Genomic DNA, 115,343 nt, shown 5'->3' with positions numbered 1-115,343 from the left:
CGAAGATCACCGCGAGCAGCAGGACCAGCGGGGTCCAGATCTTCACGCGGCGCGCGAGGGTCCGTACCGGGGTCTGCGGAGGCGGCGGGGTGTTCGTCAGCTCGGCCAGCAGGTCCAGCGGCGGCTTCGGCGGAAGCGGCTGCTGGGTGGTGCGCTCGGGACCGACCTGGGGCAGCGCGGCGGTGGCGTCGGAGGGGGTCGCTCTCGGCTTCGCCGGCGCCCGTTCGTCCAGGGACCTGAGGGCGACGAATCTGCTGGTGCGCTCGGGATCGGCGGCGGCCTCGGACTTCGCCTCCGCCCCGGTCTTCTCCGCGGCGGTCTTCTCCGCGGCGGTCTTCTCCGCGGCGGCGGCCTTCGCCTTCGGGTCCGGCTTCGGCTCGGTCCCGGCCTTCGCGTCGGGCTTCGCGTCCGCCTTCGCGGCGGCGCCGGACTTCGGCTCGGGCTTCGCGTCGGACTTCGTTCCGGGCTTGTCCGTGACCGGCTTCGCGTCCGCCTTCGCGCCCGGCCTCACGTCGCCCAGCTTGAGCATGGTGGTGGGCTGGTCCACCGCCGGACGCCGCGGCGTCTTGAAGACGGCGGTGGGCTGGTCGACGAGCGGCTTCGGAGAGTCCTTCGGGCTCGGCTCCGCGTCGGTCTCCGCGGCGGGCTTCGCGTCCTCGACGACGTCGTCACCGGACCCGGAAGCCTCGTCCGAGTCCGAGTCCGAGTCCGAGTCCGAATCGGCGTCGGCGTCGGCGTCGTCAGCGGCGCCGGCGGACTTCGCCCCGGCCGCGGCCTTCGCCCCGTCGGCGGTCACCGGCACGGCGTCCGAGGGATCGGCCTCCTCGGCCGACTCGGAGTCGGAGTCCGCGTCGGAGTCCGCGTTCACATCCGTGTCCGCCTCGGCGCCGTCCGCCACCCCGCGATCGGCATCGGCAGCGGCTTCGCTCTCGGCCGCAGCGTCGACCTCACCGGCCTCCGTGTCGGCCGAGGTGCCAGCGTCGTCGGAGCCGTCGGGAGCATCGGAGCCGACCTCGGCATCGTTGTCGGCCGCGGATCCCTCGGCCGACGCTCCGTCAGCCGCGTCCGCGGCATCCCCGGCACCGGTGGCGTCCCCGCCGGCCCGGTCCCCGGTTCCGGTCACCCCGTCCGCGTCCTCGCCGGCCGTCCCCGAGTCCTCCGCGGCCGTCTCCGCGCCCTTCGCGGCCGAGACGGCCCCCTCCGTCTCCCCGGCGCCCACGTCCCCGCTCCCGCCCTTCTGCGGAACCTCGGACTCCTCCTCCGCGCCCGACACCCACGCGGCCACCACGGCCCGCAACCGGGCGTCCCCGCCGGAACCCTTCTCGCCGGACCCGCCGGCGGCCTTCTCCCCGGACCCGCCGGCGGCCTTCTCCCCGGACCCGCCCGCGGTCCGCTCTCCGGAACCGCCGGAGACCTTCTCGCCGGCCCCCGCGGAAACCTTCTCCCCGGATCCGGCGGAACCTTCCGCCAGGGCCCGCGTCGAGAACACCGCCGTCGCCTGGTCCACCCGTACCGTGGCGGCCCGCTCACGGGCCACCGCCAGGCGGGGGTCCGCCGCGGCGGACCGGATCGGCCCCGGAACCGCGGCGGGGGTTCCCGACGTCGCTTCTGCCGACGACGCCGACGACTCGTGCTGCTTCGACCTGTCGGGGGACTCGCCCGCCACCGATGCCTCCTCCGTGCGCCACCCACCGGGCGCCCAACGAACCGTGAATCCCTTGACCCGCTGCCCGGACATCGCTGTCCGAACCATGTACCAGTGTCCTGTGTGCGGGCTTAACCCCAGCGGTAGACGAGAACGACATACCTGCTGGTTCCACTACGAACCGGTCACGCACTCTCGACAGACCATTGTGAGAGGGGTCACCCTGTCATTCATCCACGCGGGGAGGCATGGATGGGCAGGAGCCGCAGAACACTTCCGGAGGAGCTTCTGCTGCTGGCGTTGGACCCGACCACGGGTACCACCGCACAGCCGCAGTCGCTCGACCTCGGTCTGGCCGGAGCACAGCTAGTAGAGCTGGCGCTGGCCGGACGGATAGCCCCAGACGGGGATCGTATCGCCGTGGTGGCACCACGGCCGACTGGAGATCCGACACTCGACTGTGCGTTGGAACTGCTTCGCCGACGCGGAGCACCCGTACGCGCGGTCAACTGGATCGGCGGGCCCCGACTGGGACTTCGCCAGACCTACCTCTCGCATCTGGAGAGGTGCGGCATGGTCCATGCCGTGGCCGGCCAGATGTGCGGGGTGCTTCCGACGACTCGCTACCAAGCGACGGACACGGAGATCAGCCGGGAGATCAGGTCCCGGCTGGACAGCGCGATCCGCACCGGCGTACCGCCGGACCCGCGGACCGCGGCGCTCGCCGCGCTGGCCCATGCGGTCGGTCTCGGCAAGCACCTGTACCCGGGTAACGAGGGACGCTCGTCCCGCTCCCGGCTGCGGGACCTGATCAGACACGACCCCATGGGCGGCCTCGTCGCCCACGCGGTCATGGACGTTCAGAACGGTGCGGCCGCACAGCCGCGCCGCAGCCCGGCACCGGCAGGCCGTCCGGCCACCGCCGGAGTCAGGTCCGTACCGGAACCCGCCAGCGGTGTTCCGATGCAACCGCGCCACGGTTCCATGGCGCGCGCCGTGGTCCACTGAGCCGCAGTCCCACGGCACGCACCGGCGGACACCGTCGCACGCACCACCCGCAGTACCCAGCACCGCCGAGCACCACCCGCATCACCCAGCGCCGCACCGCAGTCCCCAGGATCCGGTTCGGGAGCCGCCGGCTCGCGCGGGGCGGCGGGCCGTACGTCCGGACGACGACACGGCTCCGCCGCCCCGCGCGGCCGCATTCGAACCCGGGACGCATATGCGCCCGGTAAGCGCCGCTGGAACGCGCGGGCGCGCGAGGGGCGCACCGGGACCCTCCGAATCCGCGAACTGGCCCGTACCCAGCGCATATCCGGTGTTTCCCAGCGGTAGAAAGCACCTTGGTGGCAATCTGCTCAACAGCAGATACGCAAAGTAGAGGCCCGCAGCCGGAGGTGCACGTCCCGTGGCGTCAAGTGTCAATCCCACCGTCCGGCGGCGCCGGCTGGGCCAGGAGCTGCGCCGGCTCCGCGAACTCAAGGGCATGACGGCCGAAGAGGTCGCCGAGCGTCTGCTGGTCTCGCAGTCGAAGATCAGCCGGCTGGAGAACGGGCGGCGCAGCATCAGCCAGCGCGACGTCCGCGACCTGTGCGGGGTCTACGAGGTCGAGGACCACCGGATCGTCGACTCGCTGATGCAGATGGCCAAGGACTCGCGCCAGCAGGGCTGGTGGCACTCCTTCGGTGACATCCCGTACAGCGTCTACATCGGTCTGGAGACCGACGCGGCGAGCCTGCGGGTGTACGACCCCCAGGTCGTCCCCGGCCTGCTCCAGACCCGCCCGTACGCGGAGGCGCTGATCGCGGGCGCGTTGCCCGAGACGGCACCCGCCGACATCGACAAGCGTGTCCAGGTACGTCTGCGACGGCAGGAACGCATCTCCGCCCCGGACAACCCGCTGCGGCTGTGGACCGTCCTCGACGAGTCCGCGCTGCGCCGGGTGGTCGGGAACCGCTCCCTCATGCGCGACCAGTTGGAGCATCTGGTGGAGCAGTCCCAGTTCCCGCACGTCACGGTGCAGGTGATCCCGTTCGACATGGGCGCGCACCCGGGCCTCAACGGCCAGTACGCGATCCTGGAGTTCCCCGACGCGGCGGACTCCAGCGTCGTCTACATCGAGGGTGTCACCAGCGACCTGTACCTGGAGAAGGCGAACGACGTCCAGAAGTACAGCGTGATGTACGAGCACCTGAGGGCGCAGGCGCTGAACGTCGAGCAGTCACGACAGCTCATCGCCGACATCGCCAAGGAGTACGCGCGTTGAGGCGTGTTCCCGCGCCGCGCACGCACCCCTGAAAGAGAAGTGGAGCAATGTACACCCTCGCTCCGCAAAGGCGGAAGACCTCACTGGAACATGCCACCCGGTCGAGTGAATAGTCGCTTCGCTCGCCGATGTTGGCGAGTAGCGTCGATCACGCCATCAAGCAACAACGTTGGCGTAAACCGCACCGCGAGTTCCCAGCGGATCCGCGGTGCGGTGACAGCAACTCGACGACTGGCTATCGGAGCAATCATGGCAATCCAGCAAGGCGCCACGGACACGTGGACCAAATCCTCGTACTCGACCGGCAACGGCGCATGTGTCGAGGTCAAGTCCCCGGTTCTCGCGGCGATGGCCGTTCGGGACTCCAAGGTCCCCGAGGGCCCCACGCTGGCGTTCCCCGCGAACTCGTGGAACGCCTTCGTGGCAGAGGTGAGCCGGGGGGCTTTCGACCTCGCCTGATGCATCGACATCTTCGCCGACATCCACAACTGCACCGACCAACCGCATACGCACCACAGACAGAGCCCTCTCGACTGGCCCGCCGTCCCGGCCGAGGGGGCTCGGCCCTTTCCCGGGGACTCCCCCGGTTCAGCGCAGCAGGTCCACGTACCGGTCCGTCCCCGGCACCGTGGGGATGAAGGGCGCCATCAACTCGACCCTGCCCAGGCCCTCTTCGGCCGCCTCTGTCCCGCGTCCGGCGAAGTGCGCGTCCCAGCACTCGCGCGGGTCGGTCTCCAGGAACCACAGCAGGGTCAGCCGGGTGCCGACGCCCTCGACCTGTTTCACGTACGTCATGCGGTCCCGGGGCAGCGGGGTGGGGCGGAAGACCGTGACCATCGCGGCCGGGGAGTGCGCGAGCCGGCGGGGCAGGTGCCGGGAGCGCAGCCACTCCAGCAACTCGGGCCGCCGCTCAGGGCTTTCGGCGTCGATCACCTCCAGGACCAGTCCGGCATAGGGGTGGTCGAGGGCATGGTGGTCGCGGGGACCGGCGGCACCGTCCCGGTACACCGTCGCCTCGTGGTCCTGGAAGGCCGTGAAGACGTGCGTCCGGTCCTGGTAGACCCGGCCGTCGCGGTTCAGCCGCCTGTTGATCCCGACGGTCCACTTCATGTGGTCGTCGTAGCGGCCCTCGGTGACCCAGTACGTCGAGAGGTAGCACCCGGCGGTGACGGGCTGGGCGATCGCCGACTTCTCGGGCAGGCGCAGGAGTTGGAGGTCGCGGGTGGCGACCCAGCGGCGGCCGGCGTACATCCACGGCATGGCCATCGCCCCGGCGTAGTAGTGGTCGTCCTCGTACCAGCGGTTGTACGCGTACTCGTGGCCCGGGTGCGGCTCGACCAAGGTGATCAGCGCGTGGCCCGGGCGGACTCCGTACGGGCCGAGGGCGGCCAGTTCCGCGTACACCTCGCTGCGGGTTTCCTCACTCACGTCGTTCCCCTTCCTTCCTCCGCCGGTCGCCCATACTCTGACGCTCCGTCAGACAAAGCGCCATAGCCGCGCACCCCGGGGCGAGCGGGCCGCCGGGCACTCCGGCCCGGGGACGGACCGGACCGTACGAGGGAGGGGGAGACCGCGATGACATTGCTCGCGGGCAGGACCGTGGTCGTTTCGGGCGTCGGCGCCGGACTCGGCCACCAGGTCGCGGCGGCCGTCGTGCGCGACGGGGGGAACGCGGTCCTCGGGGCGCGCACCGAGGCCAATCTCGCCAAGTCGGCCGCCGACCTCGACCCGGACGGCGCGCACACCGCGTACCGGGCCACGGACATCACGGACGAGGCGCAGTGCGAGGCGCTGGCCGCACTGGCCACGGAGCGGTTCGGGCGGATCGACGCGGTCGTCCATGTCGCGGCCTGGGACAGCTACTTCGGCGGCCTGGAGGACGCGGATTTCGCCACCTGGCGGTCGGTCATCGACGTGAACCTGCTGGGGACCCTGCGGATGACCCGGGCCTGCCTGCCCGCGCTGAAGGTGTGCGGCGGCTCGGTCGTCGTCATCGGGACGCAGTCGTCGGTGGCCGCCCCGTCACAGGTGCGACAGGCGGCGTACGCGGCCTCGAAGGGCGCGCTGACGAGCGCGATGTACTCCATGGCGCGGGAGCTCGGCCCGCACCGGATCAGGGTCAACACCGTGCTGCCCGGCTGGATGTGGGGGCCGCCGGTGGAGGCGTACGTCCAGTTCACCGCGTACACCGAGGGCGTGCCGGAGGCCGACGTCCTGGAGCGGCTCACCGGGCGGATGGCGCTGCCCGAGCTGGCCACCGACGGCGACGTCGCGGACGCCGCGGTGTTCCTGGCCTCGGACCGGGCCCGGGCGATCACGGGGCAGTCCCTGCTCGTGAACGCCGGCGAGATCATGCGGTAGCCGTGACCGTCCCGTCCTCCCTTCCAGGCCGCACGGGACCCGCATCCCGTACGCCCGTCGTCACCTAGGTCGTCCTGTCGATGTGCTGGCGAAGTGCCCGCTCATGGTGTGGTCCCCGTCACGGACACGACAACCGCCCGGGAGGTAAAGTAGAGGCAAAATCGTTCTGCTTTCTGATCTGCGTTCATATCCATGACCGCGAAGGGTCTTGACCGCTCCCTCCGAACGGCGGTTCAATCCCCCAAGTCCCCGCTCCCGCACGGGGGCTCCGCCCTCCCCGGACACTCGGCCCCGGCCGAGCGGGGGGACCCAGGCGTACTGGCGAAGTGCCGTCCGGTAACTGCAGGTTCACAAGGCGGACCCCTGGAGGGGGCACATGAACGGTCTCGACTGGGCCGTCCTGGTCGCGTACTTCGGCGTCATGACCGCGATCGGAGTCTGGTCCCACAAACGTGTGGACGACGTCAGCGACTTCTTCACCGCGGGCGGCAAGATGCCCTGGTGGCTGTCCGGCATCTCGCACCACATGTCGGGCTACAGCGCGGTGATGTTCACCGGGTACGCCGGTATCGCGTACACCTACGGCATCACGTCGTACGTCACCTGGGCCCTGCCCATCGCCATCGGCGTGCTGCTCGGCGCCCGGCTCTTCGCGCCCCGGCTGAACCGCCTGCGGTCCCGGCTGCACGTGGCCTCGCCGCTCGAATATCTCAAGGACCGCTACAACGTCTCGACCCAGCAGGCGCTCGCCTGGTCCGGCATCCTGCTGAAGATCGTGGACGTGGGCGCGAAGTGGGCGGCCATCGCCACCCTGCTGAGCGTCTTCACCGGGGTCACGCTGACCCAGGGCATCCTGATCACCGGCGGCATCACCGCCGTGTACTGCACGATCGGCGGGCTGTGGGCCGACGCGCTCACCGAACTCGGCCAGTTCGTCATCCAGTTGCTGGCCGGTCTGTCGATGCTGATCATCGCGTTGAACAAGATCTCCGATCAGGGCGGCCTGTCCAAGGCGCTGGACTCGCCGAAGCTGCACGGTCACGCGAACGGCTTCGCGGGCCCCTACCTGACCGTCTTCTTCATCGCGTACCTCTTCATCAAGCTCTTCGAGTACAACGGCGGCATGTGGAACCAGGCCCAGCGCTACATGGCGACGGGCAGCGCGAAGCAGGCCACGAAGTCGGCGTTCCTCTCGGCCGGCCTGTGGTTCGTCTGGCCGGTGATCCTCTTCATCCCGATGTGGCTGTCGCCGCTGCTCGTCACCGCGAAGAAGCCGGACGGCTCCGACGCGTACGGCCTGATGACCGAACAGCTGCTCCCGCACGGGCTGTTGGGCCTGGTCGTGGTGGGCTTCTTCTCCCACACGATGGCCATGTGCTCCTCGGACGCCAACGCCATCGCCGCCGTGTTCACCCGGGACGTCGCACCGGTCCTCTCGAAGGCCGCGCGGGCCTGGGACACCCGGGCCGGGCTGATCGCCGGACGCGTCACCACGGTGGCGTTCCTCGGTCTGTCGATGGCCGTCGCCACACAGGTCAACTCACCGACCTTCAAGGACATCATCACGGTGGTCATCAAGTGGGTGGCCGGCCTGATGGGTCCGATCGCGATCCCGTTCATCCTCGGACTGCTGCGGCCGTTCCGTAAGTCCGGACCGACGGCGGCCCTCACCAGCTGGGCCTGCGGTCTGCTCGCGTTCTTCTTCGGCAACTACCACCTGGACTTCTCCCAGCGCACGGACGTGAAACTGGAGTACCAGGTCTCCCTCCCGATGGTCATCTCCCTCGTCCTGTACATCCTCATCGGCCTGGTCAAGCCCGAGGACACACCGGAGCGGGACGCGATCATCGAGAAGATCAACACGGACGACGACGGCGACGGGGCGGCCGCCGCGGCGGTCCCGGCCCAGGCGGACGGAGCGTCGGCCAGCCCGTCGGGCGTCTGAGGACGACGGGCCGGGCCGCGGGACGCCGGGGACAGCCCTCAGGCCCGCGGATAGCGGGCGAGCCAGCCGGGGGACGACGCTCCGGGACCGTGCAGCGCGGTTCCCTGCGTCATCTCCATCGCGAAGTCGTCCGCGAGGACCAGCATCGTGGGACGGCCCTCCAGTTCGGCCAGCCAGGCCGGCGGGAGGGCCGTCTCGCCGTGCAGGGCGCCCAGCAGACCTCCCGTCAGGGCCCCCGCCACCGCGGAGCGCCCGCCGTGGTTCACCGCCAGGCACAGCCCGTGCCGGATGTCCTCCCCGACCAGCGCGCAGTACACGGCGACCGCGAGCAGCCGCTCCGCCGTACCCGCCCCCGCCAGCTCCTCCACCCGGGCCGGCGACGGCATCCCCTGCCGTACGGCCCCCAGCGCCTGCTGCAGGGCCGTGCTGACGGGCTCCTGCCCCGGCCTGGCGGCCAGGATCCCGAGCGCCCGTTGCACGGCGCCGTCGAGGCTCTCCCCGCGGGCCAGCGCGTGCACGATGACGGCGTAGGCCCCCGCCGCGAGATACGCCGTGGGGTGCCCGTGCGTCTGCGCCGCGCACTCGACCGCCAGCTGCACCACCAACTGCGGCTCCCAGCCGACCAGCAGGCCGAACGGCGCGGAGCGCGCGGCGGCCTCGGGGCCCAGCTCGCCCGGGTTCTTGGGCGCGTCCAGCGTGCCCATGGTCTCGTCGCCGAAGCCCGTCAGACAGGCCCTGGCGGGGTCGCGCCGGGCGTACAGCCACTCCTCGCGGGCCAGCCAGCCGTCGTCCTTGCGGCGCTCGTCCGGGCCCCAGTCGCTCTGCGTCGCGGCCCACCGGCGGTACGCGCGGTGCAGGTCGGTCGGCGGATGCCAGGCGCCCGTGTCACGGCGCACCTGGGCGCGGATGAGGCCGTCGAGGGTGAAGAGCGTGAGCTGGCTGAGATGGGTGACGGTGCCCCGGCGGCCGTGCCCCTCGGTGAGGTCGTTCAGCCCCTCCGCGCCGTACTCCTGGCGGATCTCCTCCAGGGTGAGTCCGTCGACCGGAGTCCCGAGGGCGTCGCCCACGGCGGTGCCCAGCAGCGTTCCACGCACCCGGCTGCGGAAGTCCTGCTGTTCGGCACGGCCCCAGACGGCACCGGCTGTCGCACCCACCGAGACCTCCCCAGGCACCGTCCGCACGTCCGACAGCTCAGCACTGTAATCGACCGGGAACGGTCCGTTCAGGGGCGTGAACGGTATGTGAAGTGTGAGCCGAGTAAACCAAGTGATCGCTTATGGACGCCGTTCGGTCGGCTCCTCCTGGATCGTTCGCGGTACGGGACGCGGGACGCGGTACGGAACGCGGTACGGGACGGGACTCGGTACGGGACGGGACTCGGGGCCCCGCCACGCGGTGCTCGATGGCCCCGGGTCACCCGCGTCACCCGGGGCGCGGGACGGACGGCGCCGCGTCCGGTTCCGCCCGCGCCTCGGTGACGCGTTCGGCGAGCGGCGCGAGGCGGTCCAGGTCGGCCCCGGGCGCGCGCAGCAGGGCGTCGAGCACCCGGGACAGGTCGTCCAGGGCCCGTCCGTCCGGCCGCTCCCCGGAGCGGGGCGCGAGGGCGCGCTCCAGGTCGGCCCGGGCCTCGTCGAGGCGTCCCAGGGCGACCAGGGCGCGGGCCCGGCACAGCAGCACCGGTGCCTCGTCGGGCCGCAGCGCCTTCGCCCGGTCGGCGTCGGACAGCGCCCCGGCGGGATCGCCCAGCCCGAGGCGGAGCTCCGCGCGGTGGCGCAGTGCCCAGGGGTACTCGGGAAGCAGGGCGACGGCGCGGTCCAGGTCGGCGAGCGCCTCGGCGGGCCGGCCGAGGTCGCCGTGGCAGACGCCCCGGCTCGCGTACGCCGAGGCGTAGGCGCCGTCGATGCCGATGGCCCGGTCGTAGTCGGCGAGCGCCTCCTCGGGCCGGCCCGCCGAGCGGAGCGCGTCGCCGCGCTCGCACAGTCCCCAGCCCCAGTCGGGCAGCAGGCGCAGGCCGAGGTCGAGGTCGGCCAGCTGCCGGGCCGGCTCCCCCAGGCCCCGCCAGACCCGGGCCCGGCGGCCCAGCGCCCACGGGTAGTCGGGTTTGAGCTCCAGCGCGCGGTTCAGATCCGTGAGGGCCCCGGCGAGCTGTCCGAGCCGCTGCCGGGCCGCTCCCCTGGACGCCCAGGCGAAGTGGTCGGCGGGGTCGAGCGCGATCGCCCGGTCCAGATCGCCGATCGCCTCGGCGTCCTGCCCGAGGACGCGGTGGTACTCACCGCGCAGGGAGAGCGTCCCGGCGTCGTCCGGGTCGAGGGCGGCGGCCCGGTCCAGGTCGGCGACGGCGTTCTCGTAGTCGCGCAGCCCGCTGTGGGCGAGGGCCCTGCCGCGGTGGGCGCGCGCCGGGCCCGGACCGGGCGCGAGGGCCCGGTCGTACTCCGCCAGCGCCTCTTCGTACGCGCCGTCGTGCCGCAGCGCGCCGCCGCGGACCACCCGGGCGAGGGCCTGCCCGGGGCCGTCCAGTCCCCCGCGGTCCAGCAGCACCCCGAGCGCGGCGGCCACCCCGCCGTCCGCGAACGCCTCCGACAGGGCCCGTCCCCAGCTCCGTACGGGTTCCGCGTCCGCGTCCTCACCGGCCTCCGCCAGGACGCGGACCCAGCGTCCGGCGGCGACGTCCCCGCCGTCGCAGGCGTCCACGAACTCCCGCAGCGCGGCGGGCAGCGCGGTCCGCGCGTTCGCGCACAGCAGGTGGTAGGTCTCCGCGAGCCGCAACTCGCGCCGTCCCTCGTCCGCCCAGAGGTCCTCGGTGCCGCCGCCCTCGGCCTCCGCCTCGGCCCGCCACCGCCCGAACGTCTCCGCCAGCCGGGCGTGCCCCCGGGCCCATCCGCGGGGCGAACGCAGCCGCTGCAGGCGCAGCATCGGGGCCCGTACGACGTCGTGGTACTGGACCCGGTCCCCGCGGTCGCTGACGAAGGGGAGCCCGCGCAGCCAGCCGAAGAGCGCGTCGGCCTCGTCCTCGGGGCAGTGCGCGGCGGCCCGGAAGACATCGGCGTCGAGTCTTCTGGGCAGGGCGCAGGCGAGTGCCGCGGCCCGGCGGACGGGGTCCTGCTCCCACCTCAGGAAGCGCTCCACGGCGGTCGCACTGGGATCGCCCACGTCGCCGGGTCCGGTGGGCCGTCCCGCGGCCAGCGTGGACACCAGCACCGGCAGTCCGCCGGTGAGGCGCAGCACCTCCTCGACGACCGGTTCGGCCACCACCCCCCGGTCGGCGAGCAGGGCCCGCGCCTCGGCCTCGGTGAAGGGCGCCAGCGGCACGTCGGCCACGAAGTCGGCGAAGCCGCCCCAGCGGGCGGTGTCGAAGGGCCGCTGTCCGGCGGTGACGACGACGACGTTCGCGGGCAGGGCGCCGTGCCGGTCGGTCGTCATCACCTCGTGCAGCCAGCCGTCGAGGAACAATCCGGTGCGCTCGTAGGTGTCGAAGAGCAGGACGAGCCAGGGGACGCCGTCGGCGGCGGACGTCAGCTCGTCGAGCAGGACCGGGGTGAGGACCCGTTCCGGTGACCGGAGCAGCCGCACGTCCTCCTGGCTGCGCAGCCGGGCACCGATCCCGGCCCGCAACCAGTCCGCCCCGAGTGCGAGTTGGCTGGGGTCGAGGGCTCCCGCGAAGGCGCCGACGCCGGGCAGCAGGCCGAGCCCGACCAGGCTCGCGCGGGCGGCGGCCAGACTGGCCGGCGACGGCGGGGCGACCGGGGGTTCGGGTGTCTCCAGGGCCGCCGCCTCGGCTTCGTGCCGGCGCTCCCGGTGCGTGACCAGGAGCCGGTCGAGGTCCTTGAACCGGTGTCCCTGCCGGGCGAAACACTCACTGATCGCCGTCATCGCCTCGGGCACACTGCCGACACCCTCGTCGACGTACGCGGTCAGCGCCCCCCGTTCCCGGGCGAGCTGCTCCAACTCCCTCACCAGGAAGGTCTTTCCGACTCCCGCGTTGCCGTGCACATGGAACAGGAACCGGTGCCGCTCGTCCTCCGGCGGCAGGTCCAGGTTCTCCCGGAAGGCGGCCCGCTCGGCGCCGCGTCCCACGAACCCCTGCCGTCTGCGCTGCCGGATCAGCTCCTGCATCGACGGCCGCCCCCGCACCATCCGCCCGTCCCCTCCGTCACCGACGTCACCGCTCGCCCGGTCCGGGCTCCAGTCTGGCGCAGACCGCCGGGTACGGCGCGGGTCATGCCTGGACGGGCGACGCCGTCTTCGTCGGACGGGCGACGCCGTCTTCGTCGGACCGGCGACGCCGTCCTCGTCACTCGACGACCGAGACGGCCGTCCCCTTGCTGCCGAACTTCCAGACGGCGTCCCCGTCGGCGCTGTGCATCCGGATCGCCCCGGTCTTCGCTCCGGGCGAGGGCTGGGGCGAGGAGCCGTCCTGGGCGTTGGAGAAGGCGATGAAGACGCCCGACCGCACGGTGAAGTAGACGATGTTCTCGACCTTCTTCCCGTCCGTCCCGGTGGTGGAGGCGTCGGTGGACGACACCGCGTAGCGGCCCGGCACCGGGCTCACCGTGCCCGGCCACACCGTGAAGGTACGGCTCGCGGCGCCGGTCGCGTCGACGAGCCAGACACGGCGCTGGGCGAGGGAGTAGACGATGCGGCGGCCCGTTCCGGACCCACCGGGGACCGCGGCCGGCGCGCTCTTCCGGGGCGTGGCGGAGGGGTGCGGGCCGGCTGTGGCGGAGGACTTCGGCCGCTTGGCCGAGGCGACCGGGTGGGCGCCCTGGTCGGCCTGCGCGGCCAGGGCGGTGACGCCGACGAGCGCCGCCGCGGTCAGACCGGTGACCCAGACCCAGGAGGGAAGCCGTCGGGCAGGCACGGACACGCAACTCCTCAGCTCATGAAGCTTCCGGCTGACGAAGCTTCCGACCCTCGACCGAGGGTCGGATCATCGTACTGTGAGCCGCCGAGTCCGAACGCCGACCCCGGCCTCCCGGGCCGGGTACGCGGCCCGGGCTCTCGCCCGGACCCGCCCCGGATGCCCGCCGGTCCCTCACTCCAGCACGGGAAGCAGTTCCGGCAGGTGGCCGTCCGACGCCGCCGCCGCGCGCTGCCGCTCCTCGGGCACCTCGCCGTAGAGGGTGGTCCGGGGCCTCGCCGGGCGCCCCGCCGCCGCCGCGACCGCGACGAGGTCCTTGACGGACTTGTAGGAGCCGTACGAGGAGCCCGCCATCCGGGAGATGGTCTCCTCCATCAGCGTCCCGCCGAGGTCGTTGGCGCCGGAGCGGAGCATCTCCGCCGCGCCCTCGGTGCCCAGCTTCACCCAGCTGGTCTGGATGTTGGGGATGTGGGGGTGGAGCAGCAGGCGGGCCATGGCGGTCACCGCGCGGTTGTCGCGGACCGTCGGACCCGGCCGGGCGATGCCCGCCAGGTAGACGGGCGCGTTGGTGTGGATGAAGGGGAGCGTCACGAACTCCGTGAAGCCGCCGGTCCGCTGCTGGATGCGCGACAGGGTGCGGAGATGGCCGAGCCAGTGCCGGGGCTGGTCCACATGGCCGTACATCATCGTCGAGGAGGAGCGGATGCCCAGTTCGTGCGCCGTCGTGACGACCTCGATCCAGGTCGCCGCGGGCAGCTTGCCCTTGGTCAGGATCCAGCGGACCTCGTCGTCCAGGATCTCCGCGGCGGTGCCGGGGATGGTGTCGAGCCCCGCCTCCTTCGCCGCGGTCAGCCACTCACGGACGGACATCCCCGTACGCGTGGCGCCGTTGACGACCTCCATCGGGGAGAAGGCGTGCACGTGCATGCCGGGAACGCGCTCCTTCACCGCCTTCGCGATGTCGAAGTACGCGGTGCCGGGCAGGTCGGGGTGGATGCCGCCCTGCATGCAGACCTCGACCGCCCCGACGTCCCAGGCCTGCGCGGCCCGGTCGGCCACCTGCTCCAGGGACAGCGTGTAGGCGTCGGCGTCGGTACGGCGCTGGGCGAAGGCGCAGAAACGGCAGCCGGTGTAGCAGACGTTGGTGAAGTTGATGTTCCTGGTGACGATGTACGTGACGTCGTCGCCGACGGCGGACCTGCGGACGTCGTCCGCGACGCGGCACAGCGCGTCCAGCGCCGGTCCGTCCGCGTGCAGCAGCGCGAGCGCCTCGTCGTCCGTCAGCCTCGTCGGGTCGTCCGCGGCCGTCCTCAGCGCGGCCCGGACGTCCGTGTCGATGCGGGACGGCACCATGCCGGGGGCCGCCGCCTCCCGCAGCGCCTCCCAGTCGCCGTAGACGAGGTCGAAGTCCTCGCGGCGGTCGCCGGTGCGGCCCTCGGTGTCGATCGACGCGTGCAGATCGGTGCGCCCCGACGCCGTGAACGCCTCCTCCGGCTCCTGCCAGGGGTGTCCCTCGACGACGGCGCCGGGCAGGGCCAGGCCCGTCTCCGGGTCCGCCAGCGCCCGGACGTGCGGCAGCAGCCGCGGGTCCAGCCAGGGCTCGCCGCGCCGGACGAACTCCGGGTACACGCAGAGCCGTTCGCGCAGTTCGAAGCCGGCGGCACGGGACCGCTCGGCCAGTTCCTCGATCCGCGGCCACGGCCGCTCGGGGTTGACGTGGTCGATGGTCAGCGGGGACACCCCGCCCCAGTCGTCGATCCCCGCGCCGATCAGCCGCCCGTACTCGGAGTCCACCAGGTTGGGCGGCGCCTGGAGGCAGGCGGCCGGGCCCATGACGTGCCGGGCGACGGCCACCGCGGCGACCAGTTCGTCCAGTTCCGCGTCCGGCATCCCGCGCATCGCGGTGTCCGGCTTGGCCCGGAAGTTCTGGATGATCAGTTCCTGAATGCCGTGGTAGGCGCGGGAGACGCGGCGGAGCGCGAAGAGGGAGTCGGCGCGCTCCTCGTACGTCTCGCCGATGCCGATGAGCAGCCCGCTGGTGAAGGGGACCGACGAGCGGCCCGCGTCCTCCAGGACCCGCAGCCGTACGGCGGGTTCCTTGTCCGGGGAGCCGTGGTGCGGTCCGCCGGGCTCGCTCCACAGCCGGGTGGCCGTCGTCTCCAGCATCATCCCCATGCTGGGCGCGACCGGCTTGAGCCGCTGGAAGTCGGTCCAGGACAGGACGCCCGGGTTGAGGTGCGGGAGCAGGCCCGTCTCCTCCAGGATGCGGACGGAGATGGCCCGCACATAGGCGATCGTGTCGTCGTACCCGTGCGCGTCCAGCCACTCCCGGGCCTCGGGCCAGCGGTCCTCGGGCTTGTCGCCGAGGGTGATGAGGGCTTCCTTGCAGCCGAGTTCGGCCCCGCGCCGGGCGATGTCGAGGACCTCGTCCGGCGACATGAACATCCCGTGCCCGGCCCGGCGCAGCTTGCCCGGGACGGTCACGAAGGTGCAGTAGTGGCATTTGTCCCGGCACAGCCGGGTGAGCGGGACGAACACGCTCTTGGAGTACGTGATGACGCCGGGTCGGCCCGCGGCGTCCAGGCCCGCGTCCCGCACCCGCGCGGCGGACGCGGCGAGGTCGTCGAGATCCTCGCCGCGCGCCTGGAGCAGGACGGCCGCCTCGGTGACGTCGAGCGCGACGCCGTCCCGCGCGCGCCGGAGCGCCCGCCGCATGGAGTTCGCCGTCGGCCCGGTCCCGGGAGTCGCGGAAGTCGTCATCCTTCGAGCATACGATCGCCGTGATCAGGCGTCGGAGGGCGCGGGCGGATTCCCGTCGCGCGGCGGCGCGGCGCGGGCGCGGGGCCGGTGCGGCGGATACGGGGGCGCGGTCGGCACCGGCCGGCGCGCGCCGCTGGTGACCGGCGGGCGCGGCGCCTACGTTGGAAGGCGTGACCTTCGCGAGCGGCGCCGGAGCGGACGGCCGTACCGGGACCCGGACGGTGTCGGGCACGCTGCCCGTCGGCGCGCCGGACTACGTGTACCTCCCGGTCGAAGTCCCGGACGGGGTGCGGGAGATCCGTGTCGCGTACGACTACGACAGACCGCCGGTCCCGGCGGGCACCGCGGGCAACGCGCTCGACATCGGCCTCTTCGACGAACGCGGCACGGAGCTGGGCGGCGAGGGCTTCCGCGGCTGGTCGGGCGGGGCACGCCCGGAGTTCTTCGTCCGGGCCGACGACGCGACCCCCGGATACCTCCCCGGCCGGATCCGTCCCGGCACCTGGCACATCGCGCTCGGCCCGTACACGGTGGCACCCCAGGGCCTGTCGTACGAGGTCACCGTCACGCTCTCCCACGGGGAGCAGGCCGCGGCTCCGGCCCCGGTGTACCCGCCGCCCCGCGCGAGGGGCCGCGGGCGTGCCTGGTACCGGGGCGACTGCCATCTGCACTCCTGGTACTCGGACGGCCGCCGCACCCCGGCGGAGATCGCGGCCCTGGCCCGGGCGGCGGGGCTGGACTTCATCAACAGCTCGGACCACAACACCCACTCCTCGCACCCGCACTGGGCGGACCACGCGGGCGACGACCTGCTGATCATGCTCGGCGAGGAGGTCACCACGCGCAACGGCCATGTGCTGGCGCTCGGCACCGACCCGGGGACGTTCGTCGACTGGCGCTACCGCGCCCGCGACGGCCGATTCGGCCGTTTCGCCCGCCGGATCCGGGACGCGGGCGGCCTGGTCGTCCCGGCGCATCCGCACGCCGGCTGCGTCGGCTGCGGCTGGAAGTTCGGGTTCGGGGAGGCGGACGCGGTCGAGGTGTGGAACGGTCCGTACACGCCGGACGACGAGGTGGCCCTCGCCGAGTGGGACAACACGCTGGTCGCGTCCGTCCGTTCGGCGTCGCGGACCTGGCCCCCGGCGATGGGCAACAGCGACGCCCACCGGGCCCCGGACGCGGTCGGCACGCCCCAGACGGTCGTCCTCGCCGACGACCTGACCCGGGAGGCGGTCCAGGCGGGCATCCGCGCGGGCCGCTCCTACGTGGCGGAGTCCGGGAGGGTGGCGCTGGCGTTCACCGCGTCCGGTCCGGCCGGTGAACACGCCGAGACCGGCGGCCGGTTGGAGGTGGCGCCGGACGCCCCGGTGACGGTCCGCCTGGAGGTCTCGGGCGCCCCGCGCTGCCGGGTCCGGCTCGTCACCGACCAGGGGGTCGTGTTCACCGGTGGCGTCCTGCCGGTCTCCGGTTCGGGCACCGTGGAGTGGCGGACGACCGCGGGGTCCGCTGCCTACGTACGGGCCGAGCTGCGGCACGAGACGGCGGCGGGTCCCGTCCCGGGCGCCCTGGCCGCGTTCACCAACCCGGTCTTCCTGGGCGCCTGAACGGCGGGTTTCCCGCCTCGCCGGGGGCCGGCGGGACGACCAGGAGGACCATGAGCGCGGCCCGCCCCGGCCGCCCTCCGCCGCCCGGGGCGGGGAGAGAGATCCCGGCGAGCGCCGCCGGCGTGACGAGCGGCACCCCGGCCCGGGCGACCGGGACGAGCGTGTCCCCGGAGTCCGTCGCCCGCACCCCGTCCCGGCAGGTCTCGCGGGCGACGGCGAGTAGTGGGCCGAGAACGCTCAGGGCCGCCCACCGAAGGGGGTGCACCGGGGTCGGGTGGTGTCGGTGTCCGTCATGCCGACGACGCCACGGAGGGCGGGGAACGGCCGGCGTCCGTCGTCGTGCTCGGGCCGCGGCGGCCCGGGGCCCGAGCAGTGCCGCTACGGCCGGTCCGGCGTCGCGTTGGCGAGCCGGTCGAGCCACTCGCCGAGCAGCGCGGACTCGGCGCCGGTGAGGGCCGGCCCCGCGGTCCCCCGCAGGAGCGCGCCCAGGCGGGCCGCCACGGCGGGCACCGTCGCCTCACCCCTGCCGGCCGTCGGCGCGCCGGAGGCGGAAGCGGTACCGGGCGCCGGGGCGGCGCTCCCGCTTCCGGACCGGCCGCCTCCCGGGGCCCCGGCCTCCCCGGTGCCGGTGCCGGTGTCCGTGGCCGTGTCGGCCATCACCCCGGGTACGAAGACCGCGGTGTGCACGGCGTCCCGTACCCGGCGTGACAGGGTCCGGTCGTCGAAGGTGGCCGGGCGGGAGACCAGCATCAGGCAGACGCCCACGTTGGCGGACATGATCATCTGGGCGGCCAGTTCGGGAGCCAGCCGCAGCTTGCCCTGTTCGGCCGCCCGCCGGAGGTCCCCGGTGAGGATGCGGTGGGACTCCAGGGCCGCGGCGGGCGGGGTGCGCATGGCCGGGGAGTTCATCAGCCGGTAGAGGTTGGGGTTGCGCAAGGCGAAGTCCGTATGGGTGTCCCAGCCCTCGCGCAGGTCCCCTACGGGGTCCGTACCGGGGGTCCGGTCGCGCTTGGTCGCCAGGTACCGGTCGAAGCCCTGGTCGACGACCGCCGACAGCAGACCCTCCTTGTCCCCGAAGTGGCGGTAGAGCGCCGGGGCGCCGACCCCGGCGGCCTCGCACACCGCCCGGGTCGAGACGTCACCGTCGGGTGACCGGGCGACCAGGTCGGCCGCCACCTGGAGGATGCGTTCCCTGGTGCCCACGGGTGCGGCGCCGGCCGGGTTCACGCGGCCCCCTCCCGTGCGGCCGGACGCGGGGTCAGCAGGTCCGCCAGGCCGATCCGGGTCAGGAACTCGGTGCGGATACGGTCCGCGACCCGGCTGACCTCCTCCGAGCCGTCGTCCGAGGGGTCCACGTGCACCCGGAACGGCCGCTCGCCGTCCGGGGCGTCGACGATCCCGACGACGGCGTCGGCGACGAGGGACGCGTCGGCGTCGGCGGGCGCGAGAGCGGCGAGGCGGCGGCCGACCTGGTCGGTCAGGCCCGCGTAGCGCTCCTCGTACGCGTGTGCCACCGCGCCGTCGGAGGGGTGGCCGCCGTTCGCGAAGTGCTCCGTGCCGGAGGTGAAGGCACCCGGCACCACGATGCTGGTCTCGATGCCGAAGCGGGCCAGCTCGGCGGCGTACGACACCGCGAGCGCGTCCATCGCCGCCTTGGCGGCGAAGTACGGCGCCAGATAGGGCGGGGTGCCGCCGCGCGAGGAGGTCGAGCCGACCCAGAGCAGCAGGCCGTGACCCTGGGCGCGCAGGTGCGGCAGCGCGGCCCGGTTGACCCGCTGGGTGCCGAGCACGTTCGTGTCGTAGACCGCGGCCAGTTCCTCTGGGGTGAAGGCCTCCGCCGGGCCGGTCACCATGTGCCCGGCGTTGTGGACCAGCACGTCCAGGGTGCCGGACCGGGCCAGCACCTCGGCGACCGCCGCGTCGGCCGACTCCTGGGAGAGGACGTCCAGTTCGACGGTACGGAGGTCCACTCCGTGTGCGGTGGCGTACTCCTCGGCGCGGGCGACCCGCTCCGCGTTGCGGCCGGCGGTGTCGCGCATCGCCGCGTACACCGTGTGTCCGGCGCGGGCGAGGGCACGGGCCGACAGGGCGCCGAAGCCCGAACCGGCGCCGGTGATGAGGATCGTCCTGCGCGGAACGGACACGGCATCGGGAACAGGACGCGGATCGGTGTCCATGGCTGAACTCCTGGTTCTGTTTCTGGGTTTCTGCTTCTGAGGAGGGGCGGAGACGGAGAACGGCGGGAGGAGGAGGAAGCGGTGGGGTCCCGTCCGCTAGATGACGCCGCCGTTGACGCGGAGGACCTGCCCGTTGACCCAGCGGCCGTCGGGGCCCGCGAGGAAGGACACCACGCCGGCGATGTCCTCGGGCACGCCCAGACGCTCCAGCGGGGGCTGGGCGGCCGCCCGGGCGATGGTCTCCTCGTCCTTGCCGTCCAGGTACAGGGAGGTGGCGGTGGGCCCGGGGGCCACCACGTTGACGGTGACGTCCCGGCCGCGCAGCTCGCGGGCGACGATCAGGGTCATGGCCTCGACGGCGCCCTTCGAGGCGGCGTATCCGCTGTAGCCGGGGATGGCCAGCCCCAGTACGGAGCTGGAGAAGTTGACGAGGGCGCCGCCCGCGCGCAGCCGGCGGACGGCCTGCTGTCCGACGACGAACGTGCCGCGCACGTTGGTCCGGTGCATCCGGTCCAGGGCGTCGAGGTCGAGGTCGGCGAGCGGCGCGAGGGTCATCACCCCGGCGGCGTGCACGACGACGTCGACTCCGCCGAAACGGGCCTCCACCGTGTCGAAGAGGTCCGCCATCGCCGTCTCGTCGGCGACGTCCGCGCGCAGGGCGAGGGCCTCGCCGCCCGCGTCGGTGATCGCGGCCACGGCCTTGTCGGCCTCCGCCTGGTTGCCCGCGTAGTTGACCACGACGGCGTACCCGTCGGCGGCCAGCCGTTCGGCGGTCTGGCGGCCGATCCCGCGGGATCCGCCGGTGACGACCGCGACGCGCGGGGAGGTGCCGGTCCGTTCGCTCATGACGTTGCTCCTCGACCTTCGGGGGTAGCGGTGTTCGCAACCCGACGAGAGCAACGCTAACACTGATTCCGTAGCGGCGCTACCGTTTGTGGGTAGCGCCGCTACGGCGAGGGTCCGGCCGGGTCACCCCGGCCACACGAGGGCCTGCAGCTCGCTGTAGGCGTGCAGCGCGTAGGAGCCCACGTCCCGTCCGACACCGCTCCGCTTGAAGCCGCCGAAGGGCGCCTCCATGTTGCGGCCGACGGTGTTGATCCCGACCCCGCCCGACCTGAGCCGCCGGGCCACCCGGAAGGCACGGGCCACGTCGCCCGACCACACGTAGTCGATCAGCCCGTAGTCGCTGTCGTTGGCGAGCGCGATCCCCTCCTCCTCGTCGTCGAAGGGCACGACCACGACGACGGGCCCGAAGATCTCCTCGCGGACCACCCGCATGTCCGCCGTGCAGTCCGCGAGCAGCGTGGGGGCGACGTAGAACCCCCGGTCGCAGGGCGGCCGTTCACCGCCCGCCACCACCCGCGCGCCCTCCTTCCGGCCGAGGTCGACGTACGCCTCGATCCGGTCCCGGTGGGCCGCCGAGACGACCGGCCCGACCACCGTCCCCGGCTCCCGTGGATCGCCGACCGGCAGCCGCCCGGCGTACGCGGCGAGTCCGTCGACCAGCCGGTCGTACACACCCCGTTGCGCGATCACCCGGGTCGGCGCCGTGCAGATCTGACCGCTGTAGAAGGAGTACGTGGTGCCGATCCCCGACACCGCCGCCGCGAGGTCGGCGTCGTCGAAGACGAGGGCAGCTCCCTTCCCGCCCAGCTCCATCAGCTGGCGCTTCATCCCGCGGCCGCACACCTCGGCGATACGCCGGCCGACGGCGGTCGAGCCGGTGAAACTGACCATGTCCACGTCCTCGCAGTCCACGGCCGCCTCCCCGGCCGCCGGACGCGAACCGCTCACCACGTTGACCACGCCGGGGGGCACACCCGCCGCCTCCAGCGCCTCCGCCATCCGGTAGACGGACAGCGGATCCTGCGGGGCCGGCTTCACGACCACCGTGTTGCCCATGGCGAGCGCGGGGGCGACCTTCCCCGCCGGATTGGCCCAGGGGTTGTTGTACGAGGTGATGCAGGTGACCACGCCGACGGGCTGGCGCACCGCGAGGGCGCTCATCACGGCCGCCCCGCCGAACGGTCCCGCCTCGTTGATCTGCGGCGGCAGCGGCTGCTCGGCCGGCTCGACCCGGGCGTACCGCCGGAAGCGGGCGGCCGCCACCCCCACCTGCATCCCGCGCGCGGTCGCCGTCGTGGCACCGCTCTCGGCCGCGGCGAGTTCGGCGTACGGGACGAGGGAGCGCCTGATGGCGTCGGCCGCCCGGCCGAGCACGGCGGCACGCTCCTCCGGAGCCGTCCGGGACCAGGGCCCGAAGGCCTCACGGGCGGCGGCCGCCGCCGCCCGCACCTGGTCCCGGGAGGCCTCCGGCGCCCACCCGACGAGCCCCTCGGTCGCCGGGTCGGTCACCGCGTAGTGCCCGTCGTCGGGCGCGACCCACGAGCCGCCGATGAACAGCCGCTGTGCCCCGGCCCCCGGGCCGCTGCCGGTGGCACCGCTCACCGGGTGCTCACCGTCCTCGTGTCCCGCCCGGAGCGGAGCACCTTCCCGGGGACGGCGCCGGTGACCGTGTCGTCGCGGATCGCCTCGACCCCGTTGACCCACACCGCGCGCACGCCGATCGCCCTGGAGTCCAGCCGCGGGCTGTCCCCGGGCAGGTCGTGCACCAGGGTGGCCTTGCCCGCGTCGATCCGCTCCGGGTCGAAGAGCACGAGGTCCGCGTGGAAGCCCTCGGCGACCCGCCCGCGCTCGCGGAGTCCGAAGAGGCGCGCCGGGTCGTCGGTGAGCATCCGCACCGCCCGCTCCAGCGGCACCAGTCGCCGGCCGCGCAGACAGTCCCCGAGGAAGCGGGTCGTGTAGGGGGCCCCGCACATGCGGTCCAGATGGGCGCCCGCGTCCGAGCCGCCGAGCAGCACGTCCGGATGCTGCCAGGTCTCGGCGCGCAGGGCCCAGGAGGCGGGGTCGTTGTCGGAGGGCATGGGCCACAGCACGGTCCGCAGCCCGTCGGCGGCGCAGATCTCGACCAGGCACTCGAAGGGCTCCTGGCCGCGTTCGGCCGCGATGTCCCCGACCACCCGCCCGGTGAGCCCCTCGTTCGCGGCGCTGTAGGTGTCGCCGATCACGTACCGCCCGAAGTGCGCGAGCCGCCGGAAGACACCGGCCTCCTTGGAGCCGGCCCGGCGCAGCATCTCGGCCCGGACGTCCGCGTCGCGGAGCCTGGCGATGCGCTCGGGGACGGGCAGGGCGAGGACCTCGCCCCATCCGGGGATCAGGTTCAGCGCGCAGAAGGTGCCCAGCGACATGTTCATGGGGGTGAGGATCGGCATGGTGAGGGCCACCACCCGGCCGCCGGCCTTCCGTGCCCGTTCGCTCGCCAGCAGCTGCCTCGGCACCCGTTCGGGCACGGCGGCGTCGACCGTCAGCACGTTCCAGTTCAGCGGCCGGCCCGCCGCCGCGCTCATCTCGGCGAAGAGGTCGATCTCGGCGTCGCTGAACTGGTCGAGGCAGCCGGCCGTGATCGCCTCGATCTGGGTGCCCTCGTGCTCCCCCACCGCCCGGCTGAGGGCGAGCAGTTCGGCGGGGCGGGCGTGCCGTGAGGCGACCGGCCTGCCGTCCCCGTCGGAGTGGGTGGAGGACTGGGTGGTGGACAGGCCCCAGGCGCCGGCGTCCATCGCCTCGTGGAGCAGCGTGAGCATCCGCGCCAGTTGCTCCCCGGTGGGCTGCCCGCCCACCGCGTCCGCGCCCATCACGTACCGGCGCAGTGCGCAGTGGCCCACCATGAAGCCCGCGTTGACGGCGATCCGCCCCTCCAGCGCGTCCAGGTAGTCGCCGAAGGTGTGCCAGTTCCAGGGCGCGCCCTCCTCCAGGGCGACCAGGGACATGCCCTCGACCTTGGACATCATCCGCCGTGTGTAGTCGGCGTCCTCGGGCCGCTCGGGGTGGAGCGGGGCGAGGGTGAAGCCGCAGTTGCCGCCCGCGACCGTGGTGACCCCGTGGTTCAGGGACGGGGTCGCGTAGGGGTCCCAGAAGAGCTGGGCGTCGTAGTGGGTGTGCGGGTCGACGAAGCCGGGGGCGAGGACGAGACCCGTGGCGTCCTCGCTCGTCCGGGACGGCTGCGTGACCGTGCCGATCACGGCGATCCGGCCGTCCCGGACGCCGACGTCCGCGCGGCGGCCGGGCGCGCCCGTGCCGTCGACGACGGTGGCGTCCCTGATGACGTGGTCGAGCATGGCCGCCCCCTCAGGAAGCCTGGCGGAACCGGGTGGTCCGGTGCACCGGGTCCGTGTCGATCTTCGGAATCACGTGCCGGCCGATCAGCTCGATGGTCTGGAGCGTGGATGCGCGCGAGACCCCGACCGGCAGGCCGAAGGAGAGCTGGTCGGCGCCCGCCTGCTCCCACCGCTTGCACTGGGTGAGCACCTCGTCCGGGTCGCCGCAGATCAGCAGCTCCTCGGCGATCAGCAGCTCGATGAACTCCTCGTTGTACTCGGGGAGGGTCTCGGGCCAGACGGGGAAGCCCTCGGGGCGCGGGAAGGTGTCGTGGTAGCGGAAGACGAGGGAGGGCAGGTAGTGCAGGCCCCCGCTGACGGCGATCCGGACGGCCTCGTCGTGCGTCGGCGCGCAGATCGCGGTGGTCGTCACCATCACGTTGTCGTTGACGAAGTCCCCGACGGGCTCCGCCTCGACGACGGCCGTCTTGTACTGCTCGAGGACCCACTCCATGTCGGAGACCTTCTGGACGCTGAAGCCGAGCACGCCGAGCCCCTTGCGGGCGGCCATCGCGTACGAGGGCGGCGACCCGGCGGCGTACCACATGGCGGGGTGGGACTTCCCGTACGGCTTGGGCAGGATCTTGCGCGGCGGGAGCTGCCAGTGCTTGCCCTGGAACCCGGGGTACTCCTCCTGGAGCCACATCTTCGGGAACTCGGCGATGGTCTCCTCCCAGATCTCCTTGGTGTGGTTCATGTCGGTGATACCGGGGAGGAAGCCGAGGATCTCGTGCGAGCCGGCGCCGCGGCCGGACCCGAACTCGAAGCGGTTGCCTGTGAGGTGGTCGAGCATGGCGACCTTCTCGGCCACCTTCACCGGGTGGTTGACCTGGGCGAGCGGGTTGAAGATGCCCGATCCGAGGTGGATCCGCTCGGTCGCGTGCGCCAGGTAGCCGAGGTAGACGTCGTTGGCGGAGAGGTGCGAGTACTCCTCCAGGAAGTGGTGCTCGGACGCCCAGGCGTACTTGAAGCCGGACCTGTCCGCCTGGATGACGTACTCGGTCTCCTCCATCAGCGCCTTGTGTTCCGCGAGCGGGTCGGTCTCGGCGCGCTTTCCCACGTATCCCTGTACAAAGAGCCCGAATTCCACGGAGGTTCACCGTCCCCACATTCGTATCTGACATGCCGTCAGATCTGCTGTCCGCCGACTGTCGCACCGGGCCCCCGGGGCGTCAATAGCTGACGGCTCGTCAGATCACTGTGACCCCCGCCAGCCAGCCGCCGTCGATCACGAAGGGCTGGCCCGTGATGTACGAGGAGTCCTCGCCGGTGAGGAAGAGGACGAGGCGGGCCACCTCCTCCGGCCGCCCGATCCGGCCGAGCGGCACGAGCTTGCGGTACAGCTGGTCCAGGGCCCGGGAGGTCGCCGCGCTGTCGGCGGGGTCTGCGTCCGGGTCGAGCTGGGAGGGGTTGCTCATCGCCGTGTCGACGGCGCCCGGGCAGACCGCGTTGACCCGGATCCCCTGGGCGGCCAGTTCCAGGGCGGCCACCCGGGTCAGGCCCACGATGGCGTGCTTGGTCGCGGCGTAGGCGCCCACCCCGGCCATTCCGGTGAGCCCCGCGTACGAGGCCGTGTTGACGATCGTGCCGCCGCCCGCGCCCGCGATCTCCGGCGCGACGGTCCTGATCCCGAGGAACACCCCCACCTGGTTGACCTGCACGATCTGCTGGAACTCGTCCAACGGGGTGTCGACCAGCTCGTGGAAGCGCAGGATGCCGGCGTTGTTGACCAGCCCGTCGATCCGCCCGTACGCCTCCTTGGCGGCGGCGACCGCCGCGTGCCAGTCGGCCTCCTCGCGCACGTCGAGGTGGGCATAGCGCGCGCCGATCTCCTTGGCCAGCGCCTCCCCCTGGTCGTCGAGCACATCCGCGAGGACCACCCGGGCGCCCTCCCGAACGAAGAGCCGCGCCTCCTGCTCGCCCTGTCCGCGTGCCGCGCCGGTGATGAGGACGACGCGTCCGTCCAGCTTGCCCATGTCCGTCTCCCTGGTCGTGTCCGACAATCCACGCCGCCCCTCCCCACCGCCCGTCCACCCGGCGGCCGGTGCGGCTGCCCCGGCGGGGCGGCCCCGCGGTTCAGCCGAGCAGCGGTGCCACCTCCGCGCCGAACGCGTCCATCTGGTCGACAAGTTCACCGCTCCCGCGCGACCGGAACCGCACCTGGATCTGGTCCACCCCCATCGCGCGGTACTCCCGCAGCGACGCGGCGAGGACCTCGGGCGGCCCGCTGAGCGTGCGCCGCCCGGTCGCCCAGCCCGGCTCGCCCACGTACAGGGGCTCGGTGATGGCCCCCACCGTGAGCGGGGCGCGGACCCCCGCTTCCTCGCGCAGCCGCCGCAGCGTGGCGATCTGCTCCGGCAGCCGCTCGCGCGGGTCGCCCTGCGGCAGCCAGCCGTCCGCCTTCAGCGCGGCCCTGCGCACGGCGGCGGGCGAGGAGCCGCCGACCCACAGGGGCACGTGCGGCTGGGCCGGCCGGGGGCGCTGGCCGAGCCCGGCGAAGTCGTAGAGCTTCCCGTGGTGCTCGGGGAACTCGTCCGGCCCCAGCGCCGCCCGCAGCGCGTCGATGGACTCGTCGAGCACCGCGCCCCGGTGCCGGAAGTCCGCCCCCACCGCGTCGAACTCCTCGCGGACGTGCCCGGCGCCGACCCCGAGGATCAGCCGGCCGCCGCTGAGGTGGTCGAGGGTGGCGTACTGCTTGGCCGTGACGAGCGGGTGCCGCAGACCGACGACCGCGACATGGCTGAGCAGCCGAACCCGTCCGGTCACGCCCGCCAGGAAGCCGAGGGTGGCCACCGGGTCGTACCAGACCGTGCTCATGGCCTCCGCGAGCCGCCGAGGGACGGCTACGTGGTCGCAGACCGCCACGTACGCGAAGCCGCCGCGGTCCGCGGCACGGGCGACCGCGACCAGCTCGGCCGGACCCGCGCCCGCCTCCCACCGCTCGGCGTACAGGGTGCTCTGCGACTGGACGGGGAGCTGGATGCCGTAGCTCAGCGGCCCGTCCGCGGCCGCGGGCGTCCGGAGCCCGTCCCCGGTCACCGGGCACCGCCCGGACCCGGCCACAGGCCGTCCTCCGTCAGGCCCAGCAGCTCGATCGCGTTGCCCCGTACGATCCGCTCGACCACGTCCGGGGCGAGATGGCCCATCTGGGCCTCGCCGACCTCGCGGGACTTCGGCCAGGTCGAGTCGGAGTGCGGGTAGTCGGTCTCGTACAGGACGTTCGCGACCCCGATGGAGTCGAGGTTCCTCAGCCCGAAGGCGTCGTCGAAGAAGCAGCCGTAGACATGCCCGGCGAAGAGCTCGGACGGCGGACGGTGGACCTTGTCGGCGACACCGCCCCAGCCGCGGTTCTCCTCCCACACCACGTCGGCGCGTTCCAGGATGTACGGGATCCAGCCGATCTGGCCCTCGGCGTACATCACCCGCAGGTTCGGGAAGCGCTCGAACTTGCCGCTCATCAGCCAGTCCACCATCGAGAAGCAGCAGTTGGCGAAGGTGATGGTCGACCCGACGGCGGGCGGGGCGTCGGCCGAGGTCGACGGCATCCTGCTGCTGGAGCCGATGTGCATGGCGACGACCGTGCCGGTCTCGTCGCAGGCCGCGAGGAAGGGATCCCAGTCGTCGGTGTGCACGGAGGGCAGTCCGAGGTGCGGCGGGATCTCCGAGAAGGCGACCGCGCGCACACCACGGGCCGCGTTGCGGCGCACCTCGTCGGCCGCGAGCACGGGGTCCCACAGCGGGACGAGGGTGAGCGGGACGAGACGCCCGGCGGCCTGCGGGCCGCACCACTCCTCCACCATCCAGTCGTTGTAGGCCCGCACCGAGAGCAGTCCGAGCTCACGGTCCTTGGCCTCGGTGAACGTCTGTCCGCAGAAGCGCGGGAAGGTCGGGAAGCACAGCGCGGACTGGACGTGGTTGACGTCCATGTCGGCCAGCCGCTGGGGGACGTCGTACGAGCCGGGGCGCATCTGCTCGTACGTGATGACCTCCAGGCGTATCTCGTCCCTGTCGTACCCGACGGCGGTGTCGAGGCGGGTCAGCGGCCGGTGCAGGTCCTCGTACACCCACCAGTCCCCGACCGGCCCGTCGTCGCCCGGCCGTCCCATCACCGGGGCGAACCTGCCGCCGAGGAAGGTCATCTCCTTCAGCGGCGCGCGGACGATGCGGGGGCCGGTGTCCCGGTACCTCGACGGGAGGCGGTCCCGCCAGACGCCCGGGGGCTCCACGGTGTGGTCGTCCACCGAGATGATCCTGGGGAAGTCGGAGGCGGTCGAAGGGGTCTGGGTGGTCTCCATACGGCCCACGGTAGCGCCGATCTGACGACCCGTCAGCTGTCTGGAAGCGCTCCCGGGAACCCATGACTCTGTGCGAACGTGTGCGGAGAGCGTGTGAGGGATGTGTGATCTTCCGCGACCGCCTCGGGCGCGCGGCTGTGATCGCCGTCTCGCACGGCTGACGCATCCGCCATGAACAAGGCAAACTGGCCTCGTTGTACTGACGGTTCGGCAGGGGGACAGCGATGGACGGTGTACCGCGAGTGCCGGAGCAGCGGCGTCCCGAGGAATCGGCGGCGTTGCGCTTCAGCGTGCTCGGACCGGTGCGCGCCTGGCGCGGCGGGGAGACGCTTCCCACCGGTTCCCCCCAGCAACGCGCGCTGCTGGCGGCGTTGTTGCTGCGGGAGGGCCGGACCGCCACGTCCGGCGAGCTGATCGACGCCCTGTGGGGCGACGAACCCCCCTCGCAGGCACTCGCCGCCGTCCGCACCTACGCCTCCCGGCTCCGCAAGGCGCTCGACCCGGGCGTGCTGATCAGCGAGTCGGGCGGCTACGCGATCCGACTGTCCGAGGGCGCGGGCACGCTGGACCTCGCCGAGGCCCAGGAGATATCCGCCGACGCGGAGAAGGCCAAGCACTCGGGCGACCTCGGCCTCGCCCGCGAGCTGCTGAACCGGGCGCTCGTCCTGTGGGACGGCGAACCCCTGGCGAGCGTGCCGGGCCCGTACGCGGACACCCAGCGGGCCCGCCTGGAGGAATGGCGCCTCCAACTCCTGGAGTCCAGGCTCGACATGGACCTGGAGCAGGGCTGCCACGCCGAGGCGGTGTCCGAGCTCACCGCGCTGACCGCCGCGCACCCCCTCCGGGAGCGGCTGCGCGAACTGCTCATGCTGGCGCTGTACCGGAGCGGACGCCAGGCCGAGGCCCTCGCCGTCTACGCCGACACCCGCCGGCTGCTCGCCGACGAACTGGGCGTCGACCCGCGCGCGGGCCTGAAGGAACTCCAGCAGCGCATCCTCCAGGCGGACCCGGGACTCGCCGAGCCGTCCGCCCCGGCCGCGGAGCCCGTGGCGGCGCCCATCCGCCCGGCCCAGCTCCCGGCCACGGTCACCGACTTCACCGGCCGCGCCGCCTTCGTCCAGGAACTCAGTGACGTCCTCGCCGCCGCCTCCACCGAGGAGGGCCGGGTGATGGCGGTCTCGGCGCTCGCGGGCATCGGCGGCGTGGGCAAGACGACCCTCGCCGTGCACGTCGCCCACCGGGCACGGGCCGCCTTCCCCGACGGACAGCTCTACGTCGACCTCCAGGGCGCCGGGCAGCGGGCGGCGGAGCCGGAGACGGTGCTCGGCTCCTTCCTGCGAGCCCTGGGCACTCCGGCCTCCTCCATCCCCGACTCCCTGGAGGAACGCGCGGCGCTCTACCGCTCGGTCCTCGACGGCCGCCGGGTCCTGGTGCTGCTGGACAACGCCCGGGACGCCGCCCAGGTGCGCCCGCTGCTCCCCGGCATGGAGGGCTGCGCGGCCCTGGTGACGTCCCGGGTGCGGATGGTGGACCTGGCCGGTGCCCATCTGGTGGACCTCGACGTGATGTCGCCCGAGGAGGCCCTCCAGCTCTTCACCAGGATCGTCGGACAGGAGCGGGTGGCGTCGGAGCGCGAGGCGGCCCTCGACGTCGTCGCCGCCTGCGGTTTCCTCCCGCTCGCGATCCGCATCGCCGCGTCCCGGCTGGCCGCCCGCCGCACCTGGACGGTCTCGGTGCTGGCCGCGAAGCTCGGCGACGAGCGCCGCCGCCTCGACGAGCTCCAGGCCGGCGACCTCGCCGTCAAGGCCACCTTCGAGCTCGGCTACGGCCAGCTGGAGCCGGCCCAGGCCCGCGCCTTCCGGCTGCTGGGCCTCGCGGACGGCCCGGACATCTCGCTGGCCGCCGCGGCCGCCGTCCTCGCCCTGCCCGCCGAGGACACCGAGGACCTCCTTGAGTCCCTCGTCGACACCTCCCTCCTGGAGTCCGCCGCCCCCGGCCGCTACCGCTACCACGACCTGGTCCGCCTCTACGCCCGCGCCTGCGCCGAACGCGACGAACAGCCACCGAGCGAGCGCGACGCGGCGCTGTCGCGGCTGCTGGATTTCTATCTGGCGACGACGGCGGGGGTGTACGCGATCGAGCGGCCCGGCGACCGGCTGACGGAGCATCTGCAGCCCACCAGCACTCCGGGCTTGGTCTTCCCGCACCGCAAGGGAGCCTGGGACTGGCTCTACTCCGAAGCCGTGCCCCTTCTCGCCTGTGTGCGGCAGTCCGCCGGCGCGGCAACCCTGCGGCGTGCTGTCGACCTCCTGTGGGCCGCGGTCGACCTGGCCGAGTCGGGAGCCAACGCGAAGGAGTACGAGGAGGTCGCCACCACCCTGCGCGACGCCGCCCGCGCCGCGTCGGACGTCCGTGCGGAGGGCCGGGCCTGCGTGGTCCTGAGTAACGCGCGTCTCTTCTCCGGCCTCTTCGACCAGGCCGACCAGGAGGCGCAGCAGGCGCTCCGGCTCGCCGAGTCCGCCGAGGACCCGCTGCCGTTGTGCTGGGCGGCGAACATCCTCGGGAGCATCGCCTTCTACCAGAGCCGCCACGAGGACGCCGAGAGGAACTTCAACCGAGCCATCGAGGAGTTCCGCGACTGTGGCGACCTGCCGGGCTCGGCCAGCTCGCTGTGCAACCTTTCGCGTCTTCACCTGGTCACGGAGCGCGCGGAGTCGGCCGTCATCCTCGCCCGCCAGGGGACGGAGATCTACGAGACGCTGGGCCACTCCCTCCGCGTGGCGAACGGCCGTTACGCGCTCGGGATGGCGCTCGGCAGGAGCGGACAGCACTCCACCGCCGTGGAGCAACTGGAGGAGGCGCTGCGGATCTTCCGTGACAGCCGCCAGCGTCTGTGGGAGGGGATGGCCCTGTGCCGCCTCGCGGAGGTCGACCTGGAGGCGCACCAGCCCACGCGGGCGGCGGGCAACGCCGAGATGGCGCTCACGGTCCTGCGGGGCATCGGTGGCGAATGGCGGCGTGGCAACGTCCTCACGGTGCTGGGCAAGGCGCTCGACGGGATCGGCCACTCCGGCCGGGCTCAGGTCTGCTGGCGCGAGGCCCTCGACATCTACGAGAAGCTGGACTCCCCGGAGGCCACGGAGGTGCGTTCCCTCCTCACCCCGATCGCGGCTGTCTAGAAGCCCGCCAGGGCGTTCATCGTTCGTTTATCGCGACCCGGCAGTCTCTTGCTTGTCGATCCGTCGCGTCGGGGGGCAGACGGACCGCCGGTGAGGTCGCCGCGCTCGAAGTCTAGGCTGGGCGACCCGAGTGGCCCGCCCGGTCACCCACGGGGGAGTGTCCGGGCGGGCCACCTGCAGTCCAGTTGGTCCCGCCAAAGGGGAGGAAGCACCATGAGCACGACCGAGAACGAGCCGGTTGTCGAGCCGGACAACACCCACGTCACCGACGCGGAGGCCGGCGAGGACATCACGCCGCTGAACACGCATGTGACGAGCAGCCCGATCAAGCCGCTCAACACCCACGTCACCGAGGTCGGCGACGACGGCGAGGGCGAGGCCACCCCGGACAACACGCATGTGACGTCCGAGCCCAGCTAGACCTTCATTTCACACGGGGATCAGCCGCGGCGGCGCGGAGGGGGAGCCGTCGCGGCTGACGTGTGCCGGGAGGACGGTTCCGGTCAACCTTCGACTCAAACTGTTCGAACCACTCGAACAGTTGCCCCTCGTGACGCTCGCGTCACGGGGAGTTCGAGAGTCCCCTCAACAGGAGTCGGAATGACCCGCACCAAGAAGGCCCTGATCACGGTCGCGTTCGCGGCTCCGGCTGCGGCTGCGGCTGCGATCGGCACGTCGGTCCCTGCATTCGCCAACGTCCACGCCACGGACGTCCCCGTCACCACGGACAACGTCCACGCGACCTGATCCGGCGGTCGTATCCCGGCGAGGGGGCCGGGCCGAGCTCGGCCCCCTCGCCGTGTCCATCCAGGAGCGGCCGCGTCGGCTCCACCCCTGGAGCCGGAACCGAACTCCTCACCGCCCCCGCAGCTCCCCCTTCACCACCTTCCCGCTCGCGTTCCGCGGGAGTTCGGTCACGAACTCGACCGTCCTGGGGACCTTGAAGTTGGCCATCTCGCGGCGGGACCAGGCGATCAGGTCACCGCCGGTCAGTTCGGCGCCCGGGCGCCGTACGACGTAGGCCCTGCCGACCTCGCCCAGCCGCCCGTCCGGCACCCCGACCACCGCCACGTCCGACACGTCCGGGTGCAGGCCCAGGAGTTGTTCTATCTCCGCGGGGTAGGCGTTGAACCCGCCGACGATGAACATGTCCTTGATCCGGTCGGTGATGCGCAGGTTCCCGGCCGCGTCGAGGACACCCACGTCGCCGGTGCGCAGCCAGCCGTCCGGCGCCAGGACCGCCGCCGTGGCCGCCGGGTCCTCGAAGTAGCCCCCCATCACGTTGAAGCCGCGGACCAGTACCTCGCCCGGGGTGCCGGGGGCCACCGGCACCCCGGCCGCGTCCACCACCCGGACCTGGGTGTCCGGGATCGCCCGCCCCGAGGTGGAGGCGATCACGGCGGGCTCGTCGCCCCGGCGGCACATGGTGACGATCCCGCTCGCCTCGGAGAGCCCGTACGCGGTGAGCACGGCGGCGATCCTCAGCTCCGACCTCAGCCGCTCCACCAGCCGCAGGGGCACCACCGCGGCACCCGTCACCACCAGCCTCAGCGCCGACAGGTCGTAGGCGTCCCGGGACGGATGGTCCAGGAGGGACTGGTGGAGCGTGGGCGGTCCGGGGAGGACCGAGATGCGCTCGGCCGCCACGTTCGCCAGCACCGTGTCCACGTCGAACACGGACTGCGGGACCATGGTCGCGCCGCGCATCAGGCAGGCCAGCACCCCCGCCTTGTAGCCGAAGGTGTGGAAGAAGGGGTTCACGATCAGATAGCGGTCGCCCGCGCGCAGGCCCGCCAGTTCGCTCCAGATCGCGTAGCCCCGCAGACTCTGCGCGTGCGTGATCACCGCGCCCTTGGGCCGTCCCGTCGTCCCCGAGGTGAAGACGATGTCGGACGCAGCGGTGCCCGCCACGGACTCCGCGCGCTCCCGGGTCCGCTCCGGCCCGACCGCGTCCCCGGCGGCCAGGAAATCCTTCCAGGTGAGGAAGTCGGCGGGGGCGTCGTCCGACAGCACCACCACCTGCTCCAGGTGCGGGAGGCCGGGCAGCGGGCCGGGGCCGTCCCCCTCGCCCGCCGCGCGGCGCAGTGCGGCCACGTACGAGGTCCCGAGGAACGTCCCCGTCACGAAGAGCAGTCGCGCCCGGCTCCGGGACAGCACGTACACCGCCTCGGCGCCCTTGAAGCGGGTGTTGAGGGGGACCAGGACGGCGCCCGCCGAGACCGCGCCGAGCGCGCTGACGATCCAGTCGAGGGTGTTCGGTGCCCAGACGGCGACCCGGTCGCCCGTGCGCACCCCCTCGGCGAGACAGGCCGCCGCGGCGCGTTCCACGCGGGCGCCCAGCTCCGCGTACGTGACGCGGGTCCGGCCCTCGACGACGGCCTCGTGGTCCGCGAACCGCCGTGCCGCCGACCGGATCAGCCCCGGGACGCTGCCCCACTCCAAGTCACCGCGCACAGCAGGCCTCCCCGGACCGACGACAGCTAGCTGACTACCCGTCAGATTAGCGGTAGCCTGACGCACTGTCAGCAGCCCCGGTACGCAGGGAGGCGCGCGCCCATGGCACGGAGCACGGCGGGGATCAAGGACGCCACGGCCGTCGTCGGTATCGGCCAGACCCCCTTCGCCCGGCAACTCCCCGAGCCCGAGAAGACCTTGGCCTGCCGCGCGATCCTGGCCGCTCTCGACGACGCGGGGATCGCGCCCTCCGAGGTCGACGGGCTGGCCTCGTACACCATGGAGGAGACCGACGAGGTCGAGGTCGCCAAGGCGCTCGGCTTCGGGGACCTCACCTTCTTCAGCAAGGTCGGGTACGGGGGCGGCGGTTCGTGCGCGACGGTCGCTCATCTCGCCGCCGCCGTGGCCACCGGGCAGGCGAGCGTCGGGGTCGCCTGGCGGTCGCGCAAGCGCGGCAGCGGCCCCCGGCCGTGGCGGAACACGGTCGCCCAGCTCCCGACCCCGGCGCAGTGGACGCGGCCCTTCGGGCTGCTCAGGCCCGCCGACGAGATCGGCATGCTGGCGCGCCGCTACATGCACGAGTACGGCGCCACCCGCGACCATCTCTTCAACGTGGCGCTCGCCTGCCGCAACCGGGCCAACCAGAACCCCGCCGCGATGATGTACGACCGCCCGCTCACCCGCGAGATGTACATGACCTCCCGCTGGATCAGCGAACCCCTCTGTCTCTTTGACAACTGCCTGGAGACGGACGGGGCGCTGGCCTGCGTGATCGTGTCGGCCGAACGCGCCCGGGACTGCCGGCGGCGGCCCGTGTACGTCCATTCCGTCGCCCAGGGCCTGCCAGCCCAGCACCACGGCATGGTCAACTACTGGAACGACGACCCGCTCACCGGCCCGGCCTGGACCGCCGCCCGGCACCTGTGGAAGAACGCCGACTTCACCCCGGACGACGTCGACGTGGCCCAGATCTACGACGCCTTCACGCCCCTCATACCGCTCTCCCTGGAGGGCTACGGCTTCTGCGGCCGCGGCGAGGGCGCCGCCTTCACCGAGGGCGGCGCCCTGGAGATCGGCGGACGGCTGCCGCTCAACACCGGCGGGGGCGGGCTCAGCGAGGCGTACGTGCACGGCTTCAACCTCATCACCGAGGGCGTGAAGCAGCTGCGGGGGACCAGTACCGCACAGGTGCCCGGCGCCGCCACCTGTCTGGTCACGGCCGGGGAAGGGGTCCCCACCTCCGCCGTCCTGCTGCGAACCTGAGGAGCCGAGATGACCCGAGCCCCCACCCCGGACCCCGCGGAAGGTCTGCTCCCGCCGGTCGTGGACGCCGACGGCGCGCCCTTCTGGGAGTACGCCGCCCGGGGAGAGCTGCGGATCCAGGCGTGTGCCGACTGCGGCGAGCCGCGCTTCCCGCCCCGGCCCTGCTGTCCGCACTGCCGTTCCTTCGGGAGCCGGTGGCGCCTGACGAGCGGGCTCGGCCGGGTCTGGTCGTACGTCGTCCCCCACCCGCCCCTGCTTCCGGCGTACGCGGCCCTGGTGCCGTACAACGCGGCCGTCGTCGAACTCGCCGACGCCCCGCGCATCCGCCTGGTCGGCAACCTGGTCGCCGGGCCCGGCGACCCGCTGGGCTCCCTCGCGCCCGACCGCATCCGGATCGGGGCGCGGGTGCGGGTCGTGTTCGGTGCCGGGGGGCTGCCGCAGTGGGTTCTGGAGCGGTCGTGAGCGGCGGGCTGCGGATCTCCCGCGACGAGGAGACCGGTGTCGCCGTCCTCACCCTGGACCGGCCCGCCCGGCTGAACGCGATCGATGTCGAGACCGCCGCCGAACTCGCCTCGGCCTGGAGGGCGTTCCGGTTCGACGACTCCGTGCGGGCCGTCGTCCTGACCGGGGCGGGCGAGCGGGCCTTCTGCACCGGGCTCGACCGTGCGTCCGAGGTGCCGCAGCCGGACTCGCCCTTCATGGTGGACGATCCGCTCCTGCGCATCGGCCCCAAGGCCAACGACCTGTGGAAGCCGGTCGTGGCCGCCGTGCGCGGCATGGCCTGCGGGGGCGCCTTCTATCTGCTCGGGGAGGCGGAGTTCGTCGTCGCCGACGAGACCGCGACCTTCTTCGATCCGCACACGACGTACGGCATGGTCAGCGCGTACGAGTCGGTGTACATGGCGCACCGGATGCCGTACGGGGAGGCCGCGCGGATGGCGCTGATGGGGACCGCCGAGCGGATGTCCGCCCGGCGTGCCCACGACATCGGGCTGGTCTCCGAACTCACCGCTCCCGGAGCGGCGTTGGCGGCGGCCGTCCGGTGCGCAGAGGCCGTCGCGGCCTGCCCGCCGGAGGGGGTGCAGGGCACCGTGCGCGCCCTGTGGACGGCCCACGAGGCGGCCCGCGCCCACGCGTTCGCCCAGTCCCCGCACCTCATCTCCCTGGGCAACCTGCCCCCGGACCGGCAGGCGGACCTGTTCTCCGCCCGGCGTCCGGACGGGTTCAGGACACGCTGAGCCCGGCGGGACGTCAGCTCTCGGGCGTGGCCCGCGGCTCGACCCGGCAGTGGTCCACGGAACCGGCGAGACCCGCGCTGCCGACGGGCACCCGGACGGTCGCCCTGCCGTTCGCGGAGACCCGCACCCGCCCGGAGCCGCCGACGACGGTGACGTCCGAGCGGTCCTTGAAGGCGACGGACACCACGAAGCCGCCCGCTCGCCCGTTCGGGTTCCGGACCTCGACCGTCGCGTAGGGCGCCTTCTCGGACGCGCAGCTCACGAGGGTCGCGGTCCCGCTCTGCAGGGCCCGGCCGCCACCGGCGGACGAGGTCGGCGTGGAACGGCGGGTGGGCCGCGACCGGTAGGTGCCGCCGGTGCCGTCGTCGGTCGAACCGGAGCCGTACGAGGAACCGCCGGACGAACCGCCGCCGTACGAGCCGCCGCCCGAGGTCGACGACGAACTGTCGTGGTCCTGGCGGGAGCTGCTGCAGCCTCCCCCGCTCCCGCCCCCGCTGTGGCGGCTGTGGCCGTGCCGGCCGGTGGAGAACCCGGTCAGGGCCAGCACCACCATCGCCGACACCGCTGTGAACTTGAGTCTGCGCCCCCGCGTCTGCATGCCGTCACCCTACCCACGGCCCCGGCAGCCACTCGGGGGGTCCCGCGCTCACGTCGTGCGAGCCGTCCCGGTGCCCTTCTCCGCGTCCAGGGCGTACACACAGCGGTCCTTGCTGCAGGCGTACACGACACCGTCCTTGACGACGGGGGCGCCGGTGATCTCGCCCCCGGTCGCCAGCTTCCAGCGCAGGCGCCCGTCGTCGGCCTTCAGCGTGTACAGCAGATGGTCCGTGGAGCCGAAGTGGATGCGGCCCTCGGCGACGGCGGGCGCGCCCACGATGTCGCCGCCCGCCTGGAAACGCCACTTCGGCGTGCCCGTGACCGCGTCCAGGGTGTACAGGCCCTTTCCGCTGCCGACGTGGACGTGCCCCGCGGCGACGAGCACCGGGTCGATGGAGGCACGGGCCTCCGTCGCGATGCGCCAGCGGTCGCGTCCGTCGGTGGCGTCGAGCGCGTACACCGTGCCGAGGTAGTCCGCGAGGTACACCCCGCCGCCGGCGACCGCGGGCCCCGGTACGAAGGTCGGCGGGCACAGGAAGACCGCCGGCGCCTCGAAGTGCCAGCGCACATGTCCGCTCGCCACGTCGACGGCGAGCGCCCGGGTGCCGGCGGAGATGTAGACGTAGCCGTCGTCGGCCCGGGTCAGCCGGACCGGCACGCCGCCGCAGGACGCGGCGTCGCCGATCGGGTACGACCAGCGTTCCTCGCCCGTACGGGCCTCCAGCGCGCGCAGCCGCGCGTCCTTCCAGACGAAGACCGTACCGTCGTGCACGGCGGGCCCCGCCTCCGGGGACTCGAAGTCGGTCTGGGCGCCGGTGAGCTCCCAGAGTTTCTGGCCGTTGGAGGCCTCCCAGGCCTGCACACCGCCCCCGCGCGTCCCGGTGACGACGGTCCCCCGGTCGGCCTTGAGGGAGTAGACCCAGGCGTCCGTCGCCAGCCGCCACAGATCGGCGCCCTCCCGGGCCTCCAGGGCGAACAGCGTCGGTCCGTCGGAGGCGTGGATACGGCCGTCCGCGACCGCCATCGACCAGGCCACGTCCCGTGTCTTGAAGCTGCGGCGGCCGGTCGCCACGTCCAGCGCGTGGACCTCGAAGGACGTGACGTAGACGAGGTCGCCCGCGACCGTGGGCGTGCCCCAGACGTCGTTCGACATACGGAAGCGCCAGGGACGCCAGCCGGACGGGGAGTCCGGCGGGGGCGGCGGCGCGAGCACCGGTGCCGGGTCGGCGCCGTTGACGCCGACGCGCGGCCGGGACCAGGACGCGGCGAGGCCGGCCTCCGGAGGAGGGGCCTTCACCGCGGCGGCACGGGCGTCGGCGACCCGCGGCCCGGGGCCGATGGGCACCTTGCCGCCGGCCAGTCGCACCGGACCGGTGTCGGGCGCGCCGACGACCGCGGGAGCGTGCGCCGGAGGCGGGGGCACGACCGGGCGGCCGCCGCCGCTGCGGCCGCCGGACGGCTGGGTCTTCACCGGCGGACGGCCCCCGCGGCGCGACTCGATCAGGCCCACCGCCCGCTCGGGCAGCCAGGCCGACGCGGTACCGCTGTCGTCCGAACCTGAGCCGAACAGATGGGGAGCCAGTTGTGCCTGGAGGTCGGCGGGATTGGGCCGGCCGGCCGCCTCCATCTGCATACAGGACTCGATCAGCGGCCTCAGCTCGTCCGGGAGGCCTTCGAGGTCGGGTCCCTCGCGGAGGAGCATGAAGACCGTCTCGACCGGGTTCGCGCCGTGGAAGGGCGCGTGTCCGGTGGCGGCGAAGACGAGCATCGAGCCGAGCGAGAAGACGTCGCTCGCGCCGGTCACGCTGCGCGAGTCCTTCGCCTGTTCGGGTGACATGTACGCGGGCGTTCCGACCGCCACATTCGTCATCGTCAGACGGGTGTTCGAGACGCCGGACGCGATGCCGAAGTCGATGACCCGCGGCCCGTCCTCGACCACCAGGACGTTCGAGGGTTTCAGGTCACGGTGGACGAGCCCCGCGCCGTGGATGGACTGCAGCGCCTCCGCGACGCCCGCGGCCAGCCAGCGCACCGCCTGGGCCGGCATCGGCCCGCACTCGTTCACTATCTCCTCGAGGGAGGGCGCCGGGACGTACGCGGTGGCGAGCCACGGCACGGCGGCACGCGGGTCGGCGTCGACCACGGCCGCCGTGTAGAAGCCGGAGACCGCGCGCGCGGCCTCGACCTCACGGGTGAAGCGCACCCGGAACAGCTGGTCCTCGGCGAGCTCCGTCCTGACCGTCTTGATCGCCACCCGACGGCCGGAGGCCGAACGCGCGAGATAGACCAGCCCCATGCCGCCGGCACCCAGCCGCCCCAGCACCTCGAACGGCCCGATCCGACGCGGATCGTGCTGCGTCAGCTGATCCACCACTTGCCTGCCACCTCCCCGTACGAGCCACGTCATCCACGTGTGAACGCGGCCCCGTGCAGCGTCTCACCACCGCACCGCCTTGGCGGCACGCACCCCGATTCTTCCTGTCCGCGGCACCGGTTGCGAACCCGGGTGCGGATCGGGGTGTCTCGGGATATAACGGCTTCTTCCCACCGGTGGACGGAGCTTCACCGCCACCGGGCGGGGCCGTTCACCGCTGGATGACGGCGAACGACGCCCCTTGATTGTCGGTGACGACGGCCACTTTTCCGTACGAGGTGTCGAAGGCGGGCACCTGGACCCGGCCGCCGAGCCGGTTCACCGTTCCGAGTACCGCCTCGACGTCCTCGACCCCGAAATGGACCAGGAAGTGCGGTGGCATCTCCGCCGGGAAGACGTCGAGGACGGGGGCCCGGCCGACGTCGGGCGAGGCGTCGGCCCCGAAGAGGGCGTCGTGGAAGAGGGCACCGTAGAACGCGTCGACGACCCAGGTGTCCCGCGCGTACAGCTCGGCCCAGCAGAACGAGCCCGGCACGTGCCGCTTGCCGAAGCCGGGATGGTCACCCGCCTGCCACAGGCCGAACACGGCGCCCTCGGGGTCGGTGGCGAGGGCCGTCGTGCCGAAGGAGCCGACCGGCGTGGGCGCGGTGATCAGGCCGCCGCCCGCCGTGGTGATCCGGGCGGCCAGCGCGGCGGCGTCCGGGGTGGCGAAGTACACCGTCCAGACGGTGGGCATCCGGCCGTCCCCCTTGGGCGCCAGGGCGGCGACGGGCTCTCCGTGGTGGCGCGCCCACACACCGGTCCCGGCCGGCCCGAACCCCTCCCCGAAGGTCCAGCCGAACAGCTCGCCGTAGAAGCGCCGGCCCGCCTCCACGTCGGGGAGCTGCGCTTCCACCCAGCAGGGGACGCCTTCGGGGAAGGCACCGGACGCGTCGGAGGCGCCGGATGCCGGGGATACGGCCATGCGGCCAAGTTAACGGCGTTCCGGGCACCCCGCGCGGTGGCGGGCGCCGGCCGAAGGGGCCCCACGGGCCGTGCGGCGTCCATCTCACACCTCACCCACGCCCCACAACACCCCACCGCACCCCATTTGCAGTCGGCCGAATCGCGCTCCGATCACCCCTCGGTAAGCTGACGGCATGACAGGACAAGTGCGTACCGTCGACGGCCGCGTGGCCGGTCGGCGTGGGCAGGCGACCAGGCAGAAACTGCTCGACTGCCTCAGCGAAATGCTCAGCTCCTCGCCCTACCGGGACGTCAAAGTCATTGATGTCGCGCGTAAGGCGGGCACTTCACCGGCGACTTTCTACCAGTACTTTCCGGACGTCGAAGGCGCCGTCCTGGAGATCGCGGAGCAAATGGCCGCGGAGGGCGCCGGGTTGACCGAACTGCTCGACGGGCGCTCCTGGGCGGGCAAGGCCGGCTGGCAGACCGCGCAGGAACTCGTGGACGGGTTCCTGGAGTTCTGGCGGAAGAACGACGCCATCCTCCGCGTGGTCGACCTGGGCGCCGCCGAGGGCGACAAGCGGTTCTACAAGATCCGCATGAAGATCCTGAACTCGGTGAACAACTCCCTTACGGACACGGTCGCCGAGCTGCAGGCCAAGGGCAGGGTCGACAAGGACGTCAACCCCGCCGCGATGGCCGGCTCGCTCGTCGCGATGCTCGCGGCGGTGGCCTCGCACCAGAAGGGCTTCCAGACCTGGGGTGTGAAGCAGGCTGAACTCAAGCCGAATCTCGCGCTGTTGGTGCACCTCGGCGTGACCGGGAAGAAGCCCGCCAAGTAGGAGACCCTTCCCTCTTTTCCCTGCCCCCACCTCCTGTCATGCAGGCGGCGGCCCCGCACCGGACGGACCACTCCGGCGGGCTGCCGCCTGCTGCGCTGTACGGGCCCCACCGCAGCTCCGCCCCGTGCCTCCGGGCCCGGCGGCTCGGGCCCTCAGCGCCGCGTGACGCGGAACAGCCGGATCTCGCGGCCGATCCGCGCCTGGTACGTGGCGTACGGCGGCCAGAACGCCACCACCGCCCGCCAGGCCGCGTCCCGCTCCTCCCCCGCCAGCAGCCGGGCCGTCACCGGGACGTCCGCGCCCTTCCAGCTCACCTCGGCGTCCGGGTGGGCCAGCAGATTGGCGGTCCACGCCGGATGGTCCGCGCGGCCGAAGTTGGAGCCGACGAGCAGCCAGCTCGACGCGTCGGTCCCCTCGGGCAGGCAGGCCAGCGGTGTCCGCCGCGTCAGCCCGCTGCGCGCACCGCGCGCCGTGAGGACGAGGCCGGGCAGCATCCGTGAGCTGAGCAGCACCCTGCCGCGGGTCAGGCGGTGCACCGCGCGGTCCACCGCGGGCACCAGACGGGGTGCGAGGCGGGCGAAGGCACGGGTGGAGGAGACCTTCCGCACGAGCCGGACCCCGGGGGACGCTCCGCGGGCCATCAGACCACCAGCTCCCCGCCCTCGAAGAGGCGCGCGTCGTCGGCCGCGTGCGCCCGCAGCCGGTGCACCGGCCCGAAGAGCAGCTCGTCGCCGGACGCCCGCTTGAAGTACAGGTGTGCCTCGTGCTCCCAGGTGAAGCCGATGCCCCCGTGCAGCTGGATGCCCTCGGCCGCGGCGGTCCGCAGCGCCTCCAGGGCCTGGGCGAGCGCGAGACCCCCGACCCGTTCACCGCCGCCGTCCTCACCGGCGTTCCAGGCGGCGTAGTAGGCCGCCGAGCGCGCCGCCTGCACCCGCACGTACACGTCCGCCAGGCGGTGCTTGACCGCCTGGAAGGTCCCGATGGCCCGCCCGAACTGTTCCCGCTGCCGGACGTACTCGACGGTCCGTTCCAGGGCCCGGTCGGCCGCGCCCACGGCCTCCGCGGCCAGTACGGCGGCCGCGCTCCGGCCGAGGCCGGCCAGCGCGCCGAGCGTGTCGGCCCCGTCTTCTCCCAGCGGCTCGGCCACCACGTCCCGCAGCTCGACGCGGGCCTGCGCCCTCGTCTCGTCCAGCGAGGTCTGCCGCACCCGCACGAGCCCCTCGGCCCCCGCCCGTACGAGGAACAGCGACGTCCGTGATCCGGTGAACCCTCCGGTGTGCGCGGCCACCACCAGGAGCCGTGCGCTGTGTCCGTCGAGCACATGGGCCGCCTGCCCGTAGAGGCGCCAGCCACCGTCGGCCCGGCGGGCCTGCACCCCGCCGGCGCGGCCTCCGCCCGCCCAGTCCCCGTACTGGTCGCCGACGAGTCCCAGGGCGGTGGGCAGCCCGGTGCCCGGCACCACGAGGGCCGCGGTCAGTCCGCCGTCCGCGATCCGGGGCAGCAGCGCGGCACGCTGGGCCTCGGTGCCGAGGGCCAGGATCAGCGGGGCGGCCAGGACGGCCGTGGCGATCAGCGGCGAGGGGGCCAGAGCCCGCCCCGACTCCTCGCAGGCGAGGGCGAGTTCGGTCACCGAACAGCCGACTCCGCCGTACCGCTCGGGGAGGGCGAGCCCCGGCAGACCGAGCTGCCGGGCGAACGTGTCCCACAGGCCCGGGTCGTGTCCGGCGGCGGTCCGCACGGCCGCCCGCACCTCGTCGGGACCGCACCGCTTGAGCAGGAGGTCCCGGAGGGTACGGCGGATCTCGTCCTGTTCGGGGGTGAAACGGGCGTCCATGGGCAGGCCCCTCCTGATCTGACGGGCCGTCATATTAGGCCGCCGGACAGGAGATGCCCAGAGCGGGGACGGAGGCGGCACGCCCTCCCCCGTACCCGTCATCTGATGTACCGTCAGATTCATGACTCCGGGGAACCGCAAGGTCGCCGTGGTGGGTGTCGCCCTCTCCGACTGCGGCCGGCTGGACGACGCCACCCCCTACGCCCTGCACGCGCAGGCCGCCCGCCGGGCGCTCGCGGACGCGGGCCTGGACCGGGCGCGGGTCGACGGCTTCGCCTCGGCCGGTCTCGGCACGCTCCCCCCGGCCGAGGTCGCGGAGTACCTCGGGCTGCGGCCCTCCTGGGTCGACTCGACCGCCGTCGGCGGCTCCACCTGGGAGGTCATGGCGGCCCACGCCGCCGACGCGATCGCGGCCGGTCACGCCCGCGCCGTCCTCCTCGTGTACGGGTCGACGGCCCGCGCGGACATCAGGGCGGGCCGCCGCACGGGCGACCTCTCCTTCGGGGCCCGCGGCCCGCTCCAGTTCGAGGTCCCCTACGGGCACACGCTCATCGCCAAGTACGCGATGGCGGCCCGCCGCCACATGCACGAGTACGGCACGACGCTCGAACAGCTCGCCTCGGTCGCCGTACAGGCCCGCGCGAACGCGGCCGTCAACCCCGAGGCGATGTTCCGCGACCCGATCACGGTCGACGACGTCCTGTCCGGCCCGGTGATCGCCGACCCCTTCACCCGGCTGCACTGCTGCCTGCGGTCCGACGGGGGCGCGGCGGTGCTGCTGGTGGGCGAGGAGTACGTACGGGACTGCCGTACGGCCCCCGTGTGGGTCCTCGGCACCGGCGAGCACGTCTCCCACACGACGATGTCGGAGTGGGACGACTTCACGGTGTCCCCGGCGGCGGTCAGCGGACGTCTCGCCTTCGGGCGGGCGGGGATACGGCCGGACGAGATCGACGTGGCCGAGATCTACGACGCCTTCACGTACATGACGCTCGTGACGCTGGAGGACCTGGGCTTCTGCGCGAAGGGCGAGGGAGGGGCGTTCGTGGACGCGGCGAAGGGGCGGCTGCTGGTCGGCGGGGAACTGCCGGTGAACACCGACGGGGGCGGGCTGTCGGCCCAACACCCCGGTATGCGAGGGCTGTTCCTGCTGGTCGAGGCCGTGCGGCAGCTGCGGGGCGAGGCGGACGGACGCCAGGTGCGGCGCCCGGACGGCGAACCGCCCCGGCTGGCCGTGGCCTCCGGCACCGGGGGCTGGTTCTGCTCGTCCGCGACGGTGGTGCTGGGCCGGTAGCCCCTCTCAGCGGACGGTACGCAGGAAGGCGGTCCAGGCGGCGGGGGCGACGGCGAGGACGGGGGCGCCCTCCGGGTTCTTGGAGTCACGGATGTGGACGGTGGCGGGGGTGGGGGCCACTTCTAGGCAGGCGCCGCCCTCGTTGGTGCTGTAGCTCGACTTCGTCCAGGCAAGCCCGGTCGGGTTCAAAGTTGCTCCGCCTTCCCTTCGATGAGGGCCGCGGACTCCCACGGCGTAAGCGCCTGAGCCCGTAGCATGCCGAACACGTCGAACAAACCGTTGACTTGGTCCGGCTTGGTGATCAACGTACTGCCTGCCTGGGATTCGGCGAACACCAGATTGCGGCCTTCCTCCGTGCTCATCAACTGCATTGGCCCTTGCAGCCCGGCATGCGTATGCCGTTCGGTCGGCATGACCTGCACCGTCAGATGGTTCAGCGCTCTCATGCACCCAAGGAGATGCAGCAACTGTTCCCTCAGCACCTTCGGATTGCCGAAAGGCCGCTCAAGGGCCGACTCCTCGACCAGAAAGCTCAGACGGGGCGGTGGGTTTCGAGTCAACACCGTCTGCCGCTCCAGCCGGGCCTCGACGTGCTTCTCGATCTCCTCCTCCGTATAGGCGGGAACGCGAGACTCGTACAGGGCTCGCGTGTACGCCTCCGTCTGGAAGAGGCCGGGAATCACCATGACCTCGTACCCGCTGATGATCTGCGCCAGCCGCTCCAGCCGCACCCAGTCCACGAACTTCGGCGGATACTTCTCCTCCTCCATCATCTCCACGCACGCTGCGAGCGCACCCCGCGCGTCCAGCCCGCGGTCGGCGTCCTTGAGGAACTGGATCGGCGGAATGCGTTCCGCCCTCTCGTACGCCCCGTAGGAGGACTCGGAGACCAGCAGCAGTTCCCCGGCTTCCTTCTGGGTCAGCCCCAGCCGCCCGCGCTGGATGCGCAGCAGTTCCCCCACCAGCCTCCGCCCCATGTCTCCCCCACCACTCGCCCCCACAACAACCACCGCTCTCCCCACAACCGGCAATGTGGACCTTGCCCACCTGGTCACGCTACGCAACCACCGTCACGCTCATAGTCATGACGAACGAACTCACCCCGAATTGGGTCCCCAAGTCAGGCCTTCAACTACGACTCGCCGGGGTCCACTTCGACGCCGTCCGGGTCTGCGGCATCCGCGGGGAAGCCGTGCTGCACCACCTCGGCGCACTGACCGACGGACGCCCCGGACCTGTCGTACGGGAGAGGAGCGGCTGCCGGTGGACGTACTTCCTGCTGGCTCCCGGGGAGAGCGCGGAGCACGACTGGCCGCCGGGGGCCCGGCGGTTCGCCCGGTGCGGACCGGACGAGTACATCGGGGTCCCCGCGCCGGAGGGCAACACCTATCCGCTCGGCTGGGCCGCCGGCCCGCCCGAGGACGGAGAGTTCGTGGACGCCGAACTGCTGCACGGAGTGCTGAGGGCGCAGCTCTGCCCGGCCCCCGAGTGATACTCGGAGGCATGGGAACGGATCTTCACGAACTGCTGAGGTCACTGCGGGTGTGGGACGTCGAGCTGCCGGACTTCGATCCGGCCGCCGCGCCCGCCGCGCCCCTGGCCCTGTTCACGGAGTGGCTCGCGCGGGCGGTGGCGGCGGGGCAGACCGAGCCGCACACGATGTCGCTGGCGACGGTGGACGAGGACGGTCTGCCGGACGTACGGATCGTGATGCTGCACGGCGCGGACGCGGACGGATGGGCCTTCGCGAGCCACACCACCAGCCGGAAGGGGCGGCAGCTCGGGGCCCGCCCCTACGCGGCGCTCGACTTCTACTGGCCCGCCCAGGGCCGTCAGATCCGGCTGCGCGGCCCGGTCACGGCCGCTCCTCCGGAGGAGGGGCAGGCGGACCTGCACGCCCGCTCGACGGGCGCGCTGGCCGCCGCCCTGGTCGGCAGGCAGAGCGAAGTGCTCGGCTCGGTGGAGGAGTTGGCGCGTGCCTCGGACGCAGCCTGGGAGCGCGCGGGGCGCGAGCCGGACGCCGTGGCGCCGACCTGGACCCTCTACCGCCTCCAGCCGGAGGAGGTGGAGTTCTTCCAGGGCGACGCGCGGCGCCGGCACGTGCGGCTCGTCTACCGCCGTACGGGCGCGGGGACGGACTGGCGCAGGGAACTGCTGTGGCCCTGAAGGACTGAGGGGCCGGGCGGGGACACCGGACGCGGACGCGCGTCGTCTTCGCGCGGAGGAGGCCGCCCGCCCCCGTCAGGCGGGCGTCCTCGCGGGGCGCGGCGCGTCCTCGAAGTCGTACACGTCGAAGTCGGCCACGGGCCGGTAGCCGATCCGCCGGTAGAGGCCGTTGCTGGTGGGGTTGGAGAGGTCGGTGAAGAGGAGGACCTCGTCCGCGCCGGAGGCCAGCGCGGCCCGGCCCACCTCGACGGTGGCGGCCCCCGCGTAGCCGCGGCCGCGGAGCGGGGCCGGGGTGTAGACGGGGCCCACGCGCACCTGCCCGGCGATCCGGGGTGTCCGGCCGGCCATCGCGACCGGCGTGCCGTCCGGCGTCTCCCAGAGCGTGACGCCGTCGTCGGCGATCCGGGCGGCGGCCCAGTCGTCGGCGGCCCGCGCGGTCCGCTCGCCGACCGCCTCGGCGAACTCGCCGTACCACCGGGCGAGCAGCTCCCGGTCACCGTCCGCGGCACGTCGCGGGCGACCGGGCGGGACGGGACCGGGCACGGCCGGTGTGTCCAGCCGGTACAGCCGGTCGCGGCGGGACAGCGGGGCGCTCACCCCCGGGCGGTGCCGCTGCCAGGCCCCGGCGAAGGCCGCCGCGGTGGCCCGGTCGGCGGTGACGCCCGGCAGGTCGTGTCCGAGCTCCGCCAGCCGCGCGGCCAGTGCGTCGGCGTCCCCATCGGACAGGGAGGTGACGTTCAGGCGGCGCGGTGGCGTGTGGAAGAAGGCCGCGCGGACGTCCCCGCCCCGCTCCAGCAGGCCGAGCACGGGGGCCCGCTCCCCGGACGTCCCCGGCCCCCGGGTGCGCAGGGCGTGGGTCACCGTCAGGGGCACGGTGTGCAGAACGGGCCGCGAGCGGAGGAAGTCCCCCGCACGCGCGAGGAAGGCGTCCACGTCGTGGGTGACGGCCCAGGCGTGCGGCTCACGAGGCATGCCGCCATGATTCCGTCCGCCGCCCGTCCGCCGCCTCCGGTTTTCCGCCGCGCCGGCCCGGACGCGGGACGGGGCCGGGCACGGGACCCGCCGGGGCGACAGGGTTCAGGGCCGCCCCGCCTCCGGGTCCTGTTCCGGGCGGGCGCTCGTGTCCGTCAGATCCGGCGCCCGGTCGGTCGCGACCCGGGCGTGCAGATGGACGTCCCGGAACGCGTCGTGCCGCCCGGCCTCGAACATCGCGCCCCTGAGCGTCCCCTCGTAGCGGAACCCGCACCGCTCGGCGACCCGGCAGGAGACCTCGTGGCCGAGGGCGTGGCCGAGTTCGAGCCGGTGCAGTCGGATCGCGCCGAAGGCGAAGCGGGAGGTCAGGGCGAGGGCGCGGAGGGCGACCCGGCGGCCGCGGGCCTCCGGCAGGACCCAGTAACCGACGCGGGCGACGCGCATGACGGAGTCGATCTCGTTGATGCCGATGTGCCCCAGCGTCGTACCGTCCGACTCGTCCAGGACGCAGAAGGAGACGCCCGTGCCGTCGGTGGCGCTCTCCGTGCGCGAGCGCAGCGACTCGCGGGCGCCGTCGATGTCCCGGACGGGCCGCAGCGGAGTGTTCCAGCGCTGGAACTCCGGGTCGGACACGCCGCGCAGCCAGGCCGCGACGTCGACATCGGACTCCGGGTCCCAGGGCCGCAGCAGCAGACCGTGGCCGTGCAGCTCGGGAAAGGGCTCGGCGGGTGACGTCATACGGAAACCGGACATCCAGCCATTGAAACGCGTCGGGCGCCCGAGTTCACCCCCGGGGCGGCCGTGGCGCCCGTGGTCCGTGGGGGTGCGCGGGCGCGGCGGCGGGGCGGAAGACGGGTGTCGCGCCGCGGAAGGCCACCCGCAACTCCATGCCGATCCGCAGTGCGCCGTGCGCGCACTCCACGATCTCGGTCATCATCCGCGGCCCCTCCGCGAGGTCGACGACGGCGGCGACGTACGGCACCCGCTCACCGAACGGCGGGAGGTCGTTGCGGTGCACGACGGACCAGGTGTAGAGCGTGGCGTGGCCGCTCGCGGCCCGCCAGCGCACGTCCTCGCTCCAGCAGTGCGGACAGAACTCCCGGGGGTAGTGATGCGCCCGGCCGCAGGCCTCGCAGTGGCGCAGCAGCAGCCGGCCCGCGGCGGCCGCGTCCCAGTACGGCCGGGTGAAGGCGTCGGCCTCGGGCGGGCCGGACCGGGCGCTCACCGGAAGAGCCCGATCGCGTCGTCCAGCGACCACGTCTGCCAGGCCATCCCGAACAGGGCGACGGCCGAGATCAGCGCCATCATCGCGTTCTGCCCCTGCTCGGCCCAGTCGTGGATCATGAGGGTGAAGTACATGAGGTTGAGCAGGAGTCCGCCGACCAGCGCGACCGGGGTCAGCAGTCCGGCCACCAGCCCCAGACCGAGGGCCAGTTCGGCGTGGACGACGACGTACGCCATCATCCGGGGGCGTGGTGCCACGACCGCCTCGAAGCCGGAACGCACCGCGCTCCACCGGTGCTTGGCCGCCACGTCCGCGGCCCACGCGATCCCGGTCCCCCGTTCGAACCAGGCCGCCCGGTCCTTGTGCCGCCAGCTCTCCAGCCACCACAGCCCGAGCCCGATCCGCAGCACGGCCAGCCACTGCGCCCCGTCGAGCCAGATCGTGTCCATGGCCGTACCCCCTGCCGACGCGGTTTTCTGACGGTACGTCAGTTCAGCGGACGAGGGCACCCTCACGCAAGACGTGCGCGCACACCCGCTCCCGGCCCGGCCCGATCGCGCGTTCCACCGACTCCGCGCGTTCCGAGTGACCTACGCCACCGACCGCACCCGCCCCTCCTGCAGTCGTGATCAGTTCGCAACCGATTCCGGGCTTGACCGAGACCTATCAATTGACGACGTGATTACGCTCGCGCTCATGGCCGACTCGACTGCTTCCTCCACACTCCGCCCGGTACCGTCCCACGAGGACCGCCCCGTGTACGTGATCGGTGGCGGCCCCGGCGGCCTCGCGGTGGCGTACGCGCTGCGCGCCCAGGGCGTACGGGCCGTCGTGCTGGAGAAGTCCGACCGCGTCGGGGCCTCCTGGCGCCGCCACTACGACCGGCTGCACCTGCACACGACACGGCGGCTGTCCGCCCTCCCGGGGCTGGCCATGCCCCGCGCGTTCGGCCGCTGGGTCTCGCGCGACAACGTGGTGCGCTACCTGGAGAAGTACGCCGAGCACCACCAGTTGGAGATCGTCACGGGCGTCGAGGTCTCGCGCGTCGAGCGCGCCGGCGACTCCTGGCTGCTGCACGCCACCGGCGGCCGCGAACTGACCGGCAGCGCCGTCGTCGTGGCCACCGGCACCAACCACACCCCCCGCCTGCCGGACTGGCCCGGCCGCGACGCCTACAGCGGCGAACTCCTGCACGCCGGCGCATACCGCGAGCCCGCGCCCTACGCGGGACGGGACGTCCTGGTCGTCGGCATCGGCAACACGGGCGCCGAGATCGCCGTGGACCTGGTGGAGGGCGGCGCCGGCCGGGTGCGGCTCGCGGTGCGCACCGCCCCGCACATCGTGCGGCGCTCCACGGCGGGCTGGGCCGCCCAGTTCACCGGCATCCTCGTCCGGCGGCTGCCGGTGCGCGTGGTCGACGCGCTCGCCGGGCCGATGGCCAAGGCGAGTGTCCCGGACCTGTCGGCGCAGGGGCTGCCGCGCCCCGCCACCGGCCTCTACTCGCGGGTCAAGGAGGGCTCGATCCCCGTCCAGGACGTCGGCCTGATCGACGCCGTGCGCAAGGGGCGGGTCGAGATCGTGGCCGCGGTGGAGGGGTTCGAGGAGGGCAAGGTCGTCCTCGCCGACGGCACCCGGATCGGCCCCGACGCGGTGATCGCGGCCACCGGGTACGAACGCGCGCTGGAGGGCGTGGTCGGACACCTCGGCGTGCTGGACGAACGGGGCCGTCCGGTCGTGCACGGCGGACGCACCCCGAAGAACGCACCCGGTCTGTACTTCACCGGGTTCACCAACCCCATCAGCGGCATGTTCCGCGAACTCGCCCTGGACGCGCAGAAGATAGCGAAGGCCGTGGCGCGCACCACGCGACGGAGCCGCACCGCGGGCTGAACCGGAGCCCCGGGCCGGGCGGGACGGACCGCGGCGGCACGGGGCCGGGCGCGGCCGACCTGAGGGACGGCACACGGCGGACGCGAAGGACGGCACGGCGCGGTGATGCCGGACCCCCGGCGCCGGGTTCCGGTCGGCGTACCGCGGGTACGAACCGTGTGCCCGTCGCGTCCGTCCACGTGCCGGACGTCCGCCCGCCGCGCACCCGCCCCACGCGCCACCGCACGCCTCGCCCGAGCGCCCGTCCGGCCGCCCACCGGCGCGGCACGCCCACCGCACGTACGCGGCTTTGCCTGCACGACTGTTCCTGACAGGCCGTCAGTTAAGTAATCTGACAGTGCGTCAGTTAATGGACTGTCACACAGGAGCGGGCGGACCGATGCTTGGATCAACCCACGGCACCCTCACCACCGACTCCCGCCGGGCCCGGGTCATCGCCTGCGGCGAGCAGCCCTCACCCGTCGTGCACGGCCGGCCGGCCGACGTCGACGACCTCGACGTCGGCGGACGCCCGCTGTACGCCGACGTACCCGATCTGGACCGGTTCTTCCGGCCCGGATCGATGGCCGTCGTCGGCGCCTCGGACACCGAGGGGCGGCCCAACACCGGCATCACCCGGCAGCTGATCTCCTGGGCCGAGCGGGTCGGGGCCCGGCTGCACCCGGTCCACCCCACCCGCCGGGCCGTCTTCGGCCTGCCCTGCTTCCCCACCGTCGCCGACCTGCCCGAGCAGGTCGACCTGGCCGTGCTGCTGGTCGGCGACCCGCTCGCCGTCATCGACGAACTGGGGGAGGCCAAGGTGAAGTTCGCCGTCGCCTTCGCCTCCGGGTTCGCCGAGACCGGCGCCGAGGGCGCGGCCGCGCAGGACCGGCTCGCCGCCGCCGCGCGACGCTCGGGGCTGCGTCTGCTCGGGCCCAACACCAACCTCAACGCCTTCGAGCGGTTCCGCGACGACCTCGACGGTCCCGCGGTCGCCCTGATCACCCAGTCCGGTCACCAGGGCCGCCCGGTCTTCGCCATGCAGGAACTGGGCGTACGGCTCTCCCACTGGGCACCCACCGGCAACGAGGCCGACCTGGAGACCGCCGACTTCATCTCCTACTTCTCCGAGCGGCCCGAGGTCGGCGCCATCGCCTGTTATGTCGAAGGGCTCAAGGACGGCCGCTCCTTCCTGCTCGCCGCCGACCGCGCCGCCCGGCGCGGGGTGCCGGTCGTCGCCGTCAAGGTCGGCCGCACCGAGACCGGCGCCCGCACCGCCGCCTCCCACACCGGCAAACTGACCGGCGCCGACACCGTGGTGGACGCGGCGATGCGGCAGTTCGGCGTGATCCGCGTCGACGGGCTCGACGAACTCCAGGACACCGCAGCCCTGCTGGCCCGCGCCCGCGCCCCGCTGGCCGACGGGGTCGCCGTCTGTTCGATCTCCGGCGGCACGGGGGCCCACTTCGCGGACCTGGCGACGGCGGCGGGCCTGCGCCTGCCGACCCTCTCGGCGGCCAAGCAGGACGAACTGCACCAGTGGATACCCGAGTACCTGAGCGTGGCCAACCCCGTCGACAACGGCGGACACCCGGTGGGCGACCGGCGCGGCCGGAAGATCATCGACGCGATCCTCGCCGATCCGGCGGTCGGGGTGCTGATCTGCCCGATCACCGGCCCCTTCCCGCCGATGAGCGACCGGCTCGCCCGGGATCTGGTGGACGCGGCGGAACAAACGGACAAGCTGGTGTGCGTGGTGTGGGGGTCGCCCGTCGGCACCGAGGCCGCCTACCGCGAGACGCTCCTCGGCTCGGCGCGGGTCGCCACCTTCCGCACCTTCGCCAACTGCATCACCGCCGTGCGGGCCCATCTGGAGCACCACCGGTTCACCGCCGGCTACCGCTCGCCCTTCGACGAGGCACCCCGCACCCCCTCGCCCTCCTTCCGCAAGGCACAGGCGCTGATGCGGCCGGGACAGCAGCTGAGCGAGCACGCGGCGAAACAGTTGCTGCGCGCCTACGGGATACGGGTGCCGCGCGAACAACTGGTGACGAGCGCGGCGGCGGCCGTGCGCGCGGCCGCCCTGGTGGGCTACCCGGTCGTCATGAAGGCCTCCGGGGCGCAGATCGCCCACAAGACCGAACTCGGCCTGGTGAAGATCGGGCTGACCTCCGCGAGCCAGGTCAGGGACGCCTACCGCGAGCTGACCGACATCGCGCGCTACGAGGGGATCTCGCTGGACGGGGTGCTGGTGTGCCAGATGGTCGAACGGGGCGTCGAGATGGTCGTGGGGGTCACGCACGACAAGCTGTTCGGGCCGACCGTGGCCGTCGGGCTCGGGGGTGTCCTCGTCGAGGTGCTGCGGGACACGGCCGTACGCGTGCCGCCCTTCGGCGAGGACCAGGCCCGCGGAATGCTCCGTGAACTGCGCGGTCGGGCGCTCCTGGACGGGGTGCGCGGGGCGCCGCCGGCGGACGTGGACGCGCTCGTCGAGGTCGTCCTGCGGATACAGCGGATGGCACTGGAGCTCGGCGACGACATCGCCGAGCTCGACGTCAACCCGCTGATGGTGCTGCCCCGGGGGCAGGGGGCGGTGGCCCTGGACGCCCTGGTGGTCTGCCGCTGAACCCCGCGCCACCGACCGACCGCCCCGTCCCGTACGAACTGGAGCCCTCCCATGCCCGCCTCGCCCCGGACGCCGGCCGCGTCCGACGGTCCGACCGGATCGCACGAACCGGCCGGATCACGAGAAACGACCCGATCTCACGAGCCGGCCGGATCGCGCGGAACGGCCGGACCTCCGCGGTCCTCCGACGGGTCCGCCGACTCGTCGATCCGTCACGCCATCGGCAACGGCGTCGCGTGGATCACCCTCGACCGCCCCGAGACGATGAACGCCCTCACCTGGGACCAGCGGGAACGCGTGATCGCGCTGCTCGCGTCCGCGTCCGCGGACCCGGACGTCCGGGCCATGGTGATCACCGCGACGGGCCGCGGATTCTGCGCGGGCGCGGACCTGAGGGGCGCGCCCGCGGCGGGCGAACGGATCCCCGGCGACGTCGCCCGCACGCTCCGGCTCGGCGCCCAACGGCTCGTCGCGGCGGTCCTGGACTGCGAGAAGCCGGTGATCGCCGCCGTCAACGGCACCGCGGCCGGCCTCGGTGTCCATCTCGCCCTCGCCTGCGACCTCGTGATCGCCGCCGAACCGGCGCGGTTCATCGAGGCGTTCGTCCGCCGCGGGCTGGTCCCCGACGGCGGCGGGGCGTATCTGCTGCCGCGTCTCGTCGGACCCCAGCGCGCGAAGGAACTCATGTTCTTCGGCGACGCGCTCAGCGCCGGGGACGCCGAACGGCTCGGTCTCGTCAACCGGGTCGTCCCGCCCGAGGACCTGGAGAAGACCGCCCGGGCGTGGGCCGAGCGGCTGGCCGCCGGGCCGACCCGTGCCCTGGCCCTCACCAAGCAGTTGGTCAACGCCTCCCTCGACTCCGACCGCGGCACCGCCTTCGCCGCGGAGGCCGCCGCCCAGGAGATCAACATGACGACGGCGGACGCGAAGGAAGGGGTGGCGAGCTTCGTGGAACGGCGGGCGGCCGAGTTCCGGGGCAGATGACGGACCAGGGCGGCCGGCCCTTCCCATCTGACGCATCGTCAGCTTCAATGGACGGTGTGATGGGACACGCGGGAATGGCGGCGGCGGCCGTGCGTTATCTCCGGTCGGCCGGGAGCCCCGCCGTCGCGGGACCGGTCGAGATGCTGCCGCGCCCGGAGCTGCGGTCGGTCGGCGCGGACGAGCGGGCACCGGTCGACCAGGGCGAGTTCCGGCGGGTGCTGGGCACCTTCGCGACCGGCGTGACCGTCGTCACCGCACCGGCGGGACCCGGGGAGCCCCGGGAGGCGGGTCCGGCCGGATTCGCCTGCCAGTCCTTCTCCTCCCTCTCCCTCGACCCGCCGCTGGTCTGCTTCATGGTCGGCCGTACGTCGTCGACCTGGCCGCGGATCGCCCGTGCGGGCTCCTTCTGCGTGAACGTACTGGGCGCGCATCAGGGCGACCTGTGCCGCGGGTTCGCGGTGAGCGGGGCGGACAAGTTCGCGGGGGTCGGATACGACGCGGCACCCGTCTCCGGCTCGCCCCGCCTCGCGGGAGCCGCGGCCTGGATCGACTGCACGATCCACGCGGTGCACACCGGCGGGGACCATCTCATCGTGGTGGGACGGGTGGACGCGCTCGGCACGGGGGACGGATCCGGGGACGGTGGCGCGGGCGCCGACACGGAGGTCGCGCCGCTGCTCTTCCACCGGGGCCGCTTCGTCTAGCCGCTTCGTCCAGCCCCTCAGCCCAGCCGCCCGGCCGCCCGGCCGCCCGGCCCAGCCGCCCGGCGGCACGCCGGTCTCAGACGGCCGCCCGTACGGTCAGCACGGGAGCGGCCGGCCGCCGCCGGATGACCAGCGCCATCATCGCCGCCACCGCGCACAGCGCGCCCGAGGCGATCCAGACCATGTCGTACGAGCCGAACGCGTCCCGCGCCACACCGCCCAGGAAGGCCACGAGGGCGGCGCCGATCTGGTGCGAGGCGAGCACCCAGCCGAAGACGATGGCGCTGTCCTCGCCGTACTGCTCACGGCACAGGGCAAGGGTGGGCGGGACCGTCGCGACCCAGTCGAGACCGTAGAAGACGATGAAGAAGATCATCGGGGGGTGCACGGCCGAGGACAGGAGCATGGGGAGGAAGAGGAGCGAGACTCCGCGCAGCGCGTAGTAGACGGCGAGCAGCCGACGCGGCTCGAAGCGGTCGGTGAACCAGCCGGAGGCCACCGTGCCGACCACGTCGAAGACCCCGATGACCGCGAGCAGCGAGGCCGCCGCCGTGATCGGCATCCCGTGGTCGTGGGCCGCGGGCACGAAGTGCGTCTGGACCAGGCCGTTCGTCGAGGCCCCGCAGATCGCGAAGGTGCCGGCCAGCAGCCAGAAGGGGCCGGTGCGGACCGCGGAGAGGAGGACACTCACGGTACGCCGGGCCGCACCCCGTACCGGCGGCGGCTTCGGTACGAACCCGGCCGCGCCGTAGGGCTTCAGACCGACGTCCGCCGGATGGTCGCGCAGCAGCAGCCAGACGAAGGGGACGACCGCGAGGGCGGCGAGGGCCACGGTCACCGCCGCCGGGCGCCAGTCGTGTTCCGTGACGATCCAGGAGAGCACCGGCAGGAAGATCAGCTGGCCGGAGGCCGAGGCCGCCGTCAGGATGCCGGTCACCAGGCCCTTGCGTTCGGTGAACCAGCGGTTGGTGACCGTCGCCGCGAAGGCCAGCGCCATCGAGCCGGAGCCCAGTCCGACCAGCAGGCCCCAGCAGAGCAGCAGTTGCCAGGCCGCCGTCATCCACACGGTCAGTCCCGAGCCGAGCGCGATCACCATCAGGGCGACCGCGACCACGCGCCGGATGCCGAAGCGGTCCATCAGCGCGGCCGCGAAGGGCGCCGTCAGTCCGTACAGCGCGAGGTTGATCGACACCGCCGCGCCGATCGTGCCGCGCGACCAGTGGAACTCCTGGTGCAGGGGGTCGATCAGCAGACCCGGCAGCGAACGGAAGGCCGCGGCGCCGATGATCGTCACGAAGGTGACGGCGGCGACGAACCAGGCACGGTGGATTCGGGTCCGCCGGGAGGCGGGGGGCAGCTGAGCGGCGTCCACGGCTTCGGTTGTCTGGGTCACATCATCGAGCTTCGGGCCGGCCGCCCTTCCGAGCGAGTGGCCGGGAGGACAGCATTCGCTAGGATCGGGCCATGAGCTCTCGGAGTACGTTCCGCCGGCACCGTGTCGTCGTGCTCGCTCTCGACGGGCTGCTGCCCTTCGAACTCGGCATCCCGCAGCGCATCTTCGGCAAGTCACGGGACGCCGGGGGGCGGTCCCTGTACGAGGTCGTCACCTGTTCGGTCCGGCCGCCGGGCCCGGTCGCCACCGACGCCGACTTCGCCGTCCTCGTCGCGAACGGACCGGAGGCGCTCGCGACCGCCGACACCGTCGTCGTCCCCGCCTCCTACGAACTCGGCCCGGTCCACGAGGAAGGCGTCCTGACCCCCGAACTGGCCGCCGCCCTCGCCCACATCCGTCCCGGCACCCGGCTCGTCTCCATCTGCACCGGCGGGTACGTCCTCGCCGCCGCCGGGTACCTCGACGGCCGGCCCGCCACCACCCACTGGTTCCACGCCGAGCACTTCCAGCGGCTCTTCCCGAGGGTCCGGGTCGACGCCGACGTGCTCTTCGTCGACGACGGGAACGTCCTCACCTCCGCGGGCGTCGCCGCGGGGATCGACCTGTGCCTGCACATCGTCCGCCGTGACCACGGGACGGCCGTCGCCAACGACGTGGCCCGCCGGACCGTCGTACCGCCGCACCGGGACGGCGGCCAGGCCCAGTACGTCCGGCGGCCCGTCCCGGAACCGCAGGCGGCCACCACGACCGCGGCCCGCGCCTGGGCGCTCGACCGCCTCGGCGAGCCGATCCAGCTGCGCGACATGGCCGGACAGGAGTCCATGTCCGTGCGGACCTTCACCCGCCGCTTCCGCGAGGAGGTCGGCGTCAGCCCGGGACAGTGGCTCACCCGGCAACGCGTCGAACGGGCCCGGCACCTCCTGGAGTCCAGCGACCTCTCCATCGACCAGGTGGCACGCGACGCCGGCTTCGGCACGGCCCAGTCGATGCGACAGCACCTACAGGCCGTCCTCGGCGTCACCCCCACCGCGTACCGCCGGACCTTCCGCTCGTCGGGCCGGGACACCGGAGGCGGGCCGGGCGGGGACGGCCGGAGCCCCGGCCCCCTGCTCGGCACCGCGCGGGCGGGCGCCGTCGGCTGAGCGGTCACCGCCTCCCCCCGCACCGCCGCGCTCCCCCCACGCGCCCACGAGCGTGAGCAGCAGGGTGAGTCCCACTCCGGCCAGGATCGCGGTCGAGGGGGCCCCGAAGTGGAGCAGGGCGCCCGCGAGCGAGCCCGTCGCGGCGTACCCCGCGCCCACCGCGGCGTACATCACCGAGTACCCCGCGGCCAGCGCGCTCGGCGGGAGCATCTCGCGCAGCGACAGATTGCGGGTGAGCATCGCGCCCGCCTGCAGCACGCCCGCGCACACCAGGGCGCAGGCCATCCAGGCGAGGTCCGGTATCAGCGCGACCAGCGCGAGGCACCCGGCCATCCCGCACGTCAGCACGGTGCTCCGGGTGGCCAGCCGGCCCGGCCAGGAGCGCAGCCCGTACACGAACGCGCCCACCGCCGCTCCCAGCGACAGCCCCGTCAGCAGCGGGCCCGCCCAGCCGACGCCCGCGCCGCGCTGCTCCAGCAGGGCGGGCAGCACGAGCTCGGCCAGGGCGAGCAGGGAGAGGCCGGCCGCGCCCATGACGTACGCGGGCCAGGCCCGCAGCAGGATGCGGGGCATCGACTCGCCCGCGCGGTCCGTCTCGTCCGCGTCCCAGCCCGCGGGCAGCGTCCACAGGCCCGCGGCGGACGAGGCCATCAGGGCGCCGGCGAGCAGCAGCGGCACTCTCGGGGCGACCTCCAGCGCGAGGCCGGTGACCACCGCGGGGGACAGCGCCCAGATGCCGAAGGTCAGCATCGACTCGGCGGACAGCGCCTGGGCGACGGCCCGCTTCGGGACCATGCCGGTCAGCAGGGCACGGAGGCCGCCGGGGGCCGCGGAGGGAGCGGCACCGGCCAGCGCCGCGCACGCGGCGAGCACCGCGGGATGCGCGTGCGGGAACGCGCCGAGGCCCGTGAAGCCGAGGGTGCCGGCGGCGAGGCCCAGGGCCAGTTGGGGACGGGCGCGGTCCGGACGCGTGCGGGTGCCGAGGACGGGCGCGGCGACGATCTCGCCGAGCACGTACGCGGCGGCCAGGGCCGCGCCCAGCGGGTAGCCACCGGGACGCTCGCGGACCAGGAAGACCAGGGCCAGCGGCGCCATGGCGACCGGCATCCGGGCGCCGACGGCCACCGCGGCCCAGGCCAGGGCCTGTCGGGAGGCGAGGTCTCGGTAGCTCATGCGACGACGTTAGGGGACCGCACCGACAGCACCCCAGCGGATTTCCCCGGCCTGTGGACAACCGTCCCGCCGGTGTCTCCGGGCTCCCCGGTCAGGCCACGGAGGACGCCCGCCCCGCCGTGCGCACGGCCCGGACACGGCCTAGAACGTCAGGACCGCCCGTGCCACCCTCCCCTCGTGCGCGTCCTGGGCCGCCTTGTCGAAGTCCTCCACCGGGTAGGTGCGGGTGACCAGTTCGTCGAGCAGCAGGCGGCCCTCGCGGTAGAGGTCCGCGTAGAGGGTGATGTCGCGCTGGGGGCGCGACGATCCGTAGCGGCAGCCGAGGATCGACTTGTCCAGATACATCGCGGAGACGAGGAAGGACGCCTCGGCCCCGGCGGGCGGCACGCCGAGGAGCACCGCCTGGCCGTGACGGTCCAGCAGGTCGACCGCCTGACGGACGAGTTCGACGCGGCCCACGCACTCGAAGGCGTGGTCCGCGCCCGTGGGGAGGATCTCCCGTACGGCCTCGGTGGAGGTGAGGAAGTCGGTCGCGCCGAACCGGCGGGCGACCTCCTCCTTGGCCGGGTTGGAGTCGACCGCGACGATCCTCAGGGCCCCGGCGAGCCGGGCCCCCTGGATCACGTTGAGCCCGATGCCGCCGGTGCCGATCACGAGGACGCGCTCGCCCTGGCCCACCCGCGCGCGGTTCAGGACGGCTCCCACGCCCGTCAGCACCCCGCAGCCGATCAGCGCGGCCGAGGGCAGCGGGATGTCCCGCGGGATCCGGACGGCCTGGACCGCCTTCACCACCGTCCGTTCCGCGAAAGCCGAGTTGGAGGCGAACTGGTACAGCGGCCGCCCGCCCCGGGTGAACGGCCGCTGCGGCCTGCCGATCGCCTTGCGGCACATCGTCGGCCGCCCCCGGTCGCACTCCGCGCACGCGCCGCAGTTGGCGAGGGTCGACAGCGCGACATGGTCGCCGGGACCGACGTGGGTGACGCCCGCGCCCACCGACTCGACGGTCCCGGCCCCCTCGTGGCCCAGCACCACGGGAACGGGGAAGGGGATGGTCCCGTCCACCACGGAGAGATCGCTGTGGCAGAGTCCGGCCGCGGAGACGGCGACCCCCACCTCGCCGGGCCCCGGATCCCGTACCTCCAGATCGTCCACGACCTGGGTCCGCTCACCGTCGAAGATCACGCCTCGCATCGCACCGGCTCCCCTCTCGTCCCCGGGCTATCCCCTGGGTTCCTTCGGCAGGCCGAGCACGCGCTCGGCGATGATCGTGCGCTGGATCTCGTCCGAGCCGCCGTAGATGGTGTCGGCCCGGCTGAACAGGAACAGGTGCTGGAGCGGGTCGAGTTCGTACGGCGCGGCGGCCGACCAGTCCGCCGGGCCGGTCGCCGCCTCCGCTCCCCGTATCTGCACCGCGAGCTCACCGAGCCGCTGGTGCCAGCCGCCCCACAGCAGCTTGGCGACGCTCGGCGCGCCCACGTCGCCGAGACCGCCCAGCGTCCGCAGGGCGTTCCAGCGCATCGTGCGCAGCTCCGCCCACAGCCGCACCAGACGGTCGCGCAGGACCGGGTCACCGGCCGCGCCCGTCGCGACGGCCGTCTCGATCACGCGTCGCAGCTCCGCCGCGAAACCGACCTGCTGGGCGAGGGTCGAGACGCCGCGCTCGTGTCCGAGCAGGCTCATGGCCACCCGCCAGCCGTTGCCCTCGCCGCCGAGGACATGCTCGGCCCGCGCGCCGTCGAAGAGGACCTCGTTGAACTCGCTGGTGCCGGTGAGCTGGCGGATCGGCCGGACCTCGACACGGCCCGGCTGGTCCATCGGGAGGAGGAGCAGGGACAGACCGTGGTGGCGCGGGGCGTCCGGCCGGGTGCGGGCCAGGACGAAGCACCAGTCCGCCTCGTGGGCGAGCGAGGTCCAGATCTTCCGGCCGCTGACGCGGTACGTCCGTGAGGGCGTGGCGCCCTCCTCCCGTACCGCCGTCGTCCTGACGCCGGCGAGGTCGGAGCCGGCACCGGGCTCGCTGTAGCCCTGGCACCAGAGTTCCTCGCCGCGGGCGATCGGGGGCAGGAAGCGGGCCTTCTGCTCCGCCGTCCCGTGGCCGATGAGAGTGGGGGCGAGGAGTTTCTCGCCGATGTGCCCGGAGCGGGCCGGGGCCTTCGCGCGGGCGTACTCCTCGGCCCAGACGACCTGCTGGGTCAGGGTCGCGCGCCGGTTGCCGTATCCGTCCTCCGGCCATCCGAGGCCGATCCAGCCGTCCCGCCCGAGCTCCCGCTCCCACTCCCGGCGGCCGGGGTCACCCGGGTGGTGCGCCGCCAGCCAGTCCCGCGCCGTACGCCGGAAGACCTCGTCCTCGGCATCGAATCCGAACTCCACGCGTCGTCCTCCCGGTCGGCCGGCACCCCGGCACTCTCACGCGTTCGGCCGCGACTTCTCCGCCGCGGCCCGCGCCATCGCCTCCACCCGTTCCAGCAGCGGCATCGGGTCCACTCCCACCGTGCCCGGCAGGAAGTCGGCGATCCGCTCCGGCGTCCACCCGCCCTCCGCGTACCCGGCGCGCAGCTCCCGCGGCTGCGCCCACACCGCGATCTTCGGTCCGGCGATCGTGTAGACCTGCCCGGTGATCCGTTCCCGCCGGGCGCGCTCCGACAGCAGGTAGACCACCAGCGCGGCGACGTCCTCCGGTTCGCCGATCTCGGCCAGTTCCATGGGGACGTTCGCGGACATCCGGGTGCGGGCGACCGGTGCGACCGCGTTCGCCGTCACGCCGTAGCGGTGCAGGCCGAGCGCCGCGCTGCGGACCAGCGAGATGATCCCGCCCTTGGCCGCGCTGTAGTTGGCCTGCGCCACGGAGCCCTGGTGGTTGCCGCTGGTGAAGCCGATCAGCGTGCCCGAGCGCTGTTCGCGCATGACGGCCGAGGCCGCCCGGAAGACCGTGAAGGTGCCCTTCAGATGGGTGGCCACGACCGGGTCCCACTCCTGCTCGGACATGTTGAACAGCATCCGCTCACGCAGGATGCCGGCCACGCACACGACTCCGTCGATCCGCCCCCACGAGGTCAGCGCCGTGTCCACGACGCGCCGGCCGCCCTCCATCGTGGAGATGTCGTCGGCCACCGCGACGGCCTCCCCGCCGGCCGCCTCGATCTCCTTGACCACGGCCTCCGCGACCGAACTCGTCGGCTCCGCGCCCTCGACGGAGACCCCGTAGTCGTTGACGACGACGCGCGCGCCCTCACCGGCCGCGGCGAGCGCGACGGCGCGTCCGATGCCCCGCCCCGCACCCGTCACGGCGACGACCTTGCCTGCCAAGAAGTTCCCCATGTCCGGCCCCTTCCCGCAGTTTCTGACGGTCCGTTAGATTCAATTCGGATTCTACGGCCCGTCAGATACCCGAAGACAAGCCCCGGGGAGGACTCATGTCAGCGCCGACGCTCCACCCGGCCTTCCACGAGATCGCGAAGCGGGTGAACAACTGGGGGCGCTGGGGCGCCGACGACGAGATCGGGACCCTGAACCTCATCACCGACGAGGTGGTGCGCCGGGCCGCGCGGGAGGTCCGCTCGGGGCGCCGCGTCCCCCTCGCGCTCCCCCTCCGGCAGGACGGGGTGCAGACCGGGATGATCCCCGGGCGGATCAATCCGCTGCACGTCATGGTGCAGATCAACCAGGAGGTGTTCGGCCCCGGCACCGTGGCGTGCAGCGACGACGCCGTCACCCTGGGCCTGCAGGCCGCGACCCACTGGGACGCGCTCAGCCATGTCTCGCACTCGGGGACGCTCTACAACGGCCGCCCCGCCGACACGGTCACCCCGCACGGCGGCGCCGCGTTCGGCGGCATCGACAGACCCCGGCACATCGTCTCCCGGGGCGTGCTGCTGGACGTCGCGCGCGCCAGGGGCGTGGACCGTCTCGACGGCGGGCACGCCGTGACCCCCGAGGACCTGGACGCCGCCGAGGAACTGGCCGGCACCCGGGTGCGGGCCGGGGACATCGTGCTCGTACGGACCGGTCAGATCCAGGTCTATCTGGCGGGCGACAGACACGGCTACGCGTATCCGTCGCCCGGCCTGTCCGTCCGCACGCCGGAGTGGTTCCACGCGCGGGATGTCGCGGCCGTCGCGAACGACACCCTCACGTTCGAGATCTTCCCGCCCGAGATCGAGGACCTCTGGCTGCCCGTCCACGCGCTCGACCTGGTGGAGATGGGGATGCTGCAGGGTCAGAACTGGAATCTCGAAGAGTTGTCCACAGCCTGTGGACAAGAAGGACGCCACTCGTTCCTGCTGTCGGCGATGCCCGAACCCTTCGTGGGCGGCACGGGCACACCGGTCGCCCCCGTCGCCCTGCTCTAGGAGGGGGCAGCGGCACGCGGGAAGGGTCAGGGGAGGCGACGGAGAGCGAGGGAAGGAGTCGACTGGCGGCGCGTCACTGCTCGCCCCGAGCACGGCAACGCGCGCCGCCATCCGGCTCCGGCGCACCCGCCCTGCCCCTCAGGACCCCGAAGGAGCCGACGCCGAATCACGATCCGCACTCGCCGAGGGCTCCCGTCACCGGAACCCTCGCCGTCCCCTCGCGGCGCATCGCTACCCATAAGCGTGATCAAACGGACACGTCACGTCAACACCCGTTCGGGGGATTATCACTTATGCACGCTTTGTGACGGCGCGCGGAGAAGCACGACCCGGCGCATTCGGCTCGGACGGCCGCCGGGGAAGCGCGAACCCCACTCACGCACCGACCGGGTTCGTGTCAGACGGCTTCGTACGCCTCGTAGGCGAAGCCCTGGCAGGTCACGTACGCGGCCGAGGCCTTCGCCGCGGCCGTGCACCGGTCCAGCTCGCACCAGATGCTCTTGCCGACGCCCTCGGGGTTCCAGCCCCAGCGGTCCGCGAGTCCGTCGACCAGCTCCAGGCCGCGCCCGTTGGTCTCGTCGCCCTCGGCGTGCCGGGGCCGCGGGGGGCAGTCGCTGGAGTCGGCCACCTCCAGGCGGACCGTACCCAGCGACTCACCGGGCACGTCCGGCAGGGACAGCCGCAGCACGGCCGGACAGCCGGTGTGCACCACGGCGTTGGTCGCGAGTTCGGAGACGAGCAGGATCAGCGTCTCGGCGAGCGGCTCGTCGGCCTCTATGCCCGACCCGGCGAGCCTCGACCGGGCCCATCTCCGGGCTCGCCCCACCTCCGCGGGGTCGGGCCGGATCTCCAGCTGCACTTGAAGCACCTGCACCGCTCACACCATCCGAACCGGCGGACACATCGCCTCGCGCCTCACGAGGGCCACGAACGTGGCCATGGCCTGCGTGACCAGAACCAGAATCACGGAACGTGATTCCCTTGAGAGACAGCATGGTTGACGTACAGTCACCCCAACAAGCGCTTCGGGCATATTCCAGCGCGAAGGAGTACGCGTGCGGGATACTGTGCGACGCTCGCCACGGGGAGTCGAACAGGCGGCCACGGGGTCCCGGGCCACCTGGCGAACGGCGAGCATCACCGGATCCGGCGCGGCCGCAGGGGCAACACCGGGATGGCTCAGTCTCGGAACCGCTCGCATCCCACACAAGGTACCCGAGCCCGGCGCCGACTCCAGGACGTGACGAGTCACGCGTAGGACACAACCCGGTATCAACGCTCTGTGATCCCCATATGCCACGATCCGTGACATTCGGCGCGACGCGCCCCGGAGCACCCCTGGACAGAGCGTCATCGGCCGGTTCCGGCGATCAGATCGTCGGCGAGCACATCCTCACTCTCCGTGATCGAGCCTCCCCGCCGGGCCCGCACCCACGCCCTCTTGAGATACAGATGGACGTCGGACTCCCAGGTGAAGCCCATACCGCCGTGCACCTGGAGGCAGTCGCGGGCGCCGCGCACGGCGGCGTCGTCGGCGAGCAGCCGGGCCGCCGCGATGTCCACGGGGTCGGCGGTCACGGCGGCCGCGTAGACCGCGGCCCGCGCCAGCTCCACCCGCACCAGCATCCCCGCGCACAGGTGCTTGACCGCCTGGAAGGCACCGATCGGCTGCCCGAACTGCTCACGGGTCCGGGCGTGTTGCACCGCGGCCTCACAGGTCCGGGCGGCGTTGCCGAGCTGCTCGGCGGCGGTGAGGAGTACGGCGAGGGGATCGGTGGGGCCGGTGAGGAGGTCCTCGGGGATCCGGTGCAGAGGCGTCAGCGGGTCCACCGACGTCAGCGGTACCGCGCCGGCGGCAACGGCCCCGGAAGGGCCCCCGGCGTCGTCCCACACGGTGTCGGACTCGTCCAGCCACTCCACAAGACCGCCGTGGACGGCGGTGACCACGGTCTCGCCGGCCGCCGCCCCGGCCACCTGGCCGGCCGCGAGGTGCGTCGCGACCAGGGGGCCCGGGAGCAGCACCCGGCCCGCCTCCTCGAACGCCAGCACCGCCTCGGGCAGCCCGAGTCCGGCGCCGCCGTCCGCCTCCGGCAGCCGCAGCGAGAAGAAGCCCGCCGCGCCCAGCTCCCGCCACAGCGCCCGGTCGAGGCCCCGGCCGCCGCGGGCCACGGCCGCGCGCAGCGCCTCCGGCCCGAAACGGCCGGTCAGCAGCGCGCGTACACCGTCCCGCAGGGCGCGCTGGTCCTCGGTGAGTCGGAAGTCCACGGATGAGCTCACCGCCCTTTCGGCAGACCCAGGATGCGTTCGGCCACGATGTTGCGCTGGATCTGGGAGGTGCCGGCCGCGATCGTGTACGCCAGGGACGTCAGGCGGTCGCGGGTCCACTCCCGCTCCAGGTCCAGCGCCTCGGGGCCGAGGACCTCGGCGGCCGCGTCGTACAGCTCCTGACGCGCGTGCGAGTAGCGCAGTTTGAAGACCGAGCCGCCGACACCCGGCACCCCGCCCGTCCGCTGCGCCTCGCTCACGTTCCACTGGGTGAGCCGCCACAGCGCGCGGAACTCGGCGTTGAGCCCGCCCAGCCGGCGTCGCAGCGCCGGATCGTCCCAGCGGCCGTTGTCGCGCGCCGCGCGGGCCAGTTCGCCCAGGACCCGGCGGCACGCGACGACCTCGCCGACGAAGGCGGTGCCGCGTTCGTACGACAGCGTCACCATCGTCACGCGCCAGCCGTCGTTCTCGGCGCCGACGCGGTGGGTGACCGGTATCCGCACCTCGTCGAGGAAGACCTCCGCGAACTCGGCCGACCCCGCGAGCGTGGGCAGCGGGCGGACGGTGATCCCCGGGGCGTCCATGGGCATCGCCAGCCAGGAGATGCCCCGGTGTCTCGGCGCCGCCGGGTCGGTGCGCACCAGCAGCTCGCACCAGTCGGCCACCTCCGCGTGGGAGGTCCAGATCTTGGACCCGCTCACCACGTAGTCGTCGCCGTCCCGCCACGCGCGCGTGCGCAGCGCCGCGAGGTCCGAGCCCGCGTCCGGCTCGCTGAACCCCTGGCACCAGACCTCCTCGCCGCGCAGCACCGGCGGCAGCCAGCGCGCCCGCTGCCCGGCGGTGCCCTCGGCGGCGATGGTCGGGCCGGCGTGCAGCAGCCCGACGAAGTTGGCCCCCACGTAGGGGGCGCCCGCCCGCTCGGTCTCCTCCAGGTAGATGAGGTGCTGGACCGGCGTGGCCCCGCGGCCCCCGGCGTCGAGGGGCCAGTGCAGGCCGGCGTACCCGGCGTCGTACAGCCTCCGCTGCCACCCGAGGTCGTACGCGCGCCGGGCGGGCCAGTCGTCCGGGGAGGGTTTCGGGGGCAGCGCGGGGAGCGCCCCGGCCAGCCACTCGCGCAGCCGGGCCCGGAACTCCTCCTCCTCGGCGGTGTACGTGAGGTCCACGGGCCGGCTACCGGTCGAGGTCCAGGTCCAGCATGCGGATCGCGTTGCCGCGCATCAGCTTGTGGACCGTCTCGTCGTCGAGGCCCTTCACATGGTCGAGGGCGACCTCCTTGGTGTGCGGGAAGGTCGAGTCGACGTGCGGGTAGTCGGTCTCGAAGGTGGCGTTGTCGCGGCCGACGACGTCCAGGGACGCGACGCCGTGCTTGTCGCGGAAGAAGCAGCAGAAGATCTGCCGGTAGTAGTACGTGGACGGGGGCTCCGGGACGAGGTCCTTGACACCGCCCCAGGCGCGGTGCTCCTCCCAGACGTCGTCGGCGCGTTCCAGTGCGTACGGGATCCAGCCCATCTGGCCCTCGGAGTAGGCGAGCTTGAGGCGGGGGAACCGCACGAGGACACCGCTGAAGAGGAAGTCCATCATCGAGGCCATCGCGTTGTTGAAGGAGAGCGACGCCTGGACGGCGGGGGGCGCGTCCGGGGAGGCGGCCGGCATCTGGCTGCTGCTGCCGATGTGCATGTTCACGACGGTGCCGGTCTCCTGGCAGACCGCGAAGAACGGGTCCCAGTGGCCGGAGTGGATGGAGGGCAGGCCCAGGTGGGTGGGGATCTCGGAGAAGGTCACCGCCCGCACGCCGCGTGCCGCGTTGCGCCGGATCTCCGCGACGGCCAGGTCGATGTCCCACAGCGGGATGAGGCAGAGCGGGATCAGCCGGCCGCCGCTGTCGCCGCACCACTCCTCGACCATCCAGTCGTTGTAGGCGCGCACACAGGCGAGGGCCACCTCCTTGTCGTGCGCCTCGGCGAAGGTCTGGCCGCAGAAACGCGGGAAGGTCGGGAAGCAGAGGCTGGCCTCGACGTGGTTGAGGTCCATGTCCTTCAGGCGCTCGGCGGGGTCCCAGCAGCCGCGCCGCATCTCCGCGCGGGTGATGCCCTCCAGGGTCATCTCGTCGCGGTCGAAGCCGACGGCGGCGATGTTGCGTTTGTACGGGAACTTGAGGTCCTCGTAGATCCACCAGTCGGTGGGCGGGCCGTCCGGGTCCATGGTGATCCGGTACCTCCCGCCGACGTAGGCGAGTTCACCGATGCCGGCCGTGAGGGGCCGGGGTCCGCGGTCGCGGTACTTGGCGGGCAGCCAGGTCTCGAAGAGGTGCGCGGGTTCGATCACGTGGTCGTCGACGCTGACGATCCGCGGCAGTTCCGTCATGGGTGGCCTCCGCCTGGCATCCGTATCTGATGACCCGTCAGATAGCAGGCTAGCCCCACACCTATGGACCGACAAGGCGGTGCGTCCTACGCTCCGCTTGGATCTGACAACCCGTCAGCTACAGGGGGCCGTCGTGAACGACACCGCACACGCTCTGGGCGCCTCGCGCACTCTCTGGGAACTGGTCGACCGCCGTGCCGCCCTCACCCCCGACCGGCCCGTCCTCCTCCAGGGCGACCGCTCCCTGAGCTTCGGCGCCCTCCGGGAGCGGGCCGAGCGGGTGGCGGCGGGCCTGTACGAGCTGGGCGTGCGCCCGGGCACGGTGGTCGCCTGGCAGCTGCCCACCCGCATCGAGACCGCCGTGCTGTCCTTCGCGCTGGCGCGTCTGGGCGCCGTCCAGTCCCCCGTGATCCCCTTCTACCGCGACCGCGAGGTCGGTTTCGCGCTGTGGGAGTCCCGGGCCGAGTACTTCGCCGTGCCGGGCGAGTGGCGGGGCTTCGACCACACGGCGATGGCCCGGCGGCTCGGCGCGAAGGGCGTCTTCGAGGCGTACGACGCGCTGCCGGACGGTGATCCCGGCATCCTCCCGCCACCGCCGGCCGAGGGCACCTCCGTGCGCTGGATCTACTGGACCTCGGGCACGACCTCCGACCCCAAGGGGGTCCTGCACACGGACCGGTCACTGATCGCGGGCGGCTCCTGCCTCGCGCACGCGCTGCGCCTGTCGGCGGCGGACGTGGGCTCGATGGCCTTCCCCTACGCGCACATCGCCGGGCCCGACTACACCGTGATGCTGCTGCTGTACGGATTCCCCGCGGTGATGTTCGAGCACTTCGCGCTGCCCGCCGCGCTGGAGGAGTACCTCGCGCACGGGGTGACCGTGGCGGGCGGCTCGACCGCCTTCTACTCGATGTTCCTCGCCGAGCAGCGCAGAACGCCCGGACGGCCGGTGATCCCCACGCTGCGGCTGCTCGCGGGCGGCGGAGCGCCCAAGCCGCCCGAGGTCTACCACCGTGTCGTGCGGGAGATGGGCGTGCAGCTCACCCACGGGTACGGGATGACCGAGGTCCCGATGATCACCATGGGGGCGCCGGACGACACCGCCGAGAACCTGGCGACCACGGAGGGCAGGCCTCCGGAGGGCATGGAGATACGGATCGTGGACGGCGAGGTCCGGCTGCGCGGGGAGGCCGTCTGCCAGGGGTACCTGGACCCGGCGCAGACCGCCGAGGCCTTCGACGACGACGGGTTCCTGATCACGGGCGACGTGGGGCACCTGACGGGGAGCGGGCATCTCGTCCTGACCGGGCGCCTGAAGGACGTCATCATCCGCAAGGGCGAGAACATCTCCGCGAAGGAGATCGAGGATCTGCTGCACCGGCACCCGGACGTGGGCGACGTCGCGGTGATCGGGCTGCCGGACGACGAACGCGGGGAACGGGTCTGCGCGGTGGTCGAACAGCCGCCCGGGGCGGCGCCGCTGACGCTCGCGGCCGCGGTCGCGTACCTGCGCGCGGAAGGGCTCTCCGTGCACAAGCTGCCGGAGCAGCTGGAGGTGCTGGAGGCCCTTCCGCGCAACGAGACGCTGCGCAAGGTGCTGAAGTACCGCCTCCGGGAGCGGTTCTCCGGGCCGGCCGGGTCCGCCGGTGCTACTCCGGCACCGTGAAGTAGCGGGCGAACGCGGTCACGACCTCCGACTCGCCGATCCGGCCGTCGGCGTCCGTGTCGAGGGCCCCGGCCGCCAGGGCGGCGATCTCGTCGCTCACCCCCAGGGCCCTGAGCACGCGCTCGGTGTCCTCGACCGTCGCCGCGCCGTCCCCGTCGGTGTCCGCGACGGCGAGGGCCGCGTGCAGGAACGGTCGGGCGATCTCCCCGAAGCGGTCGGGATTGTCCCGCAGCCGCTTCACGGCGCCGTTCACGAACTCGTCGCGGTTGATGCGCTGGTCTCCGTCACGGTCCGCTATCCCCGCCATGCCCTGCCAGAAGGCCTCCGCGCCCACGTAGAGGGCCTGGCCCTTGTCGGACCGGGCCGCCGTACCGAACTCGGCAAGGACGGACTTCGCCGCCGCGTTGAAGTCCTCCCGGTCGATGTAGCCGTTGCCGTCCTGGTCGAAGCCCGCGAAACGGGCCGCGATCCTGCGTTCGTACTCGGTACTGACCATGACCTTCTCGGACCGCCTCACAACTCAGCCGGACTCTGCCGGACCGCGGGTTCACCTGGCAGGGAGCGTACGACGGCCCGGCCGCGGAGGGAGCCGGAAAACGACGCTTGTACCAAGACCGCAGGAATTCTTGGACAACTCCGCGGCGCACCGGGGCGCCGCTCGAACAGGGGGCGTGGCCTGCGGTGCGTCACGCCGAGAGCGGGCTCGACTCCTCGTCGACGGCCGTGAGGGCGTCCGGGTAGACGTCGAAGAGCCGGCGGACGCCGAGGGCCGCGAGGACCCGGTTGACGTGCGAACCGTCGGCGGCGCCCTGGGCCGGCAGGATCAGGCGCAGCCGGCCCTGGCAGGAGCGGACCAGCCGGCGGGTGGCGATCAGGACGCCGACACCGCTGGAGTCGCAGAAGAGGACCTCGGAGAGGTCGAGGACCAGGCTGCGGCGGCCTTCCGCCACCGCGTCGTGGACCCGCTGGCGGAGCACCGGTGACGTCGCGAGATCCATCTCGCCCGACACCCGGAGCACGGCCCATCCGCCCAGTTCGCCGTCGGTCACCTTGAGCGTCACCGCGTCGCCTCTCGCTCGCCTTGCCCGCCAGAAAACGGAAGCAGTTCCTACGCTTCCTTTCAGCGCGGCTGCCCAACCGTCGTTCCATGAAACACCGGACCGCGATCGATGAAACGTCGGTCTACGGTCGAAAATGCTGGACGAGCGAACTGTTTCGGTCGCATGTCGGCCACGTACGGTCTCAATCGATCGAATGTGCGGGGTCCGTAAGGGGCCTTTACCATTCCCGGCCCGCCCAGGGGCGCACGTTGGCGTAAAGGGGCGTGCACTGTCCTATGTGCCGACTACATTCGAGACAGCGATGGGCGCAGGCTGGACACGTACCGGCAGACCGGGCACGAGCAGGGGTGAGGGGGCCGTATGGCGGCGAAGGACGCACCGCCCCGCTGGGACCGCAAGATGCAGCAGCGGCTCGCGCGCGGGGAGGCGGCGGCGCTCGGTGAGCTCTACGACCGGTTCGCCTCGCTGGTGCACGGCCTCGCGCACCGTGTCCTCGGTGACGAGCGGGCCGCCGACAAGATCACCCGAGAGGTCTTCGTCCACGTCTGGGAGAACCCCGAGTCGTACGACCCGCGGCAGGGTCCGCTGCGCTCGTGGGTCGCGACGCTGACCCATCGGCTCGCCGTGCAGCGGCTGCGCGCGACCGAGACCGCCGCGCTCGCCCTGGAGGGCGGGGGCACCACCGAGGAGCTGGAGCGCAAGGTGCGCAGTGCGTCCGTCGCCGCCCGCGCGGACTACATCGTCACGTCCATGCCCACGCCGTTGCGGGCCGCGCTGGAGCTGGCGTACTTCCAGCGCCGCGACTACCGCCAGGCCGCCGCCGATCTCGGGGTCACCGAGGACGAGGCCCGGCGCCGGCTCCGTCTCGGCCTGCAGCTGCTGTCCACCGCCCACGACGCCGGTCCCTCCGGCGCGCCGCCCGGGTTCGGGGGTGCGCGGTGACGCCGAAGGCGGACCGGCCCGGAGGCTTCGACGGGCACGAGGGCGGTGAAGGGACTCAGAAGCACGTGCAGCCCGGGGAAGACGAGGGGCGCGAGGAGCGCGAAGGACACGAGGAACGCGAGGAGAAGGAGCGCCCGCGGGAGGAAGACGAGACGTCGTACGAGGGGAAGAGCCGTGGTCCCGCTGGTTCCGAAGGCGGTGACAGCGATGTCGGCGATGCCCGCGGGGGCGGGGGCGCGGGGCTCGACGCGATGGGTCCGGCCGACGGGAGTCCGGCCCACGGGGATCAGGCCGACGGAGATCCGGCCGCCGGGGGCGACGGAGGCGGCGGTGGTTCCGCCGGTGCCGGGTGGGCGTCGCGCATACCGCCGCCGCGGTCGTCCGTCGAGGACACCGGTCTGCCGCTCCCCACGCCCGCGCCGGCACCGCTCGCCCTGGAGCACCGGGTGCTGAAGTCGCTGCTGGGCGCGTGGGCGCTGGCCGCGTGTTCGGGCGAGGAGACCGCCGCGGTCGAGGAGCACCTCGGGGAGTGCGGCGCCTGTGCCGACGAGGCGCTGCGGCTGCGCGGGGCGGTGGGGCTGCTGCATCCGCCGGAGAGCCTCGATCTCGATCCCGCGCTGCGCACCCGGGTCCTGGAGAGCTGCCTCGACCGGCGTCCGCCGCGCATCCCGGTGCCCGAGTGGGCGGCGCCCTACGACGCGGAGACCGCGCGGCTCGACGCCCTGCTGCAGGACATAGCGGACGCCGAGTGGCATGCGCCGGTGCGGCTGCGCTGGTTCGAGGACGACGGGCCCGTGAGCCGTCGCACGACGGTCGCCGGGGTGATCGCGCATCTGCTCAGCGTGGACGGGCTGGTCGGGGTGGCACTGGGTCTGGACGACCCGCTCGGCGGGGCCGCCGCCCGGGTCCGGGCCGAGGCCGACGCGGCCGCCGCGGCCGGAATCCCGCGCGGGCCGGACCTGCCGGGACCGCAGGACGCGACGCCCGCCGGACGCACCGAGACCTACTGGCGTGCCTCGCACTTCCCGCCCACCCGGGCCGTGCGCAGGCCCTGGCGGGAGCAGAGCCACCACCTCGTCCGCACCGTGGCCTTCGCGGGCGGGGGCTCCGGACAGCTCGCCGTGGACTACGGCGGCTTCGCGCTGCCGCTGCGCGACTCGATGCTGGACCGGGCCTTCGAGTGCTGGGTGCACGCCGGGGACATCGCGGACGCGGTGGACTATCCGTACGAGCCGCCGGCGCCGCGGCATCTGCACCGGATGATCGATCTCGCGGCGCGGATGCTGCCGGTGTCCCTGGCCGAGCGGCGGCGGGCGGGACGGGCGGCTCCGCCCGCGCGTCATCTGGTCGCGGCGGGGGCGCCCGGGCGCAGTCTGCGGCTGGAGATCGAGGGGGCCGGGGGTGGGGAGTGGCTGATTCCGCTCGACTCGCCGGCCGCCGTGGCGTCCGCCGAGCACGAGGTCGCTCATGTCGCCCTGGACGGGGTGGAGTTCTGCCGGCTGGCGGCGGGGCATGTGTCGCCGGAGGAGGCCGCGGCGGGGCAGGCCGGGGACCGGGAGGCGATCAGGGACGTGCTGTTCGCGGCGGCGGCGTTGAGCCGGATGTAGGGGTGGGGCTCAGCCCGGGGCCCCACCATCGCCAGAAGGGCTCGTCCTCAAACGCCGGACGGGCTGGAGATGCGCGCCCGCGTCGGATGGGTCCGCACGGGCTGAGGATGCCCGCCCGCGCCTCGAAGGACCGACGGCAGGTCGGGCATTGCCTCGAAGGGCCGACGGCCAGGTCGGGCATTTCAGCCCGTCCGGCGTTTGAGGACGAGGCCGTCCAGGCCGACACCCTGGTCCCGCTGAACGGCAGTGCTACGCGAAGATGACCGTGCGGCGGCCGTTCAGGAGGATGCGGCGTTCCGCGTGCCACTTCACGGCCCGCGCCAGGGCCCGGCACTCCACGTCCCGGCCGAGGGCGACCAGCTGGTCGGGGGTCACGTCGTGGGCGACCCGCTCGACCTCCTGCTCGATGATCGGGCCCTCGTCGAGGTCCGCGGTGACGTAGTGCGCGGTGGCGCCGATGAGCTTGACGCCCCGGGCGTGCGCCTGGTGGTACGGCTTGGCGCCCTTGAAGCTCGGCAGGAAGGAGTGGTGGATGTTGATGATCTGTCCGCTGAGCTGCTTGCACAGGTCGTCGGAGAGCACCTGCATGTAGCGGGCCAGCACGACCAGTTCCACGTCCTCGGCCCTGACCAGCTTCAACAGCTCGGCCTCGGCCTGGGCCTTGGTGTCCCTGGTCACCGGAATGTGGTGGAACGGGATGTTGTACGAGTCCACCAGCTCGGCGAAGTCCGTGTGGTTGGACACCACGGCCGCGATCTCGACGGGCAGTGCCCCCGTCCGCGCCCGGAACAGCAGGTCGTTCAGACAGTGGCCGAACTTGCTGACCATGAGGACGATACGCATCTTGTCCTCGGCCCGGTTGATCTGCCAGTCCATGTGGAAGGAGTCGCCGATCGCCGCGAACGTCGCGCGCAGCTTGTCCACGGTCACCGGCGACTCCGCCGAGAAGTGGACCCGCATGAAGAACAGGCCCGTGTCGTGGTCGCCGAACTGCTGACTGTCCTCGATGTTGCAGCCCGTCATGAAGAGGTAGCTCGACACGGCGTGCACGATCCCCTTCTTGTCCGGGCAGAAGAGGGTCAGGACGTACTGCTCGGTGGGCTCGGCGGCGCGCACGGACTGCTCGTTCATGCGCCACAGGGTCCCATACGAGGCCCGCGTGGCGGACGACCGTCCCGCCACGCGGACGACCGCGCCGGGGCGCTACGCCGAGCGCGTCATGATCCGCAGGATCTCCAGCGTCCGCGGCGGGACGTCGGGGTCCTCGCCGTCGCTCGTGGCCAGCCGGACATGCGCGTCACGCGCCGCCCGTACCGCCTCGGGCCAGGCGGCGTGGTCGACGTACGCGGAGACGGGCGCGTCGGGCCCGACCTGATGCATGATCCGCAGGACCCGCAGGACCGCGGTGTCGACGAGGGCCGCCTCCTGGGAGTCCCGGAAGATCGTGCCCACGTACTTCTCGGCGGACCAGTTGTCCAGCCAGGTGTCCTCGACCAGCCGGTACACGGCATCGGTGACGTCCCCGTATCCGTCGACACCGGCGAGCCAGACATCACGCTGGAACGCGGGGTCGGAGAGCATGTGCAGCGCGGAGCGCACATTGCTGCGCCAGCGCCACCACGGCATGTCGTTCAGTGGCATGCCGCCCATGGTGGGGGAGCGACGGCCGCGACGGGAAGAGTTCTCCGAACCTTGCACGGTCACCGATCGTACGTTCTTCATGAAAAGCAGATCATCCGCCCCTCCAATTCACCTCTGGGTCACCCGGCGTTGACCACGGGTCACACACGGGTTCGTGATGTGGGGGAATCGTGCGGGTCCATGACCGGCAGTCGACTTACCCGCACCACCGCATCCGTCCGCCCCCGACCCCCCGGGGCCAGACTGCTGTCCGCGGCCGCGCTGGCCGCGTGCGCGTCCGTCACCGTCGGCTGCGGGGTCGTTCCCGGCATCGCGGGAGGCTCAGGGGACGACACCATCAAGGTCATGACCTGGGCCCCGCAGAACACCCCGGCGACCAACAAGCCCGGCATGCCCGCCATGGCCCAGGCCTACGCCCGCTGGGTGAACGCGCACGGCGGCATCAAGGGCCACAAGCTCACCGTCCTGACCTGCAACGACCACAACGACACCGTGGGAGCCGCGCAGTGCGCCCGGCGCGCGGCCAAGGAGAACGCGGTCGCCGTCGTGGGCTCCTACAGTCAGCACGGCCGCTCGTTCCTGGCTCCGCTGGAGGCCGCCGGAATCCCGTACATCGGCGGGTACGGCGTCACCGACGACGAGTTCACGAGCCCGGACTCCTACCCGGTCAACGGCGGCGCGCCCGCGCTGCTCGCCGGTCTCGGGCAGCAGCTCGGCGGGAGGTGCGGTCCGGTGTCGCTGATCCGTCCCGACACGGTCGCGGGCGACCAGCTCCCCGTGCTGCTCGACGCGGGTCTGAAGTCGAAGCACCACCAGCCCGCCAGCGACGAGCGGGCCGCCGAGGACGCGACCGAGTACTCCGGCCAGGCCAAGCAGGCGCTCGACCGGGCGACCTCCGACCCGCAGAGCACGGGATGCGTGGTGACGGCGCTCGGCGACCGCACGGACACCTTCATGGACTCCTTCCGGCGCACCCGCGCGGACTACCGGAAGGTGGCGACGGGCACGGTGCTCGGCAGCGTCGACCAGTCACGGATCGACGCGAGCGGCGGGAAGTCGGGCCCCTACGAGGGCGCCTACGTCACCGGCTGGTACCCGGTGGCCACCGATCCGCTCTGGAACCCGATGCGCCAGGTCATCAAGGAGCAGGCCTTCGGCGACAACCGCATCGACCCCGCGGACGCCGGCGTGCAGACCACCTGGATCGCCTACAACGTCTTCAAGAAGGTCGTGGAGGCGCTCGACGGCGACGTGACCTCCAGCGCGATCCGGCAGACCCTCGACAACGGCCTCAAGGTGACCACGGACGGGCTCACCCCGACCCTCAGCTGGCGCTTCGAGGACCTGATCGCGGCGGTCGACTTCCCGCGCCTGGTCAACGCCAACGTCACGTCCCAGGTGGTGCGCGACGGTCAGCTGGTCGCCCAGCTGAACTCCAAGGGGCAGAAGTTCTTCGACACGGCGACCATCCTGGAGAACGCGGACCAGCACTGAACGGCCCCCCCGGGGGCCCCGCCCCGCCGTACGGTCCGGCACGGCGGGGCCCCCGGGGCGTTCACAGCTGGATCGGTGTGCGCTGCGTCAGTCCGTACTTCGACGCGATGGAGTTCCACAGCCCGGCGGCCTTCGCCTTCTGCGCACTCGCGGTACCGCTGGCCGCGTTGCCCGCCTGGCTCTGACCGGTGGTGCGCGCGTGGCCGCCCTTGCAGCCCCTCTTGCCGCCCACCTGGTCGGCCCAGGCCGCGTAGTGGTTGTCGGCGGACGCGGACGCCTTCCACGCGTTGTTCAGCGAGGCGATCAGCTCGGCGTGGCGCGGCAGCTTGTCGACGGAGAGGGCGGAGAGCCGGGTGACGAGCCCGGCACGCTGCTTGGCCGCGTCCCGCAGGTCGCCGGCCGCCTGGCCCAGGTTGTTGCACGCCTTGACGTTCTCGACGGCCTTCACGACCGAGTCACGGCTGTTGTTGCTGTCCGCGAGGAGCTTGTCCAGCGCGACCGCCTGGGCCTTCGCCGGGTCGGCACCGCCGGACGACGAGCCGTCGGTGGCCGCGGCCGTCGCCGACACGTTCTTGCTGCCCCCGTCCGGGCTGTCGCCGCTCCCGCCGCCGCTGAGCAGGGCTCCGGCCCCGACACCGAGGACAACGATGCCGATGCCGACGGCGGCGATCAGCGGGACCCGCGAGCGCCCGCGCCCGCCGCCGCCCTCGGAGGCCGCGCCGCGGCGGCCGGCGGCCCGACCGCCGCCGGGCGCACCCGGGGTCTGCGGGGCGTACGGGGCCTGACCGCCGTACGGGGCCTGACCGCCGTACGGGGCCTGCGGGGCCTGTGAGGGGTGCGGGGTCTGCGCGTCGATGCGCGGAAGCTGCTGGGTGGGCGCGGGCCCTTCGGGCGCGCCCGACTCGGAGCGGAACAGGTTGTCGAACTCCGCGGGCGGCTGCCGGTCCTCCGGGCCGCCCGGGCGTATCCCGTACGTCGACGCGGACTGGTCACCGGGCACCGGGGCGATGTACTGCGTGGCCTCGGCGTCCGGGTTCGCGGCCGCGGACGGCGATCCGGCACCGGGCATGCCCTGGGGCACGTGCCCCGGGAACTGCGCGCCGCCCCCGCCCACCTCGGGCGGCAGGGCACCGGGGGCGACCGGCGGGAGGAACTGGGTCGCTCCCTCGTCACCGGCCGGGACCGGCGGGATGTACTGCGTGGCGCCCTCGTCGGCGACGGGCGGAAGGGCACCGGGACTCACGGCGTGCGGCAGCGGTCCGGCCTGGCCGCCGTACGCCTGCGCCGGTCCGTTCCCGTAGGGACCGGCCTCGTACGGGCCGTTCCCGTACCCGGACGTGCCGTGACCGCCGTACGGCGGTGTCTGCTGTCCGCCGTAGGGCTGGGACGACGTGTCCTCGGCGGGCAGCGGCCCGGCGCCCGGCGCGTGCGCCCCCTGGTCACCCTGCTGGGCGGACCCGCCCCAGGGTGCGTCCGGGGCCTGGCCCGGCGCCGCGGGCCAGCCGGCGGAACCCTGCGACGACACGTCGCGGGCTCCCCAGTCCGGACCGGGCGCGGCGGGCTGTCCCGCACCGGGCTCGTTCCAGGTCTGGGCGCCGTTCGCCTGCGCCCCCCAGCCCTCACCGGGCTGCGGGGCCGGGGCGGCCGCGGGGTCGGGACCCCACGGCCGGTCCCAGGACCGGCCTCCCGCCGGGACGGCCTGGTCGCCCGTCATGCCCGGCAGCAGCGGTTCGCCACCGTCGGAGGGCAGCACGATGCCTTCACGCGCGGGGCGCGCCGAGGGCTGCTCGCCCTGTCCACTCTGCGTCACCGGGACTCCTACTTATGGGGGACCTTCGGAATCGTCGGCCCACGCTACCGGGTCCCCGCGAGCCCGTGCCACGCAGCACAGGTCATGGCCCCTGTCGTGGTGACCTGGGTAACGAATACGCCCCGCCGTGCGCTGTATCTCCCTCCTCTCCCGTGCAGTGCGCGCGTTCTCCCGCCGTTCACGCCGGAGCGCACCGAACGTTCACGCGGCCGCCTGCAGTTCCAGCCGCGCGCCGAACTCCCTCACCACCGGCTCGTCCCGGTACGGATCGAGGCGCTGCTGCAGGTCCTCCAGGTACTCGGCGCCGCGGTTGGAGCGCAGCGTGCCCAGCAACTCGACCGCCCGCAGCCCTGTATGACACGCCTGCTCCACCTCGCGCCGCTGGACCTGCGCGGTGGCGAGCAGCACATAACCGATGGCGCGGCGGCGGGCCCGGGACTCCGGATGCCCGGCGAGCGACTCCTCCGCGCACCGCGCGGCCGCCTCCGCCTGGCCGAGGTCGCGGTGGCAGTGCGCCAACTCGTCGGCCAGATAGGCCTCGTCGAAGTGCGCGATCCAGGTGGGGTCGTCACCCGAGGCCGGGTCGGCGGACTCCAGCGCGGTGACCGCGCGCCCGGAGGCCGTCTGAGCGGCGCGCGCGTCGCCCATCAGCGCGTGCCCGCGCGCCTCGGCGGCGTGGAACATCGACTCCGCGCGCGGTGTCACCCGCCCTCTCGCGCCCTCCTGGGCGGCGCGCGCCAACTGCGCGATCTCCCGCGGGTTTCCGAGCTGCGCCGCCAAGTGGCTCATGGAGGCGGCGAGTACGTAGCCGCCGTACCCCCGGTCCCCGGCCGCCTGGGCGAGGCGCAGCGCCTGGATGTAGTAGCGCTGAGCGAGTCCCGGCTGGCCGGTGTCGACGGCCATGTACCCGGCGAGCTCCGTCAACCGGGAGACCGCGGCGAAGAGTTCGCGGCCGACCGCTTCCCGGTAGGAGCCCGCGAGCAGTCCGGAGACCACGCTGTTGAGGTAGTGCACGACGACCGGGCGCACATGGCCGCTGCCGTACTGGTGGTCGAGATCCACCAGCGCCTGGGTCATCGCCCGCACCGCCGCCACGTCGGAGAGCCCGACCCGGGGGCCCGCCGCGCGCGACACCTGGGAGTCCGGCGCGGAGATCAGCCAGTCACGGCTGGGCTCGACGAGCGCGGAGGCGGCGACGGACGAGCCGGACAGGAAGTCCCTGCGCCCGACGTCGCTCCGCCACAGCTCACAGACCTGCTCGATGGCGCCGAGCACGGTCGGCGAGAACTGCAGGCCGACGCCGGACGCGAGGTTCTTGCCGTTGGCCATGCCGATCTCGTCGATCGTGACCGTACGGCCCAGCTTGCGGCCCAGCGCCTCCGCGATGATGGCGGGCGCCCGCCCCCGCGGCTGCTGTCCCCGCAGCCAGCGGGCCACGGACGTCTTGTCGTAGCGCAGGTCGAGGCCGTGCTCCGCGCCGCACATGTTGACCCGGCGGGCCAGCCCCGCGTTGGAACAGCCCGCTTCCTGGATGAGCGCCTGCAGTCGTTCGTTCGGCTGCCGCGCGACGAGCGGCCTTGCGGCCATGCGTACCCCCTGTGGCTGCGGTGCCTGCCCACGCACCGGTGTGACGTGTCCTCGATCGGCCGACGAAACGGAGCGAGGTCGGCCATGAAGATCAATGCCCCGCAGACATACCGAAGATGCGAGGCATGTGAGGATTGCCGGGGTAAGGGCAGTTGCCCGACCCCTCCGCTGGTTACCCACCCCCCGCTGCAGTTCCCCATGCGCGCCCCCACCCGTGCATCCATGCGCCCCACGTGCGGGAACGGTGCCCCTCCCCCGCGCACGGGACGCCCGTAACCCCCCGTGGCCACCAGAGTTGTGTTCATCGTGGAAGACACCATCGCGGGGCTCGAAGCCGCCCAGATCCCGAAGCAGCGCGGCGAATCGCTGCTGGACAACGCCGTGCGATATGCCGAGGAACGCCACTGGGACGTGTTCCCGGGTGCCTGGCTGGAGGCCGTCGACGGGATCCAGCGCTGCTCCTGCGGAGACGGGGCGTGCTCCGCGCCCGGCGCACATCCCGCGCGTGAGGACTGGGCCGGGCAGGCGACCGGCAGCGCGACCGTCGCCCGCCGCATGTGGTCGAAGCAGCCCACCGCGTCGATCCTGCTGCCCACGGGGCGCACGTTCGACGCGATCGACGTGCCCGAGTCGGCCGGCTTCCTCGCGCTCGCCCGCATGGAGCGGATGGAGCTGACGCTCGGTCCGGTCACCTGCACCCCCGACCGGCGCATGCACTTCTTCGTGCTTCCCGGTGCCGCCGCGAAGGTCCCCGATCTCGTCCGGAAGCTCGGCTGGCCGTCGGCCTCGCTCGATCTCACCGCGCTCGGCGAGGGCTCCTACGTCGCCGCCCCGCCGACCCGCCTCGGGTCGCGGGGTGCCGTGCAGTGGGCCCGCCGCCCCACCCCCGCCAACCGCTGGCTGCCCGACGTCGAGGAGCTCGTCCCGCCGCTCGCCTACGCGTGCGGACGGGACCGGTAGGGCGGACGGACGGGCGGGACCGGCCGCGCGCTTCCCCGCCCCCTCGGAACGGCTGTGCTCCCCCGTAGGGTGCCTACATGACCCAGGGAGCAGCCGTACATGTGCAAGGGCTCTGGAAGCGGTTCGGGGAGCAGGTCGCCGTCGGCGGGATCGACCTGGAACTGCCCGCGGGCCGGTTCATCGGGCTCGTCGGCCCGAACGGGGCCGGGAAGACCACCACCCTGTCGATGGTGACCGGACTGCTCAGGCCCGACCAGGGCACCGTGCACGTCGTGGGCCGTGACGTGTGGAGCGACCCGGCGGCGGTGAAGGCCCGGATCGGTGTCCTGCCCGAGGGCCTGCGACTGTTCGAGCGGCTCTCGGGGCGCGAACTACTGGCCTACACCGGCCGGTTGCGCGGCCTGCCGGGTCCCGAGGTGGACAAACGCGCCACCCAGCTCCTGGACGTCCTCGACCTCGCGGGTGCCCAGCACAAGCTCGTCGTCGACTACTCGACGGGCATGCGCAAGAAGATCGGCCTCGCCGCCGCCCTCCTCCACAACCCCGAAGTGCTCTTCCTCGACGAGCCGTTCGAGGGCGTCGACCCCGTCTCCGCGCAGACCATCCGAGGTGTCCTGGAGCGGTACACGGGATCGGGCGCGACGGTCGTCTTCTCCTCCCATGTGATGGAACTCGTCGAGTCGCTCTGCGACTGGGTGGCGGTCATGGTCGCGGGGCGCATCCGCGCGCACGGGCCGCTCGCGGAGGTCCGCGGCGACGCGCCCTCGCTGCAGCAGGCGTTCCTCGAACTCGTCGGCGCGCACGGCCGGGCCCCCGGAGCCGACCTGGACTGGCTGGGCGGCGGCGCCCGATGAGCACCCCGGCGAGCATCCCCGCGAGCACCGTCCCGGGCACCCCGGCGGACTCCCCCGCGCCCGGCTCCGCCGTGTCGGTCACCCCCGTCGTCGTACGGCTGAAGCTGTCGCTGCTGCGCAACGGGCTGCGGCAGTCGGGCGGGCGGCGGGCCGCGTACGTCAGCTCGGTCGTCGTCGTCCTCCTCGTCGCCGCCCTCCAGCTGCTGGGCCTGATCGCGCTGCGGGGCAACCCGCACGCCCTCTCGGTCACCGTGCCGCTCGTGCTGGTCCTGGCGCTCGGCTGGGCCGTGATGCCGCTGTTCTTCCCCAGCGGCGACGAGACGCTCGACCCGACCCGGCTGGTCATGCTGCCGCTGCGGCCCCGCCCGCTCGTCAGGGCGCTGCTCGCGGCCTCGCTGATCGGCATCGGACCGCTGTTCACGCTCTGCCTGCTCGTCGGGTCCGTGATCTCGGTGGCGCACGGTACGGCGGCGTACGCCACCGCCGTCGTCGCCGTGGCCGTGGCCCTGCTCGTCTGCGCGGCCCTCGCGCGCGCCGTCGCCGCGGCCAACATCCGGCTGCTGTCCAGCCGCAAGGGCCGCGATCTCGCGGTGCTCAGCGGGCTGGTGATCGCGGTCGGCGCGCAGCTGGTCAACTTCGGCGCGCAGCGGATCGGTTCGGCGGGCGGCCTCACGGAGCTCGACCCGGTGGCGGACGTGCTGCGGTGGGTGCCGCCCGCGTCGGCGATCGGCGCCGTGGACTCGGTGAGCGAGGGGTCCTACGCGGCCGGGGCCGTCCAACTGGCACTGGGCGTGGCCGCGCTGGCGGGGCTGCTGGCCCTGTGGTCGCGGCATCTGACCCGGCTGATGACCTCACCGGACGGCTCGACGCTGCATGCCGCGGAGCCCGCCCGGGAGAGGGGCCCGTCGGGGCTCGCCCGGCTGCTGCCGTCGGGGCGCACCGGGACGGTCATGGAACGCAGCCTGCGGTACGTGTGGCGGGACCCGAAGACGAAGTCCGCGTGGGTGACCTCGCTGGCCATCGGTCTGATCGTCCCGGTGTTCAACGCGCTGCAGGGCACCGGTTCGGTGTACTTCGCGTGCTTCGCGGCCGGGATGCTCGGCATCCAGATGTACAACCAGTTCGGGCAGGACACGTCCGCGTTCTGGATGGTCGCGATGACGATCTCGTCCCCGCGCGACGCCTATGTGGAGCTGCGCGGGCGGGCGCTGGCGCTGCTGGTGATCACCCTGCCGTACGCGACGCTCGTGACGGTCCTGACGACGGCCCTGCTGGGCGACTGGGGCCGGCTGCCCGAGGTGCTGGGGCTCTCCCTCGCGCTGCTCGGCGCGATGCTGGCCACCGGCGCGTGGTCCTCGGCCCGTTTCCCGTACTCGATCCCGCAGGAGGGCTACAAGAACGTGGCCCCGGGGCAGGCGGGCCTCGCCTGGATCTCCATCTTCGGCGGCATGGTCTCGGCGGCGCTGCTCAGCGCTCCCGTGATCGCGCTCACGATCTGGGTGAACGTGGCGTCGGACGGGGACCGGTGGAGCTGGCTGCTGCTGCCGCTGGGGGCCGGGTACGGGGCGCTGGTGGCGCTGCTGGGGCTGCGGATGGCCGCGCCGCGCACGGCCCGGCGGCTGCCGGAGATCCTGGCCGCGGTGAGCAAGGGCTGAGCAGGGGCCGGGCAGGGTCCGGGCGGGGGACCGGGACAGGGGCAGGGGCGCGGGCCGGGCTCCGGGGTTCGCGGTCAGCCGGTGAGGACGCCGTCGAGGAACGGCTCGATCGCGTTGCGCCAGGCCTGCGGCCGGTCGTAGTGCACGAGGTGGCCGGCGTCGGCCACCTCCGCGTACCGGCCGTGCGGCAGGACCCGGACCATCTCCTGGGACTCGGCCCGGCCGAGCTCGCCGTCCAGTCCCCTGACGACCAGGGCGGGGCATCTCACCTGGGCGAGCTCCTCCCAGTGCGCGTCGTACACCCAGGTCTCGCGGGACTTCAGCATCTGCTCGGGTTCGAAGACGGGGCGCCAGCCGTCGGGCGTCTCGTGCATCACCTCGGCGTAGAACTCGCCGCGGGAGGGGCTGGGGCGCTCCACCCAGGGGTCGTCCTCGCCGAACCACTTCCGTACGTCGGCGAGGGTGGCGAACGGCATCGGCCAGGCCTTGAACCAGTGCTCCCACTCCCGCTGCGAGGCGGCGCCTAACGCCGAGGCGCGCATGTCGCAGATGACCAGCCCGCCGACCAGGTCGGGGCGCTTGGCGGCGAGCTGCCAGGCGGTCAGCGCGCCCATGGCGTGGCCGACGAGCACGGCCGGGGCGAGGCCCAGCTGTTCGAGGGCGGCCTCGGCGTCCTCGACGTACGCCTCGCGGGTGTAGCCCTCCTGCGGCGCCCTCTCGCTCTCCCCGTGGCCGCGCTGGTCGAGCGCCACGGCGCGGTGCCGCCCGGAGAGCCAGCGGGCAGTGGGGGCCCAGTGCGAGGCACGGCCCATGAGGCCGTGCAGCAACAGCACGCCGGGGGCCGGGGAGTCCGCCGGAGGACCGCTCTCGGGTGAGTCGGCGAACTCCCACGCGGCCAGGCGTAGGCCGCCCGCGCCGGTCACGTCGATGCGCCGCACCATAGGTCTGGCACCCCCCTAGCTCGCTCGGACCGCCCGCTCCCGTTCGGGCCCGCCGGTCCCTCGTACCGCTCCGTGCCGCTTCCTGCCTCTGTCGTACCGCTGCCGTCGCCGCCGTGCCGGCACCGCCGGTCCGCCGTTCCGGGTGGCTCTCTCCGTGTACCCGCTCCAGCCGCCGCACGCCGCCACATTATCGAATAGACATTCGAAAATAGCCCGCTCGGCGACAACACCCCTCGTTCGAGTGACCACGACCGGGGATTGACCGCCGCTGCCGAGGGGAGATCTTCAGCGGGAGGCGGACCGCTCGGGGACAACGGTCCGAAGGGGATGACCCTGGGAGCTCGGGGCTCCGGGTCAGCACAGGGGAGGACAGGCCCCGGCGCCAGATGGCGCCGGGGCCCTCTCCCTGTCTGCGGCACATCCTCCCCGTCCCCTCCCCGACCGTGCGATATCCCTCTCGGACACGGTCAAGAGCCCTCAGGTCATATGCCTCACGCGACAGCCTCGCACGCAAATGGTCTCGGCGCTGCGATTCGGCACACTGAATCTTGGTTTCGACGACCTGGCGCGGACACCTCAACTGCCTCCGCCGCCTCGGGAGTTGACACGGGCCCACCGGCCCGACGGGGCGCCGCCGCGCGGTCCTGAGCGTGCCCGGCACTGCCGGAGTCACGGGTTCAGGTCCTGTCCGGCGGGCTCCCGGACGTGGACCCCGGGGTCCGGCCGGAGCCGGGCCCCGCGGCCCGCGCCCGGGGGCTGCCCCTCGCGGGCTCGGTACCGGGGGACGCGCACCGAGGTGCCGACGTCCCCTCAGGGACAGCGGCGCGGGCGCTCCGTACGGAACGCGCGCCGTCCGGGGCGCGGACGCCCGTCCACGGCCGTCCGCGGCCGTCCACGGTGTCCGCGGCCGTCCACGCTCGTCCGCGCTCCTCGACGGGCGGCCGGCCGCGCCCGCCGCGGTGCGTCAGCGCTTCGCGACGAACACGTGCGACGCGACGTCCGACTCCAGCTCGGCCGCCTCGCCGCCGCTGCCGACGAGCACGCCGCCCGCCGACTCCGTCACGCTCACCACGGAGCCGGGCTGCACGCCCGCCCGGCGCAGGGTGTACATCAGCTGCGCGTCCGTCTGGATGGGCTCGCCGATCCGGCGCACGACGACGGTCTTGCCGTCCAGTCCCGGGTCGAGCTCGGCCAGCGACACCATGCCCTCGTCCAGGAAGGGGTCGGCGCCGTCCTTCTCGCCGAGCTCCTCCAGGCCGGGGATCGGGTTGCCGTACGGCGACTCGGTCGGGTGGCGCAGCAGCTCCAGGACGCGCCGCTCGACGGCCTCGCTCATCACGTGCTCCCAGCGGCAGGCCTCGGCGTGCACCTGCTCCCATTCCAGGCCGATCACGTCGACGAGCAGGCACTCGGCCAGGCGGTGCTTGCGCATCACCCGGGTGGCCAGGCGGCGGCCCTCGTCGGTGAGCTCCAGGTGCCGGTCGCTGGCGACCGCGACCAGGCCGTCGCGCTCCATGCGCGCCACCGTCTGGCTGACCGTCGGTCCGCTCTGGTCGAGCCGCTCGGCGATCCGGGCGCGCATGGGGACCACGCCTTCCTCCTCCAGCTCGAGGATGGTGCGGAGATACATCTCCGTGGTGTCGATCAGTCCGGACATACGTGCCCCTCGATTAGCTCTGCCGGAGGCTCGGTGGCTCACCGGCTTGTGCGCTGGCCCTGAACTCAATTCTGACGCATACCACCGACAACCGTGCCGCGCCGGCGGAACCGTGTGCTGACGACCGCCTCCGCCGCTCCGCGGGGTCGCGCGGGACGGCCGGCCGGACCGGACACGTCCCGAGCCCGGACGGACGCCCGGGGTCGGGCACCGTCCGCGGGTGGGCGGCGCCCCGCGGACGGGTGGTTCCCGTGGCCGGGCGGTCGCGTCGCCGGGCCGCGCGCCGGCGGCTCTCGGCCCAGTGTCGCTCGCGCGGGCCGTATTGACAGGGCACTGGTCCAGACCGCAACGTGATCCGCGACACGACGGCGTGACGGCTGAGCCGCGCCGCCGGTCCGACCGCTCGCCGGCCCTGCGCCGACGCGACTTCGAAGGGGCTTCGCCGATGAGCGACAGCAAGCTGGCCGGGCAGTTCTTCGACGCCGCGATCGGCCTGCTGCAGCGGGTACGGGACGAGTGCGCCGAGGACGTCGAGGCGGCCGGTGCGCTGATCGCCGACACCGTCGCGGAGGGCGGCCGGCTGTTCGCCTTCGGCGCGGGGCACTCCTCGCTCGCCGCGCAGGACGTCGTCTACCGCGCGGGCGGTCTCGCCCTGATGAACCTGCTCACGGTGCCGGGCGTGGTCGGCGTCGACGTCATGCCGGCGACGCTCGGGTCCGCCCTGGAACGGGTCGACGGCCTCGCGAGCGCGGTACTGGACTGCAGCCCGCTCCGCTCCGGGGACCTGCTGGTGATCATCTCCCTGTCGGGCCGCAACGCGCTCCCCGTCGAGATGGCCATGAACGCCCGCGCGCTGGGCGTGAAGGTCATCGGGGTCACCTCGGTCGCCTACGCCTCGGAGACCACGTCCCGGCACGCCTCGGGGACGTACCTGAAGGACCACTGCGACGTCGTCCTCGACTCGAAGATCGCGGTCGGGGACGCCGAACTGACCCTGGACGCCATCGAGGCCCCCTTCGCCCCCGCCTCCACGGTCGTCACCTCGGCCCTGCTCCAGGCCGTCATGGCGACGGCCGCCGGCGCGCTGGCCGGCCGCGGCATCGAGCCGCCGCTGCTGCGCTCGGGCAACGTGGACGGCGGCCACGAGTGGAACGGCCGCGTGATGACGGAGTACGGGGACCGGATCTTCTACCGCCGCTGAGCCGCCCCGGCCGGTGCCCCCGGCGGCACCGGGGAGCGACGCGGTGCCGCCGTGCCGCGTCCGGGGCGTTCGCGCCGCCTGCCGGTGCCCCTGGGGCGTCGCCCTGTCCCCTGGGCCGGGAAGGTCCGCGAAGGCCGGAAAGGTCCACGGAGCCGTCGGCCCCGGTGTGCCGGACCCTGCCGGGGCCATGCCGCCGCACGCCGCCCCCGTCCACGGGCTGGTGCCGGTCGGCCCCCTGCCTTCGGCGGCGAACACCGGCTCGTACCGGCTCGTACCGGCTGGTCCCTGGACGTCCGCGCCGGGCCACAGCGCCCCTGCGGGAGCTGCTGGAGCTGCTGGAGCTGCTGGAGCTGCGAGAAGGCTCCGGCCCGGGTCGGACCGGAACCCCTGCGCCGCGGGCACTCCGGCCCCGGACCCACCACCGTGGCCCGCCTGCCCGCCACCGACCGGCCCGACGGACGCGGGCTCCCGCCGCCCACGGCAGCACGCCCTCCGCCCCGGGCCCGACGCCCGACCGGTGTGCCTGACCCGCGCCCGGGTCAGGGAACGGCCCGGTGGGCCGGCGTTCCTCCGGCTCGCGGCCTCGACCGGCCGGTCGGCCGTGGCTCCGGGCGTCCGTCCTGTGACACCGGCGGACCTGTCCCCCTCGGTCCGGTGTCGCCGTCCCGGACGGCGGCCGCGCGGCCGCCGGGGGTCACGGGCGGTCCACGAGTCCCTCCAGGTCCAGGGCCATGGCGATCCGTACGGCCATGTCCTCCGCGTACATGGCGTCCGCGCGTTCGAACTGGGTGCGCCCCGCCCCGCGGAGGAACGTCACGACGCCGAGCGTCCGGCCCCTGCTGCGCAGCACCGCGCACAGGGCGTGCACCGCGTCGGCCGGCCACTGGCGGGCCACCGCCCACTCGCGCGTCCGCTCGGGCGCGCTCTCGGCGGAACTGGCCCGTACGGACCCGGCGCGCTCGACGCACTGCAGCGCGGGGTGCCCCTCCGGGTACCGCACGGGCAGCCCGGCCTTCCCCGTGAGCAGGCTCGGGCCCGGCGCCCCGGCCGGCGTGGCGGTGGCCCGGACCAGCCGCACCGGCCCTTCCTCGTCGGCCACCGGTCCCCCGGCCACCCGGTCGATCAGCGCGTGGTCGGCGAACCCGGCGAGCGAGAAGTCCAGATGGACCGTGGCCGCCTCACCCGGGTCCTCGCACTCGGCGGCGGCCCGCGCCGCCCGGTGCAGCTGATTGGCCCGGAAGCGCAGCAGCGCCGCCTCCTGCTCGGTCTGCTTGGCCTCCGTCACGTCCTGGAAGAGCCACCCGACCCCGAGCGGGACCGGTTCCTCCGTGAGCGGCGAGGCCAGCCGCACGAAGCCGCTGCGCCAGCACCGCCGTTGCTCCCCCTCCGCCGACCGCACGCTCACCCACATCTCGGCGGGCGCGGGCGGAGCGCCCTCCGCGAGCACATGGGTGAGCGCGCTCTCCAGCTCCTCGACGCCCTGCGCCAGCAACTCCCCCAGGGGCCGTCCGAGCACGGCCGTGCGGCCGGTGCCCAGCGCCCGGGCCGCGTGCGCGTTGACCACGGCGGGCCGCAGGTCCGCGTCGACCAGGACGACACCCCAGCTGGCATCCTCGAACAGCGCCTCGCTCAGGGCGATGGACCGTTCGAGGTCGATCTGCGCGTGGACCTCGCTGAAGGCGCAGTACACCCCGGCGGCCTTGCCGTCGGGCCCGCGCACCGCGGCGGACTGGGTCCGGACGAGCACGCGCCCGCCGTCCTTGGTCAGCAGCGCGAACTCGTTCACCTGCCGGCCCGGGGCCTCCATCGCGGACAGCAGCCGCGCCTCGACCTCCTCGGCGTCCGCGGTGCGCACGGCCCACCCGGCGAATCCGCGCCGCCCCACGGCCTCGGCGGCGGTCCAGCCGAGAATCCGCTCGGCCTCCCGGTTCCAGTGGGTGACGACCCCGTCGGCGTCGAACGCGCACAGGGCCGCGTCCATCCCGTCCAGCAGGGCGGCAAGCAGATCCGAACCACCCGGCTCGGGCTCGTCCGGCCCCAGCTCATCGGTGGTCCCACTACGCCGGGAAGCACTCACCTGGACCCCCTGCAGGCTGCGTCCGCACGTACGGCGAGACAGTTCACTCACTGGCAGTCATTCAACTCGAACGTGACCCAGCCCACACCTCATTCCCCGAAGATTCGACGAAATCGTTGCGCACGGGAATTACGTCCCACCCGTCCCGGTGGCCGCGGGTCGGAGGGAAAAAACAGTTGAGCGGTGCGCGATCCGTTCCTAAGGTGTGGTGCACACGAGAGAGGAGGTGGTTCGGCAGATGTATCCCAACCGGACGCGTGAGGTGGCTGCGGGCTAGCGGCCCGTCACCACATCCAGTGCGGTGCCGGACCCGCGCGTGAAGCAGCGCGCAGCCGGCCCAATCTCCAGCAGTCACCCGACCCGCGAGTTCGCCGGTACGTCCGGCCGGCTCCTCCGCCGCGAGGCGAAGGGACCCGAACTCGCGGGTCGCCTGCGTTGTACGGGGTGTGTGAGGTGGGACACACACGTTTCTGAGGGTCCGCAGTATTCTCGGTCCATGCTTCCGATGCTCGTTCGACGCCGACACGTGGACTACGTGCGCGTCACGAGCATGGGCTGTCGGCCCAGCGCCTGACCCTCGCCCTCACCTTTCTCTCCTCCGGCACCCGTGGCCCCGCCCCATCCCCGGCGGCCCCCCGGGCACCCCGTACACCCCGCGGACGCACCCCATGACGACGTACCCGTCCTCCTCGCCGTACCAGCAGCTCCCGATCATCGACCTCTCCGCGGCCGGCCGCGGCCCCCAGGCGCGTGCCCTGCTGCACGCGCAACTGCACAGCGCCGCCCACGACGTCGGCTTCTTCCAGCTCGTCGGACACGGGGTGACCGCGGCCGAGACCGACGCCCTGCTCGGCGCCATGCACCGCTTCTTCGCCCTGCCCGAGGCCGACCGGCTCGCCCTCGACAACGTCGGCTCGCCGCATTTCCGCGGTTACACCCGCACCGGCGACGAACGCACGGGCGGCAGCCAGGACTGGCGGGACCAGCTGGACATAGGCGCCGAGCGGCCCGCCCGGCGCCCCGGCGCGGACGAGCCCGCCTACTGGTGGCTGCAGGGCCCGAACCAGTGGCCCGCCGCGCTGCCCGAGCTGCGGACCGCCGCCCTGGCCTGGATCGACCGGCTCGGCTCCGTCGCGGCACGGCTGCTGCGCGAACTGCTCACCGCCATCGGGGCACCCGCCGACTTCTACGAACCGATCTTCGGGGACCGGGCCCATCCGCATCTGAAGCTCGTGCGCTATCCGGGGAGCGCGGGCGACGGCGCCGGCCAGGGCGTGGGCGCGCACAAGGACTACGGGTTCCTGACGCTGCTGCTCCAGGACAGCGTGGGCGGACTCCAGGTGCAGCGGGCGGACGGCCGCTTCCACGACGTGCCGCCCCTGCCGGGTGCCTTCGTGGTCAACCTGGGCGAGTTGCTGGAGGTCGCCACCGACGGCTACCTGCTCGCCACCAACCACCGGGTCGTGAGCCCGCCCGGGGCCACCGAGCGCTTCTCCGTGCCCTTCTTCTACAACCCCCGCCTCGACGCCCGGGTCGAGCCGCTGGTCTTCCCGCACGCGTCCGCCGCGCCCGGGATCACCGACGACCCGACGAACCCGCTCTTCGCCGAGTACGGGTTCAACGAGCTGAAGGGCAAGCTGCGCGCCCATCCGCTGGTCGCCGCCCGTCATCACGCGGGACTGCTCACGCCCGCGTGACGACCGACGGCCCCGGACCCACGACCGGCGGCCCCATGACCGGTGGCCGTGGGAGGCGGCTCAGTGGGCGATGCGCTCGTACCCCTTGATCTCCTGCGGGCCGCGCGGGCCGGGACCCACGTAGTGCGCGGACGGCCGGACGAGCCGTCCCGTGCGCTTCTGCTCCAGGATGTGCGCCGACCAGCCCGCGGTGCGGGCGCAGGTGAACATCGAGGTGAACATGTGCGCCGGGACCTCGGCGAAGTCGAGGACGATGGCGGCCCAGAACTCGACGTTCGTCGCCAGCACCCGGTCCGGCCGGCGGGCGTGCAGCTCCGCCAGGGCCGCCTTCTCCAGCGCCTCGGCCACCTCGAAGCGGGGGGCGCCCAGATCGCGCGCCGTACGGCGCAGCACCCGCGCGCGGGGGTCCTCGGCGCGGTAGACGCGGTGACCGAAGCCCATCAGGCGTTCCCCCTGGTCCAGCGCCTGCCGGACGTACGCCTCGGCGTCCCCGGTGCGCTCGATCTCCTCGATCATGCCGAGGACGCGGGAGGGGGCGCCGCCGTGCAGCGGGCCCGACATCGCGCCCACCGCCCCGGAGAGCGCGGCCGCCACGTCCGCGCCGGTCGACGCGATGACACGCGCGGTGAAGGTGGAGGCGTTCATGCCGTGCTCGGCGGCGGACGTCCAGTAAGCGTCCACGGCGGCCACGTGCTTGGGGTCCGGCTCGCCGCGCCAGCGGATCATGAACCGCTCGGCGATCGAGTGCGCCTTGTCGATCTCGCTCTGCGGGACCATCGGACGGCCCTGGCCGCGGGCGGACTGGGCGACGTACGAGAGGGCCATGACCGCGGCCCGGGCGAGGTCCTCGCGGGCCTGTCCCTCGTCGATGTCGAGGAGGGGCTTGAGGCCCCAGACGGGTGCGAGCATGGCGAGCGCGGACTGGACGTCGACACGGATGTCACCCGAGTGGACGGGGATCGGGAACGGCTCGGCGGGCGGCAGGCCCGGGTTGAACGCGCCGTCGACGAGGAGTCCCCAGACGTTTCCGAAGGAGACGTGACCGACCAGATCCTCGATGTCGACGCCCCGGTACCGCAGGGCGCCGCCCTCCTTGTCCGGTTCGGCGATCTCCGTCTCGAACGCGACGACTCCTTCGAGTCCGGGTACGAAGTCGGACATCAGGCGGCTCCTCATGATGTGTGCGACGGGGGGTCTGCGGGCGGGTGGTGCGATGGACCGTGCCGTGGGAGACCTGCGGCGGTGACGGGTGGTCGACGTCCGGTTCCACGGTCGGCTCATGGACTCGTGGTCCGGTACGTCATCCCGGTGATGCCCCGTGCGGCCGGCGGTCACCCCACCGGAGCGGCAGCAGCACGATAACCCCGGGTGCCACCTTTGGGGAGAGCGCGCGGCACTCAGTGCCACGCAGTGATGAACCCCACTCCCGCCGAGTGGGGGCCGAAGTACGGCAAGATGACCGCGTGAACGACCGTTACCCGGATGAATCCGCGGAGCCCCTCGTCCAGCGCGCGGCCGAGGCCGCCGCAGAAGAACAGGCCGCGGACGGAGCCGCGGCCGAACCCGGTACCGACCCGGCCGCGATGCGCGCCCACTACCGCGCCGAGGGATTCCTGGAGTCCGGTCTCGCCCCGCACCCCATGGACCAGTTCGGCCGCTGGTTCAGGCAGGCCGCGCAGGCCGCCGCGCAGGGCGTGGTGTACGAACCGAACGCGATGGTCGTGTGCACGGCCGACGCCGACGGGCGGCCCAGCTCCCGCACGGTGCTGCTCAAGCAGTACGACGAGCAGGGCTTCGTCTTCTACACCAACTACGAATCCCGCAAGGCCCTGGAGCTGGCCACGAACCCCTACGTGTCGCTGCTCTTCCCCTGGCACCCGATGGCCCGCCAGGTCATCGTCACCGGGACGGCCCGCCGTACCGGCCGCGACGAGACGGCCGCGTACTTCCGGACCCGTCCGCACGGCTCCCAGCTCGGTGCCTGGGCCAGCGCTCAGTCCTCGGTCGTCCCCTCCCGCTCCGCGCTCGACGCCTCCTACGCGGAGCTGAGCGCCCGCTACCCCGAGGGCGAGCAGGTCCCGGTCCCCCCGCACTGGGGCGGCTTCCGCGTCGCCCCCCGGACGGTCGAGTTCTGGCAGGGCCGCGAGAACCGCCTCCACGACCGGCTCCGGTACACGGCGGAGCCGGACGGCGGATGGACGGTGGAGCGGCTCAGCCCGTGACCCCGGCCCCGCTCACTCCAGCACCCCGTTCAGGATCACGCCCCACTGCGCGACCACCCGCTCCCGGCGGGCCGTGTCGTCCGTGAGGAGATGGGCGAGGCCCAGCCCCCGGGACATGTCGAGGAGACCCTGGACGGTCTCCCGTACGCCCGGGCGGGACTCGTCCGCGGCCAGCAGGTCCACGGCGATCCGGTGGGTCTCGCGGCCGACGCGGGCCTCCAGTTCGGTGACCCTGACGCGGAGCTGCTCCTCGTCGGAGGCGGCCACCCACAGGTGGAGGGCGGCGCGGAAGAGCGGGCCCGTGAAGAGGTCGACGAGGGCCGCGACGACGGCGCGCCGGTCCGCGGCACCTTCCGGGAAGAGGGCGCGCAGGGCCGTGGAGCGTTCCTCGGCGACGTACTCCACCGCCGCCGTGAACAGGTCCTCGCGGGTCGGGAAGTGGTGCTGGGCGGCGCCCCGGGAGACCCCGGCCCGTTCCGCGACGACGGCGACCGTGGAGCCCGCCCAGCCGTGTTCGGCGAGACAGGCCACTGCGGCGGCCAGCAGCCGCTGCCGGGTGGCCCGGCTGCGGTCCTGCTTCGGGACGTGCGCGGGACGGGAGCGGCGCGAGCCGTGCGCGCTCGGGGGGCCGGTCCGGTCCGTGTGTCCCGCGTGCCCGGTGGGTTCCGGGTCCGTCGCGTCCTGTGGACCCGCGGGGTCCGTCGCGGCCGTCGCGTCGTCCGAGGCTTCCGCCGTGTTCACACCACCCATGCGGGATCCCGTCGTTCGAGGAAGGCCGTCATCCCCTCGCGGGCCTGCGCGGAGGAGAACAGCTCGGCCGAGAGCGCCGTCAGGGCGACCGCGTCCCGGTCGAAAGCCTCCAGCACCTTAGCCGTGAGCAGCCGTTTCGTCTCGGCGAGGCCCTGCGGGGAGGCCCGGCGCAGGCCGTCCAGGACGGGGGCGAGGACCGCGTCGGCGTCGTCGCCTGCCGCGGTCAGCAATCCCGTGCGCACCGCCTCGGCGGCGTCGAGGCGTTCGCCGGTGAGGTAGTAACGGGCGAGGGCGCGGGGGTCCGTGCGGGACAGCAGGGGCAGCGAGATGACAGCGGGCGCGACCCCGATGCGGACCTCCGTGAAGGCGAAGGTGGCCGCGCCGGAGGAGACGGCGATGTCGCAGGCGCCCAGCAGGCCCAGACCGCCCGCCCGGACGTGCCCGGTCACCCGGGCCACCACCGGTTTGGGCAGCTCGACGATCCGCCGCAGCAGTCCGACGAGCGCGTCCGGCTGGGGCGGGTCGCGCAGGTCGGCACCCGCGCAGAACGTGTTGCCGGTGTGGGTGAGCACGACCGCGCGGACGTCGTCGTCCTCGCCGCACCGCGCGAGCCCTTCGGCGAGTTCGGCCACGAGCGCGGACGACAGCGCGTTGCGGTTGGTGGGCGAGTCGAGGGTGAGGACGGCGACGGCGCGGTCGAGGTCCGCGTGGACGAGGGTCACGACCGGCCCCGCAGTTCCCTGCGCAGGATCTTCCCCGAGGCGGCCCGGGGCACCTCGTCGACGAAGGTGACCGCTCGGACCCGTTTGTACGGGGCGACGCGCTCGGCGACGTACATCATGACCTCTCCCTCGGACAGCTCGGTGGCGGAGCGCTGACGCACCACGTGGGCGTGCGGGACCTCGTTGTTGTCGTCGTTGTAGACCCCGACCACGGCGGCGTCCGCGATGCCCGGGTGGGTCAGCAGCAGTGCCTCCAGTTCGGCGGGCGCGACCTGGAAGCCCTTGTACTTGATGAGTTCCTTGACCCGGTCGACGACGAACAGCCAGCCGTCCGCGTCCACGTACCCGACGTCCCCGGTGTGCAGCCAGCCGTCCGTCTCGATCATCTCGGCGGTGGCGTCGGGGCGTCCCAGGTAGCCCTTCATCACCTGGGGGCCGCGGATGACGATCTCCCCGGCCTCGCCGACGCCGAGTTCCCTGCCCGGGTCGTCGAGGGAGAGGATCCGCATCTCGGTGCCCGCGACGAGCCTGCCCACCGTTCCCGGGGGCGCGTCGGCGGCGTCCAGCGGTACCAGGTGGGTGCACGGGGAGAGTTCCGTCATGCCGTAGCCCTGGCCGATGGGCGGGATGCCGAGCCGCTCGGCGCAGGCCAGGGCGAGCCGGGCGTCCAGGGGCGCGGCGGAGGAGATCACGTACTTCAGGGACGACAGGTCGTAGCCCTCGACGGCCGGGTGCTTGGCCAGCGCGAGCACGATCGGCGGGGCCACGAACAGGCCGGTGATGCGGTGCCGTTCGATGGCCGTGAGGAAGGTGTCGAGGTCGAAGCGCGGCAGCACCACGACGGTGGCGCCCTGCCGCAGCGGCGCGTTCATCAGGGCCGTCAGCCCGTAGATGTGGAAGAAGGGCAGCACCGCGAGGATGCGTTCCCCCTCGTCCATCGGCACCGAGCGCGCCACCTGCGCCAGGTTGGTGGCGACGGACCGGTGGGTGAGCATCACGCCCTTGGGCGTGCCGGTGGTCCCGGAGGAGTACGGGAGGGCCGCGATGTCCGTCACGGGGTCGATGTCGACCCGCGGCTCGGGGGCGGTCGAGCCGAGCAGGTCGATCAGCGACCGGTGCCCCGGCGCGGTGTCGCAGACGAAGATCTCCCGTATCCCGCCGGCGAGTTCCGCGGCCTGCCGGGCCGTCTCCAGCAGGGGCGAGACGGTGACGATCCAGGCCGTGGCACTGTCCCGCAGCTGCTTGGCGAACTCCTCGGCGGTGGCGAGCGGGTGCACGGTGGTGACCGACGCCCCCGCGCGGGTGGCGCCGTAGAACACCGTCGGGAACGCGATGGTGTTGGGGCTGTGCAGGGCGAGCACGTCGCCCTTGCGGACGCCGGCGTCGGCGAACGCGGCGGCCAGCCGCCGGTGGAACTGGTCCAGTTGGCCGTAGGTGAGGGTGGTGCCGTCGACGCCGTCGACCAGCGCGGGTGTGTCCCCGCGCTCGGCGGCGCGGCCGAGGACGGCCTCGTGGATGGGTTCCTCGACGGCCGGGACGTCGGCGTACTCGCTGCGGAACACGGGTCCTCCTGGAGCGGCTCGCGGGTAGGACTGGCCGGTGGGCGGCCCGGCGGGGGAACCCGCCGGTGGCGCCCGGGTGGTGCGGCCGCCCGGCGGGCCTCCTCTCGGCGGCCCGCCGGTGCGGCGCTCAGTACGACTTGGGCAGGCCCAGGCTCTGGTGGGAGACGTAGTTGAGGATCATCTCCCTGCTGACCGGGGCGATACGGGCCACCCGGGAGGCGGTGATCAGCGAGGCGAGGCCGAACTCGCGGGTGAGCCCGTTGCCGCCGAGGGTGTGCACGGCCTGGTCGACCGCCTTCACACAGGCCTCGCCGGCCGCGTACTTGGCCATGTTGGCGGCCTCCCCGGCGGCGACGTCGTCCCCGGAGTCGTAGAGGAAGGCCGCCTTCTGCATCATCAGGCGGGCGAGTTCGAGCTCTATGTGGGCCTGGGCGAGCGGGTGGGCGACGGCCTGGTGGGCGCCGATGGGGGCCTTCCAGACGGTGCGTTCACGGGCGTACTCGACGGCCCGGGAGAGCGCGAAGCGGCCCATGCCGATCGCGAACGCGGCCGTCATCACCCGCTCCGGGTTGAGCCCGGCGAAGAGCTGCAGCAGGCCCGCGTCCTCGTCGCCGACGAGTGCCCCGGCGGGCAGCCGCACGTCGTCGAGGGTCAGCTCGAACTGCTTCTCCGCGCTCTGGAGTTCCATGTCGATCTGCCGCCGGCCGAACCCCTCCGCGTCCCGCGGGACGATGAACAGGCAGGGCTTGAGGCTGCCGGTGCGGGCGTCCTCCGTACGGCCGACGACGAGGGTGGCGTCGGCGATGTCGACACCGGAGATGAACACCTTGCGGCCGGTCAGCAGCCAGTCCGCGCCGTCCCGACGGGCCGTGGTGGTGATCCGGTGCGAGTTGGAGCCGGCGTCGGGTTCGGTGATGCCGAAGGCCATGGTGCGGGTGCCGTCGGCGAGTCCGGGCAGCCAGGCGCGCTTCTGTTCCTCCGTGCCGAAGCGGGCGATGACGGTCCCGCAGATCGCGGGCGACACCACCATCATGAGCAGCGGACAACCCGCAGCTCCCAATTCCTCCAGTACCAGGGAGAGTTCGGCGATGCCGCCGCCTCCGCCGCCGTAGGCCTCCGGCAGGTTCACGCCCAGGTAGCCGAGTTTGGCCGCCTCGGACCACAGCTCGGTGGGATGGCGGCCCTCGCGGATGGCGTCGGTCAGGTACTCGCGGCCGTACCGCCTGCCGAGGGCGGCGACGGCGGCGCGCAGGGCGGTGTGCTCTTCGGTCTCTGTCACGGGGCTCATGGGGCCTCCTGAGTACGGAAGGTGCGGGTCGGTCGGGCGGAACGCGGGGTCGCCCGCGGCTCCTGTCCGGGCACGTCGTCGTCCACGACCGCCAGCAGGGCCCCCATCTCCACCTGCCGGCCGGGGGCCACGTGGAGCGCGGTGAGGGTGCCGTCGGCCGGGGCGGAGATCTTGTGTTCCATCTTCATCGCCTCCAGCCAGAGCAGGGGCCGGCCGGCCTCCACCCGGACCCCTTCGGCGAGGCCCTCGGCCACCCGGACCACGGTGCCGGGCATCGGCGCGAGCAGGGACCCGGGGGCGTGGTCGGCGGTGGGGTCGGGGAAGCGGGGCAGCGCGGTGAGCACGGTGGAGTTCACGTGGACCTGGTCGCCGTGGCGGGCGACCCGGAACCGCTTCCGCACGCCGTCCACTTCGAGCACGACGAGATCCGCGTCGGCGCGCACCACGCGCACCCCGTCGGCGGAGAGCCCCTCCCGGGTGTGCCGGTAGTGGACCTCGTGTTCCTCTCCCGCCACGAGGTAGCGCCTGATCTGCGGCTGAGAGGGCAGGTTGCGCCAGCCGCCGAACCGGGAACGGCCGTGCGCGGCGGCGAGGGCGGCGGCCAGCGGCGCGTACGGGTCCGCGGCGGGCGGCGTGAGCGTGGCGAGGTGACGGTCGTAGAACCCGGTGTCCATGCGGCCCTCGGTGAACTCGGGGTGCCGCAGGGAGCGGACGAGCAGATCCCGGTTGGTGACCGGGCCGTGGATCTCCGCCCGCTCCAGGGCGCCCGACAGCGCGCGCAGGGCCCCCACGCGGGTGGCGGCGTGGGCGACGGCCTTGGCGAGCATCGGGTCGTAGTGCACGCCGATCCGGTCGCCGTCCCCGTAGCCGGTGTCCAGACGGACGGAGTCCGGTACGGCGAGGCGGTGCAGGGTGCCGGTCTGCGGGGCCCACGCGTTCGCGGGGTCCTCGGCGTACAGGCGGGCCTCGACCGCGTGCCCGCGGGCGGGGGGCGGGGCGTCGTCGAGCGCGGCGCCCTCGGCGACCTGGATCTGCAGCGCGACCAGGTCGATCCCGAAGACCGCCTCGGTGACGGGGTGTTCGACCTGGAGACGGGTGTTCATCTCCAGGAAGTGGGCGGTGCCGTCCGCGATCAGGAACTCGACGGTCCCGGCGCCCACGTAGTCGACGGCGCGGGCGGCGCGCACCGAAAGGTCGTACAGCGTGTCGGTGAGCCGCTGCCCGAGCCCGGGGGCCGGGGCCTCCTCGATCACCTTCTGGTGGCGGCGCTGGAGCGAGCAGTCGCGCGTCCCGAGCGTCCAGACCGTGCCGTGCGTGTCGGCGAGGATCTGCACCTCGACGTGGCGGCCGCCCTCCACGTACGGCTCGACGAAGACCTCGCCGTCGCCGAACGCGCTCAGCGCCTCGGCCCGCGCCGCCTCCAGCTCCGTCTCCAGAGCGGCCAGTTCGCGCACGATCCGCATCCCGCGCCCGCCGCCGCCCGCGGCCGCCTTGACCAGCACCGGGAGGTCGTCCTCGGTGACCTCGACCAGGGGGGCGAGACCCATCAGTTTCTTGGCGCGGGTCTTGGACGCCATCGCCTCGATCGCCTCGGGCGGCGGCCCGATCCAGACCAGGCCCGCGTCGAGGACGGCGCGCGCGAAGTCCGCGTTCTCGGAGAGGAAGCCGTACCCGGGGTGGACGGCGTCCGCTCCGGCGTCCAGGGCCGCCTTCACGACCAGGTCGGCGCGGAGGTAGGTCTGCGCGGGTGTCACGCCCGGCAGCCGCACCGCCGCGTCCGCCTCCCGTACGTGCAGGGCGTCCTCGTCGGCGTCCGAGTGCACGGCGACGGTCCGGATCCCGGCCGCCCGGCAGGTGCGGAAGACCCGGCAGGCGATCTCCCCGCGATTGGCCACGAGTATCGAACTGATCATGGTGTGGGACCTCACATCCGGAAGACGCCGAAGCCGCCGCGCGCGCCCTCGAAGGGCGCGGTGTGGATCGCGGACAGGCACAGGCCGAGGACGGTGCGGGTGTCACGGGGGTCGATCACCCCGTCGTCGTACAGCCGCCCGGACAGGAACATCGGCAGGGACTCCGACTCGATCTGCTGCTCCACCATGGCGCGCAGGGCGGCGTCGGCCTCGTCGTCGTACGGACGGCCCTTGGCCGCCGCGGACTGCCGGGCGACGATGGACAGGACGCCGGCGAGCTGCTGGGGGCCCATGACGGCGGACTTGGCGCTCGGCCAGGCGAACAGGAAGCGCGGGTCGTAGGCGCGACCGCACATGCCGTAGTGACCGGCTCCGTAGGAGGCGCCCATCAGGACGGACAGGTGGGGGACCCGGCTGTTGCTCACCGCGTTGATCATCATCGCGCCGTGCTTGATGATGCCGCCCTGCTCGTACTCCCTGCCGACCATGTAGCCGGTGGTGTTGTGCAGGAAGAGGAGGGGGATGTCGCGCTGGTTGGCGAGCTGGATGAACTGGGCGGCCTTCTGCGACTCGGCGCTGAAGAGCACGCCCTGGGCGTTGGCCAGTATCCCGACGGGGTAGCCGTGCAGCGTCGCCCAGCCCGTGGTGAGGCTGGTCCCGTAAAGGGGCTTGAACTCGTCGAAGTCCGAGCCGTCGACGATCCGGGCGATGACCTCGCGCGGGTCGAAGGGGTGCTTGAGGTCGCCGGGCACGATCCCCAGCAGCTCCTCCTCGTCGTGCACGGGAGGGGCCGCCGGTCCCGGGTCGGGGTACGCCTTGCGGTGGTTGAGCCGGGCGACGACGCGGCGGGCCTGCCGGAGCGCGTCCCGCTCGTCGACGGCGAAGTGGTCCGCGAGACCCGACACCCGCGCGTGCATCTCGGCGCCGCCGAGGGACTCGTCGTCGCTCTCCTCGCCGGTGGCCATCTTCACCAGCGGCGGACCGCCCAGGAAGACCTTCGCCCGCTCCTTCACCATGATCACGTGGTCGGACATGCCCGGGACGTACGCGCCGCCCGCGGTCGAGTTCCCGAAGACCACGGCCACGGTCGGGATGCCCGCCGCCGACAGCCGGGTCAGGTCGCGGAAGATCGCGCCCCCGGGGATGAAGATCTCCTTCTGCGACGGCAGGTCGGCGCCGCCCGACTCGACCAGGCTGATGCAGGGCAGCCGGTTGGCGAGGGCGATGTCGTTGGCCCGCAGCGCCTTCCTCAGGCTCCACGGGTTGCTGGCACCGCCGCGCACCGTCGGGTCGTTGGCGGTGATCAGGCACTCGACGCCCTCGACCACCCCGATCCCGGTGACGAGCGAGGCGCCCACCGTGTACGCGGGGGCGTCGCTTCCCCAGGCCGCCAGCGGCGACAGCTCCAGGAAGGGGGTGTCGGGGTCGAGCAGCAGCTCGATGCGTTCACGGGCGAGCAGCTTGCCGCGCTCCCGGTGCCGGGCGACGTACTTCTCGCCGCCGCCCGCGAGCGCCTTGGCGTGCTCGGTGTCCAGCGCGGCGAGCTTTTCGAGCATCGCCTCGCGGTGGGCGGTGTGTTCAGGGCTGCTGGCGTCCAGGGAGGACGCGAGGACGGTCACAGGAGTGCCTCCGGTATGTCCAGGTGGCGGGAGCGGAGCCATTCGCCGAGGCCCTTGGCCTGGGGGTCGAAGCGGTGCTGGGCGGCGACGCCCTCGCCGAGGATTCCCCGGACGACGAAGTTGAGGGCGCGGAGGTTGGGCAGCGCGTGGCGGACGACGTCGAGGCCGGCGCTCTCGGGGATCAGGCTCCGGAACCGTTCGACGGTCAGCTCGTGGGCGAGCCAGCGCCACGCGGCGTCCGTGCGGACCCAGACACCCACGTTGGCGTCGCCGCCCTTGTCGCCGCTGCGGGCACCGGCCACCCGTCCGAGGGGGGCGCGGCGCGTCGGCCCGGCGGGCGGCGGCCCGGGCGGGGCGGGGCGCGGCGCCGGTTCCACTGCCAGGGTGTCGCGGGCCGGGGCCACCGGGATCCGGCGCCCGTCCGGGAGGACCGCGACCTGCTCCACGGCGTCCTGGGGGACGCGGGAGTCCTCGAACACCCCGTACGGCGAGCCCTTTCCGGGCGGCGCCAGGACATGGAAGCCGGGATAGCTCGCCAGGGCCAGTTCGACGGCCGCCCCGCCGAGCGTGCGGCCGACCGCGTCCTGGCCGGGGTCCCGTACGACGAGACGCAGCAGGGCGCTCGCGGTCTCCTCGGTGGGGGCGTCCGCCCGGTCGGTCCGGGAGAGCTCCCAACGCACCTCCGCCGGGCGCGCCTTGGCCGTGTCGAACGCGGTCTCCATCTGGTCCCGTACGAGCGCGGCCTTCGTCTCGATGTCGAGCCCGGTCAGGACGAAGACGACCTCGTTGCGGAAGCCGCCGAGACGGTTCAGGCCGACCTTGAGGGTGGGCGGCGGCGCCTCGCCCCGGACGCCCGAGATCCGCACCCGGTCGGGGCCCTCCTGGGAGAGCGTCACCGAGTCGAGGCGGGCGGTGACGTCGGGGCCCGCGTACCTGGCGCCGGACGTCTCGTAGAGGAGTTGCGCGGTGACCGTGCCGACGTCCACGACGCCGCCCGTGCCGTCGTGCTTGGTGATGACGCTCGTGCCGTCCTCGTGGAGTTCGGCGAGCGGGAATCCGGGACGGCGCAGCAGCCGCGCGGGGTGGTCGCCGAAGAAGGCGTAGTTGCCGCCGGTCGCCTGGGTGCCGCACTCCAGGACGTGCCCGGCGACGACGGCACCCGCGAGACGGTCGTACGCGTCCGGGGCCCAGCCGAAGTGCGCGACGGCCGGCCCGGTGACCAGCGCGGCGTCCGTGACCCGGCCGGTCACGACGATGTCCGCGCCCTCGCGCAGACAGGCGGCGATCCCCGCGCCGCCGAGGTAGGCGTGCGCGGCGAGGGCGCCGGGGTGGCGGTCGGTGAGGTCGTCCCCCTCGACATGGGCGACGCGCACCGGGACGCCCAGCCGTTCGGCCAGCTCCCGCACGGCGCCGGCGAGTCCGGCGGGGTTGAGGCCGCCCGCGTTCGCCACGACGCGCACGCCCCGCTCGTGTGCGAGGCCGAGGCACTCCTCCAGCTGCCGCAGGAAGGTGCGCGCGTAGCCGCCCGCCGGGTTCTTCAGACGGTCGCGGCCGAGGATGAGCATCGTCAGCTCGGCGAGGTAGTCGCCGGTGAGGACGTCCAGGGGCCCGCCGGTGAGCATCTCGCGCATCGCGTCGAAGCGGTCGCCGTAGAAGCCGGACGCGTTGCCTATCCGCAGGGCGCCCGGGGAGGAGGGACCGCCGCTCACCGGCCCCGCTCCTGCGTCCGCGCCCGCCCGGGCCGCCGTCCGTCTCCCGGCGGCCCGGCGAAGGCCTGGGCGATGTCCAGCCAGCGGTCGGCGTCGGGGCCCTGCGCGCGTACGGCGAGGTCGGCGCGGTGGGCGCGCTGGGTGACCAGGAGACAGAAGTCGAGGGCGGGACCGATGACCCGCTGGGGCGCGTCCTCGGGTCCGTACGTCCACAACTCCCCGGCGGCGCTCTCCAGTTCGACGCGGAACTCGCCGTCCGGCGGGGTGAGTCCGCGCACCCCGAAGGCGAAGTCCCGTGCCCGCACGCCGATCCGCACCACGTGCCGGAGCCGGTCCGTGGGGGTGCGGGTCACCCCCAGCGCGTCCGCCACGTCCTGCCCGTGGGCCCAGGTCTCCATCAGCCGGCCGGTGGCCACGGAGGCCGCCGACATGGGCGGCCCGTACCAGGGGAAACGGGTTCCGGCGGGGGCGGCGCGGAGGGACCCCTCCAACGCCCGGCGCCCCGAACGCCAGTCGGCGAGCAGTTCGGCGGGCGGCCGGGCCGCGCCCTCGTCGGCGCCCTCGTCCACGAACCCGCCGGGTGCGGCGATCGCCTTCTCGACCTCCTTCGCGAAGGCCTCCGCGTCGGTCACGGCGAGCAGCGCGGAACGGTCGGTCCAGGCCAGGTGGGCGATCTGGTGGGCGACGGTCCAGCGCGGGGCCGGGGTGGCGAGCCGCCACCGCTCCTCGGTCAACCCGCCTACCAGCAGGTCGAGTTCCTCGCTCTCCCGATGCAGATCGTCGATCACGGACGACGGGTCGGACACGATGGCGCTCCCTCGGGGCACGACGGTGTGCGGGGTCCTGCGCGGTGCGTTCTGGAGCATGGCAGCGGGCGGAGAAACAATCAAGCGTGCTTGCATTGATCGGGGGCGGGATGTTTGAGCGAGCGTCGGGATCGGCCCCCGGTCTCCGGTCCCCGCGCCAGGGGCGCTGCGCCCCCTGGACCCCCGCCTTCGCCCGAAGGGCTCGTCCTCAAACGCCGGACGGGCTGGAGATGCGGGCCCGCGCTCACAGGTCGCGTACGGGCTGGGGATGCGAGGCCGCACTCGAAGGCCGACGGCAAGGTCAGGTATTTCAGCCCGTCCGGCGCTTGAGGACAAGGCCGTTCAGGCCGAAGCGGGGGTCTGGGGGCGGCAGCCCCCAGGGCAAGGGCAGCGGGGACCTGGGGACGGACCCCGGCAGCACGCCCTCCGACGCCCGCCTTCCGGCACGGGCGCACATCTCCAGCCCGTCCGGCGTTTGAGGACGAGGCCGTTCAGGCCGACGGGCGCCGGGGGGCGGCAGCCCCCAGGGCAAGGGCAGCGGGGACCTGGGGACGGACCCCGGCAGCACGCCCTCCGACGCCCGCCTTCCGGCACGGGCGCACATCTCCAGCCCGTCCGGCGTTTGAGGACAAGGCCGTCCAGGCCGAAGCGGGGGTCCGGGGGCGGCAGCCCCCAGGGGCACGGAGGCCGACGGCCACCACACCACACACGCCCACCCCCAGCCCGTCCGGCGCCTGAGGACGAGGCCGTTCAGGCCGACGGGGGCCGGGGGCCGAGCCCCCGCCCTGGTCGCCCGCGGACGCGGCTACGTCGGGACGGCCTTCCCCCGCCCCACCTGCGTCCGCACCGCACCCATGCTCGCGGCGATGACGAGAGCGATCGCGAGGGCCTCGGTGGCCGAGAGCGCCTGGTGCAGGACGAGGAAACCGGCGGTCGCGGCGACGGCCGGTTCCAGGCTCATCAGGATCGCGAAGGTGGAGGCGGGAAGGCGGCGCAGGGCGAGGAGTTCGAGGGTGTAGGGGAGGACGGAGGACAGCACGGCGACCGCGGCCCCGAGCGCCACGGTCGTCGGATCGAGCAGCCGGGTCCCGGACTCGGCGATCCCGAGCGGCAGGAACGCCACCGCCGCGACCACCATGGCGAGCGCGAGCCCGTCGGCCTGGGGGAAGCGCCGGCCCGTACGGGCGCTGAAGACGATGTACGCCGCCCACATCCCGCCGGCGGAGAGGGCGAAGGCGACACCCACCGTGTCGAGGCTCCCGAACCCCCCGCCGCCGAGGAGGAAGACCCCGCCCAGGGCGAGTCCCGCCCAGAGCAGGTTCAGGGCGCGGCGGGAGGCGACCACCGAGAGCACCAGCGGGCCGAGCACCTCCAGGGTGACGGCGGGGCCCAGCGGGATGCGGGCGACCGACTGGTAGAAGAGGCCGTTCATGGCGGCCATGGTCAGCCCGAAGACGACGACCGTGGCCCAGTCGGCCCGGGAGTGTCCGCGCACCTTCGGCCGGCAGATCACCATCAGCACGATCGCCGCCACCAGCAGCCGCAGGGTCACCACTCCGAGCGCGCCGGTGCGCGGCATCAGGGTCACCGCCAGCGCGCCGCCGAACTGTACGGAGACGCCCCCCGCGAGGACCAGGCCGACGGGCCCGAGGCCGCCGCGCCGGACCGGGGAGCCGCCGCCCGTGCCGGGCAGGGGGGCCATCACCGGGGCGACCGGGGTCGCGGACGCCGGTGAGGACGGGGCGGCGCTGGGGGTGTTCACGGTGCCTTCCAGGGGCTCGACGCGGGACGCGTGCATCATGCTGCACTTTCCGGTCCAGAGTAATGGACCCGGTCAGGCGCGTGAACCCTGGACGACCCTGTCTCGTTCCTCACAGTCGTTCCGCACGGCGGTCCTCCCGCCCTCGTGGGCCGCGGCCCCTCAGCGGCGGGCCATGTACAGGCCGAAGGCCCGGTGGAGGACACGGTTGACGGGGAAGTCCCACTCGCCGAGGTACTCCACGGCCTCACCGCCCGAGCCGACCTTGAAGCGGAGCAGGCCGAGGTGGTGGTCGGACTCCTCCAGGGTGTCGGTGATGCCGCGGAAGTCGTAGACGGTGGCGCCCAGTTCGTGGGCGTCGGTCATCATGCGCCACTGGATGGCGTTGTTGGGCTGGACCTCGCGCCTGCGGCCGGTGGAGGCACCGTAGGAGTACCAGACGTGGTCGCCGACCGTCAGCATCGTGGCCGCGGCGAGCACTTCGCCGTCGTGGTGCGCGAGGTAGAGCCGCATCCGGTCCGGGTGCTCGGCGGTGAGGGCGGTCCACATGCGCTGGAAGTAGGAGAGCGGGCGCGGCACGAAGCGGTCCCGCGCGGCGGTCTCGGTGTAGAGCTCGTAGAAGGCGGGCAGGTCGTCGTGACCGCCGCGCACGACCTTCACCCCGGCCTTCTCGGCCTTCTTGATGTTGCGCCGCCACTGCTGGTTGAGGCCGCTGCGGATCTCCTCCAGCGACCGTGTGCCGAAGGGGACCTGGAAGACATGGCGCGGCTGCCCGGCGGCGAACCCGCCGTCGGCACCGGCCCCGGCCTGCCGCCACCCCCGTTTCCGCAGCCGCTCGGCGACACCGGCCGCGGCCGGTTCGTCCGTCGTCGCCCGCGCCTCCCCGAGGCGGCGCGCCGCCGGATCGGCGATCGCCGCCTTGACGGCGTCGGCGCTCCACCGGCGCACCACCACGGGCGGCCCCATCCGCACCGCGAAGGCGCCCCGCCCCTTCAGATACGCGACCATCGGGTCGAGCCAGCGCTCCGCGAGGTCGGCCGCGTACCAGTCGACGACCGGTCCCTCCGGGAGGTAGGCGAGAGAGCGCCGCACCTTCGGCAGCGGCCGCAGCAGCACCAGCCCCGCGCCGACGAGCCGCCCCCGCCCGTCGAACCAGCCGAGGCTCTCCGCCCCCCAGTCCGGCTTCACGTCTCCCCACGACGGCACCTGCATATGGCTGACCGAGGCCCGGGTCGCGACGAACGCCAGATGCTCTTCACGGGTGATGGCCTGCAGGCGGAGCCTCATGCGGGGCACTCCTCGGTGAGGGGGTGGCTGAGGGAATCAGCCCACTCAGGACATTTCGCCATTCTCGTTCCCCTGCCCGCGGGCCGCCCGTCGGCCGGGGTCGTCGAGTGCCTCCGCCAGCACCTCCGCCAGGTGCCGTCCCCCGCGGCCCGTCAGCTGCTCCAGCTGGGTACGGCAGGAGTAGCCGTCCGCGAGGAGCACCGCGTCGTCGCCGGCCGCCGCCACCGCCGGGAGGAGCTGTTCCTCCGCGCAGGCCACCGACACGCCGTAATGACCCTGCTCGAAGCCGAAGTCGCCCGCGAGCCCGCAGCAGCCGCCCGCGAGGGAGCCGGTCAGACCGGCGGCCGCGCGCAGCCGCCGGTCGGCCGCGTCGCCGAGGACGGCGTGCTGGTGGCAGTGGGTCTGGCCGACGACCGGGCGGTCGAGCGACGGGGGCGACCAGTCGGGGGCGAGCCGTTCGAGCGCCTCCGCGAAGGTCAGCACCGCGGAGGCCAGACGGGCGGCGCGCGGGTCGTCGGGGAGGAGCTCCGGGAGGTCCGTGCGCAGCGCGGCGGCACAGCTCGGTTCGAGGACGACGACCGCGGGGGGCCGCGGATGGACCTCGGGATCCAGGAAGGCCCCCATCAGGTCGAGGGTGCGGCGCATGACCGTGCGGGCGAGGTCGAGCTGACCCGTGGACACGTACGTCAGACCGCAGCAGACGCGGCCCGCCCGGCCCACCGCCCACGGGGCCGGGCCGTCCGGCGCGCCGGTCGCGCCCGCCGTCACCCCGTCCGCCGCACCGGTCGTGCCCGCCGTCCCGGTCGCCGGCCTCCCACGGCGCTTCCCGGCGGCGCCCGCCGTTCCGCCCTTTCCGCCCTTCGCGCCTTCCCCGCCGCCGCTGCCCGGTCCCCTCACCTTCCTCATCGCCACCGCCGGGGTGAGCATCACACCCACACCGGCCGCCTCCAGCACGCGTACGGCCGCCCGCCCCACCGACGGCGAGAGGTGCTCCGTGAAGGTGTCCGGCCACAGGAGGGCCACCCCGGCGCCGTCCGCGCGGACGGCGGACCCGCCGGTCCCACCGATCCCACCGATCCGACCGATCCCGCCGGTCCCACCGATCCCGTGCACCCCCTCGCGCATCATCCGCCGCACCCGCTCCGTGAACCGCCGCCGCCACCACCGGCTGAACGTCTCGGGCGCGAGCCGCGGGATGGTCCGCTCGGGCGCGATCCCGGCCAGCCGCTTGGCCGCAGCGGCCAGTGGCGGCAGCGAGGAGAGGACGTTGAGCAGCCGGGCGGTCCTGGTCCGGGCGACCAGTCCGAGCCACAGCGGCAGCCGTCCCAGGGCGTAGTGCGCGGCGGGGCGGCGCCGGCCGGCGTAGTGGTGGTGCAGGAACTCGGCCTTGTACGTGGCCATGTCGACACCCACCGGGCAGTCGGAGCGGCAGCCCTTGCAGGACAGGCACAGGTCGAGCGCGTCCCGGACCTCCGTCGACCGCCAACCGTCGGTGATCACCTCGCCCGCGAGCATCTCGTGCAGCAGCCGCGCCCGTCCCCGGGTGGAGTGCTCCTCCTCGCCCGTCACCCGGAACGACGGGCACATGACACCGGTGTCGGCGGGCGTCGCCGTACGGCACTTGGCGACCCCTACGCACCGGCGCACCGCGGCGGAGAAGTCCCCGCCGTCCGCCGGGTACCCGAACGCCACGTCCACCGGTTCGCGGGGCAGCACCGCGAAGCGCAGGTTCTCGTCCAGCCGGTGCGGCCGCACCAGCATGCCGGGGTTGAGCAGCCCGTCCGGGTCCCAGAGGTCCTTCGCGCGTTCGAAGAGGCCCACCATCGCGGGGCCGTACATGAGGGGCAGCAGCTCGGCCCGGGCCTGTCCGTCGCCGTGCTCGCCGGAGAGCGAGCCGCCGTGCGAGACCACCAGTTCCGCCAGTTCCCGCGAGAAGCCGCGGAAGCGGCCGATCCCCTCGCCCGTCAGCAGGTCGAAGTCGATGCGGACGTGGATGCAGCCGTCCCCGAAGTGCCCGTACGGCGTCCCGCGCAGCCCGTGGTCCGCCAGCAGGCGCCGGAAGTCCCGCAGATACGCCCCGAGCCGGGCCGGCGGCACCGCGCAGTCCTCCCAGCCGGGCCATGCCTCCGCCCCGTCGCCGGGCATCCGGGTCGCCGTGCCGCTCGCGTCCTCGCGCAGCCGCCACAGGGCCCGCTGTCCCGCGGGGTCGGTGACCACGGTGGCGTCGAGGACGTCGGCGGCGCGCACGATCGCGTCGGCCCGCGCGCGGGCCTCCCCCGCGTCGGCGCCGCCCGTCTCGACGAACAGCCAGGCCCCGCCCCGCGGCAGCCCCGCGCCGGACGGCACGAGGTCCGCGGCCATCCCCTCCACCGTCAGCGGGCCGAGCGGCAGCAGCCCGGCGGCCGCCTCCGCCGCCGCGCTCTCGTCCGAGTACCCGAGCACGGCCAGCGCCGTCGCCCGCGGTGCCTCGACCAGTCGCACCACCGCCTCGGTCAGCACGCCCCACGTGCCCTCGGAGCCGCAGAAGGAACGGGCGACGTCCGCGCCCCGCTCGGGGAGCAGGGCGTCCAGCGCGTAGCCGGAGATACGGCGGGGCAGCTCCGGGAATCCGGTGCGCAGGCGGGCCAACTCGCCCTCGACCAGGGCACGGAGGCCGGGCGGGGCGCCCTGCCAGTCCCGGCCGGGCGTGCGGGCCTCCCCCCGGGCGGTGAGCACCGACAGTCCGCGCACGCTGTCCGCGGTCGTGCCCCACGCCACCGAGTGCGTCCCGCAGGCGTTGTTCCCGATCATTCCGCCGAGGGTGCAGCGGCCGTGGGTGGAGGGGTCGGGGCCGAACCGCAGGCCGTGCGGGGCGGCGGCCTCCTGGAGGCGGTCCAGGACGACACCCGGCTGCACGACGGCGGTGGCCGCCGCGGGGTCCAGCGCGACGATCCGGTTCATGTGCCGGGTGAAGTCGAGGACGACGCCGGTGCCGGTCGCCTGGCCGGCGATCGAGGTGCCGCCGCCGCGCGCGACGACCGGGACCCCGAGCGCCCGGCACACGGACAGCACGGCCGCCACGTCGTCGCGGTCGCGCGGGGCGACCACGCCGAGCGGGACGCGCCGGTAGTTGGACGCGTCCATGGTGGCCAGCGCACGCGCGGTGGCGTCGACGGCGACCTCGCCGCGCACCTCGGCGGCGAGCCTCCCGCGCAGCGCGGCCCGTAGTTCCCGAAGCTCCGCCGGTCCCCGGCCGCCAAGATCCGTCATGCCTCCAGGATGGCCCCGCACGGCGGCTCCGGACGGTATCCGGGGCCGCCGAATCACGGTCCGATGACAGGACCGGGTCCAGAACCTTCCCAACACGATCACGAACTCTCATATAGTGACCGCGAATTGAGTATCAGGTGTCGCCTCTCGCCCAGGAAACGACCGAGGACACGGACCGAGGACAGGATTCATGACCGCGCCCAGCCCCTCCGGCGAACGACCCACCCTCCGCGCCACGGCGCCCGCCCCCCTGCTCACCGCCGCACTGGCGGCGGTCGCGGTGGCCGTCGCGGTGGCGACCGCACCGAACTCCGCGCGGGTGCCCGTCGCCTGGATCACCGGGACGGCCGCCGTGCTGCTCTGCGTGGCCGTCGCGGTCGCCGCCCACGCCGTACGGACCGCACAGCTGGCACGCCGCCGCCTCGACACCGTGAGCCAGGACGCCGGCCGCCTCCTCCAGGAACGCGCCCGTCAGGCCGAGGAGTTCGAGCAGGAACGGACCCGGCTCGCGCAGGACTCCGCCCGCGACCGCACCCGGGCCGCCGACGCCGAGGCCCGTGAACGCGCGCGCCTCACCGCCGACTTCGAGGCCGAACGGCAGCGGCTCGCCGCCGAGATCGCCGAGGAGCAGCGGCGCGCGGCCGAACTCACCTCCCAGAAGGCGGACCTGGCCGCACAGGTCCGGCGGGCCACCGGCGACCGGGCCGCCGCGATCTCCGCCACCGCCAACGCGGCCGGCCGTATGCAGGCCCTCTCCACGGCCATGCTCGCCGACCTGCGCGCCATGGAGGAGAAGCACTCCGACGAGGAGGTCCTCGCCGACCTCCTGCACCTCGATCACCGCACCGCGCAGGCCGGCCGGCTCGCCGACTCCGTGGCCGTCCTCGCGGGCGCCCGCTCCGGCCGCCGCTGGGCACGGCCCATCGTGATGGAGTCGATCCTGCGCGGCGCCATGGGCCGCATCGGCGGCTACCAGCGGGTGCGCCTGCACTCCTCCAGCGACGCGGCCGTCGCCGGGCACGCCGCCGAGGGCGTGATGCACGCGCTCGCCGAACTCCTCGACAACGCGGCGAACTTCTCGCCGCCGACCGCCGAGGTCCATGTGTACGTCGAGGAGGTCCCGGCGGGTGTCATCGTCTCCGTCGAGGACAGCGGTCTCGTCATGGGCGACGTCCAGCTGCGCCGCGCCGAACGGGCCGTCTCCGGTGACGGCGCCGAACTGGGCGGCCTCACCGGCACCCGGCTCGGTCTCGCGGTGGTCGGCCGGCTCGCCCGCAAGCACGGTCTGAAGATCTCCTTCCGGCCCTCCGCGCGCGGCGGCACCGGGGTCCTGGTGCTCATTCCCCAGGACCTGCTGTCCCAGCCGCAGGCGCCCGCGCCGACGGCGCCCCAGGCCGCGCCCGCCGGCACGCCCTCCCCGGCACCCGTCCCGGCCGCCCCCGCCGACGACCGGTCCACCCCGGCCGAGGACCCCGCCCGTACCGAGGACCCGCCTGCCGCGGGACCCGCGCACCAGGCGTCGTACGCCGCCGCCCGGGCCACCGGGGACCTCGACCCCGACCCGGTCCCCACCCACGACTCCCCCCGGCACGCGGACACCGGCCCCGCCACCGGCTCGCTGCCCAAGCGCCGCCGCGGCCGCACCCTCGCGGACGCCGAACGCGGCCGCGCCCGCCTCACCGGCGACCAGACCCCCGAGCCCGAGCCCCGCACGACCGACTCCAAGGTGACGGCGGCCCGGTTCAGCAGCTTCCGCCAGGCCGTCCGCGGCACGGCACCCGACCAGGCCGCGGTCCAGGGGACCGTGCCCGACGACTCCGTACGCGTCCCGGCGTACTCCCCCGAGAAATCCGTACGCGACGAAGCCGCCGTACGGGACACCAACCCCCCGCATCCGGAAGGCGACACCACTTCATGACCGGCACCACCACCGCCGACGAGAAGCTCTCCTGGCTCATCGAGGGCCTCCTCGAGCGCACCCCCGGCGCCCGGCACGCCCTCGTGCTCTCCCGCGACGGCCTGAAGCTGTGCCGCACCCCGGAACTCACCGTCGACCGGGCCGACCAGCTCGCCGCGATCGCCGCGGGCATCCAGTCGCTGTCCCACGGCGCGTCCGTGGAGTTCGGCGACGGCAGCGGCGGCGTGCGCTCGGCGATGACCGAGTTCTACGGCGGTGTCCTGTTCATCGTGGAGGCCGGTGACGGCGCCCACCTCGCCGTGGTCACCGCCGAGGACGCGGACGCCGGCCTGGTCGGGCACAACATGAGCGAGCTGGTGGAGCAACTCGGCGAACACCTGAGCGCGCAGCCCCGGACGTCATGAGCCGTCCGGGCAGGGACGACGCGCCCGACCGGCTGTACACCCTCACCGGGGGGCGCAGCCGGTCCGGGCCGGACACCCCGTTCGACCTCGTGACGCTCGTGGTCGCCGAGTGCGACCCGGTCCTGGGCATGCAGTCGGAGCACGCCGCGATCCTGCGGCTGTGCGAGCGGCCGACGGCGGTCGTGGAGATCGCCGCCGTACTGAAACTGCCGGTGTCCATCACCCGGGTGCTGCTCTCCGACCTGCTCGCCGCGGGCCGGGTCAGCGCCCGCCACCCGCAGAAGGCAGCACTACCCGATCCCGACATCCTGGAGCAGGTGCTCGTTGGACTACGCAACCTCTGACGCGAGGACCCCGCTGGGCGCCACCGCCGACAACGGTCTGAAGATCGTGGTCGTCGGCGGTTTCGGCGTCGGCAAGACGACCCTGGTCCGCTCCGTGAGCGAGATCCGTCCCCTCAACACCGAGGAGACGATGACCCGGGCCGGTGAGGCGATCGACGACATCAGCGAGGTCCGCGGCAAGTCCGCGACCACCGTCGCGTTCGACTTCGGCCGCATCACGCTCGACGCCCGAAACGTGCTGTACCTGTTCGGCGCGCCCGGCCAGGAACGCTTCTGGTTCCTGTGGGACCGCCTCTTCTCCGGCACCCTCGGCGCGGTCGTCCTCGTCGACACCCGCCGCATCGACGACTCCTGGTACGCGATCGACCGCCTCGAACACCACGGCACGCCGTTCATCGTCGCCTGCAACGACTTCGGCGGCCCGGCCCACACCCCCGCCGAGATCCGCGAGGCCCTCGACCTCGACCCGGACGTCCCGCTCATCGACTGCGACGCCCGCTCGCGGGAGTCCAGCAAGCGGGTGCTGATCACCCTGGTCGAACACCTGCAGACCGTGTACGCCGCCGCGGCCACCGCCCCGGCCGCCGGAGAAGCCACCAGATCACCGGAGTTGGCCCTGTGACCCCCGCCCCCGTGCCCCTCAGCGGGCCCCGGTTCCAGACCGAACCGGCCGAGCTGTACCGGGAGATGCGGCGCGACCACGGCTCGGTGGCGTCCGTCGTGCTGGACGGCGACATACCGGCCTGGCTGGTGCTCGGCTACCGCGAGCTGCACCAGGTCACCGGCGACCCCGTGCTGTTCAGCCGGGACTCGGACCTGTGGAACCAGTGGGACCGCATCCCCGACGACTGGCCGCTGCTGCCGATGATCGGCCGCAAGCAGCCCTCGATCCTGTACACGGTCGGCGACCGCCACCGGGAGCGCGCCGCGATGATCAGCGAGGCGCTGGAGGCCGTCGACCCCTTCGAACTGCGCTCCCACGCCGAGCGGTTCGCCGACGAACTCATCGACGCGGCCTGCGCCGAGGGCGAGATCGACCTCGTCGGGGACTACGCGGCGCTGCTGCCCGTGCGGGTCCTCGCGACGCTCTACGGCTTCTCCGAGGAGCAGGGTCCCGGCCTGGTCACCGCGCTCAACGACATGATCAACGGGCGGGCCGGCGCACTCGCCGGACAGCAGCACCTGGCAGGCTCCATGGCGCGGCTGCTGGCCGACCGCAAGGCCGACCCCGCGAACGACGTCGTCTCCCGGATGCTCGCCGACACCTCGGGCTTCACCGACGAGGAGATCATCCAGGACCTCATGGTCATGATGGCCGCCGGCCACCAGCCCACCGCGGACTGGATCGGCAACTCGCTGCGCCTGATGCTCACGGACGACCGTTTCGCCGCCTCCCTGTTCGGCGGCCGCAACAGCGTCGCCGAGGCCATGAACGAGGTCCTCTGGGAGGACACCCCGACCCAGAACGTCGCCGGCCGCTGGGCCTCCCGCGACACCCAGCTCGGCGGCCACCGCGTCCGCGCCGGCGACCTGCTGCTGCTCGGGCTGCAGGGCGCCAACTCCGACCCGCAGGTCCGCACCGACGGCTCCGCCCTCACCGGCGGCAACAACGCCCACTTCTCCTTCGGACACGGCGAGCACCGCTGCCCGTTCCCCGCCCAGGAGGTCGCCGAGGTCATCGCGCGGACGGGCATCGAGGTCGTCCTGGACCGGCTGCCCGACATCGACCTGGCGGTACCCGCCGCGTCCCTCACCCGCCGGCCCTCACCCTGGCTGCGCGGCCTCACCGAACTCCCGGTGCGCTTCACCCCCGTACCCGCACTGTGAGACTCCACCGCGCCCGGCCGGCCCCCGTGTCCGGCCGGGAGACGCGGGGACCGCGGCGGCACGCGCCGGCACCACGGCCCCCGCGGCGACGCGGCATCCCCACCCCGGCTCCTGGAGGCATCCCCGCATGACCGCACGTATCGCCCTCGACCCGTTCGTGACCGACCTCGACGGCGAGAGCGCCCGGCTGCGCGAAGCCGGTCCGCTGGCCGCCGTGGAACTGCCCGGCGGCGTTCCCGTCTGGGCGGTCACGCACCACGCGGAGGCCCGCGCCCTGCTCACGGACCCCCGCCTGGTGAAGGACATCAACGTATGGGGGGCCTGGCAGCGCGGCGAGATAGCCCCCGACTGGCCGCTGATCGGGCTCGCCAACCCCGGCCGTTCCATGCTGACGGTCGACGGCGCCGACCACCGCAGGATGCGCACGCTGGTGGCGCAGGCCCTGACGCCCCGCCGGGTGGAGCAGATGCGGGAGCGCATCACCAAGCTGACGCAGGGGCTGCTCGACCAGCTCTCCGCGGACGACGGTGTCGTCGACCTGAAGGCCGACTTCGCCTACCCGCTGCCCATGTACGTCGTCGCCGACCTCATGGGCATCGAGGAGTCCCGGCTCCCCCGTCTCAAGGAGCTGTTCGAGAAGTTCTTCTCGACGCAGACCCCGCCCGCCGAGGTCCTCGCCACGCTCACCGAGCTGGCCGGGATCATGGCCGACACCGTCGCGGCCAAGCGCGCCGAACCCGGCGACGACCTGACCAGCGCCCTGATCCTCGCCTCCGAGGACGGCGACCACCTCACCGACGAGGAGATCGTCTCCACCCTCCAGCTGATGGTCGCGGCGGGACACGAGACGACGATCTCCCTCATCGTCAACGCGGTGGTCAACCTGTCCACCCATCCGGAGCAGCGCGCGCTCGTCCTTTCCGGTGAGGCGGACTGGTCGGCGGTGGTGGAGGAGACCCTGCGCCACTCCACCCCCACCTCGCACGTCCTGATCCGGTTCGCGACGGAGGACGTGCCGGTCGGGGACAAGGTGATCCCCGCGGGTGACGCGCTGATCGTGTCGTACGGCGCGATCGGGCGCGACGAGAAGGCCCACGGCCCGACGGCCGGGGACTTCGACATCACCCGCGCCACCGCCAACCGCCACATCTCCTTCGGCCACGGTCCGCACGTCTGCCCGGGGGCGGCCCTGTCCCGGCTGGAGGCCGGCGTCGCGCTGCCGGCGCTGTACGACCGCTTCCCCGGCCTCGATCTGGCGCTCCCCGCCGGGGAGTTGCGGAACAAGCCCGTGGTGACCCAGAACGACCTGTTCGAACTGCCGGTCCGGCTGGCCCCGTAGCCCCTCCGCCGGGGGCGCGCGACACGCCGCGCGCTCCCGGCTTCCGCGGGCCGGGCGGGTCGTCTCATCGAACGGACACGCTTCCGTCCGGTTTCGCCGAGGGGATACCCTCCGGCTCGTGGCTGACATCCAGATCCCCGCTGACATCAAGCCCGCCGACGGACGATTCGGCGCCGGCCCCTCCAAGGTGCGGACGGAGGCACTGGACGCGCTGGCGGCGACCGGCAGTTCACTGCTCGGCACCTCCCACCGCCAGGCGCCGGTCAAGAACCTGGTCGGAAAGGTCCGGGAGGGTGTGCGCGAACTGTTCTCGCTGCCCGACGGGTACGAGGTCGTCCTCGGCAACGGAGGCTCCACCGCGTTCTGGGACGTGGCGACCCACGGCCTGATCGAGAACA

General features: G+C 73.4%; 94 protein-coding genes and 1 pseudogene (2 of these 95 running past the window's edge). 39 read left to right on the top strand and 56 right to left on the bottom strand.

From position 1 onward, the window contains the following. Positions 1–1,666: the 5' portion of a D-alanyl-D-alanine carboxypeptidase gene (locus tag OG776_RS24000; protein WP_329326487.1), read on the bottom strand. 1,163 nt of this gene lie to the left of the window's left edge; only the first 1,666 of its 2,829 coding nucleotides appear in the window; its start codon is at positions 1,664–1,666; its stop codon lies off the left edge, out of view. Positions 1,667–1,897: 231 nt separating this feature from the next. Between OG776_RS24000 and OG776_RS23995 the strand changes: the two genes are divergently transcribed. The 3 genes from OG776_RS23995 (at position 1,898) to OG776_RS23985 (ending at position 4,370) form a co-directional block, all read left to right on the top strand. Further along, a complete protein-coding gene (locus OG776_RS23995; protein WP_148008905.1) occupies positions 1,898–2,653 on the top strand; it encodes a GOLPH3/VPS74 family protein in 756 nt (251 codons plus the stop codon). A 400-nt stretch (positions 2,654–3,053) separates the two neighbouring features. After that, the gene (locus tag OG776_RS23990; RefSeq protein WP_148008906.1) at positions 3,054–3,911 is read left to right on the top strand and encodes a helix-turn-helix domain-containing protein; all 858 of its coding nucleotides are present in this window, start codon (positions 3,054–3,056) and stop codon (positions 3,909–3,911) included. A gap of 249 nt (positions 3,912–4,160) precedes the next feature. Continuing rightward, positions 4,161–4,370 (top strand): DUF397 domain-containing protein, encoded by a 210-nt coding sequence (locus OG776_RS23985; protein ID WP_148008907.1) that lies wholly within the window; start codon positions 4,161–4,163, stop codon positions 4,368–4,370. Between the two features lie 129 nt (positions 4,371–4,499). On the opposite strand, the gene OG776_RS23980 is transcribed toward OG776_RS23985, so the two are convergent. Continuing rightward, positions 4,500–5,339 (bottom strand): hypothetical protein, encoded by an 840-nt coding sequence (locus OG776_RS23980; protein WP_148008908.1) that lies wholly within the window; start codon positions 5,337–5,339, stop codon positions 4,500–4,502. A gap of 147 nt (positions 5,340–5,486) precedes the next feature. Between OG776_RS23980 and OG776_RS23975 the strand changes: the two genes are divergently transcribed. Then, entirely contained in the window at positions 5,487–6,272 is a 786-nt protein-coding gene (locus OG776_RS23975; RefSeq protein WP_329322514.1) for an SDR family oxidoreductase, read from the top strand. A 376-nt stretch (positions 6,273–6,648) separates the two neighbouring features. After that, on the top strand, positions 6,649–8,217 hold the full coding sequence (locus tag OG776_RS23970; RefSeq protein WP_329326486.1) for a sodium:solute symporter family protein: 1,569 nt from the start codon (positions 6,649–6,651) through the stop codon (positions 8,215–8,217). 38 nt (positions 8,218–8,255) lie between these two features. Here the strand turns inward: OG776_RS23970 and OG776_RS23965 are convergent, their stop codons facing one another. The 4 genes from OG776_RS23965 to OG776_RS23950 form a co-directional block, all read right to left on the bottom strand. Next, positions 8,256–9,371 carry an ADP-ribosylglycohydrolase family protein gene (locus OG776_RS23965; RefSeq protein ID WP_148008911.1) on the bottom strand — a complete coding sequence of 372 codons (1,116 nt, stop codon included), beginning with the start codon at positions 9,369–9,371 and terminating at the stop codon, positions 8,256–8,258. Between the two features lie 268 nt (positions 9,372–9,639). Next, positions 9,640–12,330 carry a tetratricopeptide repeat protein gene (locus OG776_RS23960; RefSeq protein WP_329322513.1) on the bottom strand — a complete coding sequence of 897 codons (2,691 nt, stop codon included), beginning with the start codon at positions 12,328–12,330 and terminating at the stop codon, positions 9,640–9,642. 178 nt (positions 12,331–12,508) lie between these two features. Beyond that, positions 12,509–13,075, bottom strand: coding sequence for a hypothetical protein (locus tag OG776_RS23955; RefSeq protein ID WP_187285589.1), 567 nt, complete (start codon positions 13,073–13,075; stop codon positions 12,509–12,511). Positions 13,076–13,249: 174 nt separating this feature from the next. Next, positions 13,250–15,835, bottom strand: coding sequence for a bifunctional FO biosynthesis protein CofGH (locus tag OG776_RS23950; RefSeq protein WP_148008914.1), 2,586 nt, complete (start codon positions 15,833–15,835; stop codon positions 13,250–13,252). Positions 15,836–15,968: 133 nt separating this feature from the next. On the opposite strand from OG776_RS23950, the pseudogene OG776_RS23945 reads away from it, so the two are divergent. Next, positions 15,969–17,439, top strand: a pseudogene (locus OG776_RS23945) (CehA/McbA family metallohydrolase). Positions 17,440–17,817: 378 nt separating this feature from the next. Here the strand turns inward: OG776_RS23945 and OG776_RS23940 are convergent. The 9 genes from OG776_RS23940 to OG776_RS23900 form a co-directional block, all read right to left on the bottom strand. Next, positions 17,818–18,642, bottom strand: coding sequence for a TetR/AcrR family transcriptional regulator (locus tag OG776_RS23940; protein WP_148009449.1), 825 nt, complete (start codon positions 18,640–18,642; stop codon positions 17,818–17,820). A 20-nt stretch (positions 18,643–18,662) separates the two neighbouring features. Continuing rightward, positions 18,663–19,616 (bottom strand): SDR family NAD(P)-dependent oxidoreductase, encoded by a 954-nt coding sequence (locus OG776_RS23935; RefSeq protein ID WP_148008916.1) that lies wholly within the window; start codon positions 19,614–19,616, stop codon positions 18,663–18,665. Positions 19,617–19,712: 96 nt separating this feature from the next. After that, positions 19,713–20,462 carry an SDR family oxidoreductase gene (locus OG776_RS23930; protein ID WP_148008917.1) on the bottom strand — a complete coding sequence of 250 codons (750 nt, stop codon included), beginning with the start codon at positions 20,460–20,462 and terminating at the stop codon, positions 19,713–19,715. Between the two features lie 123 nt (positions 20,463–20,585). Next, positions 20,586–22,064 carry an aldehyde dehydrogenase family protein gene (locus OG776_RS23925; RefSeq protein ID WP_148008918.1) on the bottom strand — a complete coding sequence of 493 codons (1,479 nt, stop codon included), beginning with the start codon at positions 22,062–22,064 and terminating at the stop codon, positions 20,586–20,588. Beyond that, positions 22,061–23,791, bottom strand: a complete 1,731-nt coding sequence (locus OG776_RS23920; RefSeq protein WP_148008919.1) for an N-acyl-D-amino-acid deacylase family protein — start codon at positions 23,789–23,791, stop codon at positions 22,061–22,063. The genes OG776_RS23925 and OG776_RS23920 overlap by 4 nt, the downstream gene beginning before the upstream one ends. Positions 23,792–23,801: 10 nt before the next feature. Then, the gene (locus OG776_RS23915; RefSeq protein ID WP_148008920.1) at positions 23,802–24,920 is read right to left on the bottom strand and encodes an LLM class flavin-dependent oxidoreductase; all 1,119 of its coding nucleotides are present in this window, start codon (positions 24,918–24,920) and stop codon (positions 23,802–23,804) included. 100 nt (positions 24,921–25,020) lie between these two features. Further along, entirely contained in the window at positions 25,021–25,806 is a 786-nt protein-coding gene (locus tag OG776_RS23910) for an SDR family NAD(P)-dependent oxidoreductase (RefSeq protein ID WP_148008921.1), read from the bottom strand. A gap of 100 nt (positions 25,807–25,906) precedes the next feature. Next, positions 25,907–26,869 carry an LLM class F420-dependent oxidoreductase gene (locus OG776_RS23905; RefSeq protein WP_261994500.1) on the bottom strand — a complete coding sequence of 321 codons (963 nt, stop codon included), beginning with the start codon at positions 26,867–26,869 and terminating at the stop codon, positions 25,907–25,909. Next, a complete protein-coding gene (locus OG776_RS23900; RefSeq protein ID WP_148008923.1) occupies positions 26,866–28,125 on the bottom strand; it encodes an amidohydrolase family protein in 1,260 nt (419 codons plus the stop codon). Before OG776_RS23900 ends, OG776_RS23905 begins: the two co-directional genes overlap by 4 nt. Before the next feature lie 224 nt (positions 28,126–28,349). On the opposite strand from OG776_RS23900, the gene OG776_RS23895 reads away from it, so the two are divergent. The 3 genes from OG776_RS23895 (at position 28,350) to OG776_RS23885 (ending at position 32,051) form a co-directional block, all read left to right on the top strand. Beyond that, on the top strand, positions 28,350–31,304 hold the full coding sequence (locus OG776_RS23895) for an AfsR/SARP family transcriptional regulator (protein ID WP_148008924.1): 2,955 nt from the start codon (positions 28,350–28,352) through the stop codon (positions 31,302–31,304). 213 nt (positions 31,305–31,517) lie between these two features. Further along, positions 31,518–31,724, top strand: a complete 207-nt coding sequence (locus OG776_RS23890; RefSeq protein WP_148008925.1) for a hypothetical protein — start codon at positions 31,518–31,520, stop codon at positions 31,722–31,724. Between the two features lie 180 nt (positions 31,725–31,904). Further along, a complete protein-coding gene (locus tag OG776_RS23885) occupies positions 31,905–32,051 on the top strand; it encodes a hypothetical protein (RefSeq protein WP_329326484.1) in 147 nt (48 codons plus the stop codon). A 108-nt stretch (positions 32,052–32,159) separates the two neighbouring features. Here the strand turns inward: OG776_RS23885 and OG776_RS23880 are convergent, their stop codons facing one another. Beyond that, a complete protein-coding gene (locus OG776_RS23880; protein WP_148008926.1) occupies positions 32,160–33,758 on the bottom strand; it encodes a FadD3 family acyl-CoA ligase in 1,599 nt (532 codons plus the stop codon). A 102-nt stretch (positions 33,759–33,860) separates the two neighbouring features. Between OG776_RS23880 and OG776_RS23875 the strand changes: the two genes are divergently transcribed. The 3 genes from OG776_RS23875 to OG776_RS23865 are packed head-to-tail and all read left to right on the top strand — an operon-like array spanning position 33,861 to position 36,259. Continuing rightward, positions 33,861–35,021, top strand: coding sequence for a lipid-transfer protein (locus OG776_RS23875; RefSeq protein ID WP_148008927.1), 1,161 nt, complete (start codon positions 33,861–33,863; stop codon positions 35,019–35,021). A gap of 45 nt (positions 35,022–35,066) precedes the next feature. Next, a complete protein-coding gene (locus OG776_RS23870) occupies positions 35,067–35,483 on the top strand; it encodes a Zn-ribbon domain-containing OB-fold protein (protein ID WP_148009450.1) in 417 nt (138 codons plus the stop codon). Continuing rightward, the gene (locus OG776_RS23865; protein ID WP_261994501.1) at positions 35,480–36,259 is read left to right on the top strand and encodes an enoyl-CoA hydratase/isomerase family protein; all 780 of its coding nucleotides are present in this window, start codon (positions 35,480–35,482) and stop codon (positions 36,257–36,259) included. Before OG776_RS23870 ends, OG776_RS23865 begins: the two co-directional genes overlap by 4 nt. A 13-nt stretch (positions 36,260–36,272) precedes the next feature. On the opposite strand, the gene OG776_RS23860 is transcribed toward OG776_RS23865, so the two are convergent. From OG776_RS23860 to OG776_RS23850, 3 genes are all read right to left on the bottom strand, one after another. Further along, positions 36,273–36,857, bottom strand: coding sequence for a hypothetical protein (locus OG776_RS23860; protein ID WP_148008929.1), 585 nt, complete (start codon positions 36,855–36,857; stop codon positions 36,273–36,275). 48 nt (positions 36,858–36,905) lie between these two features. After that, complete coding sequence (locus OG776_RS23855) at positions 36,906–39,230, bottom strand: outer membrane protein assembly factor BamB family protein (protein ID WP_148008930.1); 2,325 nt, start codon at positions 39,228–39,230, stop codon at positions 36,906–36,908. Positions 39,231–39,441: 211 nt separating this feature from the next. Continuing rightward, a complete protein-coding gene (locus OG776_RS23850) occupies positions 39,442–40,194 on the bottom strand; it encodes a VOC family protein (RefSeq protein ID WP_148008932.1) in 753 nt (250 codons plus the stop codon). A 187-nt stretch (positions 40,195–40,381) separates the two neighbouring features. Between OG776_RS23850 and OG776_RS23845 the strand changes: the two genes are divergently transcribed. Beyond that, complete coding sequence (locus OG776_RS23845; protein WP_148009451.1) at positions 40,382–41,017, top strand: TetR family transcriptional regulator; 636 nt, start codon at positions 40,382–40,384, stop codon at positions 41,015–41,017. Between the two features lie 152 nt (positions 41,018–41,169). Here the strand turns inward: OG776_RS23845 and OG776_RS23840 are convergent, their stop codons facing one another. After that, positions 41,170–41,658: a nitroreductase family deazaflavin-dependent oxidoreductase gene (locus OG776_RS23840; RefSeq protein WP_148008933.1), complete on the bottom strand. Its 489-nt coding sequence runs from the start codon at positions 41,656–41,658 to the stop codon at positions 41,170–41,172. Further along, a complete protein-coding gene (locus tag OG776_RS23835) occupies positions 41,658–42,851 on the bottom strand; it encodes an acyl-CoA dehydrogenase family protein (RefSeq protein ID WP_148008934.1) in 1,194 nt (397 codons plus the stop codon). The genes OG776_RS23840 and OG776_RS23835 overlap by 1 nt, the downstream gene beginning before the upstream one ends. 121 nt (positions 42,852–42,972) lie before the next feature. Here OG776_RS23835 and OG776_RS23830 point away from each other — a divergent pair, with 121 nt between their 5' ends. Continuing rightward, a complete protein-coding gene (locus OG776_RS23830; RefSeq protein ID WP_148008935.1) occupies positions 42,973–44,145 on the top strand; it encodes a thiolase C-terminal domain-containing protein in 1,173 nt (390 codons plus the stop codon). A gap of 6 nt (positions 44,146–44,151) precedes the next feature. Here the strand turns inward: OG776_RS23830 and OG776_RS23825 are convergent, their stop codons facing one another. Next, positions 44,152–44,376 (bottom strand): DUF397 domain-containing protein, encoded by a 225-nt coding sequence (locus tag OG776_RS23825; protein ID WP_443077283.1) that lies wholly within the window; start codon positions 44,374–44,376, stop codon positions 44,152–44,154. Then, a complete protein-coding gene (locus OG776_RS23820) occupies positions 44,331–45,107 on the bottom strand; it encodes a helix-turn-helix domain-containing protein (protein ID WP_329322511.1) in 777 nt (258 codons plus the stop codon). Before OG776_RS23820 ends, OG776_RS23825 begins: the two co-directional genes overlap by 46 nt. 122 nt (positions 45,108–45,229) lie before the next feature. Here OG776_RS23820 and OG776_RS23815 point away from each other — a divergent pair, with 122 nt between their 5' ends. Beyond that, positions 45,230–45,637, top strand: a complete 408-nt coding sequence (locus tag OG776_RS23815; RefSeq protein ID WP_148008937.1) for a hypothetical protein — start codon at positions 45,230–45,232, stop codon at positions 45,635–45,637. Positions 45,638–45,648: 11 nt separating this feature from the next. Further along, positions 45,649–46,311, top strand: coding sequence for a pyridoxine/pyridoxamine 5'-phosphate oxidase (locus tag OG776_RS23810; RefSeq protein WP_148008938.1), 663 nt, complete (start codon positions 45,649–45,651; stop codon positions 46,309–46,311). Between the two features lie 75 nt (positions 46,312–46,386). Here OG776_RS23810 and OG776_RS23805 read toward each other — a convergent pair whose 3' ends face one another. From OG776_RS23805 to OG776_RS23790, 4 genes are all read right to left on the bottom strand, one after another. Continuing rightward, the gene (locus tag OG776_RS23805; protein WP_148008939.1) at positions 46,387–47,283 is read right to left on the bottom strand and encodes a GNAT family N-acetyltransferase; all 897 of its coding nucleotides are present in this window, start codon (positions 47,281–47,283) and stop codon (positions 46,387–46,389) included. A 105-nt stretch (positions 47,284–47,388) separates the two neighbouring features. Further along, complete coding sequence (locus tag OG776_RS23800) at positions 47,389–48,036, bottom strand: GNAT family N-acetyltransferase (protein WP_329322510.1); 648 nt, start codon at positions 48,034–48,036, stop codon at positions 47,389–47,391. A gap of 31 nt (positions 48,037–48,067) precedes the next feature. Continuing rightward, positions 48,068–48,508, bottom strand: a complete 441-nt coding sequence (locus tag OG776_RS23795) for a Zn-ribbon domain-containing OB-fold protein (RefSeq protein ID WP_187285591.1) — start codon at positions 48,506–48,508, stop codon at positions 48,068–48,070. Next, positions 48,505–48,957: a DoxX family protein gene (locus tag OG776_RS23790; protein ID WP_148008940.1), complete on the bottom strand. Its 453-nt coding sequence runs from the start codon at positions 48,955–48,957 to the stop codon at positions 48,505–48,507. Before OG776_RS23790 ends, OG776_RS23795 begins: the two co-directional genes overlap by 4 nt. A 247-nt stretch (positions 48,958–49,204) precedes the next feature. Between OG776_RS23790 and OG776_RS23785 the strand changes: the two genes are divergently transcribed. The 4 genes from OG776_RS23785 to OG776_RS23770 all read left to right on the top strand — a co-directional run bounded on the left by OG776_RS23785 (position 49,205) and on the right by OG776_RS23770 (position 54,691). Next, the gene (locus OG776_RS23785) at positions 49,205–50,398 is read left to right on the top strand and encodes a flavin-containing monooxygenase (protein ID WP_329322509.1); all 1,194 of its coding nucleotides are present in this window, start codon (positions 49,205–49,207) and stop codon (positions 50,396–50,398) included. A gap of 379 nt (positions 50,399–50,777) precedes the next feature. Further along, positions 50,778–53,003: an acetate--CoA ligase family protein gene (locus OG776_RS23780; protein WP_329322508.1), complete on the top strand. Its 2,226-nt coding sequence runs from the start codon at positions 50,778–50,780 to the stop codon at positions 53,001–53,003. Positions 53,004–53,054: 51 nt separating this feature from the next. Next, positions 53,055–53,987: an enoyl-CoA hydratase-related protein gene (locus tag OG776_RS23775; protein WP_148008943.1), complete on the top strand. Its 933-nt coding sequence runs from the start codon at positions 53,055–53,057 to the stop codon at positions 53,985–53,987. A gap of 59 nt (positions 53,988–54,046) precedes the next feature. Beyond that, on the top strand, positions 54,047–54,691 hold the full coding sequence (locus OG776_RS23770) for a flavin reductase family protein (protein ID WP_148008944.1): 645 nt from the start codon (positions 54,047–54,049) through the stop codon (positions 54,689–54,691). Between the two features lie 76 nt (positions 54,692–54,767). On the opposite strand, the gene OG776_RS23765 is transcribed toward OG776_RS23770, so the two are convergent. After that, complete coding sequence (locus OG776_RS23765; protein WP_329322507.1) at positions 54,768–56,084, bottom strand: MFS transporter; 1,317 nt, start codon at positions 56,082–56,084, stop codon at positions 54,768–54,770. A 71-nt stretch (positions 56,085–56,155) separates the two neighbouring features. On the opposite strand from OG776_RS23765, the gene OG776_RS23760 reads away from it, so the two are divergent. Then, the gene (locus tag OG776_RS23760) at positions 56,156–57,226 is read left to right on the top strand and encodes a GlxA family transcriptional regulator (RefSeq protein WP_261994504.1); all 1,071 of its coding nucleotides are present in this window, start codon (positions 56,156–56,158) and stop codon (positions 57,224–57,226) included. 1,314 nt (positions 57,227–58,540) lie between these two features. Here the strand turns inward: OG776_RS23760 and OG776_RS23750 are convergent. Genes OG776_RS23750 through OG776_RS23740 form a run of 3 tightly spaced genes read right to left on the bottom strand, consistent with a single transcriptional unit; the run spans position 58,541 to position 61,717 of the window. Next, the gene (locus OG776_RS23750) at positions 58,541–59,590 is read right to left on the bottom strand and encodes a Zn-dependent alcohol dehydrogenase (RefSeq protein WP_148008946.1); all 1,050 of its coding nucleotides are present in this window, start codon (positions 59,588–59,590) and stop codon (positions 58,541–58,543) included. 27 nt (positions 59,591–59,617) lie between these two features. Next, positions 59,618–60,769, bottom strand: coding sequence for an acyl-CoA dehydrogenase family protein (locus OG776_RS23745; protein ID WP_329322506.1), 1,152 nt, complete (start codon positions 60,767–60,769; stop codon positions 59,618–59,620). A gap of 36 nt (positions 60,770–60,805) precedes the next feature. Beyond that, positions 60,806–61,717, bottom strand: a complete 912-nt coding sequence (locus OG776_RS23740) for an SDR family NAD(P)-dependent oxidoreductase (RefSeq protein ID WP_148008948.1) — start codon at positions 61,715–61,717, stop codon at positions 60,806–60,808. 95 nt (positions 61,718–61,812) lie between these two features. On the opposite strand from OG776_RS23740, the gene OG776_RS23735 reads away from it, so the two are divergent. Continuing rightward, entirely contained in the window at positions 61,813–62,748 is a 936-nt protein-coding gene (locus tag OG776_RS23735) for a cyclase family protein (protein WP_148008949.1), read from the top strand. A gap of 397 nt (positions 62,749–63,145) precedes the next feature. Here the strand turns inward: OG776_RS23735 and OG776_RS23730 are convergent, their stop codons facing one another. The 4 genes from OG776_RS23730 to OG776_RS23715 form a co-directional block, all read right to left on the bottom strand. Beyond that, complete coding sequence (locus tag OG776_RS23730) at positions 63,146–63,622, bottom strand: ATP-binding protein (protein WP_329326482.1); 477 nt, start codon at positions 63,620–63,622, stop codon at positions 63,146–63,148. Between the two features lie 476 nt (positions 63,623–64,098). Further along, a complete protein-coding gene (locus OG776_RS23725; RefSeq protein WP_148008951.1) occupies positions 64,099–65,013 on the bottom strand; it encodes an acyl-CoA dehydrogenase family protein in 915 nt (304 codons plus the stop codon). Between the two features lie 8 nt (positions 65,014–65,021). Then, complete coding sequence (locus OG776_RS23720) at positions 65,022–66,176, bottom strand: acyl-CoA dehydrogenase (protein ID WP_329322505.1); 1,155 nt, start codon at positions 66,174–66,176, stop codon at positions 65,022–65,024. A 7-nt stretch (positions 66,177–66,183) separates the two neighbouring features. Then, entirely contained in the window at positions 66,184–67,377 is a 1,194-nt protein-coding gene (locus OG776_RS23715) for an amidohydrolase family protein (protein WP_329322504.1), read from the bottom strand. A gap of 133 nt (positions 67,378–67,510) precedes the next feature. Here OG776_RS23715 and OG776_RS23710 point away from each other — a divergent pair, with 133 nt between their 5' ends. Beyond that, positions 67,511–69,043 carry a class I adenylate-forming enzyme family protein gene (locus tag OG776_RS23710; RefSeq protein WP_148008954.1) on the top strand — a complete coding sequence of 511 codons (1,533 nt, stop codon included), beginning with the start codon at positions 67,511–67,513 and terminating at the stop codon, positions 69,041–69,043. On the opposite strand, the gene OG776_RS23705 is transcribed toward OG776_RS23710, so the two are convergent. Together OG776_RS23705 and OG776_RS23700 are read right to left on the bottom strand one after the other, a co-directional pair. Then, positions 69,027–69,539 carry an EF-hand domain-containing protein gene (locus OG776_RS23705; protein WP_148008955.1) on the bottom strand — a complete coding sequence of 171 codons (513 nt, stop codon included), beginning with the start codon at positions 69,537–69,539 and terminating at the stop codon, positions 69,027–69,029. The two genes, OG776_RS23710 and OG776_RS23705, sit on opposite strands and share 17 nt — an antisense overlap. 190 nt (positions 69,540–69,729) lie before the next feature. Further along, complete coding sequence (locus OG776_RS23700; protein WP_148008956.1) at positions 69,730–70,104, bottom strand: STAS domain-containing protein; 375 nt, start codon at positions 70,102–70,104, stop codon at positions 69,730–69,732. A 360-nt stretch (positions 70,105–70,464) separates the two neighbouring features. On the opposite strand from OG776_RS23700, the gene OG776_RS23695 reads away from it, so the two are divergent. Both OG776_RS23695 and OG776_RS23690 read left to right on the top strand, forming a co-directional pair. Next, positions 70,465–71,046, top strand: coding sequence for a sigma-70 family RNA polymerase sigma factor (locus OG776_RS23695; RefSeq protein WP_148008957.1), 582 nt, complete (start codon positions 70,465–70,467; stop codon positions 71,044–71,046). A gap of 251 nt (positions 71,047–71,297) precedes the next feature. After that, the gene (locus OG776_RS23690) at positions 71,298–72,653 is read left to right on the top strand and encodes a zf-HC2 domain-containing protein (RefSeq protein ID WP_329323755.1); all 1,356 of its coding nucleotides are present in this window, start codon (positions 71,298–71,300) and stop codon (positions 72,651–72,653) included. Positions 72,654–72,902: 249 nt separating this feature from the next. Here OG776_RS23690 and purU read toward each other — a convergent pair whose 3' ends face one another. Together purU and OG776_RS23680 are read right to left on the bottom strand one after the other, a co-directional pair. Then, on the bottom strand, positions 72,903–73,784 hold the full coding sequence (gene purU, locus OG776_RS23685) for a formyltetrahydrofolate deformylase (RefSeq protein ID WP_148008958.1): 882 nt from the start codon (positions 73,782–73,784) through the stop codon (positions 72,903–72,905). A gap of 72 nt (positions 73,785–73,856) precedes the next feature. After that, positions 73,857–74,357: an SCO4402 family protein gene (locus tag OG776_RS23680; RefSeq protein ID WP_148008959.1), complete on the bottom strand. Its 501-nt coding sequence runs from the start codon at positions 74,355–74,357 to the stop codon at positions 73,857–73,859. 117 nt (positions 74,358–74,474) lie between these two features. On the opposite strand from OG776_RS23680, the gene OG776_RS23675 reads away from it, so the two are divergent. Then, positions 74,475–75,788, top strand: a complete 1,314-nt coding sequence (locus OG776_RS23675) for an ABC transporter substrate-binding protein (protein ID WP_148008960.1) — start codon at positions 74,475–74,477, stop codon at positions 75,786–75,788. A 61-nt stretch (positions 75,789–75,849) separates the two neighbouring features. On the opposite strand, the gene OG776_RS23670 is transcribed toward OG776_RS23675, so the two are convergent. Both OG776_RS23670 and OG776_RS23665 read right to left on the bottom strand, forming a co-directional pair. Further along, positions 75,850–77,598 (bottom strand): hypothetical protein, encoded by a 1,749-nt coding sequence (locus tag OG776_RS23670; protein WP_148008961.1) that lies wholly within the window; start codon positions 77,596–77,598, stop codon positions 75,850–75,852. A gap of 201 nt (positions 77,599–77,799) precedes the next feature. Then, positions 77,800–79,185 (bottom strand): transcriptional regulator, encoded by a 1,386-nt coding sequence (locus tag OG776_RS23665; RefSeq protein WP_148008962.1) that lies wholly within the window; start codon positions 79,183–79,185, stop codon positions 77,800–77,802. 297 nt (positions 79,186–79,482) lie between these two features. Here OG776_RS23665 and OG776_RS23660 point away from each other — a divergent pair, with 297 nt between their 5' ends. The 3 genes from OG776_RS23660 (at position 79,483) to OG776_RS23650 (ending at position 82,654) form a co-directional block, all read left to right on the top strand. Continuing rightward, on the top strand, positions 79,483–80,145 hold the full coding sequence (locus OG776_RS23660; protein WP_329323754.1) for a bifunctional DNA primase/polymerase: 663 nt from the start codon (positions 79,483–79,485) through the stop codon (positions 80,143–80,145). Positions 80,146–80,222: 77 nt separating this feature from the next. After that, positions 80,223–80,999: an ABC transporter ATP-binding protein gene (locus tag OG776_RS23655; RefSeq protein WP_148008963.1), complete on the top strand. Its 777-nt coding sequence runs from the start codon at positions 80,223–80,225 to the stop codon at positions 80,997–80,999. Next, entirely contained in the window at positions 80,996–82,654 is a 1,659-nt protein-coding gene (locus tag OG776_RS23650; RefSeq protein WP_261994505.1) for a transporter, read from the top strand. The genes OG776_RS23655 and OG776_RS23650 overlap by 4 nt, the downstream gene beginning before the upstream one ends. Positions 82,655–82,728: 74 nt before the next feature. Here OG776_RS23650 and OG776_RS23645 read toward each other — a convergent pair whose 3' ends face one another. After that, complete coding sequence (locus tag OG776_RS23645; RefSeq protein WP_148008964.1) at positions 82,729–83,595, bottom strand: alpha/beta fold hydrolase; 867 nt, start codon at positions 83,593–83,595, stop codon at positions 82,729–82,731. Positions 83,596–84,559: 964 nt separating this feature from the next. Next, on the bottom strand, positions 84,560–85,252 hold the full coding sequence (locus tag OG776_RS23640) for a metal-dependent transcriptional regulator (protein WP_148008965.1): 693 nt from the start codon (positions 85,250–85,252) through the stop codon (positions 84,560–84,562). Between the two features lie 445 nt (positions 85,253–85,697). Between OG776_RS23640 and OG776_RS23635 the strand changes: the two genes are divergently transcribed. Continuing rightward, complete coding sequence (locus OG776_RS23635; RefSeq protein WP_329322503.1) at positions 85,698–86,453, top strand: SIS domain-containing protein; 756 nt, start codon at positions 85,698–85,700, stop codon at positions 86,451–86,453. A gap of 694 nt (positions 86,454–87,147) precedes the next feature. Here OG776_RS23635 and OG776_RS23630 read toward each other — a convergent pair. Beyond that, positions 87,148–88,530, bottom strand: coding sequence for a PAS domain-containing protein (locus OG776_RS23630; RefSeq protein ID WP_148008967.1), 1,383 nt, complete (start codon positions 88,528–88,530; stop codon positions 87,148–87,150). Positions 88,531–89,198: 668 nt separating this feature from the next. Between OG776_RS23630 and OG776_RS23625 the strand changes: the two genes are divergently transcribed. After that, positions 89,199–90,227 carry an isopenicillin N synthase family dioxygenase gene (locus OG776_RS23625; RefSeq protein WP_148008968.1) on the top strand — a complete coding sequence of 343 codons (1,029 nt, stop codon included), beginning with the start codon at positions 89,199–89,201 and terminating at the stop codon, positions 90,225–90,227. A 60-nt stretch (positions 90,228–90,287) separates the two neighbouring features. Here the strand turns inward: OG776_RS23625 and OG776_RS23620 are convergent, their stop codons facing one another. After that, positions 90,288–91,388 (bottom strand): citrate synthase 2, encoded by a 1,101-nt coding sequence (locus tag OG776_RS23620; protein WP_148008969.1) that lies wholly within the window; start codon positions 91,386–91,388, stop codon positions 90,288–90,290. Between the two features lie 422 nt (positions 91,389–91,810). On the opposite strand from OG776_RS23620, the gene pdxH reads away from it, so the two are divergent. Next, positions 91,811–92,449, top strand: a complete 639-nt coding sequence (pdxH, locus tag OG776_RS23615; protein ID WP_148009458.1) for a pyridoxamine 5'-phosphate oxidase — start codon at positions 91,811–91,813, stop codon at positions 92,447–92,449. Positions 92,450–92,461: 12 nt separating this feature from the next. Here the strand turns inward: pdxH and OG776_RS23610 are convergent, their stop codons facing one another. From OG776_RS23610 to OG776_RS23560, 11 genes are all read right to left on the bottom strand, one after another. Next, on the bottom strand, positions 92,462–93,199 hold the full coding sequence (locus OG776_RS23610) for a TetR/AcrR family transcriptional regulator (RefSeq protein ID WP_329322502.1): 738 nt from the start codon (positions 93,197–93,199) through the stop codon (positions 92,462–92,464). Then, entirely contained in the window at positions 93,187–93,921 is a 735-nt protein-coding gene (locus tag OG776_RS23605) for an enoyl-CoA hydratase family protein (RefSeq protein ID WP_148008970.1), read from the bottom strand. The genes OG776_RS23610 and OG776_RS23605 overlap by 13 nt, the downstream gene beginning before the upstream one ends. Then, positions 93,918–95,483 (bottom strand): 4-coumarate--CoA ligase family protein, encoded by a 1,566-nt coding sequence (locus tag OG776_RS23600; RefSeq protein WP_148008971.1) that lies wholly within the window; start codon positions 95,481–95,483, stop codon positions 93,918–93,920. Before OG776_RS23600 ends, OG776_RS23605 begins: the two co-directional genes overlap by 4 nt. Positions 95,484–95,610: 127 nt before the next feature. Beyond that, positions 95,611–96,771 (bottom strand): acyl-CoA dehydrogenase family protein, encoded by a 1,161-nt coding sequence (locus OG776_RS23595; RefSeq protein ID WP_148008972.1) that lies wholly within the window; start codon positions 96,769–96,771, stop codon positions 95,611–95,613. After that, complete coding sequence (locus tag OG776_RS23590) at positions 96,768–98,684, bottom strand: acetyl/propionyl/methylcrotonyl-CoA carboxylase subunit alpha (protein ID WP_329322501.1); 1,917 nt, start codon at positions 98,682–98,684, stop codon at positions 96,768–96,770. Before OG776_RS23590 ends, OG776_RS23595 begins: the two co-directional genes overlap by 4 nt. A gap of 11 nt (positions 98,685–98,695) precedes the next feature. Next, a complete protein-coding gene (locus OG776_RS23585; protein ID WP_148008974.1) occupies positions 98,696–100,303 on the bottom strand; it encodes an acyl-CoA carboxylase subunit beta in 1,608 nt (535 codons plus the stop codon). Then, a complete protein-coding gene (locus OG776_RS23580) occupies positions 100,300–102,012 on the bottom strand; it encodes an acyclic terpene utilization AtuA family protein (RefSeq protein WP_329322500.1) in 1,713 nt (570 codons plus the stop codon). The genes OG776_RS23585 and OG776_RS23580 overlap by 4 nt, the downstream gene beginning before the upstream one ends. Beyond that, positions 102,009–102,818 (bottom strand): TIGR03084 family metal-binding protein, encoded by an 810-nt coding sequence (locus OG776_RS23575; RefSeq protein WP_329322499.1) that lies wholly within the window; start codon positions 102,816–102,818, stop codon positions 102,009–102,011. The genes OG776_RS23580 and OG776_RS23575 overlap by 4 nt, the downstream gene beginning before the upstream one ends. An 805-nt stretch (positions 102,819–103,623) precedes the next feature. Then, complete coding sequence (locus OG776_RS23570) at positions 103,624–104,580, bottom strand: EamA family transporter (protein WP_329323753.1); 957 nt, start codon at positions 104,578–104,580, stop codon at positions 103,624–103,626. A 159-nt stretch (positions 104,581–104,739) separates the two neighbouring features. Beyond that, the gene (locus OG776_RS23565; protein ID WP_329322498.1) at positions 104,740–105,864 is read right to left on the bottom strand and encodes a lipid II:glycine glycyltransferase FemX; all 1,125 of its coding nucleotides are present in this window, start codon (positions 105,862–105,864) and stop codon (positions 104,740–104,742) included. A gap of 45 nt (positions 105,865–105,909) precedes the next feature. After that, positions 105,910–109,113, bottom strand: a complete 3,204-nt coding sequence (locus tag OG776_RS23560) for an FAD-binding and (Fe-S)-binding domain-containing protein (RefSeq protein ID WP_329322497.1) — start codon at positions 109,111–109,113, stop codon at positions 105,910–105,912. A 190-nt stretch (positions 109,114–109,303) separates the two neighbouring features. Between OG776_RS23560 and OG776_RS23555 the strand changes: the two genes are divergently transcribed. The 7 genes from OG776_RS23555 to serC form a co-directional block, all read left to right on the top strand. Then, the gene (locus OG776_RS23555) at positions 109,304–111,031 is read left to right on the top strand and encodes a sensor histidine kinase (RefSeq protein ID WP_329322496.1); all 1,728 of its coding nucleotides are present in this window, start codon (positions 109,304–109,306) and stop codon (positions 111,029–111,031) included. Further along, positions 111,028–111,435: a roadblock/LC7 domain-containing protein gene (locus tag OG776_RS23550; RefSeq protein ID WP_148008979.1), complete on the top strand. Its 408-nt coding sequence runs from the start codon at positions 111,028–111,030 to the stop codon at positions 111,433–111,435. The genes OG776_RS23555 and OG776_RS23550 overlap by 4 nt, the downstream gene beginning before the upstream one ends. After that, positions 111,432–111,779: a DUF742 domain-containing protein gene (locus tag OG776_RS23545; protein ID WP_148008980.1), complete on the top strand. Its 348-nt coding sequence runs from the start codon at positions 111,432–111,434 to the stop codon at positions 111,777–111,779. The genes OG776_RS23550 and OG776_RS23545 overlap by 4 nt, the downstream gene beginning before the upstream one ends. Next, positions 111,760–112,401, top strand: coding sequence for a GTP-binding protein (locus OG776_RS23540; protein WP_382652485.1), 642 nt, complete (start codon positions 111,760–111,762; stop codon positions 112,399–112,401). The genes OG776_RS23545 and OG776_RS23540 overlap by 20 nt, the downstream gene beginning before the upstream one ends. Then, positions 112,398–113,606: a cytochrome P450 gene (locus tag OG776_RS23535; RefSeq protein ID WP_148008981.1), complete on the top strand. Its 1,209-nt coding sequence runs from the start codon at positions 112,398–112,400 to the stop codon at positions 113,604–113,606. The genes OG776_RS23540 and OG776_RS23535 overlap by 4 nt, the downstream gene beginning before the upstream one ends. Positions 113,607–113,733: 127 nt before the next feature. Beyond that, on the top strand, positions 113,734–114,945 hold the full coding sequence (locus OG776_RS23530; protein WP_329322495.1) for a cytochrome P450 family protein: 1,212 nt from the start codon (positions 113,734–113,736) through the stop codon (positions 114,943–114,945). Positions 114,946–115,063: 118 nt separating this feature from the next. Then, a protein-coding gene (gene serC, locus OG776_RS23525) for a phosphoserine transaminase (protein ID WP_148008983.1) crosses the window boundary here: on the top strand, positions 115,064–115,343 show its 5' end (the start). The gene runs 839 nt beyond the window's last position; only the first 280 of its 1,119 coding nucleotides appear in the window; its start codon is at positions 115,064–115,066; its stop codon lies off the right edge, out of view.

The sequence above is a fragment of the Streptomyces sp. NBC_01689 genome (genome assembly GCF_036250675.1).
In the GTDB taxonomy this organism is placed as follows: Bacteria; Actinomycetota; Actinomycetes; order Streptomycetales; family Streptomycetaceae; genus Streptomyces.
This window is presented reverse-complemented; position numbering and strand designations above follow the sequence as displayed.

Excerpts from the sequence above, each read along its gene's own strand:
- OG776_RS23995 (WP_148008905.1), top strand. The coding sequence starts at position 1,898 with ATGGGCAGGAGCCGCAGAACACTTCCGGAGGAGCTTCTGCTGCTGGCG.
- OG776_RS23985 (WP_148008907.1), top strand. The coding sequence starts at position 4,161 with ATGGCAATCCAGCAAGGCGCCACGGACACGTGGACCAAATCCTCGTAC.
- OG776_RS23975 (WP_329322514.1), top strand. The coding sequence starts at position 5,487 with ATGACATTGCTCGCGGGCAGGACCGTGGTCGTTTCGGGCGTCGGCGCC.
- OG776_RS23970 (WP_329326486.1), top strand. The coding sequence starts at position 6,649 with ATGAACGGTCTCGACTGGGCCGTCCTGGTCGCGTACTTCGGCGTCATG.
- OG776_RS23960 (WP_329322513.1), bottom strand. The coding sequence starts at position 12,330 with ATGCAGGAGCTGATCCGGCAGCGCAGACGGCAGGGGTTCGTGGGACGC.
- OG776_RS23950 (WP_148008914.1), bottom strand. The coding sequence starts at position 15,835 with ATGACGACTTCCGCGACTCCCGGGACCGGGCCGACGGCGAACTCCATG.
- OG776_RS23935 (WP_148008916.1), bottom strand. The coding sequence starts at position 19,616 with ATGGACACCGATCCGCGTCCTGTTCCCGATGCCGTGTCCGTTCCGCGC.
- OG776_RS23930 (WP_148008917.1), bottom strand. The coding sequence starts at position 20,462 with ATGAGCGAACGGACCGGCACCTCCCCGCGCGTCGCGGTCGTCACCGGC.
- OG776_RS23920 (WP_148008919.1), bottom strand. The coding sequence starts at position 23,791 with ATGCTCGACCACGTCATCAGGGACGCCACCGTCGTCGACGGCACGGGC.
- OG776_RS23910 (WP_148008921.1), bottom strand. The coding sequence starts at position 25,806 with ATGGGCAAGCTGGACGGACGCGTCGTCCTCATCACCGGCGCGGCACGC.
- OG776_RS23900 (WP_148008923.1), bottom strand. The coding sequence starts at position 28,125 with ATGGAGACCACCCAGACCCCTTCGACCGCCTCCGACTTCCCCAGGATC.
- OG776_RS23895 (WP_148008924.1), top strand. The coding sequence starts at position 28,350 with ATGGACGGTGTACCGCGAGTGCCGGAGCAGCGGCGTCCCGAGGAATCG.
- OG776_RS23890 (WP_148008925.1), top strand. The coding sequence starts at position 31,518 with ATGAGCACGACCGAGAACGAGCCGGTTGTCGAGCCGGACAACACCCAC.
- OG776_RS23885 (WP_329326484.1), top strand. The coding sequence starts at position 31,905 with ATGACCCGCACCAAGAAGGCCCTGATCACGGTCGCGTTCGCGGCTCCG.
- OG776_RS23875 (WP_148008927.1), top strand. The coding sequence starts at position 33,861 with ATGGCACGGAGCACGGCGGGGATCAAGGACGCCACGGCCGTCGTCGGT.
- OG776_RS23860 (WP_148008929.1), bottom strand. The coding sequence starts at position 36,857 with ATGCAGACGCGGGGGCGCAGACTCAAGTTCACAGCGGTGTCGGCGATG.
- OG776_RS23850 (WP_148008932.1), bottom strand. The coding sequence starts at position 40,194 with ATGGCCGTATCCCCGGCATCCGGCGCCTCCGACGCGTCCGGTGCCTTC.
- OG776_RS23840 (WP_148008933.1), bottom strand. The coding sequence starts at position 41,658 with ATGGCCCGCGGAGCGTCCCCCGGGGTCCGGCTCGTGCGGAAGGTCTCC.
- OG776_RS23835 (WP_148008934.1), bottom strand. The coding sequence starts at position 42,851 with ATGGACGCCCGTTTCACCCCCGAACAGGACGAGATCCGCCGTACCCTC.
- OG776_RS23830 (WP_148008935.1), top strand. The coding sequence starts at position 42,973 with ATGACTCCGGGGAACCGCAAGGTCGCCGTGGTGGGTGTCGCCCTCTCC.
- OG776_RS23815 (WP_148008937.1), top strand. The coding sequence starts at position 45,230 with ATGACGAACGAACTCACCCCGAATTGGGTCCCCAAGTCAGGCCTTCAA.
- OG776_RS23810 (WP_148008938.1), top strand. The coding sequence starts at position 45,649 with ATGGGAACGGATCTTCACGAACTGCTGAGGTCACTGCGGGTGTGGGAC.
- OG776_RS23805 (WP_148008939.1), bottom strand. The coding sequence starts at position 47,283 with ATGCCTCGTGAGCCGCACGCCTGGGCCGTCACCCACGACGTGGACGCC.
- OG776_RS23800 (WP_329322510.1), bottom strand. The coding sequence starts at position 48,036 with ATGTCCGGTTTCCGTATGACGTCACCCGCCGAGCCCTTTCCCGAGCTG.
- OG776_RS23790 (WP_148008940.1), bottom strand. The coding sequence starts at position 48,957 with ATGGACACGATCTGGCTCGACGGGGCGCAGTGGCTGGCCGTGCTGCGG.
- OG776_RS23785 (WP_329322509.1), top strand. The coding sequence starts at position 49,205 with ATGGCCGACTCGACTGCTTCCTCCACACTCCGCCCGGTACCGTCCCAC.
- OG776_RS23780 (WP_329322508.1), top strand. The coding sequence starts at position 50,778 with ATGCTTGGATCAACCCACGGCACCCTCACCACCGACTCCCGCCGGGCC.
- OG776_RS23775 (WP_148008943.1), top strand. The coding sequence starts at position 53,055 with ATGCCCGCCTCGCCCCGGACGCCGGCCGCGTCCGACGGTCCGACCGGA.
- OG776_RS23770 (WP_148008944.1), top strand. The coding sequence starts at position 54,047 with ATGGGACACGCGGGAATGGCGGCGGCGGCCGTGCGTTATCTCCGGTCG.
- OG776_RS23760 (WP_261994504.1), top strand. The coding sequence starts at position 56,156 with ATGAGCTCTCGGAGTACGTTCCGCCGGCACCGTGTCGTCGTGCTCGCT.
- OG776_RS23750 (WP_148008946.1), bottom strand. The coding sequence starts at position 59,590 with ATGCGAGGCGTGATCTTCGACGGTGAGCGGACCCAGGTCGTGGACGAT.
- OG776_RS23740 (WP_148008948.1), bottom strand. The coding sequence starts at position 61,717 with ATGGGGAACTTCTTGGCAGGCAAGGTCGTCGCCGTGACGGGTGCGGGG.
- OG776_RS23735 (WP_148008949.1), top strand. The coding sequence starts at position 61,813 with ATGTCAGCGCCGACGCTCCACCCGGCCTTCCACGAGATCGCGAAGCGG.
- OG776_RS23715 (WP_329322504.1), bottom strand. The coding sequence starts at position 67,377 with ATGACGGAACTGCCGCGGATCGTCAGCGTCGACGACCACGTGATCGAA.
- OG776_RS23705 (WP_148008955.1), bottom strand. The coding sequence starts at position 69,539 with ATGGTCAGTACCGAGTACGAACGCAGGATCGCGGCCCGTTTCGCGGGC.
- OG776_RS23695 (WP_148008957.1), top strand. The coding sequence starts at position 70,465 with ATGGCGGCGAAGGACGCACCGCCCCGCTGGGACCGCAAGATGCAGCAG.
- OG776_RS23690 (WP_329323755.1), top strand. The coding sequence starts at position 71,298 with ATGGGTCCGGCCGACGGGAGTCCGGCCCACGGGGATCAGGCCGACGGA.
- purU (WP_148008958.1), bottom strand. The coding sequence starts at position 73,784 with ATGAACGAGCAGTCCGTGCGCGCCGCCGAGCCCACCGAGCAGTACGTC.
- OG776_RS23675 (WP_148008960.1), top strand. The coding sequence starts at position 74,475 with ATGACCGGCAGTCGACTTACCCGCACCACCGCATCCGTCCGCCCCCGA.
- OG776_RS23665 (WP_148008962.1), bottom strand. The coding sequence starts at position 79,185 with ATGGCCGCAAGGCCGCTCGTCGCGCGGCAGCCGAACGAACGACTGCAG.
- OG776_RS23655 (WP_148008963.1), top strand. The coding sequence starts at position 80,223 with ATGACCCAGGGAGCAGCCGTACATGTGCAAGGGCTCTGGAAGCGGTTC.
- OG776_RS23650 (WP_261994505.1), top strand. The coding sequence starts at position 80,996 with ATGAGCACCCCGGCGAGCATCCCCGCGAGCACCGTCCCGGGCACCCCG.
- OG776_RS23645 (WP_148008964.1), bottom strand. The coding sequence starts at position 83,595 with ATGGTGCGGCGCATCGACGTGACCGGCGCGGGCGGCCTACGCCTGGCC.
- OG776_RS23640 (WP_148008965.1), bottom strand. The coding sequence starts at position 85,252 with ATGTCCGGACTGATCGACACCACGGAGATGTATCTCCGCACCATCCTC.
- OG776_RS23635 (WP_329322503.1), top strand. The coding sequence starts at position 85,698 with ATGAGCGACAGCAAGCTGGCCGGGCAGTTCTTCGACGCCGCGATCGGC.
- OG776_RS23625 (WP_148008968.1), top strand. The coding sequence starts at position 89,199 with ATGACGACGTACCCGTCCTCCTCGCCGTACCAGCAGCTCCCGATCATC.
- OG776_RS23620 (WP_148008969.1), bottom strand. The coding sequence starts at position 91,388 with ATGTCCGACTTCGTACCCGGACTCGAAGGAGTCGTCGCGTTCGAGACG.
- pdxH (WP_148009458.1), top strand. The coding sequence starts at position 91,811 with ATGCGCGCCCACTACCGCGCCGAGGGATTCCTGGAGTCCGGTCTCGCC.
- OG776_RS23610 (WP_329322502.1), bottom strand. The coding sequence starts at position 93,199 with ATGGGTGGTGTGAACACGGCGGAAGCCTCGGACGACGCGACGGCCGCG.
- OG776_RS23595 (WP_148008972.1), bottom strand. The coding sequence starts at position 96,771 with ATGAGCCCCGTGACAGAGACCGAAGAGCACACCGCCCTGCGCGCCGCC.
- OG776_RS23590 (WP_329322501.1), bottom strand. The coding sequence starts at position 98,684 with ATGATCAGTTCGATACTCGTGGCCAATCGCGGGGAGATCGCCTGCCGG.
- OG776_RS23565 (WP_329322498.1), bottom strand. The coding sequence starts at position 105,864 with ATGAGGCTCCGCCTGCAGGCCATCACCCGTGAAGAGCATCTGGCGTTC.
- OG776_RS23560 (WP_329322497.1), bottom strand. The coding sequence starts at position 109,113 with ATGACGGATCTTGGCGGCCGGGGACCGGCGGAGCTTCGGGAACTACGG.
- OG776_RS23555 (WP_329322496.1), top strand. The coding sequence starts at position 109,304 with ATGACCGCGCCCAGCCCCTCCGGCGAACGACCCACCCTCCGCGCCACG.
- OG776_RS23550 (WP_148008979.1), top strand. The coding sequence starts at position 111,028 with ATGACCGGCACCACCACCGCCGACGAGAAGCTCTCCTGGCTCATCGAG.
- OG776_RS23545 (WP_148008980.1), top strand. The coding sequence starts at position 111,432 with ATGAGCCGTCCGGGCAGGGACGACGCGCCCGACCGGCTGTACACCCTC.
- OG776_RS23530 (WP_329322495.1), top strand. The coding sequence starts at position 113,734 with ATGACCGCACGTATCGCCCTCGACCCGTTCGTGACCGACCTCGACGGC.